Annotated in this window: 117 protein-coding genes and 2 tRNA genes (1 of these 119 cut by a window edge); 102 read left to right on the top strand and 17 right to left on the bottom strand. The window is 59.5% G+C overall.

The window, feature by feature from the left end; genetic code table 11:
* Positions 1-208: 208 nt before the first annotated feature.
* Entirely contained in the window at positions 209-490 is a 282-nt protein-coding gene (locus tag GGD57_RS08225; RefSeq protein ID WP_184468581.1) for a hypothetical protein, read from the bottom strand.
* Positions 491-625: 135 nt separating this feature from the next.
* Between GGD57_RS08225 and GGD57_RS08220 the strand changes: the two genes are divergently transcribed.
* Together GGD57_RS08220 and GGD57_RS08215 are read left to right on the top strand one after the other, a co-directional pair.
* Positions 626-886, top strand: coding sequence for a BON domain-containing protein (locus GGD57_RS08220; protein WP_184468579.1), 261 nt, complete (start codon positions 626-628; stop codon positions 884-886).
* Positions 887-943: 57 nt separating this feature from the next.
* Entirely contained in the window at positions 944-1,213 is a 270-nt protein-coding gene (locus tag GGD57_RS08215) for a hypothetical protein (RefSeq protein ID WP_184468577.1), read from the top strand.
* A 282-nt stretch (positions 1,214-1,495) separates the two neighbouring features.
* On the opposite strand, the gene GGD57_RS08210 is transcribed toward GGD57_RS08215, so the two are convergent.
* Complete coding sequence (locus tag GGD57_RS08210; protein WP_184468575.1) at positions 1,496-1,738, bottom strand: DUF982 domain-containing protein; 243 nt, start codon at positions 1,736-1,738, stop codon at positions 1,496-1,498.
* A gap of 253 nt (positions 1,739-1,991) precedes the next feature.
* On the opposite strand from GGD57_RS08210, the gene GGD57_RS08205 reads away from it, so the two are divergent.
* The 6 genes from GGD57_RS08205 to tnpC all read left to right on the top strand — a co-directional run bounded on the left by GGD57_RS08205 (position 1,992) and on the right by tnpC (position 7,581).
* Complete coding sequence (locus GGD57_RS08205) at positions 1,992-2,408, top strand: hypothetical protein (RefSeq protein WP_184468573.1); 417 nt, start codon at positions 1,992-1,994, stop codon at positions 2,406-2,408.
* A gap of 89 nt (positions 2,409-2,497) precedes the next feature.
* A complete protein-coding gene (locus GGD57_RS08200; protein WP_184468571.1) occupies positions 2,498-3,634 on the top strand; it encodes an acyltransferase family protein in 1,137 nt (378 codons plus the stop codon).
* Positions 3,635-3,768: 134 nt separating this feature from the next.
* Positions 3,769-4,881, top strand: a complete 1,113-nt coding sequence (locus GGD57_RS08195) for an acyltransferase family protein (RefSeq protein ID WP_184468569.1) — start codon at positions 3,769-3,771, stop codon at positions 4,879-4,881.
* A 245-nt stretch (positions 4,882-5,126) separates the two neighbouring features.
* Positions 5,127-5,537, top strand: a complete 411-nt coding sequence (tnpA, locus tag GGD57_RS08190) for an IS66-like element accessory protein TnpA (RefSeq protein WP_184468567.1) — start codon at positions 5,127-5,129, stop codon at positions 5,535-5,537.
* Entirely contained in the window at positions 5,534-5,881 is a 348-nt protein-coding gene (gene tnpB, locus GGD57_RS08185; protein WP_184468565.1) for an IS66 family insertion sequence element accessory protein TnpB, read from the top strand. Before tnpA ends, tnpB begins: the two co-directional genes overlap by 4 nt.
* 44 nt (positions 5,882-5,925) lie before the next feature.
* Complete coding sequence (tnpC, locus tag GGD57_RS08180; protein ID WP_184468563.1) at positions 5,926-7,581, top strand: IS66 family transposase; 1,656 nt, start codon at positions 5,926-5,928, stop codon at positions 7,579-7,581.
* 116 nt (positions 7,582-7,697) lie between these two features.
* On the opposite strand, the gene GGD57_RS08175 is transcribed toward tnpC, so the two are convergent.
* The 7 genes from GGD57_RS08175 to GGD57_RS08145 form a co-directional block, all read right to left on the bottom strand.
* On the bottom strand, positions 7,698-8,477 hold the full coding sequence (locus GGD57_RS08175; RefSeq protein ID WP_184468560.1) for an FkbM family methyltransferase: 780 nt from the start codon (positions 8,475-8,477) through the stop codon (positions 7,698-7,700).
* Positions 8,478-8,911: 434 nt separating this feature from the next.
* A complete protein-coding gene (locus GGD57_RS08170) occupies positions 8,912-9,277 on the bottom strand; it encodes a hypothetical protein (RefSeq protein ID WP_184468558.1) in 366 nt (121 codons plus the stop codon).
* Positions 9,274-10,428, bottom strand: a complete 1,155-nt coding sequence (locus GGD57_RS08165; RefSeq protein ID WP_184468556.1) for a tyrosine-type recombinase/integrase — start codon at positions 10,426-10,428, stop codon at positions 9,274-9,276. The genes GGD57_RS08170 and GGD57_RS08165 overlap by 4 nt, the downstream gene beginning before the upstream one ends.
* Before the next feature lie 187 nt (positions 10,429-10,615).
* The gene (locus GGD57_RS08160; RefSeq protein WP_184468554.1) at positions 10,616-10,873 is read right to left on the bottom strand and encodes a hypothetical protein; all 258 of its coding nucleotides are present in this window, start codon (positions 10,871-10,873) and stop codon (positions 10,616-10,618) included.
* 100 nt (positions 10,874-10,973) lie between these two features.
* The gene (locus GGD57_RS08155) at positions 10,974-11,993 is read right to left on the bottom strand and encodes a DUF7666 domain-containing protein (protein ID WP_184468552.1); all 1,020 of its coding nucleotides are present in this window, start codon (positions 11,991-11,993) and stop codon (positions 10,974-10,976) included.
* Between the two features lie 129 nt (positions 11,994-12,122).
* Positions 12,123-12,323 carry a hypothetical protein gene (locus tag GGD57_RS08150; protein ID WP_184468550.1) on the bottom strand — a complete coding sequence of 67 codons (201 nt, stop codon included), beginning with the start codon at positions 12,321-12,323 and terminating at the stop codon, positions 12,123-12,125.
* Positions 12,324-12,417: 94 nt separating this feature from the next.
* Positions 12,418-13,158, bottom strand: coding sequence for a LexA family transcriptional regulator (locus GGD57_RS08145; protein ID WP_184468548.1), 741 nt, complete (start codon positions 13,156-13,158; stop codon positions 12,418-12,420).
* 594 nt (positions 13,159-13,752) lie between these two features.
* Here GGD57_RS08145 and GGD57_RS08140 point away from each other — a divergent pair.
* From GGD57_RS08140 to GGD57_RS08130, 3 genes are all read left to right on the top strand, one after another.
* Positions 13,753-14,352, top strand: coding sequence for a hypothetical protein (locus GGD57_RS08140; RefSeq protein WP_184468546.1), 600 nt, complete (start codon positions 13,753-13,755; stop codon positions 14,350-14,352).
* Between the two features lie 402 nt (positions 14,353-14,754).
* Positions 14,755-15,687, top strand: coding sequence for a hypothetical protein (locus GGD57_RS08135; RefSeq protein WP_184468544.1), 933 nt, complete (start codon positions 14,755-14,757; stop codon positions 15,685-15,687).
* A 203-nt stretch (positions 15,688-15,890) separates the two neighbouring features.
* A complete protein-coding gene (locus tag GGD57_RS08130; RefSeq protein WP_184468542.1) occupies positions 15,891-16,178 on the top strand; it encodes a hypothetical protein in 288 nt (95 codons plus the stop codon).
* A 185-nt stretch (positions 16,179-16,363) separates the two neighbouring features.
* Here the strand turns inward: GGD57_RS08130 and GGD57_RS08125 are convergent, their stop codons facing one another.
* On the bottom strand, positions 16,364-17,101 hold the full coding sequence (locus GGD57_RS08125; RefSeq protein ID WP_246713585.1) for a hypothetical protein: 738 nt from the start codon (positions 17,099-17,101) through the stop codon (positions 16,364-16,366).
* On the opposite strand from GGD57_RS08125, the gene GGD57_RS08120 reads away from it, so the two are divergent.
* The 20 genes from GGD57_RS08120 to GGD57_RS08025 all read left to right on the top strand — a co-directional run bounded on the left by GGD57_RS08120 (position 17,100) and on the right by GGD57_RS08025 (position 28,842).
* On the top strand, positions 17,100-17,450 hold the full coding sequence (locus GGD57_RS08120; RefSeq protein ID WP_184468540.1) for a hypothetical protein: 351 nt from the start codon (positions 17,100-17,102) through the stop codon (positions 17,448-17,450). The two genes, GGD57_RS08125 and GGD57_RS08120, sit on opposite strands and share 2 nt — an antisense overlap.
* Entirely contained in the window at positions 17,447-17,758 is a 312-nt protein-coding gene (locus tag GGD57_RS08115) for a hypothetical protein (protein WP_184468538.1), read from the top strand. The genes GGD57_RS08120 and GGD57_RS08115 overlap by 4 nt, the downstream gene beginning before the upstream one ends.
* On the top strand, positions 17,758-18,900 hold the full coding sequence (locus GGD57_RS08110; RefSeq protein WP_184468536.1) for a hypothetical protein: 1,143 nt from the start codon (positions 17,758-17,760) through the stop codon (positions 18,898-18,900). The genes GGD57_RS08115 and GGD57_RS08110 overlap by 1 nt, the downstream gene beginning before the upstream one ends.
* A 64-nt stretch (positions 18,901-18,964) precedes the next feature.
* Entirely contained in the window at positions 18,965-19,267 is a 303-nt protein-coding gene (locus GGD57_RS08105) for a hypothetical protein (RefSeq protein ID WP_184331758.1), read from the top strand.
* Positions 19,264-19,533, top strand: a complete 270-nt coding sequence (locus tag GGD57_RS08100; RefSeq protein ID WP_184468534.1) for a hypothetical protein — start codon at positions 19,264-19,266, stop codon at positions 19,531-19,533. Before GGD57_RS08105 ends, GGD57_RS08100 begins: the two co-directional genes overlap by 4 nt.
* A gap of 94 nt (positions 19,534-19,627) precedes the next feature.
* The gene (locus GGD57_RS08095; protein ID WP_184468532.1) at positions 19,628-20,431 is read left to right on the top strand and encodes an ATP-binding protein; all 804 of its coding nucleotides are present in this window, start codon (positions 19,628-19,630) and stop codon (positions 20,429-20,431) included.
* A 178-nt stretch (positions 20,432-20,609) separates the two neighbouring features.
* Positions 20,610-21,194, top strand: coding sequence for a DUF669 domain-containing protein (locus GGD57_RS08090; protein ID WP_184468530.1), 585 nt, complete (start codon positions 20,610-20,612; stop codon positions 21,192-21,194).
* Positions 21,191-21,406, top strand: a complete 216-nt coding sequence (locus tag GGD57_RS08085) for a hypothetical protein (protein ID WP_184468528.1) — start codon at positions 21,191-21,193, stop codon at positions 21,404-21,406. Before GGD57_RS08090 ends, GGD57_RS08085 begins: the two co-directional genes overlap by 4 nt.
* A 56-nt stretch (positions 21,407-21,462) precedes the next feature.
* Positions 21,463-21,993, top strand: a complete 531-nt coding sequence (locus GGD57_RS08080; RefSeq protein WP_184468526.1) for a 3'-5' exonuclease — start codon at positions 21,463-21,465, stop codon at positions 21,991-21,993.
* A gap of 73 nt (positions 21,994-22,066) precedes the next feature.
* Positions 22,067-23,125 (top strand): DNA polymerase III subunit beta, encoded by a 1,059-nt coding sequence (gene dnaN / locus GGD57_RS08075; RefSeq protein ID WP_184468525.1) that lies wholly within the window; start codon positions 22,067-22,069, stop codon positions 23,123-23,125.
* Positions 23,125-23,388: a hypothetical protein gene (locus GGD57_RS08070; protein WP_184468523.1), complete on the top strand. Its 264-nt coding sequence runs from the start codon at positions 23,125-23,127 to the stop codon at positions 23,386-23,388. Before dnaN ends, GGD57_RS08070 begins: the two co-directional genes overlap by 1 nt.
* On the top strand, positions 23,385-23,543 hold the full coding sequence (locus GGD57_RS08065) for a hypothetical protein (protein ID WP_184468521.1): 159 nt from the start codon (positions 23,385-23,387) through the stop codon (positions 23,541-23,543). Before GGD57_RS08070 ends, GGD57_RS08065 begins: the two co-directional genes overlap by 4 nt.
* Positions 23,544-23,608: 65 nt before the next feature.
* Positions 23,609-23,932 (top strand): hypothetical protein, encoded by a 324-nt coding sequence (locus GGD57_RS08060; protein WP_184468519.1) that lies wholly within the window; start codon positions 23,609-23,611, stop codon positions 23,930-23,932.
* A gap of 2 nt (positions 23,933-23,934) precedes the next feature.
* The gene (locus GGD57_RS08055) at positions 23,935-24,867 is read left to right on the top strand and encodes an oxidoreductase (protein ID WP_184468517.1); all 933 of its coding nucleotides are present in this window, start codon (positions 23,935-23,937) and stop codon (positions 24,865-24,867) included.
* Between the two features lie 23 nt (positions 24,868-24,890).
* Positions 24,891-25,394 carry a sigma-70 family RNA polymerase sigma factor gene (locus GGD57_RS08050; protein ID WP_184468515.1) on the top strand — a complete coding sequence of 168 codons (504 nt, stop codon included), beginning with the start codon at positions 24,891-24,893 and terminating at the stop codon, positions 25,392-25,394.
* Entirely contained in the window at positions 25,394-25,738 is a 345-nt protein-coding gene (locus tag GGD57_RS08045) for a DUF2493 domain-containing protein (protein WP_184468513.1), read from the top strand. Before GGD57_RS08050 ends, GGD57_RS08045 begins: the two co-directional genes overlap by 1 nt.
* Positions 25,738-27,516 carry a DEAD/DEAH box helicase gene (locus tag GGD57_RS08040; protein ID WP_246713584.1) on the top strand — a complete coding sequence of 593 codons (1,779 nt, stop codon included), beginning with the start codon at positions 25,738-25,740 and terminating at the stop codon, positions 27,514-27,516. The genes GGD57_RS08045 and GGD57_RS08040 overlap by 1 nt, the downstream gene beginning before the upstream one ends.
* A gap of 66 nt (positions 27,517-27,582) precedes the next feature.
* A complete protein-coding gene (locus tag GGD57_RS08035) occupies positions 27,583-28,083 on the top strand; it encodes a metallophosphoesterase (protein WP_184468512.1) in 501 nt (166 codons plus the stop codon).
* 49 nt (positions 28,084-28,132) lie between these two features.
* Complete coding sequence (locus GGD57_RS08030; protein WP_184468510.1) at positions 28,133-28,318, top strand: hypothetical protein; 186 nt, start codon at positions 28,133-28,135, stop codon at positions 28,316-28,318.
* Positions 28,315-28,842, top strand: coding sequence for a siphovirus Gp157 family protein (locus tag GGD57_RS08025; RefSeq protein ID WP_184468508.1), 528 nt, complete (start codon positions 28,315-28,317; stop codon positions 28,840-28,842). Before GGD57_RS08030 ends, GGD57_RS08025 begins: the two co-directional genes overlap by 4 nt.
* On the opposite strand, the gene GGD57_RS08020 is transcribed toward GGD57_RS08025, so the two are convergent.
* Positions 28,843-29,136 (bottom strand): hypothetical protein, encoded by a 294-nt coding sequence (locus GGD57_RS08020; RefSeq protein WP_184468506.1) that lies wholly within the window; start codon positions 29,134-29,136, stop codon positions 28,843-28,845. It abuts the gene before it with no gap.
* A 96-nt stretch (positions 29,137-29,232) separates the two neighbouring features.
* Here GGD57_RS08020 and GGD57_RS08015 point away from each other — a divergent pair, with 96 nt between their 5' ends.
* From GGD57_RS08015 to GGD57_RS07975, 9 genes are all read left to right on the top strand, one after another.
* A complete protein-coding gene (locus tag GGD57_RS08015) occupies positions 29,233-30,651 on the top strand; it encodes a helicase (RefSeq protein WP_246713583.1) in 1,419 nt (472 codons plus the stop codon).
* Positions 30,648-31,136 (top strand): HNH endonuclease, encoded by a 489-nt coding sequence (locus GGD57_RS08010; protein ID WP_184468504.1) that lies wholly within the window; start codon positions 30,648-30,650, stop codon positions 31,134-31,136. Before GGD57_RS08015 ends, GGD57_RS08010 begins: the two co-directional genes overlap by 4 nt.
* Positions 31,133-32,173, top strand: coding sequence for a DNA-methyltransferase (locus GGD57_RS08005; RefSeq protein ID WP_184468502.1), 1,041 nt, complete (start codon positions 31,133-31,135; stop codon positions 32,171-32,173). Before GGD57_RS08010 ends, GGD57_RS08005 begins: the two co-directional genes overlap by 4 nt.
* Positions 32,170-32,538: a DUF6511 domain-containing protein gene (locus GGD57_RS08000; RefSeq protein WP_184468500.1), complete on the top strand. Its 369-nt coding sequence runs from the start codon at positions 32,170-32,172 to the stop codon at positions 32,536-32,538. The genes GGD57_RS08005 and GGD57_RS08000 overlap by 4 nt, the downstream gene beginning before the upstream one ends.
* Before the next feature lie 63 nt (positions 32,539-32,601).
* Positions 32,602-34,440 (top strand): DNA cytosine methyltransferase, encoded by a 1,839-nt coding sequence (locus tag GGD57_RS07995; protein WP_246713582.1) that lies wholly within the window; start codon positions 32,602-32,604, stop codon positions 34,438-34,440.
* A complete protein-coding gene (locus GGD57_RS07990) occupies positions 34,427-36,709 on the top strand; it encodes a bifunctional DNA primase/polymerase (protein WP_246713581.1) in 2,283 nt (760 codons plus the stop codon). Before GGD57_RS07995 ends, GGD57_RS07990 begins: the two co-directional genes overlap by 14 nt.
* Before the next feature lie 201 nt (positions 36,710-36,910).
* A complete protein-coding gene (locus tag GGD57_RS07985) occupies positions 36,911-37,495 on the top strand; it encodes a VRR-NUC domain-containing protein (protein ID WP_210303784.1) in 585 nt (194 codons plus the stop codon).
* 63 nt (positions 37,496-37,558) lie between these two features.
* Entirely contained in the window at positions 37,559-37,789 is a 231-nt protein-coding gene (locus GGD57_RS07980; protein WP_184468496.1) for a hypothetical protein, read from the top strand.
* A gap of 60 nt (positions 37,790-37,849) precedes the next feature.
* The gene (locus tag GGD57_RS07975; protein ID WP_210303782.1) at positions 37,850-38,800 is read left to right on the top strand and encodes a hypothetical protein; all 951 of its coding nucleotides are present in this window, start codon (positions 37,850-37,852) and stop codon (positions 38,798-38,800) included.
* Between the two features lie 479 nt (positions 38,801-39,279).
* Here GGD57_RS07975 and GGD57_RS29105 read toward each other — a convergent pair whose 3' ends face one another.
* Positions 39,280-39,708, bottom strand: a complete 429-nt coding sequence (locus tag GGD57_RS29105; protein ID WP_246713580.1) for a hypothetical protein — start codon at positions 39,706-39,708, stop codon at positions 39,280-39,282.
* On the opposite strand from GGD57_RS29105, the gene GGD57_RS29505 reads away from it, so the two are divergent.
* From GGD57_RS29505 to GGD57_RS07860, 23 genes are all read left to right on the top strand, one after another.
* Positions 39,707-40,072: an HNH endonuclease gene (locus GGD57_RS29505; protein ID WP_184331705.1), complete on the top strand. Its 366-nt coding sequence runs from the start codon at positions 39,707-39,709 to the stop codon at positions 40,070-40,072. The genes GGD57_RS29105 and GGD57_RS29505 overlap by 2 nt on opposite strands.
* Before the next feature lie 471 nt (positions 40,073-40,543).
* Positions 40,544-40,927, top strand: coding sequence for a hypothetical protein (locus GGD57_RS07965; RefSeq protein WP_184331703.1), 384 nt, complete (start codon positions 40,544-40,546; stop codon positions 40,925-40,927).
* Positions 40,887-42,821 (top strand): terminase large subunit, encoded by a 1,935-nt coding sequence (locus tag GGD57_RS07960; protein ID WP_184468490.1) that lies wholly within the window; start codon positions 40,887-40,889, stop codon positions 42,819-42,821. Before GGD57_RS07965 ends, GGD57_RS07960 begins: the two co-directional genes overlap by 41 nt.
* Positions 42,821-44,098 (top strand): phage portal protein, encoded by a 1,278-nt coding sequence (locus GGD57_RS07955; RefSeq protein WP_184468488.1) that lies wholly within the window; start codon positions 42,821-42,823, stop codon positions 44,096-44,098. Before GGD57_RS07960 ends, GGD57_RS07955 begins: the two co-directional genes overlap by 1 nt.
* Entirely contained in the window at positions 44,095-44,727 is a 633-nt protein-coding gene (locus GGD57_RS07950) for an HK97 family phage prohead protease (protein ID WP_184468486.1), read from the top strand. Before GGD57_RS07955 ends, GGD57_RS07950 begins: the two co-directional genes overlap by 4 nt.
* Positions 44,728-44,804: 77 nt before the next feature.
* The gene (locus tag GGD57_RS07945) at positions 44,805-46,079 is read left to right on the top strand and encodes a phage major capsid protein (RefSeq protein WP_184468485.1); all 1,275 of its coding nucleotides are present in this window, start codon (positions 44,805-44,807) and stop codon (positions 46,077-46,079) included.
* Between the two features lie 50 nt (positions 46,080-46,129).
* A complete protein-coding gene (locus GGD57_RS07940; RefSeq protein WP_184468483.1) occupies positions 46,130-46,342 on the top strand; it encodes a hypothetical protein in 213 nt (70 codons plus the stop codon).
* Positions 46,305-46,847: a head-tail connector protein gene (locus GGD57_RS07935; protein ID WP_184468481.1), complete on the top strand. Its 543-nt coding sequence runs from the start codon at positions 46,305-46,307 to the stop codon at positions 46,845-46,847. Before GGD57_RS07940 ends, GGD57_RS07935 begins: the two co-directional genes overlap by 38 nt.
* Positions 46,848-46,865: 18 nt before the next feature.
* On the top strand, positions 46,866-47,291 hold the full coding sequence (locus GGD57_RS07930) for a DUF2190 family protein (RefSeq protein ID WP_184468479.1): 426 nt from the start codon (positions 46,866-46,868) through the stop codon (positions 47,289-47,291).
* Positions 47,291-47,626: a head-tail adaptor protein gene (locus GGD57_RS07925; protein WP_184468477.1), complete on the top strand. Its 336-nt coding sequence runs from the start codon at positions 47,291-47,293 to the stop codon at positions 47,624-47,626. Before GGD57_RS07930 ends, GGD57_RS07925 begins: the two co-directional genes overlap by 1 nt.
* Before the next feature lie 18 nt (positions 47,627-47,644).
* Positions 47,645-48,136: an HK97 gp10 family phage protein gene (locus tag GGD57_RS07920; protein ID WP_184468475.1), complete on the top strand. Its 492-nt coding sequence runs from the start codon at positions 47,645-47,647 to the stop codon at positions 48,134-48,136.
* Positions 48,136-48,552, top strand: a complete 417-nt coding sequence (locus tag GGD57_RS07915; RefSeq protein ID WP_184468473.1) for a DUF3168 domain-containing protein — start codon at positions 48,136-48,138, stop codon at positions 48,550-48,552. Before GGD57_RS07920 ends, GGD57_RS07915 begins: the two co-directional genes overlap by 1 nt.
* The gene (locus GGD57_RS07910; protein WP_184468471.1) at positions 48,552-48,740 is read left to right on the top strand and encodes a hypothetical protein; all 189 of its coding nucleotides are present in this window, start codon (positions 48,552-48,554) and stop codon (positions 48,738-48,740) included. The genes GGD57_RS07915 and GGD57_RS07910 overlap by 1 nt, the downstream gene beginning before the upstream one ends.
* Positions 48,741-48,784: 44 nt before the next feature.
* Positions 48,785-49,231 (top strand): phage tail tube protein, encoded by a 447-nt coding sequence (locus GGD57_RS07905; protein ID WP_184468469.1) that lies wholly within the window; start codon positions 48,785-48,787, stop codon positions 49,229-49,231.
* A gap of 120 nt (positions 49,232-49,351) precedes the next feature.
* Positions 49,352-50,140 (top strand): NUMOD3 domain-containing DNA-binding protein, encoded by a 789-nt coding sequence (locus GGD57_RS07900; protein WP_184468467.1) that lies wholly within the window; start codon positions 49,352-49,354, stop codon positions 50,138-50,140.
* Positions 50,137-50,472 carry a gene transfer agent family protein gene (locus GGD57_RS07895; protein WP_184468465.1) on the top strand — a complete coding sequence of 112 codons (336 nt, stop codon included), beginning with the start codon at positions 50,137-50,139 and terminating at the stop codon, positions 50,470-50,472. The genes GGD57_RS07900 and GGD57_RS07895 overlap by 4 nt, the downstream gene beginning before the upstream one ends.
* 80 nt (positions 50,473-50,552) lie before the next feature.
* Complete coding sequence (locus GGD57_RS07890; RefSeq protein WP_184468610.1) at positions 50,553-50,708, top strand: hypothetical protein; 156 nt, start codon at positions 50,553-50,555, stop codon at positions 50,706-50,708.
* Between the two features lie 3 nt (positions 50,709-50,711).
* Complete coding sequence (locus GGD57_RS07885; RefSeq protein ID WP_184468463.1) at positions 50,712-53,291, top strand: phage tail length tape measure family protein; 2,580 nt, start codon at positions 50,712-50,714, stop codon at positions 53,289-53,291.
* Positions 53,292-53,295: 4 nt separating this feature from the next.
* Positions 53,296-54,006 carry a hypothetical protein gene (locus GGD57_RS07880; RefSeq protein WP_184468461.1) on the top strand — a complete coding sequence of 237 codons (711 nt, stop codon included), beginning with the start codon at positions 53,296-53,298 and terminating at the stop codon, positions 54,004-54,006.
* Positions 54,007-54,031: 25 nt separating this feature from the next.
* Positions 54,032-54,598 carry a hypothetical protein gene (locus GGD57_RS07875; protein ID WP_246713579.1) on the top strand — a complete coding sequence of 189 codons (567 nt, stop codon included), beginning with the start codon at positions 54,032-54,034 and terminating at the stop codon, positions 54,596-54,598.
* 10 nt (positions 54,599-54,608) lie between these two features.
* Complete coding sequence (locus tag GGD57_RS07870; RefSeq protein WP_432443296.1) at positions 54,609-55,007, top strand: DUF6950 family protein; 399 nt, start codon at positions 54,609-54,611, stop codon at positions 55,005-55,007.
* Positions 55,008-55,015: 8 nt separating this feature from the next.
* The gene (locus GGD57_RS07865; protein WP_184468457.1) at positions 55,016-57,061 is read left to right on the top strand and encodes a hypothetical protein; all 2,046 of its coding nucleotides are present in this window, start codon (positions 55,016-55,018) and stop codon (positions 57,059-57,061) included.
* Positions 57,062-57,086: 25 nt separating this feature from the next.
* Positions 57,087-59,504: a hypothetical protein gene (locus tag GGD57_RS07860; RefSeq protein WP_184468455.1), complete on the top strand. Its 2,418-nt coding sequence runs from the start codon at positions 57,087-57,089 to the stop codon at positions 59,502-59,504.
* Here the strand turns inward: GGD57_RS07860 and GGD57_RS07855 are convergent.
* Complete coding sequence (locus tag GGD57_RS07855) at positions 59,501-59,788, bottom strand: hypothetical protein (RefSeq protein ID WP_184468453.1); 288 nt, start codon at positions 59,786-59,788, stop codon at positions 59,501-59,503. The two genes, GGD57_RS07860 and GGD57_RS07855, sit on opposite strands and share 4 nt — an antisense overlap.
* A gap of 53 nt (positions 59,789-59,841) precedes the next feature.
* On the opposite strand from GGD57_RS07855, the gene GGD57_RS07850 reads away from it, so the two are divergent.
* From GGD57_RS07850 to GGD57_RS07760, 19 genes are all read left to right on the top strand, one after another.
* Positions 59,842-60,096 (top strand): hypothetical protein, encoded by a 255-nt coding sequence (locus GGD57_RS07850; protein WP_184468451.1) that lies wholly within the window; start codon positions 59,842-59,844, stop codon positions 60,094-60,096.
* Entirely contained in the window at positions 60,080-60,568 is a 489-nt protein-coding gene (locus GGD57_RS07845) for a lysozyme (protein ID WP_183819246.1), read from the top strand. The genes GGD57_RS07850 and GGD57_RS07845 overlap by 17 nt, the downstream gene beginning before the upstream one ends.
* Complete coding sequence (locus GGD57_RS07840; RefSeq protein WP_184468449.1) at positions 60,565-60,984, top strand: hypothetical protein; 420 nt, start codon at positions 60,565-60,567, stop codon at positions 60,982-60,984. Before GGD57_RS07845 ends, GGD57_RS07840 begins: the two co-directional genes overlap by 4 nt.
* 249 nt (positions 60,985-61,233) lie before the next feature.
* Entirely contained in the window at positions 61,234-61,542 is a 309-nt protein-coding gene (locus GGD57_RS07835) for a hypothetical protein (protein ID WP_184468447.1), read from the top strand.
* A 39-nt stretch (positions 61,543-61,581) separates the two neighbouring features.
* On the top strand, positions 61,582-61,896 hold the full coding sequence (locus GGD57_RS07830) for a hypothetical protein (RefSeq protein WP_184468446.1): 315 nt from the start codon (positions 61,582-61,584) through the stop codon (positions 61,894-61,896).
* A gap of 1 nt (position 61,897) precedes the next feature.
* Positions 61,898-64,279 carry a LamG-like jellyroll fold domain-containing protein gene (locus GGD57_RS07825; RefSeq protein ID WP_184468444.1) on the top strand — a complete coding sequence of 794 codons (2,382 nt, stop codon included), beginning with the start codon at positions 61,898-61,900 and terminating at the stop codon, positions 64,277-64,279.
* A gap of 179 nt (positions 64,280-64,458) precedes the next feature.
* Positions 64,459-65,166 carry a S1 family peptidase gene (locus tag GGD57_RS07820; protein ID WP_184468442.1) on the top strand — a complete coding sequence of 236 codons (708 nt, stop codon included), beginning with the start codon at positions 64,459-64,461 and terminating at the stop codon, positions 65,164-65,166.
* A complete protein-coding gene (locus GGD57_RS07815) occupies positions 65,163-65,318 on the top strand; it encodes a hypothetical protein (RefSeq protein WP_184468440.1) in 156 nt (51 codons plus the stop codon). The genes GGD57_RS07820 and GGD57_RS07815 overlap by 4 nt, the downstream gene beginning before the upstream one ends.
* Complete coding sequence (locus GGD57_RS07810) at positions 65,315-65,728, top strand: MotA/TolQ/ExbB proton channel family protein (protein WP_184468439.1); 414 nt, start codon at positions 65,315-65,317, stop codon at positions 65,726-65,728. The genes GGD57_RS07815 and GGD57_RS07810 overlap by 4 nt, the downstream gene beginning before the upstream one ends.
* Positions 65,728-66,651: an NUMOD3 domain-containing DNA-binding protein gene (locus GGD57_RS07805; protein WP_184468437.1), complete on the top strand. Its 924-nt coding sequence runs from the start codon at positions 65,728-65,730 to the stop codon at positions 66,649-66,651. Before GGD57_RS07810 ends, GGD57_RS07805 begins: the two co-directional genes overlap by 1 nt.
* Positions 66,648-67,187, top strand: a complete 540-nt coding sequence (locus GGD57_RS07800) for a hypothetical protein (protein ID WP_210303780.1) — start codon at positions 66,648-66,650, stop codon at positions 67,185-67,187. The genes GGD57_RS07805 and GGD57_RS07800 overlap by 4 nt, the downstream gene beginning before the upstream one ends.
* Positions 67,184-67,420 (top strand): hypothetical protein, encoded by a 237-nt coding sequence (locus GGD57_RS07795; RefSeq protein WP_184468435.1) that lies wholly within the window; start codon positions 67,184-67,186, stop codon positions 67,418-67,420. Before GGD57_RS07800 ends, GGD57_RS07795 begins: the two co-directional genes overlap by 4 nt.
* Positions 67,417-67,851 carry a hypothetical protein gene (locus GGD57_RS07790; RefSeq protein ID WP_184468433.1) on the top strand — a complete coding sequence of 145 codons (435 nt, stop codon included), beginning with the start codon at positions 67,417-67,419 and terminating at the stop codon, positions 67,849-67,851. The genes GGD57_RS07795 and GGD57_RS07790 overlap by 4 nt, the downstream gene beginning before the upstream one ends.
* A 12-nt stretch (positions 67,852-67,863) precedes the next feature.
* Positions 67,864-69,225: an oxidoreductase gene (locus GGD57_RS07785; RefSeq protein ID WP_246713578.1), complete on the top strand. Its 1,362-nt coding sequence runs from the start codon at positions 67,864-67,866 to the stop codon at positions 69,223-69,225.
* Positions 69,226-69,564: 339 nt separating this feature from the next.
* Positions 69,565-70,062, top strand: coding sequence for a hypothetical protein (locus GGD57_RS07780; protein ID WP_246713577.1), 498 nt, complete (start codon positions 69,565-69,567; stop codon positions 70,060-70,062).
* Between the two features lie 92 nt (positions 70,063-70,154).
* On the top strand, positions 70,155-70,619 hold the full coding sequence (locus tag GGD57_RS07775; RefSeq protein WP_184468431.1) for an endonuclease VII domain-containing protein: 465 nt from the start codon (positions 70,155-70,157) through the stop codon (positions 70,617-70,619).
* Positions 70,616-71,515 (top strand): hypothetical protein, encoded by a 900-nt coding sequence (locus GGD57_RS29100; protein WP_246713576.1) that lies wholly within the window; start codon positions 70,616-70,618, stop codon positions 71,513-71,515. The genes GGD57_RS07775 and GGD57_RS29100 overlap by 4 nt, the downstream gene beginning before the upstream one ends.
* A complete protein-coding gene (locus GGD57_RS07765; RefSeq protein ID WP_184468429.1) occupies positions 71,512-71,739 on the top strand; it encodes a hypothetical protein in 228 nt (75 codons plus the stop codon). Before GGD57_RS29100 ends, GGD57_RS07765 begins: the two co-directional genes overlap by 4 nt.
* Entirely contained in the window at positions 71,736-72,452 is a 717-nt protein-coding gene (locus GGD57_RS07760) for a deoxynucleotide monophosphate kinase (RefSeq protein ID WP_184468428.1), read from the top strand. Before GGD57_RS07765 ends, GGD57_RS07760 begins: the two co-directional genes overlap by 4 nt.
* A gap of 780 nt (positions 72,453-73,232) precedes the next feature.
* On the opposite strand, the gene GGD57_RS07755 is transcribed toward GGD57_RS07760, so the two are convergent.
* Positions 73,233-73,307 (bottom strand) — tRNA-Thr (locus tag GGD57_RS07755).
* Between the two features lie 155 nt (positions 73,308-73,462).
* Between GGD57_RS07755 and GGD57_RS07750 the strand changes: the two genes are divergently transcribed.
* The 13 genes from GGD57_RS07750 to GGD57_RS07690 all read left to right on the top strand — a co-directional run bounded on the left by GGD57_RS07750 (position 73,463) and on the right by GGD57_RS07690 (position 81,767).
* Entirely contained in the window at positions 73,463-73,657 is a 195-nt protein-coding gene (locus GGD57_RS07750) for a hypothetical protein (RefSeq protein WP_010069185.1), read from the top strand.
* A 91-nt stretch (positions 73,658-73,748) separates the two neighbouring features.
* Entirely contained in the window at positions 73,749-75,041 is a 1,293-nt protein-coding gene (murA, locus tag GGD57_RS07745; RefSeq protein WP_184468426.1) for a UDP-N-acetylglucosamine 1-carboxyvinyltransferase, read from the top strand.
* A gap of 204 nt (positions 75,042-75,245) precedes the next feature.
* Positions 75,246-75,677, top strand: a complete 432-nt coding sequence (locus GGD57_RS07740) for a DUF2948 family protein (protein ID WP_085736087.1) — start codon at positions 75,246-75,248, stop codon at positions 75,675-75,677.
* A 56-nt stretch (positions 75,678-75,733) separates the two neighbouring features.
* Positions 75,734-77,032, top strand: a complete 1,299-nt coding sequence (gene hisD / locus GGD57_RS07735; protein ID WP_184468424.1) for a histidinol dehydrogenase — start codon at positions 75,734-75,736, stop codon at positions 77,030-77,032.
* A gap of 4 nt (positions 77,033-77,036) precedes the next feature.
* Positions 77,037-77,510 (top strand): UPF0262 family protein, encoded by a 474-nt coding sequence (locus GGD57_RS07730; RefSeq protein WP_085736091.1) that lies wholly within the window; start codon positions 77,037-77,039, stop codon positions 77,508-77,510.
* A gap of 5 nt (positions 77,511-77,515) precedes the next feature.
* Positions 77,516-77,992 carry a low molecular weight phosphatase family protein gene (locus tag GGD57_RS07725; RefSeq protein WP_184468422.1) on the top strand — a complete coding sequence of 159 codons (477 nt, stop codon included), beginning with the start codon at positions 77,516-77,518 and terminating at the stop codon, positions 77,990-77,992.
* 123 nt (positions 77,993-78,115) lie between these two features.
* Positions 78,116-78,334, top strand: a complete 219-nt coding sequence (gene infA, locus GGD57_RS07720) for a translation initiation factor IF-1 (protein ID WP_003545338.1) — start codon at positions 78,116-78,118, stop codon at positions 78,332-78,334.
* Between the two features lie 57 nt (positions 78,335-78,391).
* Positions 78,392-79,012: a Maf-like protein gene (locus GGD57_RS07715; protein WP_028757471.1), complete on the top strand. Its 621-nt coding sequence runs from the start codon at positions 78,392-78,394 to the stop codon at positions 79,010-79,012.
* 37 nt (positions 79,013-79,049) lie between these two features.
* Positions 79,050-79,262, top strand: coding sequence for a DNA gyrase inhibitor YacG (yacG, locus tag GGD57_RS07710; protein WP_184468420.1), 213 nt, complete (start codon positions 79,050-79,052; stop codon positions 79,260-79,262).
* 178 nt (positions 79,263-79,440) lie between these two features.
* Positions 79,441-79,516 (top strand) — tRNA-Phe (locus GGD57_RS07705).
* Positions 79,517-79,845: 329 nt separating this feature from the next.
* The gene (locus GGD57_RS07700) at positions 79,846-80,091 is read left to right on the top strand and encodes a type II toxin-antitoxin system RelE family toxin (protein ID WP_184468418.1); all 246 of its coding nucleotides are present in this window, start codon (positions 79,846-79,848) and stop codon (positions 80,089-80,091) included.
* 9 nt (positions 80,092-80,100) lie between these two features.
* Entirely contained in the window at positions 80,101-80,448 is a 348-nt protein-coding gene (locus GGD57_RS07695; protein WP_085736095.1) for a helix-turn-helix domain-containing protein, read from the top strand.
* Positions 80,449-80,789: 341 nt separating this feature from the next.
* Positions 80,790-81,767, top strand: a complete 978-nt coding sequence (locus GGD57_RS07690) for a phosphodiester glycosidase family protein (protein ID WP_184468416.1) — start codon at positions 80,790-80,792, stop codon at positions 81,765-81,767.
* 164 nt (positions 81,768-81,931) lie between these two features.
* Here the strand turns inward: GGD57_RS07690 and GGD57_RS07685 are convergent, their stop codons facing one another.
* The gene (locus tag GGD57_RS07685; RefSeq protein ID WP_184468414.1) at positions 81,932-82,972 is read right to left on the bottom strand and encodes a saccharopine dehydrogenase family protein; all 1,041 of its coding nucleotides are present in this window, start codon (positions 82,970-82,972) and stop codon (positions 81,932-81,934) included.
* Positions 82,973-83,076: 104 nt separating this feature from the next.
* On the opposite strand from GGD57_RS07685, the gene GGD57_RS07680 reads away from it, so the two are divergent.
* Entirely contained in the window at positions 83,077-83,673 is a 597-nt protein-coding gene (locus GGD57_RS07680) for a TetR/AcrR family transcriptional regulator (protein ID WP_184468412.1), read from the top strand.
* A 35-nt stretch (positions 83,674-83,708) separates the two neighbouring features.
* Here GGD57_RS07680 and GGD57_RS07675 read toward each other — a convergent pair whose 3' ends face one another.
* Positions 83,709-85,691, bottom strand: coding sequence for a diguanylate cyclase (locus tag GGD57_RS07675; RefSeq protein WP_184468410.1), 1,983 nt, complete (start codon positions 85,689-85,691; stop codon positions 83,709-83,711).
* 68 nt (positions 85,692-85,759) lie between these two features.
* Between GGD57_RS07675 and GGD57_RS07670 the strand changes: the two genes are divergently transcribed.
* A complete protein-coding gene (locus GGD57_RS07670) occupies positions 85,760-85,945 on the top strand; it encodes a hypothetical protein (RefSeq protein ID WP_184468408.1) in 186 nt (61 codons plus the stop codon).
* Positions 85,946-85,999: 54 nt separating this feature from the next.
* Here the strand turns inward: GGD57_RS07670 and GGD57_RS07665 are convergent, their stop codons facing one another.
* The gene (locus tag GGD57_RS07665; RefSeq protein ID WP_184468406.1) at positions 86,000-87,262 is read right to left on the bottom strand and encodes an MgtC/SapB family protein; all 1,263 of its coding nucleotides are present in this window, start codon (positions 87,260-87,262) and stop codon (positions 86,000-86,002) included.
* A gap of 337 nt (positions 87,263-87,599) precedes the next feature.
* Between GGD57_RS07665 and GGD57_RS07660 the strand changes: the two genes are divergently transcribed.
* The 5 genes from GGD57_RS07660 to GGD57_RS07640 form a co-directional block, all read left to right on the top strand.
* Complete coding sequence (locus GGD57_RS07660; RefSeq protein WP_348645958.1) at positions 87,600-87,824, top strand: hypothetical protein; 225 nt, start codon at positions 87,600-87,602, stop codon at positions 87,822-87,824.
* Positions 87,825-87,988: 164 nt separating this feature from the next.
* Positions 87,989-88,714 (top strand): SDR family oxidoreductase, encoded by a 726-nt coding sequence (locus GGD57_RS07655; protein WP_184468402.1) that lies wholly within the window; start codon positions 87,989-87,991, stop codon positions 88,712-88,714.
* Between the two features lie 113 nt (positions 88,715-88,827).
* Entirely contained in the window at positions 88,828-89,652 is an 825-nt protein-coding gene (locus GGD57_RS07650; RefSeq protein ID WP_184468400.1) for a class I fructose-bisphosphate aldolase, read from the top strand.
* A 22-nt stretch (positions 89,653-89,674) separates the two neighbouring features.
* Positions 89,675-90,829, top strand: a complete 1,155-nt coding sequence (locus tag GGD57_RS07645) for a Gfo/Idh/MocA family protein (protein ID WP_184468398.1) — start codon at positions 89,675-89,677, stop codon at positions 90,827-90,829.
* A protein-coding gene (locus GGD57_RS07640) for a D-lyxose/D-mannose family sugar isomerase (RefSeq protein WP_184468396.1) crosses the window boundary here: on the top strand, positions 90,829-90,906 show its 5' end (the start). The gene runs 594 nt beyond the window's last position; the window shows 78 of its 672 coding nt (coding positions 1-78); it begins with the start codon at positions 90,829-90,831; the stop codon falls past the right edge of the window. Before GGD57_RS07645 ends, GGD57_RS07640 begins: the two co-directional genes overlap by 1 nt.

The raw sequence follows: 90,906 nt of genomic DNA, 5'->3' as shown, positions 1-90,906 counted from the left end.
CATCGCCGCCGCGCATGCATCACTCCAAAACTCGACGAGCGAGTGAATCACGGCGAAAGCCTCCAGGCCAGCTTCTTTTTCAACAGCCTGCTAGAGCATGTCGCGCAAAAGTGTGCAGCGGTTTTGCGACAACGACATGCGTAAAACAAAGACCTAAAGCACGTCACATGATTCAAATTTGACGCGACGTGCTTTAGCGCTGCAAGCCTCAATCCGGGAAATCCGGGCCGACCACGCGCCGCACCAGTTTGAGGCTGCGATCCGGCTGGAGAATATAGGTTTCTTCCACCCGCTGGCCCGTCCCGTTGTAGAATTGGTGATGGACGGCGCTGCCGATCGGCGATTTGGTGAGCTTCGTCCGCGGCTGGCCGCCATAGGTGATGCTGCCGGGAATGGGGTCCAGCGCCGGGCTGTCGGCCGAAGAGCAGCCGGCGAGCAAAACCCCGGCAAACAATGCTGCGGAAAATCGAGCGGGCAGAAGCGCTTTCATCCTCGTCATCCCTCTTTCGACTGCACCAGATATGGAAATCGTGGCGTCTTTCGCCAAGGGCTGCCGGCTCAGCCCGCAACGAAATGCCTGGCCGCCGCGTTAACCCGGATCGACCAATCGCGGGAGAGGTTTAAGGTGCTTGGGTTTCCGGCATTCATGGAGCATGGTGATTCCGGCCGGGAAGGTCACGGCGATGCGGCGACCCGCGCCTCGGTCGAGAGCGCCCTGCATGCGGCCGGCGATCTCGACGCCGGGGAAATCATCGTCACTACGTCGGGGCCCTATGTCATTCTCGAGGGTTTCGTGCATCGGCGCAGCGATGTCGAGCGTGCCGTCGGGATTGCCGAGAGCATCGTCGGCCGAGCTTATGTGCGCAGTCGCCTGTTGCGGGCTTGAGGGAACCAACTGCCCTCCCGCGTGTTGAAACGCCGGATCGAAACGCTGGAGACCATCATGCGGTTGCTTCTTCGCCTCTCCACGACCTTGATATCGGCTTGCGCTGTCTTTGCCGGCTCCGCCTATGCATCGCTCGAAACCGGCGCGAATTATTCCGCGCTGCCGAAGGACCAGATCGCCCTCAACGAATATACCGGGACGGCGGGGACGGCCGCCTGCGAACCGGCCGAGCCCCATTACCTGCCGTCCTTCATCCGCGCGGGCGACGGCACGATCATCGGTGTCGGTTATATCGAGGTGGAGGATGAGGGTGGTGCCGCCTGCTGAGCCATCCGGCTTGCTCGAACGAGGCTCGCCTGCGTTGCCGCAGAGGTGACGAGCCTCTGACCATCATCATGATGGCTGGGCGTCTTCTATGAAGACAGTTGCACTGGGCGCAACGCCCGTTGCGCCAAAATACGGCACAGCTTCGATCCAGGGTTAAAGAAATTAAAGCAATGTCCCATTCCGGCGCGCTCCGTTTACCCGCCGGTACGCCGGAAATCCTGACCGAAAGGCCAGTTCGAAATCATGGAGCGTGTTTGCGTGTCCTGACGGACCCGCGGCGCGCTAATGCAAATGCAGCTTCGCCTCTTCGGCGGCGGCCAGAAATTCGGCTCTCGCCTCTTCCACGCTCTTGCGCCCGTCGAGTGCCGCCCGGCAGGTGCTGCGGGCCTTGATGTAACGCAGCCCGCGCGCATTCGGCCAGAAATCCGCCAGGCACTTCAACGCATCGAACGGCCCGTTGACCGTTCGCGCGTTAGCACCTTCGAAACCGACCGTCACCGGGCTGGTCCATTTTTCAGTTGCCATCGATGCTCCTCCACGATTGCCGATAGAAACAAAGGGTGCAGAGCCTCCGTATTCCTCCGGGGGAGACGCCGCCGTAACAGACATTCTAGCGTGATTTTCGCGGTCAACAATGGTGAATCGTTGGTTGCCGATGAGGCGAAATGTCAGCTTGCGCACGCACGTTCACCAAGAGGAATTTTTAGCGGTCGCAAATAAGTTGTATGGCGGCGGAGCCCTGCCAACGCTACCATGCTCGGAAAGCTGAGGGCTCGACGTGGGTTTAGATCGAAAATTGATCCAGGCTGCTTTTCTCTGTGGGGCGCTGGTTATGCCGGTTTTCGCTCACGGCGCAGGGCTCTCAACAGAAGATGCCCTAATGCGTATTTCCATAGACGCCATCCCAAGACTGCAGCGGGAATATTTGCAGGCGACCTTGAGCCGGTACGGTCAAAGCTCGGTAATCGATCTCGACGTCTATATCTTGGCGGAGAGGTTTGACCATTGGTATGTAGAAGGTGTGTTCGATGGAGTTCATTTAGGACCTCACGCACCAATTCTAGATGAAGAATTGGTGCTAACCGGAGAACTGTTCGAACTCTGGCAGTTTTCCCCGTTCATATCCTATTATCTCGAAGTAACTGAAATTCCCGATTGCGCCAATGGCAACGTCCTGCTTCCCGCTTGTCGCTAGCCTCGCTTAGGAGCGCGAAGAGATTGACCCTTCACCGTCGTGGACTGAGCTGATACCGTCCCACAATCTTCGGGCGAACAGAGGTCGTTATGAGCGTGATGGGCAGCGGCAGGCGGATTGAATGCCTTGACGGTCTGCGGGGTTTGGCAGCCCTGTGGGTTCTTATCGGGCACGCACATATCCTGACAGGGTTCCATGTGCCCATAATCGGAGATCCCGATCTCGGCGTTGACCTCTTCATCATGCTCTCGGGTTTCCTCATGGTCTTTCACTACCAGAGACGGAAGGCGGTAGAGCCATGGGAAAGTCCCGAGACGTGGGCATTCTTCTGGATACGTCGGTTTTTCCGTATTGCGTCACTCTACTACATCATGCTGGTGATCGCGCTCGTCCTTGGCTCTCGGATCTACGATGCGCGTATGGTGATCGACGCGTTCAACGGCGTTCAACCCCAGGCGGCCAACAGGTACCTTGACGATAGCCTCCGGAACTATCTGATGCACTTTTCCTTCCTATTTGGGCTGATGCCAAGCTACGCGTTCCGAACGGCGCTTCCTGATTGGAGTATTGGACTGGAGATGCAGTTTTATGCGGCACTCCCCTTCATTTTGATTGTGGTCGGTCGGCTCGGCTGGTTGAAGGGACTGCTCATCACCGTGTTATTGGCGAACGTGGCCGCTTTGGTCGTCCAGCATCGCTTCTACTTTCCTATGCCGTCTTTCCTTCCGCTGAAGATGCATGTCTTCGCGGCGGGAATGTTGTTGGCGGGCGCGCTCTGGATGCCGCATCGGCGGGCATATTTATCTTTCGGTCTGGCTCTCTTGCTTGTTTTGATTCCCGTCGGGGGGAATATGACGATCCTCCATGAGGGTGTGCGCGTTGCCCTCGTTGTGCTTTTCTTTACGCTTGTGCACGCAGACCGCTTTCCCGGTTCTGCAGCGACCGCGGCGCGCTGGGCCAACTCGTTTTTGGGGAACAAGTTCTTCGGCTATTTAGGAGAGCTGTCTTTTGGGGCGTATCTGATCCATCTGTTGATCATGCAACCAGTTGTAGCTTGGCTTATTGCCAACGCTCCGATGAGTAATTCGGGCCGCTGGTTGGTGACTTTGACTGTCACGATTCCGCTCGTCTATGCACTCTCATTTATTGGCTATAGGCTCATCGAGCTACCTGGGCAGGCCATCGGCAAAAAGCTGACACGAAAACCTCAAGCTGCTGCGGCCTAGAGTATAATTGACGCCTGGAAGGCACAGATCCTTTGAGCGCATGGCGCGTTTCGCGGAGCAGAATGACATCTTCGCTGGCAAAAACGGGCGATCGTGATACACGTCGCTTGTCGAAAACAATTGACGGATAACTGATGAAAGAAATCCGAGAATTAGATTCGCTCCGGGGTTTCATGGCGCTCTGGGTGTATATTAGTCATATTCTATTCATTAGCGGAAAGCACGACGGTCGTATCCTGGGGCTGATGGCTAACGGTCAGCATCCCGTGACCGTATTCATCATGCTCAGCGGTTTTGCAATTACGACATCCTTAATGAGAAGTCCCGTACCGTATTGGGACTACATGGGGAAGCGATTTTTCCGCATCTACCCGATCTACGCGATAGCTCTAGTTCTCGGCATATCTACATCACACCTTTATCCGGATTTGCTCAACAGCTTGAATTGGGCAAATCCCGGCGATATCTCCCGCATCGCTGCCCGCACGGAAGGCGAACAGACAAGTTTCGTTGCTCATCTGTTGGCGCACATCACGATGTTTCATGGTCTGGTACCTGATCGTCTGCTGTATGGTGCTGCACTCACATTCAATGGGGCCCTTTGGAGCCTCTCGCTTGAGTGGCAATTTTACCTGGTAGCGCCGTTTATCGTCGCCGCTTTCGCAAGGCCTGATCGAAACTGGGTCTGGGTCGGGTTAATTGCTGCCATCGCATTTATCGGCCCAAAGCTGTTCGTACATGAGTTCTCGCAAATTCCGTCGTTCTTGCCTCAACGTCTGTCGTTCTTCATAGTCGGTATTCTGACTGCATTGCATTTTGAAAATTTGACTAAAAACCCTGGCCTAGCGGTTGCCGGAGCGGCTGTTTTGTTTGTCTTGACATATGAGCCGATCCCTGTGGCAATCTGGTGCTTTTTCGTTCTTGCCGCGGCGTGGCCGAATAACCCGGTCCTTGGCTTTTTTGGCAGGATCTTTCGCCATCCTGTTTTTGTCGAACCGGGTAGGAGATCGTATGGCTTCTACGCAATTCATATGCCGATTTTGATTGCATGGGCTGTCTTCTTGCAGCAACAAGGTTTGGCAGAAAGCAAACTCATCTATGGCTTGGCGCTTTGCCTATGCTTGCCCGTCACATTGGCCGTCGCTTGGTTTTCGTTTGACTATTTTGAGTGGCCCATAAACAACTGGGCGAAGCGGTTTTTTAGGGCTAGACAGACTCGACACGCCACGCCATCTCCCGCGGAGTGACGTTGAAAGTCGCTTTCCCATGCTGTCGCCCACCAACCCGTAATGTGATGGGATGTACCGGCCGTGAACGCCGTCAGCTTGTCGTGATGCTCTTCCGCCTCATGACGCGACACTGGTAACGGCCACACCGATCCGTTTGATACTATCCATCTCACGCCGACAGAATAGTAAGCCCCCGGTGAAGGCCGTCTTGCGATGACGGGCTGCTGACTGGCAGTCCTAGTGGTAACACTAGGAGTAGTCATATGACGAAGCATCGCGTTGAGGTTATCACGTCCGTAGAGCGTCGTCGGCGCTGGTCACGCGAAGACAAAGAGCGCCTCGTCGCTGCCTGCTTCGAACCAGACGCGGTTATCTCTGAGATTGCTCGCGCGGCCGGTATCCATGTCAGCCAGCTGTTCCGTTGGCGTAAGGAGCTGTGCCGGATCGAGGAGCCGAAGGCCGGGATGGCAACCACGTTGGTGCCGGTGATCGTGTCCGAGACCGCGCCGGCAGTCTCTCCCCTTCAACCGGAACCGCTCACCACATCCCATCCTCGTCGGAAGCGCAGCGATGTAACGATTGAGCTGGGTCGGGGCCGTCGTGTCCGCGTGGATAGCGACATCGACACGGAAGCGCTTGGCCGCATTCTTGATTGTGTGCTGGGTCGTCGATGATCCCGGTTCCGAGTGGCGTGAAGGTCTGGTTGGCGACGGGCCATACCGACATGCGAAAGGGCTTCCCAGGTCTGTCGCTCATGGTGCAGGAGGCGCTGAAGCGCGACCCGATGTGCGGGCACCTGTTCGTATTCCGCGGCCGCAGTGGTGGCCTGATCAAGGTGATCTGGCATGACGGCCAGGGAGCTTGCCTGTTCACGAAGAAGCTGGAGCGCGGACGCTTCATCTGGCCATCGGCAGCCGATGGCACGGTGGTGATCACACCTGCGCAGCTCGGCTATCTGCTGGAGGGTATCGACTGGCGGATGCCGCAAAGGACCTGGCGACCGACGTCGGCCGGATAAGCAAAACACTGGAATGACAGGGTCGAATATGATTCCATCCTGTCATGAGCAATGCGACCGAAGAGCTTCCGGAGGACCTTTCCAGTGCACTTGCACTGCTGGCTCAGGAACGCGCTCGGCGTATTGCCGCCGAGGCTGAAGCAGCGACTGCCAAGGCAGAAGCCGCCAGCGCAAACGCACTCGTATCGCATTCCGAAGCGCTGATCGCGCGACTGAAGCTGGAGATCGACAAGGTTCGCCGCGAACTCTACGGCAGCCGGTCCGAGCGTAAGGCGCGGCTCCTCGAGCAGATGGAACTGCAGCTCGAGGAGTTCGAAGCAGACGCCGGTGAAGATGAATTGGCCGCGGAAATCGCAGCCAAAGCCTCAGCCGTCAAAGCCTTCGAGCGCAAGCGCCCATCACGCAAACCGTTTCCTGAACATCTGCCACGCGAGCGCGTCCTCATCACCGCTCCCACGAAGTGTGCCTGCTGTGGATCGACCAAACTGTCGAAGCTCGGTGAGGACATCACCGAGACCCTGGAGGTCGTTCCGCGCCATTGGAAGGTTATCCAGACGGTGCGGGAGAAGTTCACTTGCCGCGAGTGCGAGAAGATTACGCAGCCACCAGCACCTTTCCATGTGACGCCCCGCGGTTTTGCAGGGCCGAACCTGCTGGCAATGATCCTGTTCGAGAAGTTCGCCCAGCACCAGCCGCTCAACCGCCAAAGCGAACGCTATGCCCGCGAGGGTATAGACCTCAGCTTGTCGACACTGGCCGATCAGGTCGGAGCATGCGCCGCGGCGTTGAAGCCACTTCACTCTCTGATCGAAGCGCATGTCCTTGCCGCCGAACGTCTGCATGGCGACGACACGACCGTGCCAATCCTGGCGAAGGGAAAGACCGATACGGGTCGCATCTGGACCTATGTCCGGGACGATCGACCGTTCGGAGGCCTCTCACCGCCGGCCGGCCTCTACTATGCCTCGCGAGATCGACGGCAGGAGCATCCGGAACGCCACCTGAAGACCTTCACCGGCATTCTGCAGGCGGATGCCTATGGTGGCTACAATCCGTTGTTCAAGGTAGACCGCGATCCCGGTCCCCTGACGCAGGCACTTTGCTGGGCTCACTCGCGGCGCAAATTCTTCGTGCTCGCTGACATTGCCGCGAACGCCAAGCGTGGAAAGAACGCCGCGCCGATCTCGCCGATGGCGCTGGAAGCCGTAAAACGGATCGACGCTCTGTTCAATATCGAGCGGGATATAAACGGTCTTCCCGCTGATCAACGCTTGGAGCGTCGACGTAAAGACAGCCTGCCGTTCGTCGACGATCTGCAGGCCTGGCTTCAAACCGAGCGGGCAAAACTGTCGCGCAGTTCTCCTGTCGCAGAGGCGATCGATTACATGCTCAAGCGATGGGATGGCTTCACGTCATTCCTAGACGACGGCCGGATTTGCCTGACGAACAACGCCGCCGAGCGAGCCCTGCGAGGCTTCGCACTTGGCAGGAAGTCCTGGCTCTTCGCTGGATCAGACCGCGGTGCAGATCGTGCCGCCTTCATGGCCACATTGATCATGACGGCGAAGCTCAACGATATCGATCCGCAGGCATGGCTTGCCGACGTTCTGGCCCGCATCGCCGAAACGCCAGTTACGAGGCTGGAGCAACTACTTCCGTGGAATTGGACACCGCCGACCATCAACGCTCAAGCGGCCTGACCTGCGGCCTTCACCGTATGCTTACACAGAATATGCCAAGCAAGCCCAGTTGATGCTGGCCGATGCGTCGGTGTAATCTTGGCTTGGTGTTCGCTTCTTTCCTTCTAATGCTCCCACTACCGGGTGGCATGGATGTCGAACCAAACGTTGAGCGATCCGGCTTTGTCGGATATTTTTTTAAGTTTCCCCCATGTTGCAATGGCTTGTGCCAGGGACTGCCATCGGCCAGGGGTTCCGTCTGCAAAGGGCCCTGACGATCCAGGCGGGAATACCCATCCTTCGTCCTCGCGCTTGCCAAATCGCGACGAGTAGAACCGATCCAAGCGCCGCTTCACTCTTGCTGGTCGCGATAGCGAAACTAACCAGGGGAGCGCTGGAGTGAAATTAAGTTGATTCAATATCTTGAAACGACGATATCCCAATGCCTCAAGTTGCGCCAAATCGCGACTTCCGTTCCGGTGGGACATTTCGATCGAAACAAACGCAGGCGCGTCGTTCGGAGATATTCCATCAAGACAAAATCGATCGTTCCCTTCGATATCGATCTTGCAATAGTAGGGCACGCCGTGCTCAGCCAAAATGTGAATAAACGGTCGCGTTGAGACGTGCACCTCATGGTGCCGGGAACCATCGCGGGAAGCGATGTCTCGGTTGAATGACGACCATTCCGATACATCGTCGCAAACCCAGAATGGCATGGTACCATCTTGGTCGGCCACACCAAGGTTTAGCAAAGTGTATCGTCCAGCAGCAATTTCGGATGAAAATCGCTGCTGAAGCGTTTGCGCTAAACCTGGATGAGCTTCAATGCCGACAACGCGAAAGCCCTTTCCCAGGTAATAGCTGGAGTCCGACCCGTCGTTTACACCAACGTCATAGATCAAATCTGCCTGCATTGAAGTCTCCCAACTCCTGCGCGCAGCATTCAATCACAACGAGTGGCTACGGGCTAGCCCTGCCTAGAGAGCTTGAACGATCTCGTGGCTTCGTCGGTTTGTCGATCGAATGCGCGTTCAATTCGTTTTGCTGTCACCGGGTTTGGCTGTCCTTTGCAAATATTCACAGCATTCCAGCGGAGCGAGTTCAATCTGTTGAGGTTTTTGCTCTGTCTGCATTTTCAAACCGACTTATACAGTCGGTGAGGGCATGTGCCCCACAAGAAAACTGGTGCTGCCGAGTGGGATTGAACCACCGACCTCACCCTTACCAAGGGAATTGTTTAAGGTCTATTTCTCCTTGGATAGTATGGCGAAGCGGTGCCTGAAGAATTCGCGTGTACAAGTTTTGTACAAATGAGGTGAGTTGGCAAAAAGAAACCCGCCGGAGCGGGTTATTCGTCCTGAAGCTTTCCGCCTTCCAGGTGCGGGCACCTATCTCGCCATTCTGTTTTGTTCTTTAGCGGAGGACGAACTGGAATTTCCAATATATCTTCTGATAGCTGTGTCGGTTCCCCATATCGCCCTTCCGCTAGTCTCGACGCTGCGCTGCGAATTAATTTTCCGTGACGCTCTAGCCTGTCGGCATCAAGTTCTTGCTCAAGGACTTTGCGGCGATCAGCAGTAGGCCAAAGACCCCATCCCTTCCTTCCGAGCGCAACCAATATTCTGCCGGCTTCGCTAGCGCCAAGCTCCTCAATGAGTATCTCGCGGCCGGTGACATTTTCTTGGTTGTTTTCCCAATGTCTATCGCTTCTCACGCTTCCCTCCTCTTCTCCAAATCCGTCCTCTTGCCCATTCCCTCGGCGAACCTGCCAGACCACTCAAGGGCGTTATCAACCCACGGTAAGGATTTCCAAAGATCGGGAACTGGCAGCTTGTTGATTGCCTCGATCAGGGGCGCCTGTGGCACGTTGGTATAGTGCCTGCTCATATCGTCCGCTGCGTGGCCGAGTATTTGATCCTTTATGTGCGGGTGCACGCCAGCGACGACGAGGCCAGTCGAGCACGAGTGGCGACCAGTGTATGGCGCGATGTCCCGAATGCCTGACCTACGGCGAGCGCCGTTGATTGCGGTCTTCAGTCCGCCGCCCCCGCCTTCTTCATCTAGCTTTACGATTGCCTCATATGGCTCGCCCTTCGGCGTCCGGAAGAGGCGCGCGTCATCCGCCAGTGAGTTTCGCTTCAGGAGCGATTCCAAAATCGGCGCAAGGAACTCGTGAATTGGGATGCCGCGCGGCTCGCCGGTCTTTGTCTTCGTAAGCGTGATCCATCGGCCAGCGATGTTTACTTCGTTGGCCTCCAAGGCAAATATCTCGATTGGTCGCATGCCGGTGTAGAATAGCGCCGTCATGAGAGTGGCCGGTCCTGGCGACATCGCCGCAATGAACCTAGCGGCGTGCTCATATTCAACGGGGAATGTACCGGCGCGGCGCTTTGCCAGCCGCACGACGTTCGTGCCCTTCGGCTTCTTCGGTCGCGACCAGAGGCGCATATCAGCCCAGCCGTTCTTTACCGCATGGTTCCAGACGGCAATGAACGGCGTATAGCATTGGCGGTTGCGCGTCTCAGGGAGAGCGGTCGGGTAGAGGGTGCGGCCGGCCGCGTCGAGGTCGTCCTGCTGGATGTCTTTGAGTGGACTGTTGTAGAAATGCTTGAGCAGCCCGCCTTCAAGCGTGCCGATGTATCGCATCTCCCCGCCAGCTTTCAGATACGATTCCGCGGCCTGCGCGAACGTGCGCGTTGCTTTCGGCCCGAACACGTGATCGCTGACTAGGCCCGCTTCGCGTTTGATCCTGATCGCTTCCGCGACTTCTTTGTCGTGAGCTCGCGTAGACTCTCGGATAGCCTGTCCATGGACGGTGCCGGTGATCCACCAGACTTTACCACGCTTGTAGAGTTTGAGGGGCATCGAAGTACATCCTTTATAGCTTCAATGTCGTTGTCGGTCAGTAGTATGTCACGGCCTCGCACCATGCAAAGGCCGTGCTGCTTCGCTATCTTGGCGACGCCTCTCGTTGTGAGGCGGAGGTGGTCGGCTGCCTCGGAGAGCGTATAAACGCTCCCCGCCGGCTTGTTGTCGTTCGCTGGCTGGCGTGTCACGCCGCAGCCCTCGCATCATCCTGCATCCCTGCCACGGCACGCAGCATATTGGCTATCCGCCCGTTGCGGCCGGCGTGCTTGGCATCATGCCAGCGCGCGATCTGCATCAGCCGCCAGCTTGGTACCGTGCCCGTGGTCAGATCGTCGACGACTTCCGTGCCGGTCCCGGTGTACGGCATGAACTCGTAATTGCTGGGCCGCGTCGGCTGCGGGCGGTTGTTGTTGGCTGGCTTCTGTCTTCTTTTGGTCGTCATGGTTGTCTCCTTCTCGTGGTGGTGAATGGTTAGGGCGCGGCACGGAAACGAAAGTTGCAGCCACCGTCACCGACCGCGCCCATTGCCCGTCGGGCAATTCTTAATCTTCGACGGCTTCGAACTCTCCGGCCTTCGTCAGGCGGTATTTCTTGCCGGCCTCGATGCCGTTCTCGCCGACCATCGACGACCGAACCGCAATCAACTTCGGCGGCCAGACGCTTTCATCGTGATATGCGAGGCTGATCGCGCTTCCAGCCACTGCCGTCGCCATCCCACCAACTCCTGGCGCGTGCGCGACAGCGCACGTGCCTTTAACTTCGGCATGGCCGCCGTCACCCGCCGCCGAGGCATGGCCGCGGTAACCCGCCGCCGAGGCATGGCCGCCGTCACCCGCCGCCGAGGCATGGCCGCCGTCACCCGCCGCCGAGGCATGGCCGCCGTTGCCCGCCGCCGAGGCATGGCCGCCGTCACCCGCCGCCGAGGCATGGCCGCGGTAACCCGCCGCCGAGGCATGGCCGCCGTCACCCGCCGCCGAGGCATGGCCGCCGTCACCCGCCGCCGAGGCATGGCCGCCGTTGCCCGCCGCCGAGGCATGGCCGCCGTCACCCGCCGCCGAGGCATGGCCGCGGTAACCCGCCGCCGAGGCATGGCCGCGGTAACCCGCCGCCGAGGCATGGCCGCGGTAACCCGCCGCCGAGGCATGGCCGTAGTTGCCCGTTGTGTGCTGACCGTTGCCTTGTTTCTTGGCCATGTCGGCGACCCACCGAACGGCTCTTCTCGTCAGCTCGCCAAGCGACAACTCAACATTGATCGTGATCTTGGCCGAGGCCAGCTTGCTGTCGTCGTCATCGCTGCCCTTGTCGATCGCGCCATCGGCGATGACTTCAGCAAATCGGCTCGTGTTCGGCGGATAATAATTCAGCACGTCGAGCGGCATCTCGCAGGAGTGAAAGCCGCCACCGGCGCAACGAACGACGCTGCCGGCGTGCTCATAAGTCTTGCCGAGCTGGTATTGATAGTCGCGGCACTTCCAGTCCTTGCCGAAGCCCTTGAAGGTTGTGAGTGCGGTTGATGCCTCTGCCGAATCGACGGCAGCATTCTTGGTGGCGCGCTTGGCCATTGTTCAGTCTCCTCTGATGTGGTGTGGGTTAGTGGTGCTGCACGACGTACGGCAGCCAGATGGAGACGGCCGCTACGAATGATCCGGCCGAGACGGCGCCGATCAAGTCTTTGATGAAGTCTTTCAGGGTCATTCGTCACCGCCGATCTCGGCGAGCGCACGGCCAGGCTTCTGATGGCGCAACGCAAAACGGCCGCGGCAATCTACATTGCGCGGCTTCGGGTGGCGTTTGGCTTTGTGGTCAGGCTTGCGAAATGGCTCGGCGCTGCCAGCTGCAATAGCCACCGGCGCATAGTCCTCATCATGCTGAAGAATTCTTCTGTCCAACATTGTTGTCTCCTCAGTGGTGCCAGCCAAGGTGCGGCTGTGAGGAGATTTATAGGACTATAGGCTATAGAATGTCAATACCGATTCCTATAACCGATCAATATTTTCCGGACATAACTATTGGATGCACCGATACCACCATCGACCGCGGGAATTTGAGTTGTGATTCGGGATTAAATTGATGCAGCACCAGATGATCGCTGGCCCACCCTATAAATTCTTTGACAAATCCCCTCGGCGGCATGTCTTCTTCTCGTGCGCGTATCTGCACGATTACGTCGTCGCCGCGCCGTGCTGGTAGGCCCGGATGGACATATGCCAGCTCTCCAGATCGGAATCGGGGGTACATCGACTCGCCGTCTATCCAAACTGCATAGGCATTTAACACGTTGGCCAGTGAGGGCGGGCAGGCGACATAATCCAGCACCTGGCCGTTGAACGTATACTCTCCGTCGCTACCGCCTACAGCCTCGCCCAACACGGGCAACATCCTTCCGTATCGGCTGGCTGCGGGGATTTTGACGCCTGGGTCTATCGTAGCGTTCGGTTCATATGGATCTCGACGAGTGAGTTCGTCGATCGGCAAGCGCGTCACTGATCGGGGAAGTCGCGTTGGCTTGCCGCCATCGCGCCCAGCTTCAATCATCAGATCGCGCATCTTTTCGTGCGGCGTCTGCAGCGCGTCTGCTATCTCACGCCACTTGCGGGGAGACGCTGTCAGGCCGTTAAACAAATCACTTATACTCGGCTGCGACATGCCGACTGTTTCTGCGAGGGTGGTTTGCGAAATATTTAGCTCGGCCGCTCGGGCCGTAAGATAATCAGACAACTTGCTCATAAATTTATCCCTTATTTTTTCAATCAGTTATCAGAAAATAGCTATAGCTTCAACAAATTTCTGTTGACCTATAAACCGATAACCTATACCAATAAACCGGCAAACAAACAGGGCGCCGCAGACAGGGTCAGCAAAGGAGGAACTCGATGCTGGCATTGATCGAAGGCAGAAGATTGTAGGCGAGTTAAAAAGCAAAGTACAACCGGAGGCAGGGCAAAGCGCCAACGGACAAAACATTATTCTCGACAACCCCATTTGGAGAATGACGACAATGCGGCCACTTAAGAAAGACCACGACAGAAGAAGAGTAGCGGCGAAAGGCCGCGATCCGCCGAGAAGAAGATGAGGCTGGGACATGAAGCCCCAGCTCCTCAGATGTGACGGCAAAACGCTGTGACATGTGGGGAGCCACATGTGCCGCGAAAACCAAACATCAATCGCGACCCACAACCCATTGAGAGCGGCAGCCATCGAGATTTTGCAAACCATCGCTGCTGCGCCGCCGTTCTCAACACCAATAGCCTGCCGCCACCCTTCACCCGAAATCCGCCTATGAAGCGCGGCAGGCTTACCACACCACCACGAGGAGACGACATGAACGCGACAGCAAGACGAGTGACTGGAGCCAGAAGCGAAAGCATCCGCTCTGCCGGACAACGCATCTATGATGATGCTGGCCGGAATTCAGAGGCCGCTATTGAGGCGTTGATCCTGGAGATCCGCAAGCGGCCAGCTCTTCATGAAGACGCCTTCCGCATCGCCGCGACCACTATTGTTGCTGGCTTTCATCACCAAGACAACGCCAAAGTGAAGCGCGGCGATGATATCGGCACGGTTCATGTGCCCACGGCTGAAGTCGCAAACGATGCGCCGGTCGTATTCACTCCGCAGAGCGCGGCATCTGTTAAGGCCAGCAACGCAGCGTTCAAGCGCTTCGCCGTTACGCTCACCGGCCTCTACCTCTTCAAAATCAAAGACGGCAACGGCGGCGAGTTCCTGCTCGGACAGGCCACTCCGGACCAGCTGCGCGCCGCCGAGGCGCATTATCGCGCGCAGGGCTCGACGATGGTTCGGACTGCCCGCTGGCTTGAGAAGATCATCGCCTGTTCTCGCGACAATATGCCAATTCATCAGTCGCTTAATCTGAAAGAGATCGAGCGCATGAAGGACGACGCCTTCAATTCCGAGGTGTAACCTCGGTGGGCGGCGTGTCACCCGAGACTGTCACTCGCGCGCCGCCCAATCCTTTGCAGATCGGCCTTTGCGGGCACGGTAACCAATGTCGCGTCGCCGGTCTGCTACCTTTTTGCTTGTCGGTGCCAATTTAGCGGCGGATATCCAGAAATGGAGCGCGCCGACAAGCAACACTAACTGCGGCGGCCAAGCGATACCGCCGCATACGAATGAGCCTGAGCGCTTGGACCGATTACCTAGTTTCCCAGTTGATGGGTCGGTCGCAAATGGGGCTGCCACGAAACAGGCGGTTTGGCGGGTTCGCTCCGCCACTCTTACCAAATACTGCCTGTCCAGCCACTGAATGAAACCCATAGGACGGATGCCAGGCAGCCACCACACCGCAACCCAGAGGAGACAACAATGAATATGACCCTTTCGCCAGCGGCACTTTGCGCGGCAATCCAAATTCCTGACGCGGCCACGAGTCACACGTCTCCCATATCTATCTCGCTGCGCCGGGAACCATTCACAACTAACGTCCGTCACCACGATGCTATCGAGCAGGTGCTTTACTTCTACCGCCTGCGGCAAGACATGATACGGGCGAGAACGAAGCTCATCCTGCAGGGACAGGCCAGTCTGCGCCGTCTCTTCGACGGCGACAAAGAACAGGCCGCATCTGCGTGGTCTGATGCAATGAAGGATGAAGCGCATCAACTGCGAGGCATGCTTTCGCCCTACATCGCGGCACTCGAAGTGCTCGACAAGCAGCAGTCAGAATACGAGAAGCATCTCGTCAAGTCAGTCAAAACGCTACCGATCTACGCATGGGCCAAGGGCATCAAGGGCTTCGGTGATCTGTCGCTAGCCTGCATCATCGGCGAGGCCAGCGGCTACGGCAAGGAAACTGGCGAGTTCTATTCGGTCGGCGACTTCAAGTCGGTATCGGCGCTTTGGAAGCGCATGGGGCTTGCCGTCCTAAACGGTCATCGGCAGGGCGCGCCAGGCAAAGGTGCCACGGCGGAAGACTGGATCGTCGAGGGCTACAGCAAGACGCGCCGATCGGTCATGTGGAACGTCGGCAACAGCCTGATCTTGTCCATGGGCAAGTTCCGCCCGGTCTTCGGCGAGGAGATCCGCTCCAATCCTGAATACACGGAATTGCAGTGCGTGTTCGCCGAGCGCGCCCGTTATGAGGCCGAACGCTTGCCGCATAAGTGCGGCACGGCCATCAAGGAAAGTAAGACTGGCAAAGACAGCTACACGCTGCACGCCGCGAACCGCGCGAAGCGCTATACCGAGAAGCGGCTGTTGCGGATGCTTTATGCAGAATGGCGAGCCTGCATGGGCTAAGCCATGGCGGGGCGGCCAGCGTCGTCACGTGGCCCAAATGACGATCGCCGCCCCGCCAACCTTTTGCTGACTGGCCAAAGCCAGAGCGCAAACCATATCTAAAGCGCCTGTCAGTAAACCACTTCTCGCTGCCACCCGAGATACGCAAACCAGTTCCTACTTGCGGCGAGCCAGAACCAACCACCATAGAAGAGGAGACCAGCATGGAAAAATTTAGTTTCGCAGAAATCAAGGGCATGACTGCAGATGGTCCGGGGTTGGCGTCTCCGTACAAGCGAGCCAATAGCTCTGGTGAAATTGATGCGGCGCTAAGGCGTCTTATGGTTTTTGCCGCGCAGACACCCGGGTATCCGATTGAACTACTGTCAGCTCATTTTTCTGCAGCAGCAACAGCTAGAAAGCTCCTCCTTGAAATTGAGAGGGGGCATGGATCTGCGGAGGCACATCCCGAGCGAGCTATTTATTGGGAGCACAGATTTCGGCACTCATAAACCAAATTCCACCAAGCCGACCCGAAGGCCAGCACCACCTGATTATCGGCTTGGGGAATGGGCGCGTACTATCTCGGGGAGGAGACTAGCTGACGCTCGTCAGAACCCGGATTTCCTTGTCGCCACCACAGCGACGTGTTGTGTCTACCAAACACTTCACAAATTTGTCAAGCATAAAATGCGCACTATGACGCCAACCGCTCGGAAAGGACGATGACATGCACCGCCTCAACATCTCGCACTGTCATCGTCTCCCGGCCGGCAGCGGCATAGCGCTCGATCTCTGCGGACGTGCCGGACACGCCAACAAGCCGGCCGATCCATGCGGCTCCGCCCTTGGTGTGGGCCAGCACTTCGTTGCCTGGCGCAGGCCAGATTGCCGGATCCAGCCACGCCTTGGTGCCGACCGGCAGCGCCGGCTCCATGATCTTTGTATCGATCAAGATGGCATAGCGTCCATCGGGGATGCGCTTGCGGCCTTTGTTGAACGCGTCGAAGACATACTTCCCGTCTTTGCGATCCGTCACCCGGCCATAGACCCGGGCAGCGTTGAATGCTGCCACGTTTGGCAGTTTCGTCGATGCGGCGCTTTCCTGCGCTTCCTCGACCATCTCTCGCACGGCGTTCTCATCTGTTTCCAGGAAGTTGGCGATCGATGCGAACATATGCTGCCGCGGCAGGCTTCCAAGCTTCCACCGGCTGAACGTCTGCTGCAGCCAGCCATGGTTTTCCGCCACCTCGCGATCTGTCTGGCCGCGCTTGATCTGCTCGGCCGCAAGCATCTGCGCGAAGCGCGATCTGGAGGGGGTGCCGCGTGAAGACATAATGGCCGCCATACTTTGACAAATTTGTAAATCGATATCATTATGACAATCCATTGGCAAGTTCACCGCCTGCCAATCACACCACAGAGGAGACGACATGACGATGATTACCAGCGCAATGCTGGCCGATATGCATGCGCGCAGACTCAACGGCGAAACCGTTGCCGCCATAGCAGCCAGATACAGCATCAAGCCGATGACATGCTACCAGCGCCTGCGGCGCGAGCACGGGCTCGGCCATTACACGAAAACCCCGATCGCCGCGGCGAACGACAATAATCCGCGCGCCACCACCAAGATGGTGCCGTCCAACGGTGGCTGCTCGACGACGAGCGGCGCCATGCCTGTGTCGCTGCAGCGCATTCCGACGCTGGACACCGCCGAAGTCGCGCCGTCCGAGCGCGAGCTTCTTATTGCCGGCCTGGCGGATATGCAGGTGGCGGCATGAGCATGGAAGAAAACCACTGCGACTGCATAGCATTTGATGAAGGTGACTGGGTCGAATCAAAACTCAATACGGACGTGTTCGGCATTGTCGTCGGTGGATCTGACTTCGGCCGCCACTACCACGTCCAGATCGCCGGCAGCCTGGAAATCCGCATGATGTTCGCCGTGACGCTGCGGCACATGGCCGTGCAAGGCGACGAGCCGCCGGTTGGCGGGAAGCAAAAGCCGCCGGCCGAAGCCGACAATGTCATCGACTTCACCAAGGAGCGCAAGCTCCGCAAAACCACCACAACGGAAGGAGCAGCGTAATGGGCAAGTTTAAGGTTGGCGATCGCGTGCGGTTCGTCGAGAAGTATTCAACGGCTGAGGTCGGCGACGAAGGCGTTGTCGAGAGCTTCTGGAGCGAAGGCGTCAACGTAAAGGTTGGCGAAACGAGCTACGGCTGCTTCGATCGGCGCGTCGAGCTTGTGCCTGCATGGCAGCCGAAGGTCGGCGATCGGGTGCGCTTTGTCCGCGATAGCACGGCAGGCGGCGCACGCTTCGGCGCTAAGGGCGAAAAGGCTACAGTTATTTCGAACCCGCGCAAATCCGCTAATGGCAGATACGCCCTTGATGTCACGCTGGATAACAATCGCCTCGGCTTCTCGCCGGGCGCATACATTGATGAACTCGAACCGCTGCCAGCTGTCGCGGCAGCGCAACCGGCAGACCTCACCATCGAAGCCGGCAAGTTCTACAAGACGCGCGACGGCCGCAAGGTCGGGCCGGCTTTCGTGCGGGGCGATATTGCGACGTTCGGCGAACTGGGCAACTGGCAAAGCGCCGTTTGGGCAGATAGCGGTCGACAGTCATCAAGATCGAATACTACGTCGGAACTGCCCAATGACATAATCTCCGAATGGATCGACGAGCCCGTCGTGTCGGCCAGCAACGACAACGCGGCGCCGGCCAAGCCGAAGTTCAAGGCGGGGGACCGGGTATTCGCAAAATTTGCCGCGATTAGCGGCAATGGAACGGTCGTCAGGGTAGACGATCTCGACGACAGAATGCCCTATCTTGTCGATATCGATGGGCGCGGCAGCTTTTGGTGCTACGACGGTGACGTTGACATAGCTCGCGCACCAACCCCCACCGCCATCGTCGCCCTCATCGAAGACGGCCAGCCGAAGCCAGCCGCTCGCCCGTTCGTGCACACCACCGAATCGGCCGCCAAGGCTGAAGCCGATCGGCTTGCCGGCATAGCCAAGGGCCAGCAGTTCGGCGTCTACATCCTGACCACCACCAGCCAGGAAGCGGTGCCGACCTACAAGCACGAATGGCAGCGGCTCGCCGCCAAGGGCGAGAAGATCGCGGCCATCAAGGAACTGCGGGCCGTAACGGGCATGCAGTTGAAGCCGGCCAAGGATGTCGTCGAGCACTTCGTCGAGTATCCGTACGGCGCCGCCGCCTAAACACCACCAACGCCACCACCACAGCAAGCCGTGCGGCGACCAACCGCACGGCAAGAGGAGACCTATGTCCAACATCTTCGAAAAACTCACGGCCGACTATCATGCCAACGACTTCAAGCTTGGTATGCCGTCAATCGATGAAGGCCACCGAGTCCGCCGGCTTACAGTGATGGAGCGCATCACCGGCGGCAAGGGCTTTCGATCCCTGCCGAAAGAGCCTGGCCGCAACGCCGAGGGACTTTCGCGCGGCGATCGCAAGAGACTTGCCCGGGAGCGCGGCAACGCGGCCGTCAGCGAAACGCGCCCGTATCAGCACATGCATAGCGCCGCTCGCCGTCGCGTCCTCGCTCTCGAGATCGCAGCATGACCCGATCGCCATGGATAGACCCGCCGCTCACCGGCACTCCGCTTGACTATGTGCCGATCGATGCGCCAGTGCAGAAGTCCACGCCGACGTTTTTCAAGGCGCCGGTTCTTCGTCGGGCCGCCATCGCGGCTGCAGCCTTCGGCGGCGCAGTTGCTGCGCTCTTCTTCATACCAGTCGCCACCATTGCGATTGTCGTGATGCTTGGTTCGGTATGGGGCGCTGATAAGGCCATTAAGCGGTTTCAGCAATATGACGACCAACCCTGACGCCGGCATGTGGCCGCCTGACCCGTTCAGCTGGTGGCCGGTCATTCTGGCCTGCCTGCTCATCATCGCAATCTGCTATTTCTAGGAGACGTGCATGTCAGTTTTCGACAAACTGAGATCGAGTAAACGAAAGACGCCGCCCGTTATCGCGATCTATGGAATAGGCGGCATCGGCAAGACAACGCTCGCCGGCGAGTTTCCTGACCCGATTTATCTCCACACGGTAGGCGAGGAGACCCCTGTCGATCTCGACGTCCCCGCTATCGAGATCGAGAACTACAACGAAATGATGGATGCATTCGAACATCTGCTGACGCAGGAGCACGAATTCAAGACCGTCATTATCGACAGCCTCGACGCTTTCGAAAAGATGGTCTGGGATTTCACGTGCGGCCGCATGGGCTGGGATACCATCGACAGCAACGATAAGGGTTCCCCGACTGCCTTCGGTAAAGGCTACCTTGAGGCAGACAACGACTGGCTCGAATACATGTCGGCGACGCGGGCGCTCTCGCGCGCCGGCATCCACGTCGTCCAGATCCTGCACAGCAAGGTGAAGCAGTTCAACGATCCTCTCGTCGACTCGTACGATCGCTATCGGCCAAAGCTGCAGGACCGCGCGACCGACATCATCATGGAAAAGAGCGATGCTCTTCTGTTCATGAGCAAGCGCACATCGGTCAAGCAGGTCGATAAAGGCTTCGGCAAGAAGGAGAGCAAAGCAGAAGGCATGTCTGGCGCAGAGCGCGTCATTTATGCGGACGAGCGCGCCGGCTTCTTGGCCAAGAACAGGCTGAACATGCCGCCGAGCATCCCGTTCAAGAAGGGCAAAGGCTTCACCGAACTATCGAAATACTTCTACACGCCGCATGCGCCGGTTGAAGAAGAGGCGGCCTGATGTTCCACCAAGAGCAATGGTTTGCGTGGCTCCCGGTCAAAGTACGGACGCGCAGCGGCCAGCGATGGGCTTGGCTCGAAAACGTGATGCGCGAATGCGCGCACACCGCATACGGTAGCGGCGCCTGGCGCTACTACGCACTCACCAAGTAACCACCACACCACGAAGGAGACTATGAATGGCAAAGATCGGCGTAAGAGTCGAAGCCACCGAAGAGAACACGCAACAGCGCGATTTCTCCAACCTGCCGAACGGCGATTATGCGCTGGAAATCAGCGCTTCCGAGATCAAGGAAAAGAACGAGAACACGCGCGACCACGCCATCAACCTGAGCGTCACGATCGACGTCCTGGCGCCGGAGGAGCTGAAGGGCCGCAAAATCTTCTCCAACTACAATCTGCAGCATCCGAACGCGCAGGTGCAGGAGATCGGCCAGAAGCAGTTCGCATGCCTGCTTCGTGCGCTCGGCATGAGCGAGGCGCCGGACGATTCCGACGAGCTGCACTTCGTCGCCTTCAACGCCAAGATCGGCATGGGCAAGGATAGCAAGGAGAAGAACGCCGACGGCTCGCCGAAATACGCGGCTCGCAACGAAATCAAGAAATATTACTATCCGGACGAAGGCAACATTCCGGAGCCATCCGTCGAGGCTGCACCGCCGGCTCGCGCCCAGGCACCAGCAAACGACAACCGCCAGCCTGCCGGTCGCCCGGCGCCATCGCCAGCTGCGGGCGGCACGCGCCGGCCGTGGGGCTCAAAATGACTCTGAACGAATTCAAGGCATGGCTGGAAGGATTCGAAACGGCAATGGGTGGCAACCCGCCCTCTGCCGAACAATGGGCAGCCATCAAGGCCAAATTGGCCAAAGTCGAGGTGATCAGGCCGACCGCTAATCGGGATGTCCTGCCTCGCGGATGGAATGACGGGATTCGGATGGAAATCGAAAATCCACCTATCGTCGCCCGCTATCGCTAACATTCTGGCGGGTCGTCACCAGCGGTCCGCCGCACACCACCACAAGAGGAGATTTGATGCGCGACCTTATGATCGACATCGAAACGCTCGGCACTGAGCCGGGCAGCGTAGTTCTTAGCATCGGCGCAGTGACATTTGATGCAGAAACGGAAGAGTTCGGCGAAGAATTCTATGCGGCCATCGATCCGCAGTCGGCGGTTGATGTTGGACTGACAATTGATGTGTCCACCCTGAAGTGGTGGATGGATCAATCCGAGGATGCGCGTAAAGCGGCATTCTCTGGCGACCGTCTGATCGGATGGGCGATCGGCGCATTCGGCGATTACGTCCGCCGCGTCGATGCCTCTCGCGTTTGGGCCAAGCCGCCATCCTTCGACTTGGTGCTGCTCGAGTCGGCGTTCCGTGCGTGCCGCATCCCGATCCCATGGCATTACAAGACGCCGCGCGACTGCCGAACACTTTTCGAGCTGACCAACGCGACGCAGCCGGACATCGGCACGGCGCACAATGCGCTGGACGATGCCAAGTCACAAGCGCTCGGCGTAATCGACGCCTACCGCATCCTGGCTACCCGGCAGGGCGCCTAACCACCACCAGCCGCACGGCAACCAACCGTGCGGCACACCACAAGCGGGCCAGCCCGCAATAGAGGAGACCACCATGCGCTTAACTATCCAGCGCACCGAACTCGCGCGCGTCGTCGGCGCCGTTGGCAAGGTCGTAGAAAGCCGCAATACCATCCCGATCCTGTCGAACCTGCTGCTTTCCGCAGCCGACGGGCTACTGCACGTCACCGGCACGGATCTCGACATCCAGGCAACCGCGTCGGCGCCGGCCGAAATCCATGAAGCCGGCAGCATCACGGTCAGCGCCAAGATGCTCGGAGACATCGCCCGCAAGGCCGGCAACGACTTGGTCGAGCTTTCGCTCGTCGACGGCAAGCTCGAGATGAAGAGCGGCCGGTCGAAGTTCGGCCTGAACATCCTGCCGGCGTCCGATTATCCAAGCCTGTCGGTCGGTGCCTATGACGCTGAATTCGAGGTTGATCTTGCCGCGCTCTTCGCGCCGGTGGCTTTCGCCATCTCCAGCGAAGAGGTGCGCTATTACCTGAATGGCATCTTCCTGCACTCGACAGAAGCAGGTGCGGTCGCTGTTGCTACGGACGGCCACCGCCTGGCGCGCAACTCGACCGGCAGCCTTGGCACCTTCGCAGGCATCATCGTGCCGCGCAAGACTGTCTCGCTGACGCCCAAAGGCAAGGTCACGGTTTCGGTCTCTGAGACCAAGATCAAGATCGTGTCGCCTGAGCTGTCGCTCGTCAGCAAGCTGATCGACGGCACGTTCCCCGACTACCAGCGCGTCATTCCGACGAACAACGAGAATGTCGTTTCTGTCGATCGTGACGCTATCCTCAAGGCATCTGATCGTGTCTCGACGATCTCCTCCGAGCGCGGCCGCGCCGTGCGCCTCACCATCGCGCCTGGCTCGATCAAGCTCGCGGTGCGCAATCCGGACCACGGCGACGCCGAAGACGAAGTCGCGGCCGAATACAGCGGCCAACCGATCGAGATCGGTTTCAATGCGGCATACCTGCGCGACATTCTCTCGGTGCTGCCGTCGGGCGAGGTGACGCTGAAACTGAACGACGCTGGCTCGCCGGCTATCGTGACCGGGGCGGCCGAGGGATGGGATGGGGTACTTATGCCCATGCGCGTCTAATGGCTATCGACGGAAGGGAAGGCGGGCCATGGCGGCCCGCTAACGGCACTGATGGCCAGGATTTCGAACATCATTGGTGCCGCCACTGCCTGAACCGGATCGGCAACAACATCGATGGGTGCTGCCCGATCATCGAAGATGCCGCGTGGTGCGAGCAGCCGCGCGAACTGATCATCCGCAACGGCATGCCGTGGTGCAAGGCGTTTCGCGAGGATCCGGCACGGCCGGCGCGGTGCTTTTTCACGAAGGAGATGGACGTATGAAGACGGCGTTGGCGCGCGTGCGCGAACTGCGTGAAGCCGGCCACGGCATTGAGGAAGCTAAGCGCATAGTTCGTCGTCAAGACCTGACAGACGAAATTGCGCGGGCCGAGACCATCGACGATATCAAAGCCATCCTTTTTCAGTTGGTGCGCTAATGGCACCCATCCCAAAGCCGAGACAGCCTGCACCTATCCCGGCCAAGCCCGCAAAGGCGAAGAACATGCAGATGACGCCCGCATATCTCGCCATCCGCACGGCGAGAGCTAACGCGCTCGGGTATGGAAAGCCGCGATGGGTAGAATTCTGCGAAGTCGCGCTCCGGCGCGGCCTCGACGTCTATCTCTATGAGGCGAAACGCACCTTCTCCAAATACATCACCCTTCGCATGGGCGGCCTAGCGTTCAAGGTCCGCTTCTCGGATCACAAGCCCATCCCGGCGCGCGAGGCGCGAAACGATTGCGATTTCTTCGTTGGCGTCACCAACACCAACGTTACCACCACCGGCGACGCTGTGCGCGCCGCCATGAAGCATTTCGGAGTTTGACCTTGGCACCACTTCCCAAACCAGAATCCAGCACTGTCCGCGCCATCTACGCAGCCTACGAAGCTGCGGCAGAATCCTGGGACAGCCTCGGCATCTCGGTCGGCGAGGCCAACACCGAGTGTGACCGCGCACTGTGGTTTGCCTTCCGCTGGTGCACTCCACTGGAAAAGCACCACGGCCGGCAGCTGCGCCTGTTCCAGACCGGCAACATCGAAGAAGACCGCCTAGTCGAGGATCTGGAACGCATCGGCGTGGACGTCTACGGCCAGCAGGACCGAATTCGCCTCGTCGGCTCGCACGTCCGCGGCAAGTGCGATGGCAAGGCCATGGGCATTCCCGAGGCGCCGAAGACAGAGCACCTGCTCGAGTTCAAGTCGAGCAACGCCAAAGGCATGAAGGAGATCGTCAAGAAGGGCTGCAAGGAAGCGAAGCCCTTGCATTACGGCCAGGTTCAGCTGGGAATGCATGCCTTTGGGATATCTCGGGCGCTATACCTCGTCAGCTGCAAGGATGACGACACGCTCTATGCCGAGCGCATCGAATATGATGCGGAGTTCTGCCTACGCCTTCTGGCGCGGCTCGAGCGCATCATCAATACGCCTGAGCCGCCATCGCGGATATCTGAGGATCCGGAATTCTTCGGCTGCATGTTCTGCAAGCACAAGCCGATTTGCAAGGCTGGCGCGTGGCCGCGCGTTAACTGCCGTTCGTGCATTCATAGCACTCCAGAGATGGGCGGCGACGGTCACTGGTCTTGCAGCCGGTGGGCAAAGCCGATCTCGTTCGATGAACAGAAAGAGGGCTGCCCGACACATCTGCACATACCGACACTCGTTCCCGGCGAGCAGATCGACGTCGACGAAGACGCCGAAACGATCACGTACCGCATGCCTGACGGCAAGATTTGGGTCGACGGCGCCACCAACGCCGCCTGACCGCTACCACAAGAGGAGACGATATGACACAGACGGACGCACCTGCGCGCCCCGCCGAATTTGATGCGCGGCTCATGAACTACTTCCCGCATCTCAAACGCCTAGCCGGCAAGTTGACGAACAACAAAACCGAGCAGGAAGACCTGTTTCAGGAAAGCCTGGCGTATATCCTGTCCCACTGGACCTCATTCCGGCCTGACGGCGGTTTCTACAACTGGATCACGCTCACAATGCGCCATGTCGCGCAGAACGGCCGGCGCAAGGCGCAGGTCAGATCGCGCCATATGCCGACTGTATCGGATGATCGCGCCATGGCAGCCGTAATGACGCCGCCGAACCAAGCCGATGCCGTCGAGCTTAACGAAACACTTGCCGATCTGGGTTCTGGCCGATCTGGCCAGATCGTCATGCTTCGGGCCATGGGCGAGACACTTGAGTTCATCGGCGCCAAGTACGGTATAGGCAAGGAACGCGTGCGCCAGATCGAAGCGCAGGAGCGCGATCGGCTGCGAGCGAGGGCGGCGTGATGCGGCTAGTAGTAACTGGCGGCCGAGACTACTGCGAGACCGCGCGCATATTTGCAGTGCTCGATGAGCTTCACGAGCGCAAGCCTGTGTCTGTACTCATCGAGGGCGAGGCGCGCGGCTTGGACGTCCGAGCCAAGGCTTGGGCGCAACGTCGCGGAATCGTCGTGGATCCGTATCCGGCCGACTGGGACAACTTGGGTAAAGCTGCTGGCGGCATCCGGAATCAGTGGATGATCGACGATGGCAAGCCCGACTACGGCATGGTTTTCCCTGGCGGCCGCGGCACAGCGGACATGCGCCGCAGGCTGATCGCGGCCGGTATTTCGTTCGAGGAGGTGCGCTGATGCCCCTGCGCTATTACCAAGAGGACAGCGTTGCGGCGCTGTTCGATTATTGGCGCGAAGAGGCCGGCAACCCGCTGATCGATCTCGCGACCGGAACCGGCAAGAGCATGGTCATGGCCACCGTCATCCAGCAACTTGTCGAGGGCTGGCCGGACATGCGGATCATGGTAGTGACGCACGTCGCGGAATTGATCGAGCAAAACTTCCTCGAGCTCATCGGCATCTGGCCGTTCGCGCCGGCTGGCATCTTCAGCGCCGGCCTCAATCGGCGCGACGCGCGCAGCCAGATCATCTTTGCCGGGATCCAGACGGTTTGGGACAAGGCTGACCTGATCTGTGACGTGGCGGCAAATGAGCGCGTTGCCAGGAAGCCGATCGACATCGTCCTGGTCGACGAGTGCCACCTCATTCCGAAGAACAGCAACACCATGTACGGTAAGTTCTTTGCCGCGCTGCGCGAACTCAATCCGGATTTGAAGATCGTGGGCCTCACGGCTACGCCCTTTCGCCTTGACAGTGGCCGGCTCGACGAGGGCGACGATCGCATGTTCGATCGTGTCGTCTACACCTACGGCATAGCCGACGGCGTGCGCGACGGCTACCTGGCGCCACTGTCTTCGAAACATACCGCGATAGAGCTCAGCACCAAGGGCGTCGGCCGGCAGGGCGGCGACTACAAGCAGTCGGCGCTGCAAGCCGCAGTAGACAAGCTGGACGTCACGCGCTCGGCTGTCGATGAGATCGTGGCCAAGGGCGCGGACAAGCGGTCATGGCTCTGCTTCTGCTCTGGCGTCGAGCATGCGGAGCACGTGCGCGACGAAATCCGCTCGCGTGGCGTATCGTGTGAAATGATCAGCGGCGAGACGCCGAAGGAAGAGCGCCGGCGCATTATCGAGGACTTCAAGGCCTACCGAATCCGCGCCTTGACGAACAATTCGGTGCTGACGACGGGCTTCAACCATAAGGGCGTCGATCTGCTGGCCTTCCTGCGACCGACGCTCTCGGCGTCGCTGTATCTGCAGATGGCCGGCCGCGGCACGCGTGTGCTCTACGCTCCGGGAATGTCGCTGGACACGCCGGAGGAGCGGCGCGCAGCTATCGCGGCCGGGCCGAAGCCGTCTTGCCTGGTGCTCGATTTCGCCGGTCTCGTCGACAAACATGGCCCGGTAGACATGGTGCAGCCGAAAGAGCCTGGCAGCGGCGATGGCGAGGCGCCAATCAAGATCTGCCCGCTCGAGAGCGAAGACAAGCATGGCCGCGTCGGCTGCGGCGAGAAGGTGCATGCGTCAGCGCGCACATGCCCTTGCTGCTCGTATGAGTTCGATATCGACGACAGCCCGAAGATCGCGGCACACGCGGCGGACGTCCCGATCATGACGACGGTTGAGCCAGAGCCGCGCACGGTGAGTAGCAGAACGTTCCGCTTCCACGAAGGCAAGGGTGACAAGCCGCCATCGGTCAAGGTCACCTACATGGTCGGGATGACCGCAATCAACGAGTGGGTCTGTCCGCAGCACACCGGTTTTGCCAAGTCAAAGGCCGATCGATACTGGCTGGCGCATGGCGGCCAGCGGCCGTTCCCGAAAACGCCGATCGAGTGGCTGGAGCGCCAGGACGAGCTCGCCGAGACCGCCGAAATCATGGTCAAGCCGCGAGATCGATATTGGGATGTGGTTTCGCATGTTGTCGGCGAGCGCGTGGAGCGGGTGCAGGCCCCGGCAAACGACAATCGCAGCTATGCCGAGCGGTGGGAATTGGACGACGATATCCAGTTCTGAGATTGACAAATTTGTAAATTTACACCACGGTGAGGCTACCAAATTACACCACGTGAGGAGACGCCAGTGACGGCAAGAAATGTATGGTTCATAAGTGATACCCACTTTGGTCACAACAATATCATCACCTATTGTAGGCCGCAGTTCTCATCGGTGGGCGAGATGGAAGAAGTGATTATTGAGAACTGGAATTCGGCGGTAAAGCCGCAGGATCTCGTCTATCACTTGGGCGATTTTGCCTGGAAGACCGAAGATGCAAAGCGCGTGCGTCCGAAGCTCAATGGCGCTATCCGCCTAATTGTCGGAAATCACGACGACATTCCGTCTCTTGCGGCGGCGGGGATCTTTCAGCGCATCGCGCTGTGGCGGCAATTCCGTGACGAAGGTTTCACTGCATCTCACATTCCGATGCGATTCGACCAGTTGCGGCACGGCACCAAGAATTTGCATGGGCACGTTCACGGCAACCTTGAGGGGCTTGAGGGCTTCCATCGCGATATGTCCGTCGAAAGCATCGGTTTTATGCCTGTGCATTTTGATGACGTTGCCCTTTGGGCGAAATCCTAAGCGCCCAACTAGCGCGACAACCACAACACCACCACGTGAGGAGACTGAAATGAGCGAGAGAAGAGCCGAGACCGGCTGGATTGAATGGGCCGGCGGCAAGCAGCCTGTCGCTGACGAGGTGCTGCTTGAGGTAATCCTCAAGAACGGCATGCGGTATGAAGAATACAGCGATGAAATCCGCTGGAGCACGCGGAATGATCGTGACGTTGCTAGGTACCGCGTGGTGTCCGCATGACCAAACCCGCAAACGACAACACCAGATTTCTCGCCGTCGACGTCGCCGATCTCGAGGCCGCTTTCGCTGACATGCTGGCCGCATTCCCAGAGCTTGCCGAAGACGATACGCTCCGCGCCGACACCATCGAAGGCCAGACCAACGCCTACGAAGTGCTCGGCAAGCTGCTGGCGCAGGAGCGTGAGGCCAACTCCATGATTGCCGCCATCAAGAAGCGAGCAGACGAGCTCGACGCCCGCAAGAAGCGCCAGGAGCGCCGGCAGGCCGCGATGCGCGCGCTCATGCTGCGTCTTCTGAAAGCGGCCGGCCTGCCCAAAGTGCCGCTGACCGAAGCAACTATCTCCATCACCAAAGGCCGTGACAGCGTCGAAATCACAGACGAGGCCGCAGTGCCGGCGCGCTTCCTCAAGGTCGTGAAGACGCCGGATAAGGGGCTCATTAAAGAAGCGCTCGATGCCGGTAAGAAGGTCAAAGGCGCGCAGATCAAGACCGGAGACGATACGATTTCGGTGAGGGCGGCTTGATCAGTCTGGCGGCACTGAGAGTATTGCTTCGGCAAACGCTTTGATCGTGGCCTCGCGATCAATATTCAGCATGGTTTTCATGATCTCAGAGTAATCGGACTTGTGAATTCGAAGGTGAATGATTTCTTCGTTCACCTTCCTGCCGATATCGAACGCGAAATTGATGTACTCGTCCGATCCATTCCATGGCGCCGGCCATGACATAACCTTGACGTTGAACGGCTCTGGCTTGTCTATAAATGCATGCCGCGAAGCGAATGATTTTTTTAGCTTTCTCGATTGAAACGGTGTCATCGCCGGCCTTTCGTTGAGTGAACGCCACCATAACATACACCATACCGCGCGCCACCAACGCGCGGGACGCACCACAGTCTGAGGAGACAATAGCCAATGGGCATTATGACCCAGAACATCGCGCCATCGGCGCAGGCGGACGCATACGCCGCGTTCCTGGCCAGAAAGGCGATCCTGGATCCGCCGACTGGTCTAACCGAGATTCCAGAACTGCCATCGGTTCTTTTTCCATTCCAGCGCGACATCGTCACATGGGCGCTAAAGCGCGGCCGTGCGGCTCTGTTTGCCGGAACAGGTCTCGGCAAGAGCCTCATGGAATTGTCATGGGGTCAGGCCGTCAGCGCCGCCACGCAGGGCGACATACTGCACTTCGCGCCGTTGGCCGTCGCCGCGCAGATGGTGCGCGAGGCGGAGAAGTTCGGCATTCCGGCGCGCCATGTTCGGTCCCAATCCGACGTAGGCCCGGGCATCAACATCACCAACTATCAGAAGATCGAGCATTTCAATCTTGATCGGTTCGCCGGCGTGATCCTCGACGAGAGCAGCATTCTTAAGTCCGAGTCCGGCCACTACCGCAATGAACTGGTTGAGGCGTGCCACGGCATTCCGTTCCGGCTTGCGGCAACCGCAACGCCGGCGCCGAACGACTTCATGGAGCTCGGCAACCATGCAGAATTCCTCGGCATCATGTCCTATTCGGATATGCTCGCCACATTCTTCGCGCATGATGGCGGCGAGACGCAGAAGTGGCGGCTGAAAGGTCATGCCGAAAACGACTTCTGGCGTTGGATGGCGTCGTGGGCCATCATGCTGCGCAAGCCGTCGGATCTCGGATATGACGATGGCGCCTACCAACTGCCGGCGCTGCATCAAATTCACCATACGGTGACAATGCCGGTTGACACCGCTGATCTGGTCGGTGGCCGTGCATCCACGTTGCAGGAACGCATCAAGGCTCGTCGCGATAGCGTCGGCGATCGTGTCGCGCATGCGGCCAGCCTGACACCAACCGATCGGCCGTTCGTCTGGTGGTGCAACCTCAATGCCGAAAGCGAAGCGCTGACAGCCGCCATTCCAGGCGCCGTCGAAGTGCGCGGCTCTGACAAGGAAGACGTCAAAGAGCGGAAGCTGATCGACTTCAGCGAGGGGCGCATCCGCGTTCTCGTCACCAAGCCGTCGATCGCCGGTTTCGGCATGAACTGGCAGCACTGCGCCGATACCGGTTTTGTCGGCCTCAATGACAGCTTCGAACAGGTTTATCAGGCGGTGCGCCGGTTCTGGCGTTTCGGACAGCAGAACGAAGTCACGGCGCATTTCATTGCGGCGGAGACCGAGGGCGCTGTCGTCGCCAACCTGAAGCGCAAGGAGGCGGATGCAGACCGCATGGCGGCAGCGATGGTGCTCCACACTGCCAACATCACCAAGGCAGCCATCAATGCGCAGGCGCGCGAGAAGGCAAGCTACGATCCGAAAATCCCGATGCAGATCCCAACATGGCTAGGATGTGAGCTTTGATCACCACTGAACAACTGCGGGAAATACTGCACTACGATCCCGATACGGGGATCTTCACTTGGGCCAAGAAGACTAGCAATAAAGTGGTTGTTGGCCGCCATGCTGGGGCAATCAATCTCAGCGGATACATCGTCATCGGGATCGGGGGAAAGCTGCTCTACGCGCACCGCCTGGCATTCACTTGGATGGGCGAGGAGACGCCAGACACAGTAGACCATGCCGACGGTGATCGCCTGAACAACAGATGGTCAAATCTGCGACCTGCTACAGACCAGCAGAACGTCCTCAATGCAAAGTTGGCGTCGAACAGCACGAGTGGCTTCAAGGGCGTTAGTTGGCACAAGAAGGCACAGAAATGGTCTGCGCAAATCTACCTCGATGGGAAGTCGAGATACCTCGGCCTCTACACGGACCCGAAGAAGGCTCACGACGCGTACATGCGCGCCGCAAACAGTATCCAACCAGAATTCGCGAGGGCATCATGAACCATACCGTGACCGCAGGCATCAATGCCGTTAACCAAGTCATCACTGACGACTACGCGATCTACGAGGGTGACTCGTGCGAGTTGATCCGCGCGATCCCCGGTGACAGCGTGCACTTTGGCATTCACTCGCCGCCCTTCGAAGGACTTTACCGCTTTAGTAGCTCTGATCGCGACATCAGCAACAACGAGGGCGAGGACTTTTGGCAGCACTACGCCTTTCTGATCCAGGAGTTGCTGCGCGTGACGAAGCCGGGGAGGGTCCACTCCGTTCATTGCATGCAGCTCCCGACCAGCAAGAGACGCAACGGCTTCATCGGCATGCGCGACTTCCGCGGCGAGATCATCCGCGCCTACGAGGACGCCGGCTGGATCTTCCATTCGGAAGTTTGCATCTGGAAGGATCCCGTCGTTGCGCAGCAGCGCACGAAATCGATCCGCCTGCTGCACAAACAGATCACCAAGGACAGCTGCATCAGCGGGCAGGGGCTTGCCGACTATATCGTTTCCTTCCGCAAGCCCGGCGACAATCCGGAGCCGGTTGATGGCATGTTCGATTGCTGGGTCGGTGATGAAACACTAGACGTCAGCCGCGAGGCGTACGATCGGCACGCCGCGGAGACGATTGCCGCTGGTCGCACGCCATGGAGCTTCGAGCAGTGGCGATCGGTTTTTGTCTGGCAGCGCTACGCCTCGCCAGTGTGGAGCGACATTCGCCAGACGCGCACGCTGCAATATCGGTCGGCGCGCGACGAGCAGGACGAGCAGCATATCTCGCCGCTGCAACTCGACGTCATCGAGCGATGCATCGATCTGTGGAGTTTGCCGGGCGAAACGGTTCTAACGCCGTTCCTTGGCATCGGCAGCGAGGTCTATTCGGCCGTCGAGATGGGCAGGCGCGGCGTAGGCTTCGAATTGAAGCCGTCCTACTTCCGCCAGGCCGCAAAGAACATTGCAGCGCTCGGCACCATAGATCAGCCGGTGGCAGACCTGTTCGCAGCTGCCAATGACAACGCGCCTGCGAAGGCCGCAGCATGACCACCATGCCCAAAACCGCATTCACCCCGACGGTTGACGCCGCCGGGGATCCCACAACCTGCTTTTGCTGCGGCATGCGAGCCGTGGCGCTGGGCGTCAACCCCAACCCAAAAGGCGACCCCCAATACTTGTGTCGGAGGTGCATCGTGGCGATCGACGACTACAAGAAAATTCGCCGGCTCGATGACTACGAACTCGCCGCCCTGGATGGCGGCGTTGATGCGGTTGGTGAGTGGATTGCGGAGCGCGGCATCGGCACGGAGCTATCCGTCTATGACGAGCTTGATCAGAGGATGTTGGTGAAGGCAGCGTGGGAGGGGTGCGCGCGTGCGTTGCGGGCTGCTTTAGCCAGCGCACCTTTCTAACCACCACTGAATACGCGCCTCACCAGCGCAAGACCGAAACATCACAAATCTGAGGAGAAAACTTTGGCTCGCAAAATGCTTGTGGCTGATCTTCTATGCGGCGCCGGCGGATCGTCGACAGGGGCGCAGCGCGCTCTTGCCGAACTCGGCCTCGAGATGGAGCTCGTGTGCGTCAACCATTGGGATGTCGCGATCGACACTCATCAGCGCAACCACCGCGAGGCTCGACACTACGTCCAGGACATAGCGACTGTGCGGCCGCACATCCTCGTGCCGGAAGGATATCTCGACCTGCTTATGGCGTCGCCCACCTGCACGCACCATTCAGTAGCGCGTGGCGGCAAGCCGACCAGCGACCAGCAGCGCAGCGATCCGTGGCACATCATCACCTGGCTGACCGAGCTGCGGGTGAAGCGGATCATCATCGAGAACGTATGGGAGTTTATCGGCTGGGGCCCGGTCAATGCGAAGACTGGCAAACCGATCGCATCGCGCAAGGGTGAATATTTCCACGCGTGGACGGAGACGCTGCGACGCCTAGGCTTCGAACTGGAGTGGCGCAAACTCAACGCGGCCGACTACGGCGATGCCACCACCCGCCAGAGATTTATCCTCATGGGCCGTTCCGATGGACGCAAAATCCGCTGGCCCATGCCGACGCACAAGAAACGCGACGCGGTGAATGCTGACCTGTTCTCTGGCGTCAAACCGTGGCGCCCGGCACGCGAGATCATCGACTGGCAGATCAAGGGCCGATCAATCTTCAATCGCAAAAAACCGCTCGCACCGAAGACCCTGGCGCGCATCTATGCCGGCGCCCAGAAGTTCGGTTGGCCGGAGCCTTATCTCGTCATCCTGCGCAATCACATGTCCGCCCAAGGGATGGACCAGCCGCTTCCGACGATAGCGGCGAGGGGCACCCATATCGCACTTGCCGAGCCTGTCATCGTCAACATGAAGAAGGCGACATCGCCTGGAAGTGCAGCCGTTCCACTGCCAACCATAACGTCGGCCGCAAGCCATATCGCCGTTGCCGAGCCCATCATCATGAACGGGCGCAAAGGCAACAAGGCCGAGGGCGTCTCGGAAGGTCTGATCCCAACGCTGGACACAAAGGGCGGCGTCTGGCTTGCGGAACCGATGGTGCTTTCGCAGCACAACAGCGGCGCGGCGCGTTCGGCGAATGATCCTCTTCCGACAATTACGACCGGTGGAGCGGCGAACGACGAGCGGCCAGGGTGCGCCAGGCCAATGCTTGTTGAGCCGTTCGTTCTGTCGCAAGCATCAGGCGGTTCACCGCGTGGCGTCAGCGATCCAATTCCGACGGCGCCGACCGGTGGCGCGCACGCGCTCATCTCGCCCTATTACGGCTCTGGTTCTGGCGAGACCTGCAACAGCGTTGACGATACCTTGCCGACAATCACCAGCAAGGGCCGGTTCGGGATGGTAGTTCCAATCACCCATTCGGACAGCAGCAACCGTGCCCGCAATGTCGACAACGATCCGCTTCCAACGTTGACGACTGCAAACCGGGGTGAACTGGCATTCATCGCCGCGCAGTTCGGAGAGCGGGAAGGCCAGGCGCCGCGCATCCATGACATCGGCCAGCCAACTCCGACGATCGCCGCCACTGGCCATGTCAATCTCGTCGAGCCCGGGCCTGAGTTCGATATCCTATTCCGCATGCTGGAGCCGCATGAACTGGCCGCCGCCATGGGCTTCACCACGGAAGAATTCACCTATGAGTTTGCCGGCACGAAAACCGAGCAGATCAAGCAAATCGGCAATGCAGTGTCTGTCGCAAAAATGAAGGCGTGCGTGGGCGCGATCATGGCCGACGCTGCACCAAAACGCAAAGCCGCCAATGACAACATTCCGGAGATCAGCATTGCAGCCGCTTGAACTAGCCCAGCACTACGTCGCCGCCGGCTATCCAGTCTTTCCATGCAGGGCCAAGCCGGAAGACGTTACCGACCCAATCACCGGCGAGATCGACACCAAACACGAGAAAACGCCATACACCAGCAATGGGCTGCGCGGGGCGAGCAAATTCCCGCGCATCATCCAGCGATGGTGGAACGACAATCCAGATGCCCTTGTCGGCGTGCCTACGGGCGCGCCTTCTGGCTTTTGGGTGCTCGATCTCGATCTAAAGCCTGGCGTCGCCGACGGACACCAGTGGCTTGAGGCCATGGAGAACGCCAATGGCCAACTGCCGGACACAAGGCGAGCCAAGACGGCCAACGGTGGCACGCATATCTTCTTCCGTCACGTGGCTGGCGTACGCAACCGCGGTGGTCTCGGATCGGGGGTCGACGTGCGCGGGGATGGTGGCTATGTGATTATGCCTGGCAGCGCCATGGCTGACGGCCGGCACTATAAATGGATCTCGGAATCGCCGATCGCCGACGCACCAGATTGGCTGCTGGAGCTCGTGCTGCCAAGGCAGGCTGCGGCAGGCCCGGCAATGCCGTTCAGTTATCAGGCAGGCACCAATGACCATTACGTCAACAAAGCCGTCGACGACGAGCTCGCATTACTGGCCACAGCCGGGCAGGGCGGGCGCGGGGCGCAGCTGAACGCCAGCGCCTATGCCTTGGGCCAATTCGTCGGCGCCGGCGCTCTGTCGCGATCGGAGGCGGAATCCGCTCTGTACTCGGCGGCGCAAGCAAACGGCGTGGCGCAGAAGGATGGCGAGCGCGAAACGTGGTCGAAGATCCGGCGCGGGCTTGATGCTGGCATGCGGCAGCCGCGGCAGATACCGGAATCGGATTTCCAGCAGGACAATACGCGTCTCGTCGATATCAGCCGCATGATCAAGAATGGCTTGTCGAAAGCCAGGAAGGATGCGGCGCCGCCAGAAATAGATGAAGATGCTGCGCAAGAGGATGCGTCACCAGTCGGTGACATTGATCCCGAACGGGAAAACACACCTCTGGAAACGGCTCATGATGCAGAACCGCTCCCGCACGGTGTCGCCAACGATAACGAACCACCGCCCGGCCCGCTGCACGCGACCGCGTTCAAATGGATCGACCCGGCCTCCTTGCCTCGGCGCGAGTTCGCCTATGGCAGCCACCTGATCCGCAAATACGTGTCCGTGACCGTCAGCCCGGGCGGCCTTGGCAAGACCAGCCTAAGCCTTGCCGAAAGCCTTGCTATGGCGTCGGGCCGCGCGCTGCTCGGGACCAAGCCGCCGCATCGGTTGCGGGTCTGGGTCTTCAACGCCGAGGATCCACGCGACGAAATGGAGCGGCGCATTATGGCGGCGTGCATCCATTACAATCTCAAGCCGGACGACATTGAAGGCCATCTCTTCCTCGACAGCGGTCGCGAACAAGAGCTCGTCGTTGCGCTCGAAGACAAGAAAACCGGCGTCAAGATCCAGGAGCCGATCGTCGAGGCGGTGGTCGAGCAGATCGAGCGTAATGGCATCGATGTCATGATTGTGGATCCGTTCGTTTCGACCCACGGCGTGAACGAGAACGACAATGGCGCGATCGACAAGGTGGCGAAACTATGGGCGCAGATTGCGGATTACACTAACTGCGCCATCGACATCGTGCACCATCTCCGCAAGGTGGCAGACCGTGAGGCGACCGTCGAAGACGCTCGAGGCGCCGTGTCGCTGATCGGCGCGGCGCGATCGGTGCGTGTCTTGAACCGCATGTCAGACGAGCAAGCATCGGAGGCGGGCATCGATAAGGCTGATCGCTTCGGCTATTTCTCGGTCAACTACGGCAAGGCAAATCTGACTCCTCTTTCGTCCAAATTGGACTGGCGTCGCCTCGTCAGCGTGCCGCTTGGCAATGGGCGAGGCCTCACGAAGCCGCAGGATTTCGCGCCTGTCGTGACTGAGTGGAAATGGCCGTCGGCGGAAGAGATCGCGCAGGAAGTGGCGCCGGAGAAACTTGCCGCTATCAAGGCTGTGCTCGATGGCCAGGATTGGCGGGCGAGCGATCAATCGAACGAGTGGGCCGGTTATGCCGTGGCCCGCGTGCTCGAAATGGACGCCGACGACAAGTCAGACAAGCGCAAGATCGCGCGCCTCATCGACAACTGGATCAAGCAGGGCGAGCTCGTCAAGCATCGCCTGCACGAGATCAAAACACGGAAGCTCGTGCCGTATATCAAGAGCTCGAATTGGGCAGATACGGCAGCTGCAGCGTAGGTCGGCAAGTCTGCTCCACCACCCAATTTTTAGGGGTGGAGCACGGTGGAGCAGTGGAGCAAAAATCTGCTCCACCACCCAATTTTTAGGGGTGGAGCAGGGTGGAGCAAAACGTGTCGCGGCTACCTCTCCACTCTGCTCCACCACCACCCCATCCCCTTTAGGGGTGGGGGTGGTAGAGCGGGGTAGTGGAGCAAGATTTTGGGTGGTGGAGCAAAACAGGTGGTGGAGCACTTTTTGGAGGTGGAGCAGAAAATGGCAAAACGGACGACCCAGACGACCCGACTGAACGGCAAGCGCGTTCGCATCGTCACGACCGTCACAGCCAACGGCACAAAGGTCACCGTGAAGGCGGCTCCGGTTCTCGAGATCGATTTGCAGATTGAAGCGGTCAAACTTCTGAAGCGCATGCCGGAGTATGTCGCTGACGCCAGCAAGGTGAAGCCCGGCACATTCACGCTCGCAGCCGACCAAAACGGATCTGGCTTTCGCGGGCGCAACGCCGCGGTGAAGTTGAAGGCGGCCGGGATGGCGGCAGGCGAGCCGGATGTAAGGCTGTATTTTTTCGGCGGCGTCATTCGCATGATCGAGATGAAAGGCGAGGAAGGTTCATTGACGGCCAGCCAGGAAAGCCGGTTTCCGTTGCTGCGCGCCCTTGGCTTTGAAATTGCCATCATTGAGGCTGCCGTGCCGGAAGACGCAGCCCGGCAAGCCGTGGCGCTCGTGCGCGGCTGGCTGGCCGAGAACGACAATCAGTCCGGCCATGGCTTGCGGCAGGCGCCTTGACAAATTTGTAGAGTTTGTTAAATTAGCACCATCGCAACCAGTCACCACGAAGAGGAGACAGTCATGAAATCCATTCTTATCGCATCCGCCGTCAGCCTTCTTGCTCTCGCGGCGCCGGCCAACGCACAAGCCGTCGTCAGCAACGACTGCACGCTGTCGCGCTACATCGAGGCCTACGCCTGGCAGGCGCTCGACGACGCGGAGCGCTCCAAGGTCTCGCAGTCGACGATCAACGGGCTGCGCGTCTATCTCCGCACGACACAGCAAGCAACGAAGCGCGCATGCGGCGTTTGACAAATTTGTCATTTGGCGAGCAAAAGCCTATATATCCTGCACCACCACATGCGGGAGACAATGATGGCAATAGAAGCAGAAGAGCAGATTTTAGACGCCACTGGCCGAGTAGCTTACACCGGAAGCGATCCCCATCCATACAGGACAAATACACGCTTCAGGAAAGTTGATGGCATCTGGGAGCCAATCGTTGAACAGACCCAAGCGAGATTGTCGCGCAAGCATACGACGCCAGAGGAGCGCGCAGATGGTCGCGCTGTTGCTGCAAGAAAAGCAAAAGAGGAACGGCGCTCAATGGCTAAGATGACGAGAAAAATTGCGAAGCGCCAGGATATCGGCGATCCGTCCTGCGTTCAAAGTCGTGGTGAGGATTTTCCACTTCTTGAAGCGCTCCGGCGAGACGGGAAAGACGATGCGATAGCGGTCGTGCTTCGTTATCGCAAGCTGGTCGCCCTTTGTGAGGCGGAGCCTCTCAAGGGCTTGGACTATAGCAAGGCGGATGGCGGCGAGGTTGTTCGTGTCAGCAAAAGGCTCACTCCGGAAGCCGATATCGATGCAGCTGCAGCCAGCGATTGGATTGTGATCCCCGACGGCGAGATAAAGCAATCGTCGAAGATCAAGAAGAGCAAGGGCGCCCATGCTCAGCCAGCCAGACGCACGGTTGTTGCCGACAACGATAACATTGCCGCAGGCAGCGTCATCAAGACTGAAAGCTTGCACGTGAAGATCACCGACGAAGTGCTCAATGCGCACGTCGATGCCAAGCCGATACTGGCAGAGCTAAGGGCATCACTCGGCCCGCTTGTCGAGCCATTCGAAGATGCCGCCCTAGGCGGCAAGTCATATACGGACATTGGCCGATCAGAAGACAAATCGCAGCCGGCCGTCGCAGGCCGCGTGCTTGTTGGTATGGCAATCGGCAGCATCTCCATAAAATGGCAAGAGATAGACAAGCGAGAGAAGGCCCTGGATGCCGAGGCCCTACGTCGCTTTCGCAACCGTGCAGCGTGACCGTATGCCACGCGCATTCAGGTCACCAAGGGTTGAGAGGACTGCTTAATCCTCACCCCTTTGCGGTTGCGACCGCCCCGCCGCCATGCTGCAGTTAGGTGCAGCCGCTGAGTGAGCGGGTAACTATGCCCCACCCATGATCCTCTGGCCCTTTGCGGCCATGTCTAGCTCCTGGAACGACAGGACGACGTTGCGGACGCGCTTCGTTGGTGGTCAATTGCCTGGCGCTCCCTCCTCGGCGACTGGCGATCCCTGCGGCTGCTCCACTGCATAGCGGTGTTGAGCGGCCGCTTTCGGTTTCATCTGATCAGCGCAATTCTCGACCTCTTGCGCTGGTTCTGCGGGTGGGCTTCGGCTCACCCGCTATCAACATGAGGTCGACAAGGAGTCGAGACCTTGATGGATGCGCTATTCGGCGGCCCTGTTGCTGCCAATGATAATTTCAGGAAGTGCCTAGTTTGCGAGAACGAGGTGACAGGTCACGCCGCCAGAAAGTACTGCGGCGAGGCGTGCGCCAGAGCGATGGATCGTACAAAGCGAAATCCAGCACGTGAAAAAGAAATGGCGCTCGCTAGATCTCCGGAGCGCATTTGCGAGCTATGCGGCACATCCTTTCGCAAGGTTAAGAAGGACAAGGCAGAGCCAAGGTTCTGCTCCAAGCGATGCAGCGGCACAGCAATAATGGCAAATCTAGGCCACGTCGCACTTGTGACAAATCCTGTGTCGTTCATCGTGTTGCGCAAACGCTGCCGGTGCTGTGACTCAGTTTTCACAGCACACAAAAAGTCTTTTGTGTTTTGCTCCGATGAATGCCGCAAGGATGATGCGCGCGACAAAGCGAGGAAGTACGCGTCTGCCAACGACAATAGGGACCATTCTCCCAAGGCGTGTAAAGAATGCGGGAACATGTTCGCCACTTCATACGGTGACTTGAGAACTGTTTACTGTTCCGACAAGTGCAGCCGTCGCAACTCACATCGGATGGCCAGGAAGAAAGAGCGCGCCCGGATGCGCGGCGCTCTTGTTGAGAACGTCGATCCACTCATTGTTTTCGAGAGAGATAAATGGAAGTGCCGCATATGCGGCGTGAAGACGCCAAGAGGACTACGCGGCACATACGACGATAGGGCGCCTGAGTTGGACCATATCATGCCACTCAGTCTTGGTGGCGCGCACAGCTACATGAATACTCAGTGCGCTTGCCGCAAGTGCAATCGCGATAAGAGCGATACGCCGCCAAAGCAGCCGAGTTTGTTTGCCTATGCAGCATAGATCAAGGGATTGGTTGCACTTATATAAGTCGGCCAGGTGGCGAGCACTGCGACAGGCTCAGCTAAGCATGCACCCTCTGTGTGAGTGGTGCTTGGAGCGAGAGGTCGTCGAGCCGGCAACTGAGGTGCACCATCGGGTCGCCCATCGTGGCGACCTTGATCTGTTCTGGTCTGGCCCATTTCTCTCAACCTGCAAACCTTGTCACTCCTCTCGAGGGAAGCTTGAGGACAACGGCAAGACTGTCGTCGTCTACGGCGCCGATGGCTGGCCCCTGTAGATGCAAGTGCACCTAATGGGGAGGGGTGCATCGAGGTTGCCAGCGGGCCCATACAGGGAAACGACGATGGGCATTCCTATGCATTTTTTCGATTGAAAAGTTGAGGGTGACGGGGGTGCGGTTAGCCGGAGCTCTGCTCAACGGCTGATGGTTTGAAACTACGCGCAAATCACAAATTTGTCAAGAGGGTGCGCATGGCGCGGCCGAGAACGCCAAAGGCCAAAGCCGAAATCACTGGCCACGCAGGCAAGCAGAAAACAAAATTTGAAGGCCGCAACGAGCCGACCGTAGCTGATAGCGTCGGAGATCCGTTTGATTGGCTGAATGAGTACGCGCAAAAGGCATGGCGCGAAATTGCATCTGAGGTGCCCTGGCTGAATTCAAGCCACCGCGGCCACCTGGCGATTGCCGCAAACATTCGCGGCAGAATGATGAAGGGCGATGACGTTGGCGTGCAAGCCATGAACCTTCTCCGCCAGTGCTACGGCCAGATGGGTGCGACGCCTGCAGACGCTTCGAAGGCTGGGGCAAAACCTGATGGCGAGAGCAAAGACCCAGCAGACGAGTTCTTCGACTAGCGTTCCGGCGCACTTCAACCCGCCGTATCCAGTTGGCCCGGTCGACGAGTATGCGGAAGCCGTAATCAGTGGCACAATCATTGCCGGCCCGCACGTTCGGAACGCCTGCCGTCGGCACCGAGACGACCGCCTGAACGGCCCGGCGCGCGGCATCCACTGGGATCCAGAGGCTGCCGACCGTGTCCTGCGGTTTTTCCCGGCTGTTTTGAGATTGAATGGCGGCCAGTTTGAAGGCCGGCCGTTCCACCCGCATATTTCTCAGCAGTTCAAGATTGGTTCCATCTTCGGATGGAAGCGCGTTGAATCCGACGGCGCAATCCTGCGCCGCTTTCGGCGCGCCTACATCGAGGAAGGTAAGGGCAACGGCAAGTCTCCGCTGGCCGCTGGCATCGGGCACTATTGCCTGACATCGGACGGCGAGGCGGCGGCCGAAATCTACGCCGCGGCTGCTAACAAGGATCAGGCATTCGTTCTGTTTCGCGACGCGGTGGCGATGTACGAGCAGTCGCCGGCGCTCAAGTCGAAGCTGACGCCATCGGGCGGCAATCCGATCTGGAACCTGTCGTACCTCAAGAAGCGATCATTTTTCCGGCCGATCTCGCGAGAGGGCGCGCACTCCGGCCCGAGGCCGTATATCGCGCTCTGCGACGAGATCCACGAGCATCCAGATGGCAAGGTCATCGAAATGCTCGAGCGCGGTTTCAAGTTTCGCCGGCAGCCGCTGTTGTTCATGATTACGAACTCGGGGAGCGATCGGAATTCGATTTGCTGGGATGAACACCAGCACGCTATCAAGGTCGCGGCTGGCACGCAGACGCCAGACGACGATTTCACCTATGTTGGCGAGGTCGTCGACGACACGACATTCTCATATGTCTGCGCGCTCGACAAAGACGATGATCCATTCACTGACCCAACATGCTGGCAGAAGGCTAACCCGCTCTTCGGCGTGACGCTCAAGCACGATTATCTTGCCGGCGTCGTCAACCAGGCGAAGGATATTCCATCCAAGCGGAACGGCATTCTCCGGCTGCACTTTTGCGTCTGGACAGAGGCTGACACCGCATGGATTCCGCGCCCCATCCTTGAAAAGGTGATGGTCGATTTCGACCCGTATACCGAGCACAAGGGCAAGCAGATCACGGCCGCCGGCCTGGACTTGTCCGGCGCCAAGGATTTGACCGCGGCGGCTTTCGTCGTCGAGACAGGATCCAAGCGCGTCATGCGCGAGGACGGCACTGAGGCCGATTTGCCCACCTTCGATCTCTGGATCGAGGCGTGGACGCCGCGAGACACCATGGATGAGCGGTCGAAGGTAGACCATGTGCCCTACCGGCTATGGATGGACAACGGCTACATCAACGCTCCGGAGGGCGCACGCGTACGATATGATCATGTTGCTGCTCTATTCGCTCGCCTTAACTCCGAGCACGGAATTGGCGTTTTGGCTTTCGACCGTTACGCGTTTGACAAGTTCGAAACCGAGCTCGACGAGTACGGCGCCAGCATCAAGACCGTAGCCCACCCGCAGGGCGGCAAGAAGCGGGCAAAACCAGACGAGGACAAGGTGCAGGCGGCAAAAGATGCAGGCCTGGATCCGCCGCTCGGCTTGTGGATGCCAGGTAGTGTCGCGGCGCTCGAGGCGCTGATCCTTGAGGAGCGCGTGCGGCTTAGAAAGTCGCCGGTTCTGCTGGGCGCTCTGATGGGCGTTGCGATCGAAACCGACCCGCTTATGGGCAATCAGTGGTTCTCAAAGAAGAAATCCACGGTGCGCATTGACCCGGCCGTGGCTTCGGCGATGGCGGTTGGTGCGGCCGTGGATGGGATAGTCGAGATCAATCCGGTTACAAGCCCCTGGGATGATCCGGAATTCTCGCTCACAAAGGCGGCATAATGGCAATAAAAGACTGGTTTAGCCGCCGAAACGCGGAACAATCGCCGGAAACGCGCACAACCATTGAAAATCCAACCATCCCAGTGAGCGCCGACAATTTCCTGGCGTTCTTCGGCATCAATTCGGCCAATCTGCCGGCTGTAACCGTCGACAGCGCGTTGACAGTGCCTGCGGTTTGGGCTGCGGTCGCGTTCATGTCGCGCACGCTGGCCGCGCTGCCGCGGCACGCCTACCGAGACACCAAAACCGGTGCCACGCGCATCACCGGACGGCTGGAAACGGTCGTCAACGTCGCTCCGAACGATGGCATTGGCTCTTTCGCGTTCTGGCAGTGGTTCTGGCAACAGGTTTTCACGCACGGCCGTGGCCTGGCGTATATCGAGCGCACGCCGCAGGGCGTGGATTCGCTGTGGCCGATGAATCCGACGAAGACGACCGTCAAGCGCGTCGGCCTGAAGATCACCTATGACTATGAGGGCAAGACGTATGATGCGGCCGACGTCATTGATGTGCCGTTCATGCGCCGCAGTTGCGGATTGAGGCACTACGGCCCGATCGCGCAGGCGTCCAAGGCAATCCAGCTTGCGATTGCCATGAACGACTATGGGTCGAATTTCTTCGCCGGAGGCGGGGTGCCTCCGCTTGCATTGAAAGGCCCGCTGCCGGCCAGCGGCGAAGCGCTTAAGCGCGCCCAGGCTGACATCAAGCGATCGGTCGACGCTGCAAAGGGCGCTGGGGAATCGGTCTTTCCAATTCCGCCGGGCTATGATCTGTCTCCGGTTGGCCTTGACCCTGCCAAAGGGCAGATGATCGAGGCGCGTCGTTTCCAGGTCGAGGAAATCGCTCGGACTTACCAGCTTCCGCCGGTGTTCCTGCAGGATCTGTCGCGCGCGACGTTCAGCAACGCCGAGCAGCAAGATCTTCATCTCGTCAAGCATCTGATCGGCCAGTGGGCAAAGGCGCTCGAGGACGAGATCAACCTGAAGTTCTTCGGGCGGGCGGCAGGCAGTCGCTATGTCGAGCACAATCTCGACGGACTTCTCCGCGGTGACTTCAAGACCCGCATGGAAGGCTATGGCATCGCGATCCAGAACGCCATCCGCACACCTGACGAGGTTCGCAAGCTCGAAAACCTGCCGGCCAAGGGCGAAGAGGCGGAAAAGCTTCATATCCAAGGGGCAACAGTGCCTCTTGGATCTCAGCAGACGCAGTCGGCAACCAAGCCGACCGATCCGCCGGCCAATGACAACAACGATAATGAGGCCGAGGCCGCATGACGACAGAAATTGAAAAGCGCAGTCATCTCGACGCGGTCGAGCACCGCGCGAGTGATGACAAGCGCACGCTCGTTGGCTACGCCGCGGTTTTTGAGCGGCTGGCCGATATTGGCGGGTACTTTCAAGAGAAAATTGCGCCCGGCGCCTTCTCCGATGCCATCAAGGGCGATATCCGCGCCCTTGTCGACCATGACATGGGGCGTGTGATTGGCCGCAGCAAGAGCGGCACCTTGCGCCTGCAAGAGGACGGCAAGGGTCTCCGCGTCGAGATCGATGTGCCTGACACCACCGACGGCAACGATCTCTGGGTGCTCGTCGAGCGCGGCGACATCAGCGGCATGAGCTTCGGCTTCCGCGTTACCAAGGAAACTTGGGATGAAACCGGCCAGGTGCCGGTGCGGACGATCGAGAAGCTTAACCTGATCGAGGTCTCCGCCGTTGCGTGGCCGGCCTATGACGATACGACTATCGGCCTTCGCTCGCTAGAGGCGGCGAGGGCAGAGGGCGGAGCGCGCGAGGAAGACGAGCGCCGCAAGGCTGAAAATGCCGCCGCCGCCGCGCGCCGTGTCGCTGAAAAGCGAGCGGCAATGGAACAAAGGATTCGTGGCATCCGGCAGGACGTCGCGTAGTCACCCGGCCACCAGCCGGAGGGCCGGACAGACGTCCTGCCAATAACACCAACCACACACCACATTTGGAGACTTGCATGACTCTCACTGAGCTGCAGGAAAAGCGCGGCCGTCTCGTAACGGAAGCCCGCGCCGCCCTGGACGAAATCAAAAAGAACACCGACGAAGCCCGTTCCGTCGAGCTCGAACAGCGCCACGATACCATCATGGCCGAATTCGACCGCGTCGAGCGCAACATCAAGCGCGAAGAAGATCAGGCCGCACTCGAAGCACGCTTCGCTGCTCGGCAGGATGAAGAGCGCGCTAAGAAGCGTCCCGGCGCCGCCGGCGAAGATCGCGCCGCTGGTTCCGAGACCGGCGAAAAGGCCGAATATCGCGAAGTATTCTTCAAGTTCCTCGCCAACGGCGCGTCGCTTGACGCCCTGGATGGTGAAGAGCGCAAGGTTCTGCGCGCCGGCACCGAGAACATCGAGCAGCGTATCCAGACCGGTGGCACGAACGCCGCTGGCGGCTACACTGTCCCGGTCGAACTGCAGAATATGCTGGTTCGCTCCATGAAGGCATGGGGTCCGATGTACGATGGCAACATCATCAGCGAACTCAACACGACTTCTGGCAACGCGCTGCCGATCCCGACGACAGACGACACCAGCAAGACGGGCGTCCAGGGCACGGAAGGCACGGCGCTGACTGACGACGGCTCTGCTGACGCGGTCTTCGGCCAGAAGCAGCTCGAGGCCTACGACTTCAACACGAAGTTCGTGAAGTTCTCTTGGCAGCTCGCGCAGGACTCCATCTTCAACATGGAATCGCTGCTTGCTGACCTGCTCGGCGAACGTCTCGGCCGTCTCGCCAATGCCCAGCTGACGACCGGCACTGGCTCTAGCGCTCCGAACGGCATCGTGACCGCCTCCACCCTCGGCAAGACCGCCGTTTCGGCCACGGCAATTGCCGCTGACGAAATCATCGACCTGTCGCATGCTGTTGACCCGGCATACCGCATCTCGCCGAAGGTCAGCTTCATGTTCAACGACCTGACGCTGGCGGCCATCCGCAAGCTGAAGGACGGCCAGGGCAACTATCTCTGGCAGATGGGCAACGTCAAGGAGGGCGCTCCTGGCACCCTGCTCGGCTACCGCTACGTGATCAACCAGGCAATGGCGAACATCGCGACCGGCAACAAGACCATCCTCTTCGGCGACCTCGGCAAGTACTGGGTCCGTAAGGTTGGCGGCCCTGTTATCGGCGTCCTGCGCGAACGCTTCTGGCCGGATCTCGGTATCGCTGGTCTGATCCGCTTCGACGGCGAACTGCTCGACACGGCGGCCGTCAAGTACCTGGTGCAGGCCTAATCAATGGGCGGGCTGACTTCGGTCGGCCCGCATCCATTCCTGGAGGCGATATGCTTTTGAAAATGACTGCCGGCCTGTCCGGCCCGGAGTTCTGTTTGTCGCCTGGCGACGAGCGGGAGTTCGACGACGCCGAGGCTGCTCGCCTGATCGACGCCGGCTTCGCCGCCAAGGTGGAAGCTGACGAGCCTGTCGAAGCGCCGGTCAAGACCAAGAAGGGCAAGGCGAATGTGGTATCCACCGAAGGTAACGCAGGCGCCGACTGATCCAATATCCGTCGAAGAGGCGAAGCGCCACTGTGTGGTGCTTCACGACGACGATGACGCGCTTTTCGAGGCGTTGATATCTGCGGCACGCGACCACGTCGAACGCTATTGCAATACGCCGCTGGCGACGCAAACAATTGAAGTGAAATGCGACCGGTTTTGCGATTTCGATCGCCTTCCGGCTGCTCCGGCGCAGTCCGTCACCTCGATCGCGTACATTGCGACCGATGGCACAGACGCGACAGTCACTCTCGGCGATGTCGAGCAGCGTTTCGACGGCCTAGAGGCGGCGATCGTGCCAGCGTACGGCAAGCAGTGGCCCGTTCCTCGCAACGGATCCCGCATCACGCTGACGGCCGTCGTCGGTTATGCCTCACTGCCGCCATCCATCAAACACGCGATGTTGCTGTGGATCGCCGACGCCTACGAGCAGCGCGAAAACAAAGAGCTGCCCGGCTGGTCTGCGTTCGACGCCTTGCTTTGCAACTACAGACGCGGCGCGTAAGCCGCAGGAGACCCACAAATGGCAGACATCACACTAACGCCCGCGAGCGTCGTGGCTGGCACCGGCGCGACGACCAAAACCGGCACCGCCGGCGCGGCTATCGCCGCCGGCGACTTCGTATATCTTGACACCGCAACGACTGGCAAATGGCAGCTAGCTGATAGCGACGCGGCCTCGGCCGAAGCTCGCGGCCAGACCGGCAACATCGGCGTTGCGCTCAACAGCGCCGCAGCAAATCAGCCGATCGTCGTTCAGACTGGCGGCCCGGTGACCCTCGGCGCCGTGTTCACCGCCGGCCAAACTTTGTATCTGTCTGATACCCCTGGCAAGTTGTGTCCGCTAGCCGATATCACTGGCGGCGACTACTACACGATCGTCGGTCTGGCGTCTTCGACGTCGGTTCTGAACATCGACTTCCAGTATTCTGGCGTAGCTAGCCCGTAATGGCGGCAGGCGCGCTAAGAGAGCGCGTCTCTTTTGCCGTTCGCAATGAACAGGATGATGGTTTCGGAAACACCGTAGCCGGCTGGGTTGAGCAGTTCCAGGATGCTGCAGAATACACGCATCTGCGCGGCGGCGAGAGTGTTATCGCCGCTCGCCTGGAAAACCGACACCCGCAAATCATCCGCGTCAGAGCGGGCGCCGCCACGAGGCGCGTAACGGCCGAGTGGCGCATCACAGACATGCGATCTGGCGCCGAATACGCGATCCATGACGTGACTGCGTCAACTGACAACAAGTGGATCGACTTCCTTTGTGAGCGCGGCGTCGTCGCGTAGAGCGGCGATGGAGCATGCATGGTTCAAGGCATCGGCGATCTCAACAAGAAGGTAGCCTTCATCCCAAAGCGCATCGAGCTCGCGGCCCGCGGCGCAATGGAGAAGGGCGCCGACGAACTCGTCGCGATGATGAAGCGGCTCGTTCCGAAGGACAGCGGCGATCTGCGTGACAGCATCGGATGGACTTGGGGCAATGCTCCGAAGGGTTCGAAGGTGATTGCGCAGAGCGATCCGAATGAGCGCGGACTTCGCATCACTGTCTACGCAGGCAGCGAGAAAGCCTATTACGCCGCCTGGGTCGAGTTCGGCACCGCGCCGCACAACGTCGCCAAGGGCGGTGGCAACAAGAGCTTCAAAGGCACCGCCAACGGTCACCCTGGCGCGCACGCGCAGCCATTCTTCTTTCCATCATACCGATCGCTGCGAAAGCGCATCCAGGACCGCATCAAGCGCCAGACGCGCGCGGCGATGAGGCTACAAGGGCCGCCGACTGCGGCGGAGGCTGATTGATGGCAGAAGCGCCGCAGGCTGAACTGCAGAAGCTTGTCTATGACACACTGAGGCTCAATGCCGACATCGCTGCGCTGGTCGGCGGCGTCTATGACCGCGTGCCGGCCGAGCCGTACAAAACGAAGACCGCCTATATCAGCTTTGGCCCATCCGACACGGTCGAGGATGGCGCCGACTGCATTGCCAGCGGCCTGAATACGTTCCAGGTCGACATCTGGAGCGCGGCTGCCGGGCAGGTAGAGGCAAAGCGTCTCGTCCACCTCGTCACGAAAGCACTGCACCTGCAGGAGTTGGCGCTTACCGACAACGCACTTGCCGAGATACGCGTGGAATTCAGCCGCGTCTTCACCGATTCTGACGGCCTCACCACACATGGTCTCGTGAGTGTCACGGCCAGCATCGAGGAGCCCGAGTGATGGCATGGGCGGTGTTTCACCGAGAGGTGCACTGGAGCCGGCCGCGCAGCCGCTTCGGCTTCCACGCCAAGCCAAAACCAGAGCCTCAAAACTTTCCGCACGACTTCGTCGAGCACGCCATATCGATCGGCCGCGCGACAAAGGCAAAGCCGCCTAGACGGCAAGAAAAACAGAAGGTGGGCGCGTAGCCCATGACCAGCCGCCGCAGGGCGGCTTTTTATTGGAGAATTGAATGACGCGCGCAACCACCGCGAATTTTCATCAGATGGTCCTCGAGGTCGAGGTCACCAACGGCTCCGGCGTTTATTCCCGCATTTGCGGCCTGACGTCGCGCGGCATCAACCGCCAGCACAATATGTCGACTTCCGAAGTTCCGGACTGCGATGACGAATCGCTGCCTGCGGCTGTGGAGAGGGCGGTTCAGTCGTCCGAGGCGACGATCTCGGCATCTGGCGTCTGGGCATCGCAGAGCCACGAGGTTCTTCTCGACTGGTGGGAATCCGGCCAGACTAAGAGCATCCGCATTCATCACGTCAACGCCGCTGTCGGTGACACCGAGTACGAAACAGGCAATGCATATTTGGTTTCCATAAATAACCAAGCCGAGCGGGGCACGAAGGTAACAGCCGAGCTATCGATTGAGTTTGACGGCATCCCGACCAGGACGATGAAGCCGTAAAAATTGCTTATAGGCGGCCAGCCGCCTATATATGCGTTGTTCGGCTAGGGTAGCTCCCGAAAAGCGGTCATCCAGCCGCCTGCCGAACGCTACATCTGGATTGCGAGAGGGATACTTGCGATGGAATTTTACACGTACATCTGGCGTGATGCTTCTGGCGTGCCTTTCTACGTTGGCAAAGGCAAGGGCAAGCGAGCCCACAATACCACAAATCGTTCTAAAGAATTCAAATGTGTGCACGCTAATGGCGGATGCTCTGTCGAGATAGTCGACTGGTTTATGCACGAATCTCAAGCGCACGCTAGGGAAGTCGAGTTGATTGAGCTTTATGGTCGCCGTGAGATGGGCGGCTTACTGGTCAACAAGACAGATGGCGGAGAGGGTGCTGGAGGAGCGGCAAGAAGTGCAGAAACACGCGCAAAAATGAGCGCCGCTCAACGTGGAAAGCCAAAAAGCGAAGAGCACAGATCGCGAATAAGCGAAGCCAAAAAGAATGTGAGTGATGTGACGCGCGCTAAACTGAGTGACGCGCATACCGGTAGAGTTATCGGCATTGATGTGCGCCTCAAGATGAGATTGGCTCGATCAGGTAAAAAGCACAGCCTTGAGACTATAGCTAAAATTGGTGCCGGCCGAATGGGCAAGAGGCACACAGATGATGCGCGCGAAAAAGTTGGAATTGCTGGTCGCAAGAAGAAGCCTACAGGTGACTTCAAAGGCATTTCTTTTAAGCCATTGAGGAATAAGTGGGTAGCGTCGCTAAAGTGTGGCGGAGAGCAGCGCTTTCTTGGAAGTTTTCAAACTCCAGAACAAGCCGCACGCGCATACGACAAGGCTGCATTCGAGGCGTGGGGCTTTGACTGCCACCTCAATTTTCCAGAAGATTTTGCACGAGAGGATGCCGCATGAGAGGCTCTGAATCAATTGTATGGGCGGGAGGTGAGCACTCCTTCCGCCTTGGCATCGGCGAATTGCGCGCTATCGAGCAGCGCAGTGACGCCGGCTGCGCAGTGGTCCTGATGCGCCTCCTGTCTTCGCAGTTCAAGATCGATGACGTGATCCAGCCAATCCGGCTTGGCCTTATCGGTGGCGGCATGCAGGAGCGCGATGCACAGAAGGTGCTGGATTCGGCGCTCGACATCGCCAGCCCTTACGCACTTGCCGTTCCGGCCGCAGATATCCTTCGGCGCTTCGTCATGTGGGAAACTGACGACCAGCCAAGTGGTGAGCCGGGGGAGTAGGAGGCGGGGAGGGCAGAACAGACCCTAACCCGCTGCCGAATGGCAAAACGAAGTGGTCGTCTTACTATGCCGCCGGCGCCGTGATCGGATTTTCTCCTCGCGAGGTCGATGATTGCACGCTCTGGGAATTTGCCGCCTGCACCGAAGGCTACCGCAAGGCTCACCAGACCGAAGAGACGCCACCACCTGCGATGGGCGACGAGCAACTGGCCAATCTCGGTATTGAAGGATTTTAACGGATGGCGGCAACCACGGAAGATCTGGCGCGGCTGCTGGTCTCCATCGAATTTACGCAGAAGCAGTCAGAAAAGCAGCTCGCCGCGATCGCAAAGCGCGCCGGGCAGACCGCGACAGACATTGAGACCAAGTTTAAGAAGGCCAACGACAATTCGGCCAACAGCTTCGTAAACTCTGGCCGCAAGGTCGAGGCTTCGCTCGGAGCGCAGCGCGCCGCGGTGCAGAACCTTTCGTTTCAGTTGAACGATATCGCGACATCGCTGGCCGGCGGATCTTCACCATTTCAGGTGATGATGCAGCAGGGCAGCCAGGTGGCCCAGGCACTCAACTCGACCGGCGGCGGCCTCGGCGGCATCGTTAAGACGCTCGGTGGCGCTTTCGCCTCGATGGTTAGCCCGATTTCGCTGGCATCGTTCGCGCTTATCGGCCTCGCCGGCGCGGCGGTGCAGTATTTTTCGACGCTGAAATCGGATGTTCCGGACGCTGAAAAGCTGCTCAAGGCCCACGCCGAGCTGATCAAGTCGTTTGACCAGGCGTGGGGCATCGCGAAAAAGAGCGTAGAAGGCTATTCTGCGTCGGTTCAGAAAATCCAGCTGCAGAAGCTCAAGGATGAGTTCGGCAGCCTGCAAAAGGCTATCGCCGCCGCTGGCAAAGATCTCTCTGGCGACATCCTCAGCGTGCCGGTCGATGACTTCCATGGCGCAACGCAGACCGTCCGAGATTTTCAGAAGGCGCTGTCGCTACTCAAGAAAGACGTGCCTGATTTTCGCGAATTTTCGCTGGAAATGGAACGCATTGAAGGCATGAAGGGCATCCCTGAGAATATCAGGGAGCTGGCCAAGCAATTGCGCCTATCGGCAAATGAATCTCTGCCGCTCCAGGATGCGATCGAGGAAACCCAAAAGCGCTTGAAGACGGTCCATCTGACCGGTGAGCAGGCGAAGGACGCGATTGCTGGACTAACGGCAGAAGCGCTGGGGCTCGGGGCGAACGGCGGAGACGCGATCTCCAGGGTTGCCGGAAAGATCCGAACTGAGCTGATCCCGGCGATGGGGCAGGCGCTCACGCAAGTCGGCGAGTATGCCAAAAATCTTAATAGCCTTCAGGCCCAGATCAACAAATCCCCGCTGGGCACCATTCCTCCGGTGTATTCCGGAGACGGCAGGTTCCAGAACAGCGAAGAAGCGCACAACTCCGACATCAACGATGCGCAGTTGGATGAGGTCGGCAAGTCGGCTGCGGCAAAACTTATCCGCTCATTCGAAGGCTTCATCACCAACGCCAAATGGGACACCAACGCTTTCCGCGTGGGCTTCGGTAGCGACACCGCAACCAGAGCCAACGGATCCGTCGAGAAGGTCACCAAGGATACCGTCGTCACGCTCGATGACGCGCAGCGCGATCTTTCCCGGCGCATTGTCGAATTCCAGGACGGAATTCAGAAGGCGATCGGGATCGATACATGGAAAAGCCTCTCTGAGGCGCAGCAGGCTGCGCTGACGTCGATTGCCTACAACTACGGTTCGCTACCAGACGCCGTCGTAAAAGCCATCCAGGATGGCGGTGGCCCTGAGAAAGTGGCCAAGGCCATCGCCGCCTTGAGTTCCAACCCTGGGCGCCGCAAGCAGGAAGCTGAATCCTACCTTTCCGGCACTGGCGTCTCAATGAATGACGCCGGCCTCGGCGACAAGAAATCACCGGATCAGATATTCCAAGGCGATGTCGCGGAAATCCAGAAGCGCATTGACGTCCTCAACGCTCAATATGCTGCGCAAGCTCAACTGAACCCACTCATCAACGATTACGGGTTCGCTGTTGAAAAGGCAAAGATCCAGCAGGAGCTCCTTTCTGAGGCGCAAAAAGCTGGCGTGACCATCACGCCAGAACTCGCAGCGAGCATTGACACCCTATCTACCAATTACGCCAAGGCGTCATCGGCGAGCGAAGGGCTCAAGGTCTCGCAGGAGAGGCTGAAAAAGTCAGCTGAAGAGTTTCGTGATCTGGGTCGCGACGTTGTTGGCGGCTTCATCAGCGACCTCCGCAGCGGCAAGTCTGCCGCTGAAGCGCTCGCAGGCGCGCTCGATAAGGTCGTGGACAAGCTCATCGATGTTTCGCTCAACGCCATCTTTGGTGGGGCTGGTGGCGGTGGCCTGTTTGGCGGCGGCGGTGGCGGCCTCCTCGGTGGAATGATCATCCCTGGCATCCTTCACTCTGGAGGTGTCGCGGGATCAGACGGCTATGGCCATGGCCGCAGCGTCTCGCCTTCGACGTTCTCTGGAGCCAAGCGCTATCACACTGGCGGCGTTGCTGGCCTGCAGCCGGGCGAGGTTCCGGCAATCCTGCAGCGCGGCGAAGTCGTGTTGCCTCGTGGCACAAAGACAAGCGGCGGCGGCAAGACGCAGATCCAGGTCGGAGTTTCCGTCGACGATACCGGCGGCCTGCGTGCCTACGTGAAGAGCGTGAGCCAGGACACGGTGACTGCGGCCAGCCCGCGCATCCTGTCAGCCGCAAATCAGCAGGTCGTGCCCACCATGGCGAAATACCAGAACGACAGCGCAGGCAGCGATTACAGGAACGGATAAAACCATGCCCGATGTCATCAACTGGCCGACCTGTCTGCTCACGCCACAGCAGGTGCAGGCAAATGTCGTCGCTTTCACGAGAAGCGGCGGCAGATCTCTCGGCGGCGTCGAGCCAGTCATCCGCACAGATCTTGGCTATTGGGCGATCGACTACACCGGCATTGTTGTGCAGAACCGGTATCGAGATCAATGGCGAACATGGCAGGCCATGCGCACGAAGCTTGGCGGTCGTTCCGGCCTTATATCCGTCCGCGTGCCATCTTCGCTTTCGGCGCCCTATCTGTCTGGTCGTTTCGAGCCGGGCACCGACACGTTGCACAGCGACGATACGACATTCGATGACGATATGCTCTACGAGCAGGGCGCGATTTCTGTTGTTTCAGTTGGCGTTACGCCGATCGGCTCAACCAGCATATCGTTGCGGATAATCAAGGCAGCGGCTGACCTTGTCGGCGTCCGGTTCTCCTATAATCACGCGCTTTATGAGACCGGGCCGGCTACCGAGATAGATGGCGACACGTGGACTGTGTCGATCACTCCGGCAGTGCGCGAACTCATTCCCGATGGTGCTGATCTGAATTTCGAACAGCCTACGTGTCTATGCCACCTGGCGGAAGACCGCGGGATGGATGTGACGCAGGACGCCATCAACAAGGGAACCAGACCAAACGTCAGCTTCATTGAGGCGACCGATTACTGGAATTCCTTGGCGTAGCCAGCGAATATATGGAGGGCCGCAATTGGCCAGTCTTCGTGTTATGTGCCAGGTGGAGCTTCCATCTGGCACTCTTCGTTTTTGGGATGGTTCCGGCGGCCCGTTGATTGGCGATGATGGTGAAGTCTATCGCGCTTGCCAACTTACGGAAGACGCACTGGCGCAGATCGAGGCGGCAATCAACGCCGAGGCGTTTACGCTGTCGCTGGTGCTCTCAGGCATCAACGAGGCGACAAGCAACGGTATTTGGGATGACTACCAAGCTGGCACCATCGTCGGATCGACGTTCCGGATCCTATTGCAGCGGTGCGACGATCACGAGCAGCCGACCGGCACAGCGATCGTCAAATTCACTGGCACCATTTCCAACCTCAATTTTGTTGATAGCGCCAGCGACACTGTGATCAAGTCGACGATCCAGGTGGATATCGCCAACCGCTTCACGCTGCGATCTGTGACCAATGGCGCGGTGCTGTCCGACGTCGACCAGCGCGCTCGAGCGAAGATTTTGAATCCTTCTGCGGCCGACGACAAGTTCTGCGAGCGCATCCCTGGGCTCAAGGATCGCACGATCAGATGGCCGAACTGGTAGATGGTGGCCGATGATAGAGCAGACGATAGCCGCATTCTTGGCCGCCCAAGAGCGGAAGGAATGGGATGCGGCAACGCTGAACTGCATGCTGTTCCCAGCTGCCTGGGCGATCTGGCTCGGGCACCGCGACCCCGTCGAGGATTGGCGCGGCCGGTTTAGCAGCGAGGAGGAATATCTCGCCATTCTCCGGGGCGCCGGCGGCTGTGTGCCTCTGATGGAATCCGCAGCGGCCCGCATCGGCGGCCGCCGCCAGTCGACGGCCCTTTGCGGCGCGGTTGGCGTCATCGGTTCTCCAAATAATCCGGAACGGCAGTTCGGCGCGATCTTCGATGGCCGCCGCTGGCTCGTGCGCTTCACCAATCGCATCGGGAGCATGTCAGCCAAACCGCTGGCGATCTGGTCCATTTAGGAATTTTCATGACTGGTCTTGAGCTCATCCCGCTGATCGTATCGTCAGCGGCAACGACGGTTGCTGCGGCAAACGCGCTCTATCTTGGCACCGCGGCGCTCCTCTACGGCGGTATCGCAGCCGGGCTTGGGTTCGTGTCAAAGGCCCTGACGCCAAAGCCGTCCGTGCCTAAGCCGGAAGACGGAACATACAATCTAAAGCAGTCGGTTCCATCACTGCCGATCGTACTGGGCCGCGTGAAGAAGGCTGGCGATTATGTCTTTCTCGAGGAGAGCAATGGAACCGCCTACCACATAATCGTGACGGCGGGGCATCGCATTCAAGGCTTCGTCCAGCATTACCTGCACGACGAGGCGATCGACCTCGATAGCTCTGGCGTCGTGATATCGCCTGCTCATTTCAATGATGATAGCCGCCCTTATGTCAGGATAGACACGCGCCTCGGCCTCAATCACGAGACCGCATATTCTGATGTAATCTCTGAATTCCCTTCGATCTGGACGACGAATCATCGTGGCGACGGGTTGGCGTCGATGCGCATGTATTGCGGCACGGCGGAGAGCAAAAAATACCTCGATGTCTATCCCAACCAGATGCCGGAACATTCCGCTGTTATCGATGGGATGCTGCTTTACGACCCGCGCACTGAGACCACCGCATATTCTCGAAATATCGCGCTAATGCGCCTCTGGCACATGACTAGCCCCTACGGCGGCAAGCTGTCGCTGGCCGACATGTATCTGCCTGACTGGGTCAACGCGGCCAACGTAGGCGATCAGCTCGTCACGAACAGGAGTGGCGGCACAGAGCGCCGCTACTACGGAGGCATGTGGTTCCGGGCCAACAGCGATCCTGTCGAGGTTGGCCGGACGCTTGACCAGGCTGCGGAGTTGGTTCTCTACGAGCGCGCCGACGGCAAGATCGGAGTGCACGCCGGTGAATATGTTGCGCCGACGAAGCTTTTCGACCGCAGCAACATCATTTCCTTTGGCCTCAACGCGAACGTCGATCCGTCGACGAGCGTGCTAGCCGTCCGCGGCCGGTTCACCGATCCAAGCGACCTCTACAATACGAACGACGCGGCAATATATGGCAATCCATATGTTGGCGAGGACACGGAGCGCACGTCAACCGTAGATAATGTGGCTGTGCAGTCACACAACCACATGCAGCGGATGCAGAAGCTTGCATATATCCGTCGCAATGCGCCACGGGTCTCGATCACTGCTCACTACGACCTGGACAACGACCCCTCATATGACCGGTTTGTCCGCATTCAGTATAGCCCGAAGCTGTCCGATGCTATCGTCGAGATCACGTCGAAGGTGACGATTTCTCTGCGAGACATGACGGTGACCTTCAGCGGCATAGTCGTTTCAGCTGATCTGTACGACTTCAACGCCGCGACGGAAGAGGGTGCGCCGGGATCGTCGATTGTGATCATCCCGCATGCCGGTGCGCCGACGCCAACAGGTTTCAGTGTTGTCATCCAACAGGAAGTCGTCTCGGGCGGCTCCACTGCGGCCTACGCTCTCGCAAGCTGGAACCATGTCTCGGATTCGCTGACTTACGAGTTCGAGTGGGAAAAGACTTCGGGATCCACCGGGCCGCAGTCTGTGGTCTCGACGGCGCCAAATGACCAAGTGCGGTCAAGCTACTTGGCGGATGGCACCCAATACAAGTTTCGGCTTCGCGCATGGGGCGGCGGATCAAGCTCGGACTGGACCGCTTACCAAACCTTCACCGCCACCGCTGACACGACGCCGCCTGGCGTTGTGACTGGCGCCTCTGTCACAGGCGGCGTCGGCCAAGGCACATTCAATTGGACGGCGCCGAACAGCGCCAACTACGTTGGCGCGCGGCTTTACACCAACACCACCAACACCTTTTCCGGCTCAACGCTGGCGGCCACGGAATACGGCTCGCCGAGCTCGGCCGATAGCCGTGTTGTTATCGGTCTGACCGCTGGCACGAAGTATGGCTTCGTCGTCGCGATCAACGGCTCAGGCGTGGCCGCATCTGCCGTCGCGACGGGTTCGTTTGTCGTTACCTGACCTTTGAAAATATTGGAGAATTCGAATGGCCCTAACCGCAAGGCAGGTCTGGCGCGATTATGTCGTGGACGGCGTTCCCTCATCTGGGCCGTATAAGCCCTACAAGCCCGACATTCGCAATTGGGGAACCAACCTTGAAGGGTTTCTAACTGCAGTAGGGAGCAACGCTGGCACGGTCAAACTGACACGCGCATTGCTTTACGCAGACCTGTTGCACGCCGCCGACACCATGGCGTGGGTTATGCAGGACGCTACGATTGACTACAACGGGATCTACCAGAAGATTGGCGCTTCCGGCGTTGGATCATGGACTCGTGTCGCTGATCTGCCGTTTTCTTTCATCGTTGCGACTGACGCCGGCGCCGGTACACCTAACGCCATCATTGCGACAAGTGACATGCCGGCTTCTGAATCGGCCTTGATCGTCTTCACGGTCTTTGAGGCAAACACTGCTTCACCGGTAACGGTCTCGTTCAATGGCAGTTCGGCGCTCACGATCAAGACCAACAGCGGGAACGATATTGCGGTAGGCGGCCTGACGGCCGGACTGCAGATCTTCGGACGGGTCATCGGATCCACTTTCCGCCTCATCACCGATCAGGTAAATGCTGCGATCGTAGCTGCCGCGGAAGCTGCCGCTGCATCCGCGTCTGGTTACAGAGATCAGGCCCTCGGGTATCGCGATCAGGCGCAAGCCTACGCCGAGACGGCCCTCGAGGCCACGCTCGCCCGCGGCTACCTCTTTGGCGGCGAGATCAGCAACAACGTCACCGATCTGACGAACGATCTCGACATCGCCGCTGGCGTGGCCGCGACCGATGATGCAGCCCCTGGCATGATGGTCTGGAGCGCCGTCACGCGGCAACTCGATGTTGCCTACGGTACCGGCAACGGCGGTCGATTCGACAGCGCCATCGCCGACGGTACGTGGCATATCTTTGCCTGCACCAACGGCACACTCGTCGCGATCGGCATGTCGCAGAGCCTCAACCCGACCGGCGCAGCGAACTATCCGTCTGGCTACACCAAATATCGCCGGCTTGGCTCGCGCGTCCGCATCTCCGGTGCATGGCGGCGCGTGGTGCAGCGTGGCGACCGGCACATGTTGCTGGATCCGCTTCCTCAGACCGGCAACCCTATCGCGGTTACGACTAGCGCCGCGCTGCTGGCGCTCAGCGCGATCCCGACCGGCATTGAAGTTGATGCGCTGTTTGAGGTGTCATATACATCGGCCACGGTCTCTGCTGGCGCCGAGATTACGTCGCCACTCGTCAATGACGCCGCCCCGGGCGCTGGCAACGCTGGCAGCAACGTCGGACATATTCAGGTCACCAATCAGTACACGGCCGGAAGCCTGCGCGTCAGGACGAACACTTCTGGCCAAGTGCGCCATCGCGGCGGCGCCTCTGGTAACATGTACATCGCTGTCCATGGTTGGTTCGACGACCGTGGCGCGAACGTGTTCAAGGGCGGCCCGTCGAGCGGCACATCGTCTGCCGGTGGTGAGGTGCGCTCTTCGCAGTACAACACGCTGCAGGACGCTATTACGGCGGCGGCCGGCAAGCGCCTAGTCATCGAGGCGGGCAGCTACACCACGACCGGCCTAACCGGCGTTTCGAATATCGAGATCACGACCAGCGGACCGGTGACGATCTCGACTACGACAAACGCTCCGATCCTGGATATGACCAACTGCGTGAACTGGTCGATCCGCGGGCATATTCGCTTCGTTGGCAACGCCACGACGTACACTGGCTATCCCGGATCGCTAACTGATGCTGGTCAGAAGGGCATCAAGCTGTCGAACTGCGATCGATATCTGATCGACGGCAAGATCGAATTCGCTAACATCAATGGCTCCGGTCTCTATGCGGAGTTGTCAGCTGGAAGCTGGCAGCATGATGGCATCATCAAGGGCATTCGCGCCACCAGCTGCTACCACGGAATTCGCTATACCAACGTTGCCGAATATGACCATGTGAGCGATTTTTCGATCTCGAATTGCGCCTTTGCGGTTCGGGTCGAGAGCGGGAACGTCATGTTCTCTGACGGCAAGATGAATTACAATTCGGTGTGCGTTTCTCTGGCTGGCGGCACCAATAACGCCCATGGTGCATTCACCAACTGTCAGATGAACCATTCCAATTATGCGATCAGCGCTACAGACATAACGCTTGGTGAGGTCTTCAATGGTTGCATCGCGCTCGGCAATCAGGCTGGCGCCGGGCATGGCGCCATCCAGATCATTAACTCCGTAGGCATCCAGTGGAATGGCGGCCAGATCGGTGGCGATATCACGTTGGATGCGACGAGCAAAATGGCTCTGATGAACGCCTATATCCGAACGGACCTGACGGCGACTCCAGTTGTGGCGGGTGGTGGCGTGTTCACGGCCAAGAACAACATAGCCGATACCGGCGGGCTCTGGGCATACAACAACTAAACCACGCGATCCATGGCCTCATCGGCCGTTTCCGGATCCTGCTGGTATTCCCACCGATCATCTGACTTTCGGCGGCGGCGCCATAAGGTGCCGTTGCCTGACCATGTGCCGTCTGTGAGGCGGACCCTGGGCGCGAAGATGGGATCGTATTTCGACCAGTGATAGTCGCCGGGCTTAATTGGCTCCGGAAAGAGTTTGCGGAAGAGGGCATGGGGCAAGCCGGCCCAAAGCCAGCAGTAAAGCCCAGCTAGTTCATCGATCACCGTCTGCGTCCGCTTCATCATGGCGCGACATTAACGCGCCACCTCGACAAATTCAACCGTAACGGAGCCACCCCATGCTTCGCATGCTGATAACCAGCACGCGTGACGCTGTCGCGCGTGTGCTGATCCCTGATGCGGCCGCAGTCTACAAAAAAGCCTGGTCGCTCCGCCTCATCGAGCTCGCCGCGGTGGCCGACATCATTCTCAACGTCGTGCCGGTCATCGGCGATTACCTGCCGTGGTGGCTGACGCTTGCGCTGCTCGGCGGCGCCTATGTCGCGCGGCTGCTCATCCAAAACAAGGAGCCCACCAATGGCGACAAGGCTTAGAAAAACTGGTGGCGGTCTTGCCGCCATCACGCTCGCCGGCGCTCTCGCTGTGCAAACCGTCGGCGGTTTCGAAGGGCTGCGGCTCTACGCTTACCGCGACGTAGTCGGCATATGGACGGCCTGCTACGGCGAGACAAAGGGCATCAAGCCTGGCATGAAGTTCTCCAAGGCAGACTGCGACAACCTGCTCATAGATAGCCTTGTAGAGCACGAGGCCGGAATGCGCGGATGTCTCAAGGCGCCGGATGCTCTTCCGATCCAAACCTATATCGCCGGCGTGTCACTGACCTACAACATCGGCCCGGGCGGCTTCTGCGGCTCCACTGTGGCGCGCAAACTGAATGCCGGAGACATCCGCGGCGCCTGCGACGCCTTCCTCATGTGGGACAAGGCAAAGGGTCGCAAGATCCCAGGCCTGACCAAGCGCCGTGCGGCTGAACGGGCGCTCTGCCTGCAAGGAGCCACGGCATGATCGGCGCGCTCGCAAAACTCATTGGCGTCGACAAATGGCTTGTCGGCGTGGTCGCCGCATTGGCGGTGGCCGGCGCTATCTTTTGGGCCGGCTTAACAGTCTACAACCGGATTTATGATTCCGGATATCAGGCTGCAACTGGAAAATTCACCGTGCAGATCGCCGAGCTGAAGACGGACTTCGCTAACCAGCGCGCCGCGGCCGCAGCGGCAGCCAACGTCGAGCTCGAGCGGCAGGCCGCAGTGCAGAACCAAGCCAAGGCGCGCGAGGCCGAGCGCATCGCAGAGATGCAGGCCGAAACCGAATCCCTGAACCAAAAGATTGAGGAACTGCAGCGTGAAGCTAGCGAAGATCCTGATGCTGGCCGCATTGTGCTTGGCGCTCCCAGCGTGCAGCGCATTAACAAGGTCCGATAGGCTAATCGTACCGCCGTCTGCGCCCAAGCTGGCGCGGCCAGACAGTGTTCTGCTTGAGCGCTGCAAAGGCCCGGTAGATATCGGTGACAAGCCGCTCGCGCAGGCGCAACTCGAAAAGCTCTGGATCACCGATCGAGAGCGGCTTCTTTCGTGCATCCGCAAGCACCTGGCGCTGCGCGACTATTACGCAGATCGCGACGCGGCGCTGGAGGGCGGCCAGCTGCCCGTGCCCACCACGAGGCCGAAGCCATGACGGGCGCTGAAATCATGGCCGTTGTCGGCTTCGGTATGGCGGTATTCGGTACGCTCTTCGGCATCTGGAAATACCTGGACGGCAAGCTTGTTGCGCAGCGCCGCGATACCGAAAAGGTCGCTGCCGATCTGGCCGCCCACAAGCTCCACACCGCAGAGGCGTATGTCTCTAAGGCCGGGCTGCGCGAAACTACTGAGCAGATCATGGAAGCAATCAGCGGCGTCAAGGCCGCCGTCGACAACATGACGCTGCGCGTTGATCGCATCGTCGAAAACCAGCCACGCCGCACCACCACGCGCGGCTGACGCCCCACCAAACACCATCACATTTTTTGGAGACTACCCATGGCTTTTGCAGGCCTTCACGTTGTTTGCGGTTATCCCGGATCCCTGTTCGCCAGAGACAAGTCTCAGGCCATCCTTGGCAAGATCGCATGGAGCGAGGCTCCGTCCAGCGGCGTCACGTCCACCAACTTTGCACCCGGCGAAAATACCGGCTCCGGCCAGGCGATGTTCCGCATCCGTGCGGCCGCCGACTCGTGGGTATCGGTAGGCCCAACGCCGGACGCCACTACCGGCAAGCGCTTCCTCGTGCCGGCCGCCACTGACTACGACGTCTACGCCGAGCCGAACGATAAGCTCCAGTGGATCGCCGCATAACATGGCGGGGCTCAAATCTAGTTTAAAAATGGGGGTGGCTATGCCGCCCCTTGTTTCGCTTGCGGGACTATCCCCCAAACAGGGTGGTGGGGTGCAACTGATCGGTGGCATCGCCATTGGGGCAGCCGGATCCGGCATCTTTTCACCGTTCAAGCTGGCGGCGGGTGATGATTTTGACGCTGCTCCAACTCGCTGGCATGGTGCGAACCTCACAGGGAAATATGGGCATTCCACCCCGTCCTACGGTTTTCGCGGGACGAACGCATCCCAAGACAACATGATGTATATCGACCCGGCGTTCCGGGGCGCGCGTAGCCAGAGCCAGACAGAGCTGGGATATGACGGCGTTTCAATAGCTAACAGCATTGCCACACTCACGGCATCCGTTCCGGCCGCTGGGCTGCTGCCCTTTCTTCCGACGACATACACGGGCGGCCGTGGCGATGGCGGCAACAGACCTAAGCTAATTTCGGGGGCGCTCAAGACCGCGCCCTATTTCATGCTCTCCGCTAAGGCGGATTGGGCGCTGGAGTGCCGCGTTCGTTTCCCGGCTGGCGTTGCTCGCGGATATTGGCCCTCTTTCTGGACATCGACGCTGTTCTGGCCCGACTTCGGAGAGATCGATGTAGTCGAAGGCATCAAGGATGCCAGCGGCAATCTTACATCCAAGATGAATGTCATTGTTTCCGCCAGCGATGGTGGTGGCGCAGCGGCCGAAACCGTAAGTCAGCCTGCATATGCCGCCAACCAGTGGATTAACGTTGCGTTCGTTAAGTCCGGGGGCACGGTCTATTTCTACGACGACGCAGTGACGCCTGGCACTCTCGCGTTGCGGGGCTCGACAACGACGCGCGTCTCTCGTCTGCGAGGCGCACATGACGTACGCATTGACCTTGCGGTTGCAGAATGGTGGGATAGCTCGACTTTCAATTCCGGCGACTGGCCGAAGACGGTCGAATTCGACTGGTGGAGAGCGTGGACCCCGATTGCGGGCGGCGACAATTCTGCGCTGCAAATTCTCTCACCTATCGATGTTGCCCCTGGTGGCTCATGGGCAACGACACTGCCTTCCACCCTATCGCTCTTCGGCTCTGGGGCCGGCCTTGAGCAGGTGAGCGCGGCTTGGGATAATTTCGATGCCCCAGGTATGCCGACGCGAAACAGTACCACAAAGCTGCCCACCTCCATGACGGTCGATCTCGGCACGCGAGCTGTCACCGGGACCGTGCCGACAACAGAAGGCGGCTGCATGCCGCTCCTGCTGACATATGCCTATGACGATGGCACTCCCGCTAAGCGCGCGATGCTGCCGTATCGGGTGGCGCCGGCCGAACAAGCTTCAATGTTCGCAAACCCCTCGGCGTCTTATGGCGAGGCTTTCTCCCGCACTATTGCTTATGTTGATTTCCACTCAGGCAACCTCGGGCCGCACACTTACCACGTCACCAAGACCGGGGGGGCGTGGCTCACCATCTCCGGCAATGATACTGGGCAAGTTACGCTATCAGGGACAGCCCCCAGCACAGACGACAGCGTTGCGTTGACGGTCACCTGCACCAATAGTGTCGGCCAAACGACGACGATCAACCGAACCGTCACAGTCGCGGCGGCGGCTTTCGACCCGATTGCCTGGAGTTCTGCAATCGATTGGTGGGATGCGAACGACAATACAAAGGTGTTTTCTGATGCTGCGGCTACAACGCCAGCAGTCGCTGGTTCAACTGTTGCCGGCGCATGGGTCGGGTCGAAGACAGGAGCGACGTTCGCGAATTCCGATGCCGCAACGACGCCAGACTATGTGACGGATGCCAACGGCAAGAAGGCCGTGAAATTCTCTCGCGCCAGCGTTGACAAGCTCATAAACAGCACTGCGGCACTCGTTACTAACGTCACAGGCGACGATAATGCATATGCTATCGTCATGGCGGTAAAACGTGGCACGCCGGATGTCTCGGTAACGCCGATCGCCTTCTCTCGCGACGATGGAACTTCGACAAATGACTACATCCGCCACTATCTGAGCGGCTCGGATGCAGTAGGGATCACCCGTGTCTCTAACGGCACGCAAACCAATATCGCGTCCGGGACGGAGGTTGTTCCCGCGAACAATTGGTATGTCGTCTCCTGGGTATTCAGCGGGACAACTCTTACCGTGAGGGTAAATGGTGTGGCTGTTCTCTCAGGTGGGGCGCTGAACTCCAATGCCATAACCATCAGCAAGCTCATTCTTGGGGCGTTCTTCACTAACGTCACGGACGCCTACGATAGTGCTACGGCCTTTGATGGTGCAATCGGTGAGTTCGGCCTACTGCAGTCGATCCTGTCGAGTGACGCGACTTTGGCGCAGGCGGAAAGCTACCTCATGACGAAGTGGACGAACTAACACCCCACCGCCCATCATCATCTGCTAGCGCCCTCTCCTTGACCGGGGAGGGCGCTTTTTTAGTTTGCGCCAATTTTATTGACAAATTTGTAAATTCAACACACTTTGATTTTGCTGCCTACCAGCAGCCAGCGCGGCCCACCAAGCCGCTCCTCATTCACCACATAGAGGAGGCGTAAATGAGATTTTACAGATTCATGGGCATTGTCATTCTGGCGTTTGCCCTCGTTCTCGTTGGCGGCGTGGCCATCGCAGTTCCGAAGACAGTCCACACCACCATCACCAACACGATCATCCAGGCTCCGCCGGCCACGTCTGAAGATTCGGCCATCAAAATTTCCGTTGGCGACGGTCTCGGCTCCGGCGTCCACATCGGCGGCGGCAACATCCTCACGGCGGCCCATGTCGTCGGCGACCAGAAGACAGTTAAGATCAAGACGCTGGCCGGCACCGAGGACGATGCGACGGTTCTCTGGGCCAACAAGGATTATGATGTCGCTCTGATCCACACCGATGGCAACGTCTCTGGCTCTAGCGAGCTCGATTGCCGCGAGCCGCGCTTCGGAGAGCAACTGCAGGCGATCGGCAATCCTCTCGGCATGGAATTCATTGCATCGTTCGGCCGCGTCGCCGGAACCGGCCGTCAATATGGGCCGTGGAAGCGCGTCATTGTCACCGACATGACAACCGTTATGGGCCAGAGTGGTGGGGGCGTGTTTTCTAATGATGGCCGCGTTGTCGGCATCAATGTCGGCGTCACGATCGCGCCGCTCAAGGCCGGCAAAGATGCGGCCGGCGCCGACACATATACGCCGACCATGACCGGCTTCGGCTTTGTTGTGCCGGCGAACGCCGTCTGCGATCTGCTGGCGCGGAGAGCTTCGTGATGACAGCCATTATTACCTACACCTTCGTCGCGATTGATCTTGCCCTTGCGTGGTTGGCCTCCGCACTCTTTGGCGCCGATTTCCTATCAATTCTTGTTGGCATCTCTCTTTGCGCCGCCAACCGTGCGCTCGCTAAACAGGTGACGCAATGACCGGGCGCCTCATCATCCTCAACACCTGTTGGGCCGCGCTCGTCGTATGGGCATCTGTGCAGGGCTATACACAGTTCGTGTTCACGCATGATGTAAGCCGCATCAGCTACGGCATCACTGCGCTGCTGATCGCCGCACTGGCCGCCGTCTTCTTCGGACGGACTGCCCATCTCGTCCGCACCGAAGTCTGGCTGGTGACGCTCGGCCTGATCGGCAATGTCGTGGGCTTCATCATTGCCCTGCAGCACATCGATACCGGCTCACTCGGCTCCCCGGAAGGCGTGCAGCGCGTTGCGGCTTCATTGTTGGCTGGAATGGGCGTGGCGTTCTGCTCGACGCTGGTGGGCGCCATCGGCGCGCTGTGGATCTCCACGGTTGCCTGGGTCGTTGGCGAGAAGGGGGTGGCGTGATGAATCACTTCTATGTTTACCAGTGGAGGCGTCCAGACACCGGTGCCGTATTCTACATAGGGAAGGGGTGCTTCGTTAGGGATGTGCAGCCAAAGAAGCACAATAAAATAGTCACCCGAATAGTCGCGAAACTCGAGCGCATGGGGATGGCTCCTGAAGTAGAGCGCGTACAAAGCGGACTTACTGAACTGGAAGCATTCGAGATTGAGCGCCGTGAAATAGCAAAATACGGACGCATCAACAACGGCACTGGCACGCTGGCCAACATGACGGATGGGGGAGAGGGCACGAGCGGAGTAATCCGCACTGCGGAAACTCGCGCGAAATTGTCGAAAAGCCTCATTGGTAACAAAAACGTCGTTGGTCGTGTTCTTAGTCCAGAAAGTCGAGCAAAGATCGGCGCATCGAAGGTTGGCAAAGCCTATTTCCTCGGGAGGCGGCACAGCACCGAAGCGCGCGCCAAGATAGCTGACGGCGTGCGCGGCAATCAGAACATGCTCGGAAAGTTCCATAGCGAGGAATCGCGCATCAAAATGTCCGCAGCGGCAACCGGAAAGTCTCCGAGTGAGGAGACGCGCGCGAAGCTTTCAGCCGCAAATTTTGGCAAGGTCAATAGCCCAGAGACGCGCGCCAAAATATCGATGGCGAATAAGGGAAAGAATAAGCCTCCCATTAGTGAAGGGCACCGTGAAAAACTCTCCAACGCGAAAAGGATGGCACCACCAAGAACTGGCTTCAAGGGGGTTTGTTTTATCGAAACAAGAGGAACTTGGAGAGCAATGCTGTCGGTCGGCGTGAAGCAGATATACTTGGGCGCCTTCGCGTCCGATGAGGCTGCGGCTCGCGCATATGATGCTGCGGCGATCTCATTTTTCGGTGCAGGTAACTGCTACCTTAACTTCCCTTGTGAGGTGGCCGCATGACTTCAATCCTCACGAGAGATCTGCTGATGAATTTCCTCATGGGTCTCGTCGCCTTGGTCATTCTTGTTCTGGCGGCAATAGCCCCATCCGCGAAAGATGATCCGGCCCAGCTACCAGGGAACTTAGTGGCCAGCATCACATGGCCTTCCGGCCGTACTGATGTTGATCTCTGGGTGCAGCACGGCGATGAAATGGCTGTTGGATATAGCCATCGCTCAGATCGCGTATGGAGCCTTCTTCGCGATGATCTGGGCACAGCGAATGACGATACACCTTTGAATGCGGAATCCGCGTTCACGCGCGGCCTCCCAGACGGCGAGTATGCGGTCAACGTGCGCTGCTTCGGCTGCGCCAAGGTTCCGGTTCCGGTGTCCGTCGAGGTGCGGCTGGCCGAGGGCGGCGTGATCTGGAAAGGCACGGTCGACCTGCTGAAAGACAAGCAGGAGCGGACAGCGATTCGGTTTCGCATGGCCGGCGGGCAGATCGCGCCGGGATCGGCGTCGCAAGTGTTCAAACAGATGAAGAGGGGTGAGTGATGGTGATGGAGAGAGAGTTGGACTGGAAAACGATGGACAGCGCGCCAAAAGAAGCTGGCGTTGAAATCATCGCGGCTCGGTTTGGCATCTACGCCGAACTCACCGCTATGTGTGAAAAGTCTCCATTCGTTTCATTCTGGATGCAAACACGCCGCAAATTCTATGGCGATCCAACGCATTGGCTTTGCAAGGTTCCGTCTAGCTTTCCGCCAGTACGAGGTGACGACGAATGACCACCGCCATCACCCTTTGGCTCACATTCGTGCTGGCCGCCGGCGTCATCGCCTGGTTCGGCACGAAGCAACAGGCAGCCGCCTTCGCCGTCGTGGCCCTGCTTGCCGCGCCAGCCACGCTCCTCCCGCTCGGCCATCCCGCCATCACCGCGCCACCCGAAGGCCACTACACCGTCCTCGGCGCGCGCATTGACGTCAACCAGGCGATCTATGTCCTGCTCGACGGCGGAGACGGCGCGCCGCGCTATTACAAGCTGCCGTACTCCACCGCCACGGCCAACAACCTGCAGAACGCCATGGATGGTGCGGCAGGCAACGGCGGGTCGGTCGGTATGCGGCAGGGCGAAGAGGGCTCGCCGGGATTTGCCGAAGAAGGCACCGGCGACCGCGAAGAGCCGAAGCGGGCGGAGCCGCAGGCGATAATCAACTGAGGGCGGGCAGCAATGGAGCGCAGCCCCAAAGCCGCCCGCTTGGCGACCCTTGCAGGGCTGACCAACATTACCATTGCCTCGCCAATATTCAAACAGGAGCATAACTTGCCCACACCACCCCTTTCAGACGATCTCGCCAAAGAAGCCGCCGACGCGTTCATCGCGCTCGGCAACAAGTCGCAAGCGGCCGAACTGCTCCGCATGCCTCGCCAGACGTTCAACTCCCGCCTGAAGGTGGCCGCGGAGCGGGGGATGCTGCCAACCGCCCCTGTCATGCCCGGCTTTCGCATCAGCCAGGTGACGTCGACGCCGAACGGAGATTTCATCCAGCAGAAGCCAGAGCATGGCGGCCAGTTCGAGATCCCCGACGGCCAGAAGATCAAGGGCGTTTCCGCACTCGTTGATGCGGATGGCCGCGAGGTCATCAAGTGGGTGAAGACGGCGGCTGATGCTGCGCAGCAGGCGGCTGTTTTCGCAGCGACCATCGAAGCCCTTAAGGAAGATCTGCCGCGTGTGTCCATGACGCCACCGCCGGCGGAAGTCGAGGCCGATCTCCTCAACCAGTTCGTAGTTACCGATAGCCACTTCGGCATGCTGGCATGGCGCGAGGAGACCGGCGCTGATTACGACCTGCGCATCGCCGAGCAGCTGCTGCTCGATTGGTTCTCAGCGGCCATCGCCAGCGCGCCAAAGGCTCACACCGCCGTGCTGGCGCAGCTGGGCGACCTGATGCACCATGACGCGCTCGAGAGCGTGACGCCGGCGCATAAGCACGTCCTGGACGCTGACAGCCGTCTGCAGAAGGTGATCCGCGTTGTCATCCGCACCGTGCGGCGCATCATCGACATGCTTCTCCAGACGCACCAGCAAGTGCACGTCGTAATGGCGTCAGGCAACCACGACCCAGCGTCGTCCGCCTGGCTGCGAGAAATGCTGGCCGCGATGTATGAGAACGAGCCGCGTGTGTCGGTCGATAACTCGCCCATGCTCTACTACGCCTATGAGTGGGGCAGCACGGCGCTGTTCTATCACCACGGCCACAAGAGCAATATCAAGAGCCTTGACGTGAAGTGCGCAGGCATTTTCCGCGAGCTCTTCGGGCGTTCGAAGTTCGCCTATTGCCACCACGGCCACCTTCACAGCGACGAAGGCGTCAAGACCGACCTGATGTATGTCGAGCGGCACGAGACGCTGGCAGCCCAAGACGCCTATGCAGCTGGCGGGCCGTGGCTGTCCGGCCGATCGGCGAAGCGGATCACCTATTCCAGAATGTTCGGCGAGGTGTCGCGCAACACGATGCGGCCTGAGATGGTCGCCGGCAAGTATGCCGCCGCGAACGATAACGCGCCGGCTGAGCAGATGAGGGCGGCGTGATCTGGTTGCTTTTCCCTTTTACACTCGTCGGCTTGGCGATCGCTGGATTTCTGGTTGGCCTAGTCATTGAGGAGTTTTTCAGGGCAATCAGGAAAGGCCACAGGGTCGCGTCCGTATCCATCCGTGCCGGCGGAGGAGAGCGGCGCAAGCCAACGTGGCGGGAATGGTGGATCGCGTTTCGATACGATTTCTTTAGCAGCTATAGCAGCCTTGTTATTCGACTCATCGAAATACCGCGCAATCCGTCTGAGCCGATGCGCGCCAGGCTACCATTTTAACCACCAACACCGGCCGCCGACCAACCAAGTCGGCGGCAACCACCACGAAGAGGAGAAGAGAATGGCAAAATACGACCATGGCGGCGGCTGCGCGTGCGGCCTGCAGAGAGAATGCGATTGCAATGCGGAGCGGCCAGCCAACGACAACCTCCAGCAGCCTTCGCTGTCGCCGGCATATTCCCACGCCTCCGCCATCAACCTGTTCGCCGCCGACTGCCACGCCGCGAGCCGAAAGGCAGGCTGGTACACCGATCTCGCCACCGGCAAGGCGCTTGATCGCAACGTGCCGGAAATGCTCATGCTGATCGTAAGCGAAATCAGCGAAGCCATGGAAGGCGTTCGCAAATCAAAGCCCGGCAAAGTCCTGATGGACGACAAGCTGCCGAACCGGCCGATGGCAGAAGTCGAGCTCGCCGACGCCATGATCCGCATCGGTGATCTGGCCGCCTTCCTCGGCTACGACCTGGGCGGCGCGATCGTCGAGAAGATGGAATTTAATCGCACGCGGGCCGATCATCAGATCGAAAACAGAAAAAAGGCTGGCGGTAAGGCGTTCTGATGCCAAGACCTAGAACAAGGAGGGCGCATGGAGATCTCTGCGCCTGTCAGGACTGCGGAGCTATGCTGTCTGACGAGAATTGGACCGCCTCAATGCAGAAGTACAAGCGGTACATTTGTTCTCCATGCTGGTCGGCAAGGCAGCGGAAGTACGAGATGGAGCGTCGTGAACGCGTTCCGGATCTCCTGCAAAAGAGAAAGCGGGCGGTTAAGGAGCGAAAGGAAGGCTGGTCAGAAGAGCGCAAGGAGCAAGATAGGCGCCGGACCTACTCCAATCAGTTACGAAAGAACTACGGCATCACGATCGAAGACTTCGACGACATGTACGATGCGCAGGGAGGAAAGTGCAGGATCTGCGAAACGACAAAGCCAAAGGGTCGAGGCGGCTTCCATGTAGATCACTGTCACGCAACAGGGGCTATCAGAGGACTTCTATGCACGTCTTGCAACATGATGCTCGGCCTCGTCGAAGACAGCGTAGACAGGCTCAATAGCGCCATCGCCTACCTGCAGGCAGCAAATGACAACAAAACCCGAACGATAGAGGAGGCCGCATGAGTAACAAAACGTTGCCATCATGGCGCCACCGGCACGAGCCGGCTATAACCGTTTCGCCAAAACAGTATAACGAGCCGGTCATGGTTCCCGGTATGGGCGCGCAGCCCATGCCGGCGCCGAAGTACGTGCCGGCGAACGACAACGTGCCGCAAGAGCGCGGCCAGTATATCGGCCTCCTTCGATCGGTGGTTGATCGCCGTTCCTGCGAAGTCGCAACCACCGCAGATCTCGTCGGCATCAACTATGCAGACGATGAAAGCGAGCCTGTCGTTCCGGTTCTTTCAGAGGAGGATTGGCAGCGACACGCTTCCGAGACCGATTTCGCGTTTCATCAAGACACGCAGCCCGCGCGCTACGGCGATTTTATGCAGACCGCCACCGGCCGCAAGTTTTGGCCGCTGGATCCGCGAAGAGACGAAGTCTTCATCGAGGACATCGCCCACTCGCTGAGCCTGCAATGCCGCTATGCTGGCCATTGCCTTCGGTTTTACAGCGTCGCCGAGCATTCGGTGCTGATGGCGCGCAAGCTGCGCTGGGAAGGCGTGGACGTGGCTCTTTGGGCGCTGCTGCACGACGCCAGCGAAGCCTACCTCGTCGACGTGCCGCGCCCGGTGAAGCCGTATCTAACCGGCTACAAGGAAGCCGAGGCACGAGTTATGGCTGCGGTGGCGGATAGGTATTCCTTGGCAAGGGAGATGCCGGCCGAAGTTCATGAGGCGGACGAGCGCATCATTGCCGACGAGCTCGTCAATCTCGTGCCGATGGACTGGCACGGCAAGCACAACAATCCGCTCGGCGTCGAGCTGCGCTATTGGTCGCCGGAGAAGGCGGAAGAGGAATTCATGGCGACGTTCGATGCGCTGCTGGACGGGCGAAAGAGGGGAATGTCGGCATGACCCAATCAACCAACTGGACCATATGGCACGGCGGCGATTGCCCAATGCACAAGGACGCCATCATCGACATCCGCATGCGCAACGGCAAGGTTTTGGAAAACGTTACCGCTGGCCGTTATCTGTGGGCGAGGCCGCGCCGCGAAGCGGACGGAAACTATAGCCAGCGCACGTTCATCAATGGCGGCACCATTGTCGCATATCGAGAAATAGTGGAGGAAGCATGACCGAGAACCAAGCACCAATCTGGACGCAATCCGGCGATCTAACCGCAGTTCCGCATGCCAACGATAACGTGCCGCAGGAGCTGCGCGCGCTCGGCGTGGCAATCGGGAAAGAGATGCCGGGCGGCTTTGCTGGCCGCAAATACCTAATGCAGCCGCATGACGCTTACGTCAGCGCGAACGACAACCTGCCGCCAGTCGTCGCCTTCACGGGCGTTGCGGGCAGCGGCAAGTCAACCGCAACGCGCCATCTCGTCGAGCAGCACGGCTATACACTGGTGAAGTTCGCAGGGCCGCTCAAAGACATGATGCGGGCGCTGGGCTTTGGTGAGGAAGATATCGAGGGCAACTGCAAGGAACTGAGCAACAGCCTTCTTTGCGACAAAACTCCCCGGCACGCCATGCAGACACTCGGCACCGAATGGGGCCGCAAATGCATCGGCGACGACTTTTGGATCAACCTCTGGCGCGACTCTGCCGAGCGCATCGTCAAGCAAGGTGGCCGTGTCGTTGTCGACGATTGCCGCTTCCCGAACGAAGCTCAGGCTATCCGTCGGTTAGGCGGCGACATCTTCAAGATTGAGGGCAGGGGCGGAATTGCTGGCGGCCACGTCTCGGAGCGCGGCTGTGGCGATCAGGATCTCGTCATCGTCAACGACAACACGCCGGAGATGCTGTTCGGCAGGGTGGAAGAGGCGCTACGTCGCTTCTGCTAACGGCACGCACCACCTAAAAATAAAACGGGCGGATCTGGTTCCGCCCTTTTTTATTGAAGCGCATGCCCGGCCACATCTCGCACTGGTCGCCCGAAGGCTCGCCCATTCATCCATATGCGATAGATCTCGACACCTGCTGCGCTTCTTGCTCTCGAAAGCACTACGGCTGAAAGTTCGCCCAGCGTTACCGCCTGGCCAATTCTGAACTTCCAGTCTGATGCTGCGTAGTTTCTCCTTCGTCTATCAGGCTGCTCTTCCGATGCGCCCCCTTCGGTCTGCACTTCCATCAGCATCATGCTTCCCCGCCACATCACGGCGCACGGCACCGTAGCCGGGAGTTGATAAACCGCCGAGTAGACGGCCCGAGGGCTTTTAGCTGATCCTGCAAGCAGGCTGGCCTGGACATAGCACAACGCTCCCGGCCAACACATTGGCCAAGTGCGAGCGCCAGCCGCTAAGCTGCACTCAGGTTCAGCGCGCACTCGTGCACGCCTATAATCGGTCAGGGTTATCAAGCCCGATTCGATTAATACCCCAATAGGGGTATGAAGCAATATGGTAACTTTTGAGGAGAGTTAGCTGTTGCTAATGAGTCACTAACGGCGTGCCGAATCGGGAATATAAGCCGCGACAGGGCTGAGAACGAAGCGCGAAATGGGCTGTACGAGTTTTGTACGTTTTGGAATGTTTTTCGGTACATTTTCGCGCTATGTTCCGCACAGCTACGCCGCGTCACTATCAAGCACAATTCCGTATGTTGTTGTTTTTACTTAATAAAACTGGTGCTGCCGAGTGGGATTGAACCACCGACCTCACCCTTACCAAGGGTGTGCTCTACCACTGAGCTACGGCAGCAGGACCAGACCGCGTGGAGCCAAGCGGCTCAATTGCGGGAACGGGGCGGCTATTGCCACAGCTTGACGGCAAGCGCAAGCAGCAAATTCCAACTTCGCGTGGATTGCCATGCTGGGGCCTTTTGGATCGGCGCGAATTCGGCTAATCCTGTCGACATGAACGACAAGACCGAAACCGGCCAGCAGAGCCGCAAAGAGGCGATCGAGGCCCAGGCGAAGCTGCGCCGCGAGCGTGCCGCCGACAAGCTCAGAGAAAATCTTTCAAGACGCAAACAGCAGGTGCGCGCCCGCCGTTCCGGCCAGGCCGACGAAACAAATGGTCTGCCCGCCGCAAAAATGGACGAATCGTAATGTTCCGTCCCTCGCCAATTGAAGCGTTTTGATAAATCCCCTAAACACCTCACTCCTCTTTCACGGCAGAACTTTCAGGAAGTAAGCGCACATGGATCGTATCAGAATTGTCGGCGGTAATGAGCTGAATGGCATCATCCCGATTTCCGGCGCCAAGAATGCCGCACTGCCGCTGATGATCGCCTCGCTTCTGACCAGCGATACGCTGACGCTGGAAAACGTGCCGCATCTGGCCGATGTCGAACTGTTGATGCGCATTCTCGGCAATCACGGCGTCGATGTCGCCGTCAACGGCCGCCGCGAGCGCCAGGAAGATTCCTACGCCCGCACCATCCATTTCACCTGCCGCACCATCGTCGATACCACCGCTTCCTATGAGCTGGTCTCGAAGATGCGCGCCTCCTTCTGGGTCATCGGCCCGCTCTTGGCGCGCGAAGGCCATTGCCGCGTGTCGCTGCCGGGCGGCTGCGCCATCGGCACGCGCCCCGTCGATCTCTTCATCGAGGGCCTGACGGCGCTTGGCGCGACCATGGAAATCGATGCCGGTTACATCAATGCCAGGGCGCCGGCCGGCGGCCTGATCGGCGCGCGCTATACCTTCCCGAAGGTTTCCGTCGGCGCCACCCATGTGTTGATGATGGCCGCCACCCTTGCCCGCGGCACGACGGTTATCGGCAATGCCGCTCGCGAGCCTGAGGTCGTCGATCTCGCCAACTGCCTGAACGCCATGGGCGCCAAGATCTCCGGCGCCGGTACTGCGACCCTCACCATCGAAGGCGTCACCTCGCTCTCCGGCGCCCGCCACCGCGTTTTGCCGGATCGCATCGAGACCGGCACCTATGCCATGGCGGTCGCCATGGCCGGCGGCGATGTCGTGCTCGAAAATACCGATGTGGCGCTGCTCGAAACCGCGGTGGAAACGCTGCGCCGGGCCGGCGCCGAGATCTCGTCGACCAACAACGGCATGCGCATCAAGCGCAACGGCGCCGGCATCAAGCCGGTCGATATCGTCACCGATCCCTTCCCGGGCTTCCCCACCGATCTGCAGGCGCAGTTCATGGCGCTGATGACCCGCTCTTCGGGCATCTCGCATGTTACCGAGACCATCTTCGAAAACCGCTTCATGCATGTGCAGGAGCTTGCCCGCCTCGGCGCCCGGATTTCGCTGTCCGGCCAGACGGCGAAGATCGAGGGTGTCCAGCGTCTGCGCGGCGCCCCGGTCATGGCGACCGACCTGCGCGCCTCCGTTTCGCTCGTCATCGCCGGCCTTGCCGCCGAGGGCGAAACCACGGTCTCGCGCGTCTATCACCTCGACCGCGGTTTCGAGCGTCTCGAGGAGAAGCTGACCCGTTGCGGCGCCATCGTCGAGCGCATCAGCGAGTAAGCCCCCGTTCATCGCGGTTGCGTAATTGATCGCAGCATCTTATTTCCCTTGTCTGACGCATCGCCATTCCGGCGGTGCCAGAACAGGATGTTTCCAGGCCGGGCGGCCTGGAATCCGAATCCTGTTCTGAATATTGGTAAGAGCATGATGTTGTCCGAAAACCGCTCACACTTTTCGGCATCATGCTCTGGGGATTGAGACCGAATGACCGATCTGAAGCTCGTAGCGCTCGATGACGAGGACCTTGCGGTCATTTCCGCGCATATGCAGGACAGCGTCTTCAAGGTCGGTGATATCGACTGGTCGCCGCGCGACGCGCAGTTCGCCCTTGCCGTCAATCGTTTCGTCTGGGAAGGTGCCGAGCGCAAGCGCAAAGGTTTCGAGCGCCGCCGGGCCGCTCTGGTCTTCAAGCGCGTGCTGGCCGTGCGGTCGCTCGGCATCGATCGTGGCAAGCGCGACGAGGTGCTGTCGCTGCTGGCGCTGCGTTTCGAGCGGAAGGGCGAGGGGCCGGATGGCACGATCGAGCTGTCGCTGTCCGGCACTGCGTCGATCGCGCTCGATGTCGAGTGCATCGAGGTCCAGCTGGCCGATATCGGCGGTGCCTGGGAGGCTTCCTCCAAGCCTCGCCACCTCTAGTGCTTGACGCTTGAAGTTTGAATATTGCGGTTTCGAGTTGAGAAGGAATATCGGCCTTGGCAATCTGGCTGGATCAGGCATCGGAAGGGTTCGAGCAGCATTTCGCCGCCTTTCTGACGACGAAGCGCGAAGTTTCCGAGGATGTGAACGCTACCGTTCGCGCCATCATCGATGATGTCAGGGCCCGCGGCGATGTGGCGCTGGCCGAATATTCCTTGAAATTCGACGGCATCGATTTCGCCAAAGTCCCGATGCGCGTCACGCCGGAAGAGATCGACGCGGCGATCGAGGCGGTGCCAGCCGAAGTGCTGGGCGCGCTGAAGCTTGCCGCACTGCGCATCGAATCCCATCATCGCCGGCAGCTGCCGAAGGACGATATTTACGAGGACGACATGGGCGTCGGCCTCGGCTCGCGCTGGACGGCGATCGAGGCTGTCGGCCTCTATGTTCCCGGCGGCACCGCGAGTTATCCGAGCTCCGTGCTGATGAATGCCGTGCCGGCCAAGGTCGCCGGCGTCGAACGCATCGTCATCGCCGTCCCCGCCACTGGCGGCGCCGTCAATCCGGCGGTGCTGGCGGCTGCCAAACTTGTCGGCGTGACCGAAATTTATCGCGTCGGCGGCGCCCAGGCGATCGCCGCCCTTGCCTATGGCACCGAGACGATCGCCCCGGTCGCCAAGATCACCGGCCCCGGCAATGCCTATGTCGCTGCCGCCAAGCGCCACGTCTTCGGCACCGTCGGCATCGATATGATCGCCGGCCCCTCCGAAGTGCTTGTGATCGCCGACAAGGACAACAACCCCGATTGGATCGCCGCCGACCTCCTGGCCCAGGCCGAGCACGATGTCAGCGCCCAGGCGATCCTGATCACCGACGATGCCGAATTCGGCAAGGCGGTGGAGCAGGCGGTCGAACGCCAGCTGAAGACGCTCAATCGCGCCGAGACGGCGGCGGCAAGCTGGCGCGATTTCGGCGCGGTCATCCTTGTTGCCGATCTGAAACAGGCGATACCGCTCGCCAACCGCATCGCTGCCGAGCATCTGGAGCTTGCCGTTGCCGATCCGGACCGGCTCCTAGACGGTATCCGCAATGCCGGCGCGATCTTCATCGGCGCCCATACGCCCGAGGTGATCGGCGATTATGTCGGCGGTTCGAACCATGTGCTGCCGACGGCTCGGTCGGCGCGTTTCTCATCCGGTCTTTCGGTGCTCGATTTCGTCAAGCGCACCTCGATCCTGCGCCTCGGCCCGCAGCAGCTCCGCACCCTCGGCCCGGCGGCAATCGCGCTGGCCGTCTCCGAAGGCCTCGATGCCCATGCGCGATCGGTCGCGATCCGCCTCAACCTCGAAAGGTGAGGGCATGGCGAAGGGCGATTTCCGGCTCTGCGACGTCGTCCTTGACGATACGATCGGCCGTTCGACGCCCGATGTCGAGCATGAACGCGCCGTCGCCATCTTCGATCTGATCGAGGAGAACAGCTTTGCGCCGCTCGGCCATGCCGGCGGGCCTTACCGGCTGAATATCTCCCTAGTCGATTCGAAGCTGGTCTTTGCCATAACCACCGAAGAAGGTGGCGCGGTCGCCACCCATATCCTGTCGCTCACCCCCTTCCGGCGGATCGTCAAGGATTACTTCATGATCTGCGAGAGCTATTATGAAGCGATCCGTTCGGCCACACCGAGCCGCATCGAGGCGATCGACATGGGCCGGCGCGGCATCCACAATGAAGGTTCGCAGACGCTGAAGGACAGGCTGGCCGGCAAGATAGAGGTCGATTTCGACACCGCCCGGCGGCTGTTCACCCTGGTCTGCGTGCTCTACTGGCGCGGGTGACGGCCATGGATCTCGGCGCCGACATCGAGGAGGGAAAGCGGCCGGGCGCCATCCTCTTCATGTGCGGCATGAATGCCATCCGCTCGCCGATGGCCGAAGCGATTGCCCGCAGCATGCTGCCCGCCAATACCTATATAAGGTCGGCCGGCGTTCGCGCCGGCGAGCGCGATCCCTTCGTCGACGTCGTGCTCGATGAGATCGGGCTTTCCCTCGGGCGCCGCCTGCCGCAGACTCTAGAAGAGCTCGAAGACGATTATTTCGATCTGATCATCACGCTGTCGCCGCAGGCCCATCATGCCGCCCTTGAGCTGACCCGCTCGAATGCGATCGATGTCGTCTACTGGCCGACCATGGATCCGACGGTCGTCAGCGGCACGCGCGAGCAGATTCTGGAAAGCTACCGCGAGGTCCGCGATCACCTGACCGGCCTCATCGAGAGCCGGCTACTCAAACGAAATGGCATTGCCGCGCAATCGGCATGAAAACAAATGACGGAAAGCCCGATCAACAAGGTTCACAAACCTCTGTTGATTGTGTAGTTTCCGCGCAAATTTTAAAGGCGCGCGCTGCGCTGCCTCTTCAACCCACAGGAAGAAAACACCTATATGCCTAAAGAAGAAGTCCTCGAATTCCCGGGTATCGTCACCGAACTTCTGCCGAATGCGACGTTCCGCGTGAAGCTCGAAAACGAACACGAGATCATCGCCCATACCGCCGGCCGCATGCGCAAGAACCGCATCCGCGTTCTCGCCGGCGACAAGGTGCTGGTGGAAATGACGCCCTATGACCTGACCAAGGGCCGCATTACCTACCGTTTCAAGTAAGCTTGCCCGAAGGTCCTGCAAGGGCTTTTGCTCCCGTCTGCCGATGGTCGAGGTTCCATGACGCTGAAATACAAGCTCATTCTGGCCTCGGGCTCGCCCCGTCGCGTCGACCTGCTCAACCAGGCCGGCATCGAGCCGTCGCGGCTGATGCCGATGGATATCGACGAGGCGCCGAAGAAGTCGGAGCATCCGCGTTCGCTCGCCCGCAGGCTTTCGGCTGAGAAGGCCGAAGCTGCCCTTGCCGCCATCAAGGGCGATATCACCTGGAAGGGCAGCTATATCCTGTCTGCCGATACGGTGGTTGCCGTTGGCCGGCGCATTCTCGGCAAGGCCGAATTCGCCGACGAGGCGTTGAGCTCGCTGCATCTCTTGTCGGGGCGCAACCATATGGTCTACACCGGCGTTTGCCTGGTGACGCCGGATCGCAAGATCCGCCAGAAGATCGTCGAGACCAAGGTCCGCTTCAAGCGGCTGTCCGGCTTCGAGATCGAGAACTACCTGGCCTCCGGCCAGTGGCGCGGCAAAGCGGGCGCCTACGGCATCCAGGGCCTCGCCGGCACCTTCGTGCAGAAGATGGTGGGCTCCTACACCAACGTCGTCGGCCTGCCGCTCTATGAAACCATTCTGCTTCTGACCGGCGAAGGCTTCGATGTGCATAGCCGGTGGCCCGAGGGCTGAGCCCGACGGCTCATTCCTGAATGAGGACGGACCGAGCATGCCCGAAGACAAGAAAGCCGCCGCCAAGGTCGAACCGCTGCGCAAGACGCGCCCTTGCCCCGAATGCGGCAAACCCTCGCACCGTGAACATTACCCCTTCTGCTCCAACCGCTGCCGCGAGGTCGACCTCTCCCGCTGGCTGACCGGCTCCTATGCCATTCCGGTGGCCGAGGATGAGACCAAGGCCGGTTACCCGGATGAGGAAAACTAGATATTCCACCGGCGAAGCTCTTATTTTTCCTCATGAATCCGCAAAATCGGCAAGACCGTCAAAAAAGAGTCATTTGACGCTTGCCATGGCCGAACAAGATGCTATAACCCCGCTCGCTTCCGGGGCGAACCAAGGCCCCGCGGTTCCTTTTCCAAAGGGAACCATCGGAAGCAGGTTAGCCCAGGTAGCTCAGTTGGTAGAGCAGCGGATTGAAAATCCGCGTGTCACTGGTTCGATTCCGGTCCTGGGCACCATCGCCATCTGCATAGTATCTGCTGCATTTTTCAAGATCGTGCGCCCTCATCAAATACCCGAGTTTGACAAGTTTTTCACGCGGGTTTGACAATTTTCGTTTTTCGTTTGTTCAGCTCGGCCTCGAAATCAGCCATCGCGACGGCCGCTTGTTTCGACCTGTGTGCGCGCCTCGAATAGTACTTGACGGTCTCGATTCGCGATTTCTGCACCAGCCGTCCGCTGGCGGCGCCCCTGAAATCAAACGATGGCTCTCAATGCTGCTTTCTGATGGATATCGCCATTGGCAATATTTCGTTGCGAAATAAATCGCCAAAGGCTATATTCCATTATGAAAAAGATCGCGTACAGCAAAGCTGCCATGAAGGCACTCCGCAAAATGCAGCAGAAGCGCGCGGCCGCGATCGTAGCCAAGGTAGAAGCCTTCGCCAATGGCGAGACAGTGGACCTCAAGAAGCTGCAAGGCAGCGAATTTTTTCGCATTCGCGTTGGGCAGGACCGGGTCATCATAGACGACCAGAATATGCAGGTCCTGGTCATCAAAGCTGGCCCACGTGGCGATGTTTATAACGAATAGGAGACCACCATGGGTGAAATCCAGAAACTAACCATCGACGGCAAGGGATATGTGCTGCTTTCCGAAGATGATTATCAGGACCTTGTCGATATCAGCGACGCGCGCGCAGCAAAGGCGCGCATCGACGATGGCGAAGAAACCTGGCCTCAAGACGTCGTCGAGGCGCTGATCGCCGGTGAAGATCCTGTCCGCGTGTTCCGTAAGCATCGCGGCATCAGCATCAAGGAACTGGCTGAAAAGGCCGGGCTCTCGCAGCCTTATCTTTCCGAAATCGAGACTGGAAAGAAAGAGGGCTCCCTAGATGCTCTAAAGGCGATCGCTCGTACGCTGGAAGTCGACCTTGACGATCTGGCTTGACGTAATATGCGCATCCGCGTCTTGGCGGGGAACTGTTCAGCTCATGGCTCCTCAATAAGGTCGCGGAAAGTAGAGAAACAAAGACCTGATATTTCTGCAGCCATGACGCCGTGCGCGGCTGTTCGGCAGGCGATCGTCTGGAGCTCAACGCTAACGTCATGCAGCAAACCCGGTGGGCTTCGGTTGACGGCTTTCCCTCACAGGCCGCGGAAGCCGCAAAAGCAGGACGCGGCGTTCGGTAAATATCGTCGTCGTAGAAAAGCCCCACTTGAAATTGCATTTGTGCAGGCGAACGCATCGCGTCGCATGCTGAACCTAACTATTTGCTTATAGAGATTTTGATGTCGGGAATTCGCAAGCTCCTGTTCGGGTTGACTGCCGCTTTGGTTCTAATGATTGTTGTCGGCGCCGGTTGGCTTTGGCAGGTCGCGGGCGCCTATGGGTTCAACACCGTCTTGCGCCGTGGCGGGACCTATTGGATCACCGTGAAGCCTGACGATGAGCGGCTATCGGCCTCGATGCAATTGGCGTTGAAGAACCCGGTCCCGGCCGTGCAGCCGGGGTCGCTGGTCTGGCAGGAACCTGAGGTTGGCTTCGAGGTGGCGGAGCTGCCGGTGCTTGCCGATGGTCGCGAAGTCGATCGCATTTTCCTCAGCAGGATTGATCCCACGCGCTTCCGCTTCGTCGTGCATAACGCGTCACAGGGTGACAAAGGCATCGACGAATGGGAGCATGCCTTGCCCAAGGCCGTGCTGATCGTCAACGGCAGCTACTACGACATGCATGGCCGGCCCGACACGCCCTTCATCAGTGAGGGTATCGCGATGGGTCCCCAGCAGTATGACGCGAAGGCCGGCGCCTTCTTTGCAGACGCAAACTCCGCCGACATCCGTGATCTGACCCATCAAGATTGGGGAAGTGCCCTTGCCGGGGCGACGAATGCGATGGTTTCCTATCCGCTCCTGATCGGCGACGACGGGCAGACTCATGTGAACGTGAAAAGCCGCTGGCTGGCCAATCGAACCTTTGTCGCCAAGGACGGCTCAGGCCGCATCTTGATCGGCACGACGAAGGAGGCATTCTTCTCGCTCGATCGGTTGGCGGAATTTCTCAAGGCGTCGCCACTCGATCTCAAGGTCGCCCTCAACCTCGACGGCGGCCCCCTCGCGCACCGCAGCGTCCGGCTGAACGGCTATAGCCAGAAATTTTATGCGCGATGGGAAGCACAGGTCGAGGATGACAATGTCAGATTGCTGCGTTGGCCGGTTCTTCAGGCCAATTGGGCCATGCCGATGGTTCTGACGGTCGAGCGGAGATAGTTTGCGGTCAAGCCGCAAGCCGGATACTTGTCGTCTCCACCCGGCCGCGTCGATCTCCATCGGCACGCGTTCCCAGCTTGCCGGCATCCAGCATCCGGGCCAGTTCTGCGATGGTCAGATCGGTCGGTTGCCGCCCCTCAGTATCTGAAGTCTCGGATTTACCTTTACATTTCTGCGACCGACAGGTGCGGGGCGAGCGCCCGCAGGAAACTTTCGGCATCGAAAATCGCAGCCGGTGCTTTTGCGCCAGTATCGCGAATGTCCCCTGACAGGACGCGCTGGACCGCTTCGCAGATAATCGGCGCCGTGACGGCGTAGATGTCCTGTCCTTGGGCGACGATCCGGCGACGCACGTCGCCTTGCGAGACAATCACTTCCACGGCAAAACGCTGCGCCGAGCGACCGGTTTCGTCAACAGGCTGCGGTGGCGGCGTCGACGGGTCACGAACATCCCGCAGGGCCGTTGTGCCGAGAAAAGTGTGCAATTCCTTTGTCTGGAGGCGACGAGCGATCAGCGGTACTTCCGAAAAGGAAAGTTCGACGAATGTCTGCTGGCCGAATGGTTCCGGCAATGTGGATATGCGTTCGGCAGGCGGCTGGCCGACCGGCTCAAGCTGCCCGCCGTTGACGGCCAGGCGCCGCGCTGTGTTCTTCTCTCCGGTCACGCGCGTACCTTTTGTCGGCAGCCAACTGTCGAGCGCAACGAAGACCTCGATCGCGTCGGCATCATCCCAATCATCCATGGCGGCGGCGACCAGCAGGTCGGCCAGTCCGCCGTAAAATCCCATCGCCGGGATGACGGCGACGCCCGCTCTTCCGGCCGCAGCCTCGTGACGGTCTAACGTCGCCTGTACGCTCGGCTGCTCAGCTGTCACGTCGAGATAATGGATGCCCGCCCGCAACGCCGCACGCACCACCGCGTCGGCCGTGTCCATGAACGGCCCGGCGCAGTTTATCACCGCTGCCGCCCCGGCGAGCGCCCTGTCCAGAGCCGCGTCGTCCTCCACCGCAGCTTCGCGGCATTCGACGCCGCGTTCCGGAAAGCCCGCCTCCGCCAGCCGCTCGGCACTCCGTCCAATCGCGATAGGCTGCAGCCCGCGCCGCAAGAGTTCAGCAACGACAAAACGCCCGGTATGGCCGTTTGCGCCGAGGACCGCTACGGCCCGAGATGTCGTGGTGGTGTCAATTGCCTCATCGGTGGTCATTGCTCTTCTCTCCGCTACAGACCTGTCTGTATTCAATAAAACATACAGGTCTGTAGCGTGTCAATCGGCTTTCTGCTATGGTGGCGCAATTCGGAGATATCGACATGCCAAGAAGCACAGCCAATGCCCCTGCCACCGGCGCCAACGAGGTCCGCGACAGGATTCTCGAAACGGCGTCGGAACTCTTTTACCGGCGCGGGGTGCGCGCCGTCGGCGTCGATCTTGTGGTGGAAAAGTCAGGCGTCGCCAAAACCAGCCTTTACCGTCATTTCGGCACCAAGGATGACCTGATCGCGGCCTTTCTCAAGCGTGAGGACCTGGATTTCTGGAGCACCTGGGACCGGGTGACGGAGCAGTATCCGGAGGATGCCGCGGCCGAACTCGACGCCCATTTCGAGTGGATCGGCGAAAGGGTCGGGCGGGAAAATTACCGCGGCTGCCCGCAAATCAATACTGCCGCCGAGTTCCCCGAAGCCGGTCACCCCGCACGCAAGGTCGCAGAGACCCACATGCGTGAGATGAGGCGGCGGCTGAAGACCATAGCCGAGGGACTGGCGGTTGCAGCGCCTGACCGGCTCGCCGGCCAACTGGCGGTGCTGATCAACGGCGCCTTTGTCAGCATGCAGGTCTTTGAGCCGGGCGAGGCGACCGGTTTGCTCCGCGATGCCGCCCATGCGCTGATCGCCGCCAGCCGCAGTTGATCAGAGTTGCTTGCCTCTCGGGCTGTTGCCTGTCGTCAGGCGCCGATCTGCTGTATCTCAGTGCCGGCAGAAGGCTCGGCGATGACGGCTTGATTCCGGCCTCGCTGCTTGGCGCGATAAAGCGCGCGATCGGCTTCGAGCAACAGTGCCTCCGGAGAGAGATTCTGATCCGGTGTCGCCAGCGCAATGCCGACGCTGATCGTTACGTGCCCGAACTGCGAGCCCTCATGCGCCAGCTTGACGGCCGCCATTGCCGAACAGAGGGCCTGTCCGATGATGGGCGCGTTGCTGGCTGAGGCAATCCGCGCGATGATGGCGAACTCCTCTCCGCCGTAACGGGCAACGAGGTCCTGTTTGCTGCGCGTATTGCGCTCCAGCACACGGGCGATTTCCTTCAGGCAGGCATCTCCCGCCGGATGGCCGTATCGGTCGTTGTAGCCTTTGAACCAGTCGGCATCCACCATGGCAAGCATCAGCAGGTCCTGACCCTGCCCAAGCCCGGCGAGCTCGCTTGCGAGAACCTCGTCGAAGCGGCGCCGGTTGGCCACGCCCGTCATCTCGTCCGTCTGGCTGATCGTCAGGAGCCTCTGATTGAGCCGCTCCAGCTCGGACGTCCGATCCCGGATCTTTCCCTCAAGCGCTTCATGGGCGGCGTGAACGCGCGCGGCCATCGCGGCAAAATCGCGGGCAAGCTCGCCGATCTCGTCGTCGGAATGCGTCGGCAGGGCGTCATTGGCAACGGTCACGCCGGAACGGCCGACCAGCTGCGTAGCGTGGATCAATCGCACCAGCGGTTCGGCGACCTGCTTTTGCAGGATCGAACGGAGGATGAAAAGTTCGACGAACAGGGTGAGCAGCCCGACCGCGATGACGATCCCGAGATTGGTGAGGATGGCGGATCGCATCAGAGATTTCGGATAGTGGACGGCGAGCATCCAGGGCGTATCCGGGATCCGGCCGACGGCGGTAATTTCGCCAGCGCTGTCGATGAGCGACACCGAACCCGCTTCGATCGACTGGCTTGCCTTCAGCAAAGGCTGGTAATCGGCGATTTCAAGCGAGGAAATCGAGGCTTCGCCGGCGCTGGCGGTGATCTTATCGGCGTATTTGCCGTCGAAGATCAGTGTGCCCTGAGCATCGGCGGCAAAGATCGTCGCCCTGGCGCCCGGCAGTGTCGGGCTGGCGGTTCGTTTCATCAGATCGTCGAGCAGCACGTCGACACAGGCCAGGATGCGATGTTTGCCCGAAGCATCAGGTGCATCGGGCGTCGCGATCGTCGTCATCCACGCATTGTTGGAAGGATCCCAGTAGATGCGGGTAAAAAAAGTATCGTTCTGCGGCCCGCCGAACCCGCGGGAGTAAAATTCGAAGGTCTCGAGCTTCAGTGCATCCGGGCCTTCATATTGGAATACCTTGGCGATGTCGGCAGCCTGATAGATCGGGAAACCTTTTTCCGGCACCACGCCGTAGAAATTGAAGAGGCGGCCCTTGGCGGCAGAACCGAATTGATAGGAGAGCAGGTAGGACAGCGCAAAGCGTGTCTTCCCGTCCTCATCCGGTGTCACGTCAGGCGCGTAAGTCGCCGACATGCCGGGAAATCTGCGCCCATCAGGCAAGGGCTCGCCTTCGAACAATCCCGGGCGCTGGGTGTAGGATCCGTCCTCATGGCGATAGAAAATATCGTCGAAATTTCGTGCCAATGATTGCCGGGCTTCCGGGATCGCGTATATCCGGTCGAACTCGGCCAGGAAATTCTTTTCGAGATCCTTCACCTCGCGGAATGGCAGAGACTCGCGCTGCAAGGCCTGTTCTGTCGAAAGCGAGAGTTGCTTGCGCACAGACTGCTCAAGGGCTGCATGATTGATGAAATAGGACACGCCGCCCGCACAGGCGCAGACCAGTGCGATGCGCAGCGCCGCCAGCCGCAATGCCCGCGACGCCAGCGTATGGCGTGTTTTCGCCTTCACCTTCGGTCTGAAGACGATCTTCAACAACGCGCTCAGACTGCTCGATGTCATGCATTTACCTCAGTCGCTGGAAACAAGCCTGTCCGGCCGCGCTCGAGGGCAGCATCGGGACATCGTGCATGGATGGGCATCGCGGGAAAGCGCCACAATTCATTCGTGACGTGACGAGTTCGGCGGCGGCGGCGAAGCTCGTTCAGCGCATCGAGACATTGCGCGATGGGCTGGAGCGATTCATTGCCGTTCACAAGTTAACAAAGAATGCTTTCGCCGAAGCGCCGCCGATATTGCCTGCGCAACTTGGATAGAATGTGGGAAAATCGGATCAAACGATTGCTCTGTCGGCCGTGCGGCTTGGTTGTTCACGTCAGGAACAGGCCGGCCGCGCCGGCAAGGATCGCTATGCCGGTTGTGATGGCCAGCCGAACCGAATAGCCTAGGCTTCCGGCACTTGCCGCAAGACCGGTTTTCGCCAGAAGATTGGCGCAGGCGGCGACCGCTATCGCGTGGGCGGCCGCATCCGCCGGCACGGCCGGTGACGACAGCTTGGTGATCGAGAGGGTTATCGCATCGAGATCGCCCAGTCCCGTGATGAAGGCGACCGCGACCAGCGACTGCGTTCCAAAGACGGCCAGCGTCGCCCGCGTCACGATGGTCACGGCGGCAAGCAGAAGTGCAAAGCGGAGGACGACCATCACCTCAAGCGGGTTTCGCGGTGCAAAATCGGAACCGCCATCGGAGCGCCGCGCCAATCCGGCAAGGCCGCCGCCTGTCGCAAGGATCGCCGCAGCCGGGCCGAGTGATGCGGCAAGCTCCATCAGCACATCGGGCGCGATGACACCGCAGATCAAAAGCACACGGGTGAGCGATACGGCTCCCGCCAGCATCGCTCCGGCCGAAAGCAGCGGTGAGAGGGCGGGCATCTCAACCGACTGGCGGGCAAAGGAAAGCGTCAGGGCCGTCGAGGACACGGTGCCGCCGCAGGCGCCCGTCAGCAATATTCCGGCCCTTGCGTCGCTGAGCCTGATCATCACGTAACCGGCAAATGAGACTGCCGCCACCAGGATGGTCAGCATCCAGAGTTCGAAGGGATTGATCATTTCCCAGGCATCGACCGTCTCATTGGGAAGAATTGGAAGAATGACGACCGTCATGGTCAGCAGGATCAGCGCCGCTCGCAACTCAAGCCAGGTCAATTTCCGCAGAAATCCATGCAGCGGTTCCCGCGCCGCCAGAAGCGCCGTCACCGCCACGGCACCCGCGGCCGTCGCCGTCATATCGGCAACCACGGCGCCGAAGCCGAGCGCGAACACCGTGATCGCAGCAACGGCGCCGGTTGCGCTGTAATCTTCCTCGCGCTCGGCCTGCATGCGGCTGAAGCTGAGGATCGTGATGCAGAAAAACGCAAAGATGGCAGTCGGCAGGATCGGCCCCGTCACCGGCTGCAGGAAACCGCAAAAGCCGCCGAGGAAGCTCGACAGGCCATAGGTGCGGATGCCCGCAACTCTCTTGCCCGGCGCGGCCTCGCGGTCCTGCCATCCACGCTCGATGCCGACGAGGATGCCGATCGCGAGCGCGAGGCTGAGGCGTTGGAATGCGTCCGTCATCACCAATGAAGTCATCATCGAATCTTCGCAACATGCGGCACGAGTGCTTGAATCCCCGACCCTCGAACTGCCGGGCCATTCGACCCGTGCGCGAGGGCAATTTTGCCGGCCCTATTCGGACGGACGGATCGTCACGGAATCCGGCCGCCGTCTTTCGATGTGCTTTCCATCTGACGCAAGCGATCTGGCTCGCCCATCCTTCTTCCCCCGCCTGACTGCCGTTCAAGTGTCGCCTCGCCATCGAAGGCGGTCAACTCAAACTTTGCCCAACTCATCCCTTGCCCAACTCATCCCTTGCCGGTGGGAACCGCGAGTCCGGCCGTCCGTTACCATTTGAGGAACGGAGGATATGGACATGCGCAGGAGAAAAGCCATCGTCGAGGCGGCACTCGAATCCGAGTACGAGCGCCAGGCACTGGGAATCATGAATACGGAGCAAGCCTTGGAGCTCGAGGATTCCAACGGTCTGGTTTTCAGTCATCCGGATAAAGAGGCCGGCGCAACGGATCAATTTGTCGATCAGGAACAGTTGCGCAGATTGGTGCAGCAGCAGCGCCGCCGTTTTATGCGTCCGACTTGAAGCGGGCCATACCTCTTGGTGACGTCGCAAACCTGCACGTTTGCCGACGTCGTCCTCCTACGCCGCAATTTAAAATGCTACAGCGTCCTTGGCGGCTTTCGAAAAGCGCCGCCTGTGGTCTCGGGAAGAACGCGCAATCAGCATCAGGATAGGAGGAGACGTCGATGACGGAATTGAACGGGAAGATCGCGGCGGTGACGGGTGCGGCGTCCGGCATAGGATTGGCCTCGACGGAGGCGATGCTCGCCGCAGGCGCGACGGTCGTACTGGTGGACCGCGATCAGAAGTCCCTGGAGACGATTTGCGGCCGGCTGGGCGAGCGCGCCATTCCGCTGGTGATCGACCTGCTGGATCCCAATGCCTGTGCGGGACTGCTCGAAGGCGTCCTGTCGAAGACCGGTCGGCTCGACATCCTGCATGCCAATGCCGGCACTTATATCGGCGGCGACCTGATGGAAACCGATCTCGACACCATCGATCGCATGCTCAATCTCAACGTCAATGTCGTCATCAAGAATGTACGCAGTGTCATTCCTCACATGATCGAACGCGGCACCGGTGACATCGTCGTCACCAGCTCCGTCGCCGGACATTCGGCAATTCCCTGGGAGCCGGTCTATTCGCCGTCGAAGTGGGCGATGACGTGCTTCGTCCAGACGATGCGACGCCAGCTTCTGAAAAGCGGCATTCGCGTCGGCTCGGTTTCTCCGGGGCCGGTGATCAGCGCTCTGCTGGCGGATTGGCCGGAAGAAAACCTTCGCAAGGCCAAGGAAGCCGGCGCCTTGATCGAGCCCAAGGAAGTCGCCGACGCGATCATCTTCATGCTCACCCGGCCGCGCAACGTCACCATCCGCGATATCGTGGTGCTTCCGAGCGCCTTCGACATTTAAGCCGAGGATGCGTTCGCCAGACCCGATGTGGAAACGTTACCACATTTTCTTGACTCGCAATCCTGCTCCTTTTATTCAAATGTGGAAACGTTGCCATATCTGGGAGGAGCTTGATGAAATCCGCGCGGTTGAACCGTCTTTTCGGCGCGTCTGGAAATTGTTTCGACGTTGCCATCGATCACGGCATGTTCAATGAACGAACCTTTCTCGCCGGCATCGAGAACATGAAGACCGCCATCGAGGTGATCGCGCAAGCCGGCCCCGATGCCATCCAGCTTCCGCCGGGGACCGCACCCATTCTGCAGGCGATCCCCGGCAAGCATCGCCCGGCATTGGTGTTGCGCACCGATATCGCCAACATCTACGGCAATCCCCTGCCGTCCCAGCTGTTTTCCGAAATGATCGACAGGGCGGTGGAGCAGGGCGTTGCGCTGGATGCCGCCTGCGTCGTCGTCAATCTTTTGATGCTGCCGGACCAGCCGGAGGTCTACCGCGCCTGCGTGCGCAATGTGAACAGCCTGAAGCGTGAATGCGAGATCTACGGCATGCCGCTGATGGTCGAGCCGCTCGTCATGCAGGACAATTCCAAGGGCGCCTACATGGTCGACGGCGCGATCGACAAGATCCTGCCGCTGGTGCGCCAGGCGGCCGAACTCGGCGCCGATATCATCAAGGCCGACCCTTGCGACAATGTCGAGGAATATCACCGCGTCGTCGAGATCGCCCAGGGCCTGCCGGTGCTGGTGCGCGGCGGCGGCCGCGTTTCGGATCAGGAAATCCTGATCCGCACCAAGCAGTTGATGGAGCAGGGCGCCCGTGGCATCGTCTATGGCCGCAACGTCATTCAACACAACAATCCCGGCGGCATGACGCGTGCCTTGATGGCGATCGTCCATGACAGGGCTTCCGTCGAGCAAGCCTCGCTGCATATAGGCTGACGCGCGTCTGGGAGGAGATGTCATGACGAAAATATTCCGCTTCGGCGTCATCGGCTGCGGCCTGATGGGGCGCGAGTTTGCCAGTGCCGCGGCGCGCTGGCTGCATCTGGCCGACGTGAAGGCGCGGCCGGAAATCGTCGCCGTCTGCGACACCAACACGGCGCTGCTCGACTGGTTCAGGGATCAGGTGCCGACCGTTCGGCAGTTCACCGCCGACTATAAGGAGCTTCTGGCCAATCCCGAGGTGGATGCGGTCTATTGCGCCGTTCCGCATGTGCTGCACCAGCAATTCTACATCGATATCCTCAAGGCCGGAAAACATCTGCTCGGTGAAAAGCCCTTCGGCATGGATGCCGCGCAGAACCGCGAGATCATGGCGGTTCTCGCCGAGCACCCCGAACTCCTGGTCCGCTGCTCGTCGGAAATGCCGTTCTTCCCCGGCGCACAGAAGGTCATCGCGCTCGCAAAAAGCGGTGAGATGGGGGAGATCCTCGAAGTCGAGGCGGGTTTCCTGCACTCTTCGGATATCGACCGGCAAAAGCCGATCAACTGGAAGCGCATGGCCGAGATCAACGGCGACTATGGCTGCATGGGTGATCTCGGCATGCATGTGTTGCATGTGCCGCTGCGTCTCGGCTGGCGCCCGGCGACCCTGCATGCGCAGCTGGTCAAAAAGGTCAGCGAACGTCCTGACGGCAAGGGCGGCATGCTGCCCTGCACCACCTGGGACAATGCCACGATCAGCAGCCGCGTGCGCACCGGTAATCAGGATTTCCCGATGGTGCTGAAAACCTGGCGCATCGCGCCCGGCGAATCCAACAGCTGGTACATCCGCGTTCTCGGCATGAAGAAAAGCGCATTCTTCAGCACGAAGTCGCCGCGCCAGTGGCAGTGGATGGACTATAATGGCGGTGCGCAGGCCTGGAGCACCGAGGATCTCGGATACGCCTCGCTGTTTCCTGCCATTACAGGCAAGATCTTCGAATTCGGTTTTGCCGACGCCATCCAGCAGATGTGGGCGGCCTTCCTCGACGAGCTTGCCGGCGGCAATGCCAACGGTTTCGGCTGCGCGACGCCGGCCGAGGCGCAGGCGCATCATGCAGTGCTGACGGCAGCCCTCAAATCCGGCCGCGAGGACGTCGTGGTCCCGGTCGTCTATGACGGGGCGTCCGACTGATGCGGCGCTCCGAGATCAACGCCGCCTTGCGGCGGGCAGCCGCGACCCTTGAGCGCTGGCATTGGTCCCTGCCGGTA

This window comes from Rhizobium esperanzae (genome assembly GCF_014197615.1).
Classification (GTDB): domain Bacteria; phylum Pseudomonadota; class Alphaproteobacteria; order Rhizobiales; family Rhizobiaceae; genus Rhizobium; species Rhizobium esperanzae_A.
This window is presented reverse-complemented; position numbering and strand designations above follow the sequence as displayed.

Coding starts and splice junctions, on each gene's coding strand:
- GGD57_RS08225 (WP_184468581.1), bottom strand. CDS start 490: ATGAAAGCGCTTCTGCCCGCTCGATTTTCCGCAGCATTGTTTGCCGGG.
- GGD57_RS08215 (WP_184468577.1), top strand. CDS start 944: ATGCGGTTGCTTCTTCGCCTCTCCACGACCTTGATATCGGCTTGCGCT.
- GGD57_RS08210 (WP_184468575.1), bottom strand. CDS start 1,738: ATGGCAACTGAAAAATGGACCAGCCCGGTGACGGTCGGTTTCGAAGGT.
- GGD57_RS08200 (WP_184468571.1), top strand. CDS start 2,498: ATGAGCGTGATGGGCAGCGGCAGGCGGATTGAATGCCTTGACGGTCTG.
- GGD57_RS08195 (WP_184468569.1), top strand. CDS start 3,769: ATGAAAGAAATCCGAGAATTAGATTCGCTCCGGGGTTTCATGGCGCTC.
- tnpA (WP_184468567.1), top strand. CDS start 5,127: ATGACGAAGCATCGCGTTGAGGTTATCACGTCCGTAGAGCGTCGTCGG.
- tnpB (WP_184468565.1), top strand. CDS start 5,534: ATGATCCCGGTTCCGAGTGGCGTGAAGGTCTGGTTGGCGACGGGCCAT.
- tnpC (WP_184468563.1), top strand. CDS start 5,926: ATGAGCAATGCGACCGAAGAGCTTCCGGAGGACCTTTCCAGTGCACTT.
- GGD57_RS08175 (WP_184468560.1), bottom strand. CDS start 8,477: ATGCAGGCAGATTTGATCTATGACGTTGGTGTAAACGACGGGTCGGAC.
- GGD57_RS08165 (WP_184468556.1), bottom strand. CDS start 10,428: ATGCCCCTCAAACTCTACAAGCGTGGTAAAGTCTGGTGGATCACCGGC.
- GGD57_RS08160 (WP_184468554.1), bottom strand. CDS start 10,873: ATGACGACCAAAAGAAGACAGAAGCCAGCCAACAACAACCGCCCGCAG.
- GGD57_RS08155 (WP_184468552.1), bottom strand. CDS start 11,993: ATGGCCAAGCGCGCCACCAAGAATGCTGCCGTCGATTCGGCAGAGGCA.
- GGD57_RS08150 (WP_184468550.1), bottom strand. CDS start 12,323: ATGTTGGACAGAAGAATTCTTCAGCATGATGAGGACTATGCGCCGGTG.
- GGD57_RS08145 (WP_184468548.1), bottom strand. CDS start 13,158: ATGAGCAAGTTGTCTGATTATCTTACGGCCCGAGCGGCCGAGCTAAAT.
- GGD57_RS08140 (WP_184468546.1), top strand. CDS start 13,753: ATGAACGCGACAGCAAGACGAGTGACTGGAGCCAGAAGCGAAAGCATC.
- GGD57_RS08135 (WP_184468544.1), top strand. CDS start 14,755: ATGAATATGACCCTTTCGCCAGCGGCACTTTGCGCGGCAATCCAAATT.
- GGD57_RS08130 (WP_184468542.1), top strand. CDS start 15,891: ATGGAAAAATTTAGTTTCGCAGAAATCAAGGGCATGACTGCAGATGGT.
- GGD57_RS08120 (WP_184468540.1), top strand. CDS start 17,100: ATGACGATGATTACCAGCGCAATGCTGGCCGATATGCATGCGCGCAGA.
- GGD57_RS08125 (WP_246713585.1), bottom strand. CDS start 17,101: ATGTCGTCTCCTCTGTGGTGTGATTGGCAGGCGGTGAACTTGCCAATG.
- GGD57_RS08115 (WP_184468538.1), top strand. CDS start 17,447: ATGAGCATGGAAGAAAACCACTGCGACTGCATAGCATTTGATGAAGGT.
- GGD57_RS08110 (WP_184468536.1), top strand. CDS start 17,758: ATGGGCAAGTTTAAGGTTGGCGATCGCGTGCGGTTCGTCGAGAAGTAT.
- GGD57_RS08105 (WP_184331758.1), top strand. CDS start 18,965: ATGTCCAACATCTTCGAAAAACTCACGGCCGACTATCATGCCAACGAC.
- GGD57_RS08100 (WP_184468534.1), top strand. CDS start 19,264: ATGACCCGATCGCCATGGATAGACCCGCCGCTCACCGGCACTCCGCTT.
- GGD57_RS08095 (WP_184468532.1), top strand. CDS start 19,628: ATGTCAGTTTTCGACAAACTGAGATCGAGTAAACGAAAGACGCCGCCC.
- GGD57_RS08090 (WP_184468530.1), top strand. CDS start 20,610: ATGGCAAAGATCGGCGTAAGAGTCGAAGCCACCGAAGAGAACACGCAA.
- GGD57_RS08085 (WP_184468528.1), top strand. CDS start 21,191: ATGACTCTGAACGAATTCAAGGCATGGCTGGAAGGATTCGAAACGGCA.
- GGD57_RS08080 (WP_184468526.1), top strand. CDS start 21,463: ATGCGCGACCTTATGATCGACATCGAAACGCTCGGCACTGAGCCGGGC.
- dnaN (WP_184468525.1), top strand. CDS start 22,067: ATGCGCTTAACTATCCAGCGCACCGAACTCGCGCGCGTCGTCGGCGCC.
- GGD57_RS08070 (WP_184468523.1), top strand. CDS start 23,125: ATGGCTATCGACGGAAGGGAAGGCGGGCCATGGCGGCCCGCTAACGGC.
- GGD57_RS08065 (WP_184468521.1), top strand. CDS start 23,385: ATGAAGACGGCGTTGGCGCGCGTGCGCGAACTGCGTGAAGCCGGCCAC.
- GGD57_RS08060 (WP_184468519.1), top strand. CDS start 23,609: ATGCAGATGACGCCCGCATATCTCGCCATCCGCACGGCGAGAGCTAAC.
- GGD57_RS08050 (WP_184468515.1), top strand. CDS start 24,891: ATGACACAGACGGACGCACCTGCGCGCCCCGCCGAATTTGATGCGCGG.
- GGD57_RS08045 (WP_184468513.1), top strand. CDS start 25,394: ATGCGGCTAGTAGTAACTGGCGGCCGAGACTACTGCGAGACCGCGCGC.
- GGD57_RS08040 (WP_246713584.1), top strand. CDS start 25,738: ATGCCCCTGCGCTATTACCAAGAGGACAGCGTTGCGGCGCTGTTCGAT.
- GGD57_RS08030 (WP_184468510.1), top strand. CDS start 28,133: ATGAGCGAGAGAAGAGCCGAGACCGGCTGGATTGAATGGGCCGGCGGC.
- GGD57_RS08025 (WP_184468508.1), top strand. CDS start 28,315: ATGACCAAACCCGCAAACGACAACACCAGATTTCTCGCCGTCGACGTC.
- GGD57_RS08020 (WP_184468506.1), bottom strand. CDS start 29,136: ATGACACCGTTTCAATCGAGAAAGCTAAAAAAATCATTCGCTTCGCGG.
- GGD57_RS08015 (WP_246713583.1), top strand. CDS start 29,233: ATGGGCATTATGACCCAGAACATCGCGCCATCGGCGCAGGCGGACGCA.
- GGD57_RS08005 (WP_184468502.1), top strand. CDS start 31,133: ATGAACCATACCGTGACCGCAGGCATCAATGCCGTTAACCAAGTCATC.
- GGD57_RS08000 (WP_184468500.1), top strand. CDS start 32,170: ATGACCACCATGCCCAAAACCGCATTCACCCCGACGGTTGACGCCGCC.
- GGD57_RS07980 (WP_184468496.1), top strand. CDS start 37,559: ATGAAATCCATTCTTATCGCATCCGCCGTCAGCCTTCTTGCTCTCGCG.
- GGD57_RS07975 (WP_210303782.1), top strand. CDS start 37,850: ATGATGGCAATAGAAGCAGAAGAGCAGATTTTAGACGCCACTGGCCGA.
- GGD57_RS29505 (WP_184331705.1), top strand. CDS start 39,707: ATGTTCGCCACTTCATACGGTGACTTGAGAACTGTTTACTGTTCCGAC.
- GGD57_RS29105 (WP_246713580.1), bottom strand. CDS start 39,708: ATGTTCCCGCATTCTTTACACGCCTTGGGAGAATGGTCCCTATTGTCG.
- GGD57_RS07965 (WP_184331703.1), top strand. CDS start 40,544: ATGGCGCGGCCGAGAACGCCAAAGGCCAAAGCCGAAATCACTGGCCAC.
- GGD57_RS07960 (WP_184468490.1), top strand. CDS start 40,887: ATGGCGAGAGCAAAGACCCAGCAGACGAGTTCTTCGACTAGCGTTCCG.
- GGD57_RS07955 (WP_184468488.1), top strand. CDS start 42,821: ATGGCAATAAAAGACTGGTTTAGCCGCCGAAACGCGGAACAATCGCCG.
- GGD57_RS07950 (WP_184468486.1), top strand. CDS start 44,095: ATGACGACAGAAATTGAAAAGCGCAGTCATCTCGACGCGGTCGAGCAC.
- GGD57_RS07945 (WP_184468485.1), top strand. CDS start 44,805: ATGACTCTCACTGAGCTGCAGGAAAAGCGCGGCCGTCTCGTAACGGAA.
- GGD57_RS07940 (WP_184468483.1), top strand. CDS start 46,130: ATGCTTTTGAAAATGACTGCCGGCCTGTCCGGCCCGGAGTTCTGTTTG.
- GGD57_RS07935 (WP_184468481.1), top strand. CDS start 46,305: ATGTGGTATCCACCGAAGGTAACGCAGGCGCCGACTGATCCAATATCC.
- GGD57_RS07930 (WP_184468479.1), top strand. CDS start 46,866: ATGGCAGACATCACACTAACGCCCGCGAGCGTCGTGGCTGGCACCGGC.
- GGD57_RS07925 (WP_184468477.1), top strand. CDS start 47,291: ATGGCGGCAGGCGCGCTAAGAGAGCGCGTCTCTTTTGCCGTTCGCAAT.
- GGD57_RS07920 (WP_184468475.1), top strand. CDS start 47,645: ATGGTTCAAGGCATCGGCGATCTCAACAAGAAGGTAGCCTTCATCCCA.
- GGD57_RS07915 (WP_184468473.1), top strand. CDS start 48,136: ATGGCAGAAGCGCCGCAGGCTGAACTGCAGAAGCTTGTCTATGACACA.
- GGD57_RS07910 (WP_184468471.1), top strand. CDS start 48,552: ATGGCATGGGCGGTGTTTCACCGAGAGGTGCACTGGAGCCGGCCGCGC.
- GGD57_RS07905 (WP_184468469.1), top strand. CDS start 48,785: ATGACGCGCGCAACCACCGCGAATTTTCATCAGATGGTCCTCGAGGTC.
- GGD57_RS07900 (WP_184468467.1), top strand. CDS start 49,352: ATGGAATTTTACACGTACATCTGGCGTGATGCTTCTGGCGTGCCTTTC.
- GGD57_RS07895 (WP_184468465.1), top strand. CDS start 50,137: ATGAGAGGCTCTGAATCAATTGTATGGGCGGGAGGTGAGCACTCCTTC.
- GGD57_RS07885 (WP_184468463.1), top strand. CDS start 50,712: ATGGCGGCAACCACGGAAGATCTGGCGCGGCTGCTGGTCTCCATCGAA.
- GGD57_RS07880 (WP_184468461.1), top strand. CDS start 53,296: ATGCCCGATGTCATCAACTGGCCGACCTGTCTGCTCACGCCACAGCAG.
- GGD57_RS07870 (WP_432443296.1), top strand. CDS start 54,609: ATGATAGAGCAGACGATAGCCGCATTCTTGGCCGCCCAAGAGCGGAAG.
- GGD57_RS07865 (WP_184468457.1), top strand. CDS start 55,016: ATGACTGGTCTTGAGCTCATCCCGCTGATCGTATCGTCAGCGGCAACG.
- GGD57_RS07860 (WP_184468455.1), top strand. CDS start 57,087: ATGGCCCTAACCGCAAGGCAGGTCTGGCGCGATTATGTCGTGGACGGC.
- GGD57_RS07855 (WP_184468453.1), bottom strand. CDS start 59,788: ATGATGAAGCGGACGCAGACGGTGATCGATGAACTAGCTGGGCTTTAC.
- GGD57_RS07850 (WP_184468451.1), top strand. CDS start 59,842: ATGCTTCGCATGCTGATAACCAGCACGCGTGACGCTGTCGCGCGTGTG.
- GGD57_RS07845 (WP_183819246.1), top strand. CDS start 60,080: ATGGCGACAAGGCTTAGAAAAACTGGTGGCGGTCTTGCCGCCATCACG.
- GGD57_RS07840 (WP_184468449.1), top strand. CDS start 60,565: ATGATCGGCGCGCTCGCAAAACTCATTGGCGTCGACAAATGGCTTGTC.
- GGD57_RS07835 (WP_184468447.1), top strand. CDS start 61,234: ATGACGGGCGCTGAAATCATGGCCGTTGTCGGCTTCGGTATGGCGGTA.
- GGD57_RS07830 (WP_184468446.1), top strand. CDS start 61,582: ATGGCTTTTGCAGGCCTTCACGTTGTTTGCGGTTATCCCGGATCCCTG.
- GGD57_RS07825 (WP_184468444.1), top strand. CDS start 61,898: ATGGCGGGGCTCAAATCTAGTTTAAAAATGGGGGTGGCTATGCCGCCC.
- GGD57_RS07820 (WP_184468442.1), top strand. CDS start 64,459: ATGAGATTTTACAGATTCATGGGCATTGTCATTCTGGCGTTTGCCCTC.
- GGD57_RS07810 (WP_184468439.1), top strand. CDS start 65,315: ATGACCGGGCGCCTCATCATCCTCAACACCTGTTGGGCCGCGCTCGTC.
- GGD57_RS07805 (WP_184468437.1), top strand. CDS start 65,728: ATGAATCACTTCTATGTTTACCAGTGGAGGCGTCCAGACACCGGTGCC.
- GGD57_RS07800 (WP_210303780.1), top strand. CDS start 66,648: ATGACTTCAATCCTCACGAGAGATCTGCTGATGAATTTCCTCATGGGT.
- GGD57_RS07790 (WP_184468433.1), top strand. CDS start 67,417: ATGACCACCGCCATCACCCTTTGGCTCACATTCGTGCTGGCCGCCGGC.
- GGD57_RS07785 (WP_246713578.1), top strand. CDS start 67,864: ATGGAGCGCAGCCCCAAAGCCGCCCGCTTGGCGACCCTTGCAGGGCTG.
- GGD57_RS07780 (WP_246713577.1), top strand. CDS start 69,565: ATGGCAAAATACGACCATGGCGGCGGCTGCGCGTGCGGCCTGCAGAGA.
- GGD57_RS07775 (WP_184468431.1), top strand. CDS start 70,155: ATGCAGAAGTACAAGCGGTACATTTGTTCTCCATGCTGGTCGGCAAGG.
- GGD57_RS29100 (WP_246713576.1), top strand. CDS start 70,616: ATGAGTAACAAAACGTTGCCATCATGGCGCCACCGGCACGAGCCGGCT.
- GGD57_RS07765 (WP_184468429.1), top strand. CDS start 71,512: ATGACCCAATCAACCAACTGGACCATATGGCACGGCGGCGATTGCCCA.
- GGD57_RS07760 (WP_184468428.1), top strand. CDS start 71,736: ATGACCGAGAACCAAGCACCAATCTGGACGCAATCCGGCGATCTAACC.
- GGD57_RS07750 (WP_010069185.1), top strand. CDS start 73,463: ATGAACGACAAGACCGAAACCGGCCAGCAGAGCCGCAAAGAGGCGATC.
- murA (WP_184468426.1), top strand. CDS start 73,749: ATGGATCGTATCAGAATTGTCGGCGGTAATGAGCTGAATGGCATCATC.
- GGD57_RS07740 (WP_085736087.1), top strand. CDS start 75,246: ATGACCGATCTGAAGCTCGTAGCGCTCGATGACGAGGACCTTGCGGTC.
- GGD57_RS07730 (WP_085736091.1), top strand. CDS start 77,037: ATGGCGAAGGGCGATTTCCGGCTCTGCGACGTCGTCCTTGACGATACG.
- GGD57_RS07725 (WP_184468422.1), top strand. CDS start 77,516: ATGGATCTCGGCGCCGACATCGAGGAGGGAAAGCGGCCGGGCGCCATC.
- infA (WP_003545338.1), top strand. CDS start 78,116: ATGCCTAAAGAAGAAGTCCTCGAATTCCCGGGTATCGTCACCGAACTT.
- GGD57_RS07715 (WP_028757471.1), top strand. CDS start 78,392: ATGACGCTGAAATACAAGCTCATTCTGGCCTCGGGCTCGCCCCGTCGC.
- yacG (WP_184468420.1), top strand. CDS start 79,050: ATGCCCGAAGACAAGAAAGCCGCCGCCAAGGTCGAACCGCTGCGCAAG.
- GGD57_RS07700 (WP_184468418.1), top strand. CDS start 79,846: ATGAAAAAGATCGCGTACAGCAAAGCTGCCATGAAGGCACTCCGCAAA.
- GGD57_RS07695 (WP_085736095.1), top strand. CDS start 80,101: ATGGGTGAAATCCAGAAACTAACCATCGACGGCAAGGGATATGTGCTG.
- GGD57_RS07690 (WP_184468416.1), top strand. CDS start 80,790: ATGTCGGGAATTCGCAAGCTCCTGTTCGGGTTGACTGCCGCTTTGGTT.
- GGD57_RS07685 (WP_184468414.1), bottom strand. CDS start 82,972: ATGACCACCGATGAGGCAATTGACACCACCACGACATCTCGGGCCGTA.
- GGD57_RS07680 (WP_184468412.1), top strand. CDS start 83,077: ATGCCAAGAAGCACAGCCAATGCCCCTGCCACCGGCGCCAACGAGGTC.
- GGD57_RS07675 (WP_184468410.1), bottom strand. CDS start 85,691: ATGACATCGAGCAGTCTGAGCGCGTTGTTGAAGATCGTCTTCAGACCG.
- GGD57_RS07670 (WP_184468408.1), top strand. CDS start 85,760: ATGGATGGGCATCGCGGGAAAGCGCCACAATTCATTCGTGACGTGACG.
- GGD57_RS07665 (WP_184468406.1), bottom strand. CDS start 87,262: ATGATGACTTCATTGGTGATGACGGACGCATTCCAACGCCTCAGCCTC.
- GGD57_RS07660 (WP_348645958.1), top strand. CDS start 87,600: ATGCGCAGGAGAAAAGCCATCGTCGAGGCGGCACTCGAATCCGAGTAC.
- GGD57_RS07655 (WP_184468402.1), top strand. CDS start 87,989: ATGACGGAATTGAACGGGAAGATCGCGGCGGTGACGGGTGCGGCGTCC.
- GGD57_RS07650 (WP_184468400.1), top strand. CDS start 88,828: ATGAAATCCGCGCGGTTGAACCGTCTTTTCGGCGCGTCTGGAAATTGT.
- GGD57_RS07645 (WP_184468398.1), top strand. CDS start 89,675: ATGACGAAAATATTCCGCTTCGGCGTCATCGGCTGCGGCCTGATGGGG.